This window comes from Nonomuraea rhodomycinica, assembly GCF_013363995.1.
Taxonomy (GTDB): domain Bacteria; phylum Actinomycetota; class Actinomycetes; order Streptosporangiales; family Streptosporangiaceae; genus Nonomuraea; species Nonomuraea rhodomycinica.
Genome location: NZ_JABWGO010000014.1, coordinates 57672 through 170855 on the forward strand (window position 1 = coordinate 57672; position 113184 = coordinate 170855).

106 protein-coding genes and 2 pseudogenes (2 of these 108 running past the window's edge) are annotated in these 113184 nt (G+C 70.7%); 54 read left to right on the forward strand and 54 right to left on the reverse strand.

The annotated features are described in order from the left end of the window. The 3 genes from HT134_RS38905 to HT134_RS47355 all read right to left on the reverse strand — a co-directional run. Positions 1 to 864, reverse strand: the 5' portion of a protein-coding gene (locus tag HT134_RS38905; protein ID WP_175605505.1) for a Gfo/Idh/MocA family protein. It extends 318 nt beyond the left edge of the window; the window shows 864 of its 1182 coding nt (coding positions 1–864); it begins with the start codon at positions 862 to 864; the stop codon falls past the left edge of the window. Between the two features lie 211 nt (positions 865 to 1075). Beyond that, a complete protein-coding gene (locus HT134_RS38910; RefSeq protein ID WP_175605506.1) occupies positions 1076 to 4804 on the reverse strand; it encodes a discoidin domain-containing protein in 3729 nt (1242 codons plus the stop codon). 49 nt (positions 4805 to 4853) lie between these two features. Next, positions 4854 to 4976 (reverse strand): hypothetical protein, encoded by a 123-nt coding sequence (locus HT134_RS47355; protein WP_281387872.1) that lies wholly within the window; start codon positions 4974 to 4976, stop codon positions 4854 to 4856. A 629-nt stretch (positions 4977 to 5605) separates the two neighbouring features. On the opposite strand from HT134_RS47355, the gene HT134_RS48215 reads away from it, so the two are divergent. Both HT134_RS48215 and HT134_RS44990 read left to right on the forward strand, forming a co-directional pair. Beyond that, positions 5606 to 6043, forward strand: coding sequence for an RNA polymerase sigma factor (locus HT134_RS48215; protein ID WP_217708874.1), 438 nt, complete (start codon positions 5606 to 5608; stop codon positions 6041 to 6043). Further along, positions 5929 to 6183, forward strand: a pseudogene (locus tag HT134_RS44990) (RNA polymerase sigma factor); the annotation flags it as partial. The gene HT134_RS48215 and the pseudogene HT134_RS44990, both read left to right, overlap by 115 nt. Positions 6184 to 6591: 408 nt before the next feature. Here the strand turns inward: HT134_RS44990 and HT134_RS38925 are convergent. Beyond that, on the reverse strand, positions 6592 to 6885 hold the full coding sequence (locus HT134_RS38925; protein ID WP_175605507.1) for a DUF1330 domain-containing protein: 294 nt from the start codon (positions 6883 to 6885) through the stop codon (positions 6592 to 6594). Positions 6886 to 7043: 158 nt separating this feature from the next. Here HT134_RS38925 and HT134_RS38930 point away from each other — a divergent pair, with 158 nt between their 5' ends. The 3 genes from HT134_RS38930 to HT134_RS44995 all read left to right on the forward strand — a co-directional run bounded on the left by HT134_RS38930 (position 7044) and on the right by HT134_RS44995 (position 9282). Continuing rightward, positions 7044 to 7946, forward strand: coding sequence for a LysR family transcriptional regulator (locus HT134_RS38930; RefSeq protein ID WP_175605508.1), 903 nt, complete (start codon positions 7044 to 7046; stop codon positions 7944 to 7946). Positions 7947 to 8230: 284 nt separating this feature from the next. Further along, positions 8231 to 8665, forward strand: a complete 435-nt coding sequence (locus HT134_RS38935) for a MarR family winged helix-turn-helix transcriptional regulator (protein WP_217708875.1) — start codon at positions 8231 to 8233, stop codon at positions 8663 to 8665. Then, positions 8662 to 9282 carry a hypothetical protein gene (locus tag HT134_RS44995; RefSeq protein WP_217708876.1) on the forward strand — a complete coding sequence of 207 codons (621 nt, stop codon included), beginning with the start codon at positions 8662 to 8664 and terminating at the stop codon, positions 9280 to 9282. The genes HT134_RS38935 and HT134_RS44995 overlap by 4 nt, the downstream gene beginning before the upstream one ends. A gap of 50 nt (positions 9283 to 9332) precedes the next feature. Here the strand turns inward: HT134_RS44995 and HT134_RS38945 are convergent, their stop codons facing one another. Both HT134_RS38945 and HT134_RS38950 read right to left on the reverse strand, forming a co-directional pair. Beyond that, the gene (locus HT134_RS38945) at positions 9333 to 9623 is read right to left on the reverse strand and encodes a putative quinol monooxygenase (RefSeq protein WP_175605509.1); all 291 of its coding nucleotides are present in this window, start codon (positions 9621 to 9623) and stop codon (positions 9333 to 9335) included. A 13-nt stretch (positions 9624 to 9636) separates the two neighbouring features. Continuing rightward, positions 9637 to 10695 (reverse strand): aldo/keto reductase, encoded by a 1059-nt coding sequence (locus HT134_RS38950; RefSeq protein WP_312888754.1) that lies wholly within the window; start codon positions 10693 to 10695, stop codon positions 9637 to 9639. 168 nt (positions 10696 to 10863) lie between these two features. On the opposite strand from HT134_RS38950, the gene HT134_RS38955 reads away from it, so the two are divergent. Further along, entirely contained in the window at positions 10864 to 11730 is an 867-nt protein-coding gene (locus HT134_RS38955) for a helix-turn-helix domain-containing protein (protein WP_175605510.1), read from the forward strand. Positions 11731 to 11964: 234 nt separating this feature from the next. Here HT134_RS38955 and HT134_RS38960 read toward each other — a convergent pair whose 3' ends face one another. From HT134_RS38960 to HT134_RS38970, 3 genes are all read right to left on the reverse strand, one after another. After that, a complete protein-coding gene (locus HT134_RS38960) occupies positions 11965 to 12459 on the reverse strand; it encodes an NUDIX hydrolase (RefSeq protein WP_175605511.1) in 495 nt (164 codons plus the stop codon). A gap of 55 nt (positions 12460 to 12514) precedes the next feature. Further along, positions 12515 to 12730 carry a hypothetical protein gene (locus HT134_RS38965; protein WP_175605512.1) on the reverse strand — a complete coding sequence of 72 codons (216 nt, stop codon included), beginning with the start codon at positions 12728 to 12730 and terminating at the stop codon, positions 12515 to 12517. Between the two features lie 149 nt (positions 12731 to 12879). Further along, positions 12880 to 14442, reverse strand: coding sequence for a CLIPPER-2 domain-containing protein (locus HT134_RS38970; protein WP_217708877.1), 1563 nt, complete (start codon positions 14440 to 14442; stop codon positions 12880 to 12882). A gap of 397 nt (positions 14443 to 14839) precedes the next feature. On the opposite strand from HT134_RS38970, the gene HT134_RS47360 reads away from it, so the two are divergent. The 3 genes from HT134_RS47360 (at position 14840) to HT134_RS38980 (ending at position 19865) form a co-directional block, all read left to right on the forward strand. Continuing rightward, a complete protein-coding gene (locus tag HT134_RS47360; RefSeq protein ID WP_281387873.1) occupies positions 14840 to 14965 on the forward strand; it encodes a hypothetical protein in 126 nt (41 codons plus the stop codon). A 139-nt stretch (positions 14966 to 15104) separates the two neighbouring features. Continuing rightward, positions 15105 to 17771, forward strand: coding sequence for a class IV lanthionine synthetase LanL (gene lanL, locus HT134_RS38975; RefSeq protein ID WP_246366364.1), 2667 nt, complete (start codon positions 15105 to 15107; stop codon positions 17769 to 17771). 312 nt (positions 17772 to 18083) lie between these two features. After that, entirely contained in the window at positions 18084 to 19865 is a 1782-nt protein-coding gene (locus HT134_RS38980) for an ABC transporter ATP-binding protein (RefSeq protein WP_175605514.1), read from the forward strand. Between the two features lie 85 nt (positions 19866 to 19950). On the opposite strand, the gene HT134_RS38985 is transcribed toward HT134_RS38980, so the two are convergent. From HT134_RS38985 to HT134_RS39000, 4 genes are all read right to left on the reverse strand, one after another. Then, entirely contained in the window at positions 19951 to 20535 is a 585-nt protein-coding gene (locus HT134_RS38985; RefSeq protein WP_175605515.1) for a hypothetical protein, read from the reverse strand. Positions 20536 to 20754: 219 nt separating this feature from the next. Then, entirely contained in the window at positions 20755 to 22359 is a 1605-nt protein-coding gene (locus HT134_RS38990; protein ID WP_175605516.1) for an ABC-F family ATP-binding cassette domain-containing protein, read from the reverse strand. Positions 22360 to 22451: 92 nt separating this feature from the next. Next, positions 22452 to 22589 carry a hypothetical protein gene (locus HT134_RS38995; RefSeq protein ID WP_175605517.1) on the reverse strand — a complete coding sequence of 46 codons (138 nt, stop codon included), beginning with the start codon at positions 22587 to 22589 and terminating at the stop codon, positions 22452 to 22454. 29 nt (positions 22590 to 22618) lie between these two features. Then, on the reverse strand, positions 22619 to 23557 hold the full coding sequence (locus tag HT134_RS39000) for an MBL fold metallo-hydrolase (RefSeq protein ID WP_175605518.1): 939 nt from the start codon (positions 23555 to 23557) through the stop codon (positions 22619 to 22621). 75 nt (positions 23558 to 23632) lie between these two features. Here HT134_RS39000 and HT134_RS39005 point away from each other — a divergent pair, with 75 nt between their 5' ends. The 3 genes from HT134_RS39005 (at position 23633) to HT134_RS39015 (ending at position 26220) form a co-directional block, all read left to right on the forward strand. Beyond that, positions 23633 to 24304: a TetR/AcrR family transcriptional regulator gene (locus HT134_RS39005; protein ID WP_175605519.1), complete on the forward strand. Its 672-nt coding sequence runs from the start codon at positions 23633 to 23635 to the stop codon at positions 24302 to 24304. Positions 24305 to 24568: 264 nt separating this feature from the next. Continuing rightward, positions 24569 to 24982: an SgcJ/EcaC family oxidoreductase gene (locus HT134_RS39010; RefSeq protein ID WP_175605520.1), complete on the forward strand. Its 414-nt coding sequence runs from the start codon at positions 24569 to 24571 to the stop codon at positions 24980 to 24982. 134 nt (positions 24983 to 25116) lie between these two features. Continuing rightward, positions 25117 to 26220: a sigma-70 family RNA polymerase sigma factor gene (locus HT134_RS39015; protein ID WP_246366337.1), complete on the forward strand. Its 1104-nt coding sequence runs from the start codon at positions 25117 to 25119 to the stop codon at positions 26218 to 26220. 276 nt (positions 26221 to 26496) lie between these two features. On the opposite strand, the gene HT134_RS39020 is transcribed toward HT134_RS39015, so the two are convergent. The 3 genes from HT134_RS39020 to HT134_RS39030 all read right to left on the reverse strand — a co-directional run bounded on the left by HT134_RS39020 (position 26497) and on the right by HT134_RS39030 (position 28452). Then, positions 26497 to 26730 carry a hypothetical protein gene (locus HT134_RS39020; RefSeq protein WP_175605521.1) on the reverse strand — a complete coding sequence of 78 codons (234 nt, stop codon included), beginning with the start codon at positions 26728 to 26730 and terminating at the stop codon, positions 26497 to 26499. Positions 26731 to 26799: 69 nt separating this feature from the next. Next, positions 26800 to 27402 carry a GNAT family N-acetyltransferase gene (locus HT134_RS39025; RefSeq protein WP_175605522.1) on the reverse strand — a complete coding sequence of 201 codons (603 nt, stop codon included), beginning with the start codon at positions 27400 to 27402 and terminating at the stop codon, positions 26800 to 26802. A 228-nt stretch (positions 27403 to 27630) separates the two neighbouring features. Next, on the reverse strand, positions 27631 to 28452 hold the full coding sequence (locus HT134_RS39030) for an oxidoreductase (RefSeq protein ID WP_175605523.1): 822 nt from the start codon (positions 28450 to 28452) through the stop codon (positions 27631 to 27633). A gap of 158 nt (positions 28453 to 28610) precedes the next feature. On the opposite strand from HT134_RS39030, the gene HT134_RS39035 reads away from it, so the two are divergent. After that, positions 28611 to 29318: a GbsR/MarR family transcriptional regulator gene (locus tag HT134_RS39035; RefSeq protein WP_175605524.1), complete on the forward strand. Its 708-nt coding sequence runs from the start codon at positions 28611 to 28613 to the stop codon at positions 29316 to 29318. 197 nt (positions 29319 to 29515) lie between these two features. Then, positions 29516 to 30757, forward strand: a complete 1242-nt coding sequence (locus HT134_RS39040) for a serine hydrolase domain-containing protein (RefSeq protein ID WP_175605525.1) — start codon at positions 29516 to 29518, stop codon at positions 30755 to 30757. Between the two features lie 37 nt (positions 30758 to 30794). On the opposite strand, the gene HT134_RS39045 is transcribed toward HT134_RS39040, so the two are convergent. The 3 genes from HT134_RS39045 to HT134_RS39055 form a co-directional block, all read right to left on the reverse strand. Continuing rightward, positions 30795 to 32060: an MFS transporter gene (locus tag HT134_RS39045; protein WP_175605526.1), complete on the reverse strand. Its 1266-nt coding sequence runs from the start codon at positions 32058 to 32060 to the stop codon at positions 30795 to 30797. A gap of 151 nt (positions 32061 to 32211) precedes the next feature. Then, on the reverse strand, positions 32212 to 33822 hold the full coding sequence (locus HT134_RS39050) for a membrane dipeptidase (RefSeq protein WP_175605527.1): 1611 nt from the start codon (positions 33820 to 33822) through the stop codon (positions 32212 to 32214). A 103-nt stretch (positions 33823 to 33925) separates the two neighbouring features. Further along, the gene (locus tag HT134_RS39055; protein WP_175605528.1) at positions 33926 to 36415 is read right to left on the reverse strand and encodes a glycoside hydrolase family 5 protein; all 2490 of its coding nucleotides are present in this window, start codon (positions 36413 to 36415) and stop codon (positions 33926 to 33928) included. 216 nt (positions 36416 to 36631) lie between these two features. Here HT134_RS39055 and HT134_RS39060 point away from each other — a divergent pair, with 216 nt between their 5' ends. The 7 genes from HT134_RS39060 to HT134_RS39090 all read left to right on the forward strand — a co-directional run bounded on the left by HT134_RS39060 (position 36632) and on the right by HT134_RS39090 (position 45762). Then, entirely contained in the window at positions 36632 to 38068 is a 1437-nt protein-coding gene (locus HT134_RS39060) for an MFS transporter (RefSeq protein WP_175605529.1), read from the forward strand. A gap of 66 nt (positions 38069 to 38134) precedes the next feature. After that, positions 38135 to 39688 carry an FGGY family carbohydrate kinase gene (locus tag HT134_RS39065; protein WP_175605530.1) on the forward strand — a complete coding sequence of 518 codons (1554 nt, stop codon included), beginning with the start codon at positions 38135 to 38137 and terminating at the stop codon, positions 39686 to 39688. Then, complete coding sequence (locus tag HT134_RS39070; RefSeq protein WP_175605531.1) at positions 39685 to 41358, forward strand: glycerol-3-phosphate dehydrogenase/oxidase; 1674 nt, start codon at positions 39685 to 39687, stop codon at positions 41356 to 41358. Before HT134_RS39065 ends, HT134_RS39070 begins: the two co-directional genes overlap by 4 nt. Further along, positions 41355 to 42905 carry an FAD-binding oxidoreductase gene (locus tag HT134_RS39075; protein WP_175605532.1) on the forward strand — a complete coding sequence of 517 codons (1551 nt, stop codon included), beginning with the start codon at positions 41355 to 41357 and terminating at the stop codon, positions 42903 to 42905. Before HT134_RS39070 ends, HT134_RS39075 begins: the two co-directional genes overlap by 4 nt. Before the next feature lie 9 nt (positions 42906 to 42914). After that, a complete protein-coding gene (locus HT134_RS39080; protein WP_175605533.1) occupies positions 42915 to 43526 on the forward strand; it encodes a glycerol-3-phosphate responsive antiterminator in 612 nt (203 codons plus the stop codon). A 218-nt stretch (positions 43527 to 43744) separates the two neighbouring features. Then, positions 43745 to 44611 (forward strand): DMT family transporter, encoded by an 867-nt coding sequence (locus HT134_RS39085; RefSeq protein WP_312888757.1) that lies wholly within the window; start codon positions 43745 to 43747, stop codon positions 44609 to 44611. Continuing rightward, a complete protein-coding gene (locus HT134_RS39090) occupies positions 44611 to 45762 on the forward strand; it encodes an alcohol dehydrogenase catalytic domain-containing protein (RefSeq protein WP_175605534.1) in 1152 nt (383 codons plus the stop codon). Before HT134_RS39085 ends, HT134_RS39090 begins: the two co-directional genes overlap by 1 nt. On the opposite strand, the gene HT134_RS39095 is transcribed toward HT134_RS39090, so the two are convergent. From HT134_RS39095 to HT134_RS39115, 5 genes are read right to left on the reverse strand one after another with little or no spacing between them, the layout of a single operon-like run. Beyond that, complete coding sequence (locus tag HT134_RS39095) at positions 45751 to 46410, reverse strand: HAD family hydrolase (RefSeq protein ID WP_312888758.1); 660 nt, start codon at positions 46408 to 46410, stop codon at positions 45751 to 45753. The two genes, HT134_RS39090 and HT134_RS39095, sit on opposite strands and share 12 nt — an antisense overlap. Further along, complete coding sequence (locus HT134_RS39100) at positions 46400 to 47479, reverse strand: ABC transporter ATP-binding protein (protein WP_175605535.1); 1080 nt, start codon at positions 47477 to 47479, stop codon at positions 46400 to 46402. The genes HT134_RS39095 and HT134_RS39100 overlap by 11 nt, the downstream gene beginning before the upstream one ends. Further along, positions 47463 to 48323 carry an ABC transporter permease gene (locus HT134_RS39105; protein WP_175605536.1) on the reverse strand — a complete coding sequence of 287 codons (861 nt, stop codon included), beginning with the start codon at positions 48321 to 48323 and terminating at the stop codon, positions 47463 to 47465. The genes HT134_RS39100 and HT134_RS39105 overlap by 17 nt, the downstream gene beginning before the upstream one ends. Before the next feature lie 10 nt (positions 48324 to 48333). After that, positions 48334 to 49146: an ABC transporter permease gene (locus tag HT134_RS39110; RefSeq protein WP_175605537.1), complete on the reverse strand. Its 813-nt coding sequence runs from the start codon at positions 49144 to 49146 to the stop codon at positions 48334 to 48336. Beyond that, entirely contained in the window at positions 49146 to 50186 is a 1041-nt protein-coding gene (locus HT134_RS39115; protein ID WP_312888759.1) for an ABC transporter substrate-binding protein, read from the reverse strand. Before HT134_RS39115 ends, HT134_RS39110 begins: the two co-directional genes overlap by 1 nt. Before the next feature lie 212 nt (positions 50187 to 50398). Here HT134_RS39115 and HT134_RS39120 point away from each other — a divergent pair, with 212 nt between their 5' ends. After that, complete coding sequence (locus HT134_RS39120) at positions 50399 to 51127, forward strand: GntR family transcriptional regulator (RefSeq protein ID WP_175605539.1); 729 nt, start codon at positions 50399 to 50401, stop codon at positions 51125 to 51127. A 48-nt stretch (positions 51128 to 51175) separates the two neighbouring features. Here the strand turns inward: HT134_RS39120 and HT134_RS39125 are convergent, their stop codons facing one another. Then, entirely contained in the window at positions 51176 to 51778 is a 603-nt protein-coding gene (locus tag HT134_RS39125; RefSeq protein ID WP_175605540.1) for a TetR/AcrR family transcriptional regulator, read from the reverse strand. Positions 51779 to 51857: 79 nt separating this feature from the next. On the opposite strand from HT134_RS39125, the gene HT134_RS39130 reads away from it, so the two are divergent. Further along, positions 51858 to 52856, forward strand: a complete 999-nt coding sequence (locus HT134_RS39130; protein ID WP_175605541.1) for an SDR family NAD(P)-dependent oxidoreductase — start codon at positions 51858 to 51860, stop codon at positions 52854 to 52856. 28 nt (positions 52857 to 52884) lie between these two features. On the opposite strand, the gene HT134_RS39135 is transcribed toward HT134_RS39130, so the two are convergent. The 4 genes from HT134_RS39135 to HT134_RS39150 all read right to left on the reverse strand — a co-directional run bounded on the left by HT134_RS39135 (position 52885) and on the right by HT134_RS39150 (position 55433). Further along, the gene (locus tag HT134_RS39135; RefSeq protein WP_175605542.1) at positions 52885 to 53565 is read right to left on the reverse strand and encodes a hypothetical protein; all 681 of its coding nucleotides are present in this window, start codon (positions 53563 to 53565) and stop codon (positions 52885 to 52887) included. Between the two features lie 110 nt (positions 53566 to 53675). After that, positions 53676 to 54638 (reverse strand): NAD-dependent epimerase/dehydratase family protein, encoded by a 963-nt coding sequence (locus tag HT134_RS39140; RefSeq protein ID WP_175605543.1) that lies wholly within the window; start codon positions 54636 to 54638, stop codon positions 53676 to 53678. After that, a complete protein-coding gene (locus HT134_RS39145; RefSeq protein ID WP_175605544.1) occupies positions 54635 to 55027 on the reverse strand; it encodes a hypothetical protein in 393 nt (130 codons plus the stop codon). Before HT134_RS39145 ends, HT134_RS39140 begins: the two co-directional genes overlap by 4 nt. 1 nt (position 55028) lies before the next feature. Beyond that, complete coding sequence (locus tag HT134_RS39150) at positions 55029 to 55433, reverse strand: DUF6463 family protein (protein WP_175605545.1); 405 nt, start codon at positions 55431 to 55433, stop codon at positions 55029 to 55031. A gap of 109 nt (positions 55434 to 55542) precedes the next feature. Here HT134_RS39150 and HT134_RS39155 point away from each other — a divergent pair, with 109 nt between their 5' ends. After that, positions 55543 to 56085, forward strand: a complete 543-nt coding sequence (locus HT134_RS39155) for a TetR/AcrR family transcriptional regulator (protein ID WP_175605546.1) — start codon at positions 55543 to 55545, stop codon at positions 56083 to 56085. A 39-nt stretch (positions 56086 to 56124) separates the two neighbouring features. Here the strand turns inward: HT134_RS39155 and HT134_RS39160 are convergent, their stop codons facing one another. Next, positions 56125 to 57291 (reverse strand): FAD-dependent monooxygenase, encoded by a 1167-nt coding sequence (locus HT134_RS39160; RefSeq protein WP_217708880.1) that lies wholly within the window; start codon positions 57289 to 57291, stop codon positions 56125 to 56127. Between the two features lie 228 nt (positions 57292 to 57519). On the opposite strand from HT134_RS39160, the gene HT134_RS39165 reads away from it, so the two are divergent. The 4 genes from HT134_RS39165 to HT134_RS39180 all read left to right on the forward strand — a co-directional run bounded on the left by HT134_RS39165 (position 57520) and on the right by HT134_RS39180 (position 61033). Then, positions 57520 to 58020, forward strand: a complete 501-nt coding sequence (locus HT134_RS39165) for a MarR family winged helix-turn-helix transcriptional regulator (RefSeq protein ID WP_175605548.1) — start codon at positions 57520 to 57522, stop codon at positions 58018 to 58020. Between the two features lie 358 nt (positions 58021 to 58378). Next, the gene (locus tag HT134_RS39170; protein ID WP_175605549.1) at positions 58379 to 58732 is read left to right on the forward strand and encodes a DoxX family protein; all 354 of its coding nucleotides are present in this window, start codon (positions 58379 to 58381) and stop codon (positions 58730 to 58732) included. A gap of 56 nt (positions 58733 to 58788) precedes the next feature. Next, positions 58789 to 59439, forward strand: coding sequence for an LUD domain-containing protein (locus HT134_RS39175; RefSeq protein WP_175605550.1), 651 nt, complete (start codon positions 58789 to 58791; stop codon positions 59437 to 59439). 127 nt (positions 59440 to 59566) lie between these two features. Further along, the gene (locus tag HT134_RS39180; RefSeq protein ID WP_217708881.1) at positions 59567 to 61033 is read left to right on the forward strand and encodes an MDR family MFS transporter; all 1467 of its coding nucleotides are present in this window, start codon (positions 59567 to 59569) and stop codon (positions 61031 to 61033) included. Here the strand turns inward: HT134_RS39180 and HT134_RS39185 are convergent. Together HT134_RS39185 and HT134_RS39190 are read right to left on the reverse strand one after the other, a co-directional pair. Next, entirely contained in the window at positions 61025 to 61654 is a 630-nt protein-coding gene (locus tag HT134_RS39185) for a DUF2867 domain-containing protein (RefSeq protein WP_175605551.1), read from the reverse strand. The two genes, HT134_RS39180 and HT134_RS39185, sit on opposite strands and share 9 nt — an antisense overlap. Before the next feature lie 13 nt (positions 61655 to 61667). Then, positions 61668 to 61955, reverse strand: coding sequence for an antibiotic biosynthesis monooxygenase family protein (locus HT134_RS39190; RefSeq protein WP_175605552.1), 288 nt, complete (start codon positions 61953 to 61955; stop codon positions 61668 to 61670). 98 nt (positions 61956 to 62053) lie between these two features. Between HT134_RS39190 and HT134_RS39195 the strand changes: the two genes are divergently transcribed. Then, the gene (locus tag HT134_RS39195; protein ID WP_175605553.1) at positions 62054 to 62614 is read left to right on the forward strand and encodes a TetR/AcrR family transcriptional regulator; all 561 of its coding nucleotides are present in this window, start codon (positions 62054 to 62056) and stop codon (positions 62612 to 62614) included. Between the two features lie 125 nt (positions 62615 to 62739). Continuing rightward, complete coding sequence (locus HT134_RS39200) at positions 62740 to 63300, forward strand: hypothetical protein (protein WP_175605554.1); 561 nt, start codon at positions 62740 to 62742, stop codon at positions 63298 to 63300. 102 nt (positions 63301 to 63402) lie between these two features. Here the strand turns inward: HT134_RS39200 and HT134_RS39205 are convergent, their stop codons facing one another. Beyond that, a complete protein-coding gene (locus HT134_RS39205) occupies positions 63403 to 64296 on the reverse strand; it encodes a helix-turn-helix transcriptional regulator (RefSeq protein ID WP_175605555.1) in 894 nt (297 codons plus the stop codon). Positions 64297 to 64383: 87 nt separating this feature from the next. On the opposite strand from HT134_RS39205, the gene HT134_RS39210 reads away from it, so the two are divergent. Further along, positions 64384 to 66132: a glycoside hydrolase family 35 protein gene (locus HT134_RS39210; RefSeq protein WP_175605556.1), complete on the forward strand. Its 1749-nt coding sequence runs from the start codon at positions 64384 to 64386 to the stop codon at positions 66130 to 66132. 93 nt (positions 66133 to 66225) lie between these two features. Here HT134_RS39210 and HT134_RS39215 read toward each other — a convergent pair whose 3' ends face one another. Then, a complete protein-coding gene (locus HT134_RS39215; RefSeq protein ID WP_217708882.1) occupies positions 66226 to 71151 on the reverse strand; it encodes a discoidin domain-containing protein in 4926 nt (1641 codons plus the stop codon). Between the two features lie 454 nt (positions 71152 to 71605). On the opposite strand from HT134_RS39215, the gene HT134_RS39220 reads away from it, so the two are divergent. The 3 genes from HT134_RS39220 to HT134_RS39230 are packed head-to-tail and all read left to right on the forward strand — an operon-like array spanning position 71606 to position 74813. Continuing rightward, a complete protein-coding gene (locus tag HT134_RS39220) occupies positions 71606 to 72919 on the forward strand; it encodes an ABC transporter substrate-binding protein (protein ID WP_217708883.1) in 1314 nt (437 codons plus the stop codon). 56 nt (positions 72920 to 72975) lie between these two features. Then, a complete protein-coding gene (locus HT134_RS39225; RefSeq protein ID WP_175605557.1) occupies positions 72976 to 73932 on the forward strand; it encodes a carbohydrate ABC transporter permease in 957 nt (318 codons plus the stop codon). Then, entirely contained in the window at positions 73929 to 74813 is an 885-nt protein-coding gene (locus HT134_RS39230; protein WP_217708884.1) for a carbohydrate ABC transporter permease, read from the forward strand. Before HT134_RS39225 ends, HT134_RS39230 begins: the two co-directional genes overlap by 4 nt. A gap of 24 nt (positions 74814 to 74837) precedes the next feature. Here HT134_RS39230 and HT134_RS39235 read toward each other — a convergent pair whose 3' ends face one another. Next, a complete protein-coding gene (locus HT134_RS39235; protein ID WP_175605558.1) occupies positions 74838 to 75881 on the reverse strand; it encodes an enolase C-terminal domain-like protein in 1044 nt (347 codons plus the stop codon). Positions 75882 to 75910: 29 nt separating this feature from the next. Then, positions 75911 to 76639: a FadR/GntR family transcriptional regulator gene (locus HT134_RS39240; RefSeq protein ID WP_217708885.1), complete on the reverse strand. Its 729-nt coding sequence runs from the start codon at positions 76637 to 76639 to the stop codon at positions 75911 to 75913. A gap of 324 nt (positions 76640 to 76963) precedes the next feature. On the opposite strand from HT134_RS39240, the gene HT134_RS39245 reads away from it, so the two are divergent. The 8 genes from HT134_RS39245 (at position 76964) to HT134_RS39280 (ending at position 88134) form a co-directional block, all read left to right on the forward strand. After that, positions 76964 to 78259 carry an ABC transporter substrate-binding protein gene (locus HT134_RS39245; protein ID WP_217708886.1) on the forward strand — a complete coding sequence of 432 codons (1296 nt, stop codon included), beginning with the start codon at positions 76964 to 76966 and terminating at the stop codon, positions 78257 to 78259. After that, positions 78259 to 79218, forward strand: coding sequence for a carbohydrate ABC transporter permease (locus HT134_RS39250; RefSeq protein WP_246366343.1), 960 nt, complete (start codon positions 78259 to 78261; stop codon positions 79216 to 79218). The genes HT134_RS39245 and HT134_RS39250 overlap by 1 nt, the downstream gene beginning before the upstream one ends. Next, entirely contained in the window at positions 79211 to 80053 is an 843-nt protein-coding gene (locus HT134_RS39255; RefSeq protein ID WP_246366345.1) for a carbohydrate ABC transporter permease, read from the forward strand. Before HT134_RS39250 ends, HT134_RS39255 begins: the two co-directional genes overlap by 8 nt. Before the next feature lie 69 nt (positions 80054 to 80122). Continuing rightward, positions 80123 to 81307, forward strand: coding sequence for a Gfo/Idh/MocA family protein (locus tag HT134_RS39260; RefSeq protein WP_175605560.1), 1185 nt, complete (start codon positions 80123 to 80125; stop codon positions 81305 to 81307). A 32-nt stretch (positions 81308 to 81339) separates the two neighbouring features. Continuing rightward, positions 81340 to 82329 (forward strand): aldo/keto reductase, encoded by a 990-nt coding sequence (locus tag HT134_RS39265; RefSeq protein ID WP_175605561.1) that lies wholly within the window; start codon positions 81340 to 81342, stop codon positions 82327 to 82329. A 429-nt stretch (positions 82330 to 82758) separates the two neighbouring features. Continuing rightward, positions 82759 to 84219: an endo-1,4-beta-xylanase gene (locus HT134_RS39270; protein ID WP_175605562.1), complete on the forward strand. Its 1461-nt coding sequence runs from the start codon at positions 82759 to 82761 to the stop codon at positions 84217 to 84219. Positions 84220 to 84658: 439 nt separating this feature from the next. Further along, the gene (locus HT134_RS39275; RefSeq protein WP_217708887.1) at positions 84659 to 86671 is read left to right on the forward strand and encodes an RICIN domain-containing protein; all 2013 of its coding nucleotides are present in this window, start codon (positions 84659 to 84661) and stop codon (positions 86669 to 86671) included. 11 nt (positions 86672 to 86682) lie between these two features. Next, positions 86683 to 88134, forward strand: coding sequence for a non-reducing end alpha-L-arabinofuranosidase family hydrolase (locus HT134_RS39280; RefSeq protein WP_175605563.1), 1452 nt, complete (start codon positions 86683 to 86685; stop codon positions 88132 to 88134). Between the two features lie 9 nt (positions 88135 to 88143). On the opposite strand, the gene HT134_RS39285 is transcribed toward HT134_RS39280, so the two are convergent. Continuing rightward, entirely contained in the window at positions 88144 to 89091 is a 948-nt protein-coding gene (locus tag HT134_RS39285) for a helix-turn-helix transcriptional regulator (RefSeq protein WP_175605564.1), read from the reverse strand. Between the two features lie 81 nt (positions 89092 to 89172). On the opposite strand from HT134_RS39285, the gene HT134_RS39290 reads away from it, so the two are divergent. Continuing rightward, positions 89173 to 89880: an alpha/beta fold hydrolase gene (locus HT134_RS39290; protein WP_175605565.1), complete on the forward strand. Its 708-nt coding sequence runs from the start codon at positions 89173 to 89175 to the stop codon at positions 89878 to 89880. Positions 89881 to 90030: 150 nt separating this feature from the next. Here the strand turns inward: HT134_RS39290 and HT134_RS39300 are convergent, their stop codons facing one another. Together HT134_RS39300 and HT134_RS39305 are read right to left on the reverse strand one after the other, a co-directional pair. Next, positions 90031 to 90642: a dihydrofolate reductase family protein gene (locus tag HT134_RS39300; RefSeq protein ID WP_175605566.1), complete on the reverse strand. Its 612-nt coding sequence runs from the start codon at positions 90640 to 90642 to the stop codon at positions 90031 to 90033. Positions 90643 to 90716: 74 nt separating this feature from the next. Then, positions 90717 to 91559 carry a helix-turn-helix domain-containing protein gene (locus HT134_RS39305; RefSeq protein WP_175605567.1) on the reverse strand — a complete coding sequence of 281 codons (843 nt, stop codon included), beginning with the start codon at positions 91557 to 91559 and terminating at the stop codon, positions 90717 to 90719. Positions 91560 to 91627: 68 nt separating this feature from the next. Here HT134_RS39305 and HT134_RS39310 point away from each other — a divergent pair, with 68 nt between their 5' ends. Continuing rightward, the gene (locus HT134_RS39310; protein ID WP_175605568.1) at positions 91628 to 92854 is read left to right on the forward strand and encodes an MFS transporter; all 1227 of its coding nucleotides are present in this window, start codon (positions 91628 to 91630) and stop codon (positions 92852 to 92854) included. Here HT134_RS39310 and HT134_RS39315 read toward each other — a convergent pair. Then, positions 92851 to 93984, reverse strand: a complete 1134-nt coding sequence (locus tag HT134_RS39315) for a sensor histidine kinase (protein WP_175605569.1) — start codon at positions 93982 to 93984, stop codon at positions 92851 to 92853. The genes HT134_RS39310 and HT134_RS39315 overlap by 4 nt on opposite strands. Continuing rightward, positions 93981 to 94643: a response regulator transcription factor gene (locus HT134_RS39320; protein ID WP_175605570.1), complete on the reverse strand. Its 663-nt coding sequence runs from the start codon at positions 94641 to 94643 to the stop codon at positions 93981 to 93983. The genes HT134_RS39315 and HT134_RS39320 overlap by 4 nt, the downstream gene beginning before the upstream one ends. Before the next feature lie 139 nt (positions 94644 to 94782). On the opposite strand from HT134_RS39320, the gene HT134_RS39325 reads away from it, so the two are divergent. The 4 genes from HT134_RS39325 to HT134_RS39340 all read left to right on the forward strand — a co-directional run bounded on the left by HT134_RS39325 (position 94783) and on the right by HT134_RS39340 (position 99445). After that, complete coding sequence (locus tag HT134_RS39325) at positions 94783 to 96297, forward strand: DUF1349 domain-containing protein (protein ID WP_175605571.1); 1515 nt, start codon at positions 94783 to 94785, stop codon at positions 96295 to 96297. A gap of 57 nt (positions 96298 to 96354) precedes the next feature. Then, on the forward strand, positions 96355 to 97335 hold the full coding sequence (locus HT134_RS39330; protein WP_175605572.1) for a threonine ammonia-lyase: 981 nt from the start codon (positions 96355 to 96357) through the stop codon (positions 97333 to 97335). 180 nt (positions 97336 to 97515) lie between these two features. Then, a complete protein-coding gene (locus tag HT134_RS39335) occupies positions 97516 to 98532 on the forward strand; it encodes an alpha/beta fold hydrolase (protein WP_175605573.1) in 1017 nt (338 codons plus the stop codon). Positions 98533 to 98662: 130 nt separating this feature from the next. Beyond that, positions 98663 to 99445 (forward strand): SigB/SigF/SigG family RNA polymerase sigma factor, encoded by a 783-nt coding sequence (locus tag HT134_RS39340; RefSeq protein WP_312888761.1) that lies wholly within the window; start codon positions 98663 to 98665, stop codon positions 99443 to 99445. A 27-nt stretch (positions 99446 to 99472) separates the two neighbouring features. On the opposite strand, the gene HT134_RS39345 is transcribed toward HT134_RS39340, so the two are convergent. Next, positions 99473 to 99931 carry a winged helix-turn-helix transcriptional regulator gene (locus HT134_RS39345; RefSeq protein WP_175605574.1) on the reverse strand — a complete coding sequence of 153 codons (459 nt, stop codon included), beginning with the start codon at positions 99929 to 99931 and terminating at the stop codon, positions 99473 to 99475. A gap of 84 nt (positions 99932 to 100015) precedes the next feature. Between HT134_RS39345 and HT134_RS39350 the strand changes: the two genes are divergently transcribed. Both HT134_RS39350 and HT134_RS39355 read left to right on the forward strand, forming a co-directional pair. Beyond that, positions 100016 to 101197: an MFS transporter gene (locus HT134_RS39350; protein WP_175605575.1), complete on the forward strand. Its 1182-nt coding sequence runs from the start codon at positions 100016 to 100018 to the stop codon at positions 101195 to 101197. 57 nt (positions 101198 to 101254) lie between these two features. Then, positions 101255 to 101476 carry a polysaccharide deacetylase family protein gene (locus tag HT134_RS39355; protein ID WP_175605576.1) on the forward strand — a complete coding sequence of 74 codons (222 nt, stop codon included), beginning with the start codon at positions 101255 to 101257 and terminating at the stop codon, positions 101474 to 101476. A gap of 37 nt (positions 101477 to 101513) precedes the next feature. Here the strand turns inward: HT134_RS39355 and HT134_RS39360 are convergent, their stop codons facing one another. Beyond that, entirely contained in the window at positions 101514 to 102200 is a 687-nt protein-coding gene (locus tag HT134_RS39360) for a carbohydrate ABC transporter permease (RefSeq protein ID WP_175605577.1), read from the reverse strand. 621 nt (positions 102201 to 102821) lie between these two features. On the opposite strand from HT134_RS39360, the gene HT134_RS39370 reads away from it, so the two are divergent. Genes HT134_RS39370 through HT134_RS39380 form a run of 3 tightly spaced genes read left to right on the forward strand, consistent with a single transcriptional unit; the run spans position 102822 to position 105968 of the window. Next, positions 102822 to 104237 (forward strand): alpha/beta hydrolase, encoded by a 1416-nt coding sequence (locus tag HT134_RS39370; RefSeq protein WP_175605578.1) that lies wholly within the window; start codon positions 102822 to 102824, stop codon positions 104235 to 104237. Position 104238: 1 nt separating this feature from the next. Then, positions 104239 to 105315 carry a sensor histidine kinase gene (locus tag HT134_RS39375; RefSeq protein ID WP_175605579.1) on the forward strand — a complete coding sequence of 359 codons (1077 nt, stop codon included), beginning with the start codon at positions 104239 to 104241 and terminating at the stop codon, positions 105313 to 105315. Further along, positions 105309 to 105968, forward strand: coding sequence for a response regulator (locus tag HT134_RS39380; RefSeq protein ID WP_312888763.1), 660 nt, complete (start codon positions 105309 to 105311; stop codon positions 105966 to 105968). Before HT134_RS39375 ends, HT134_RS39380 begins: the two co-directional genes overlap by 7 nt. A gap of 284 nt (positions 105969 to 106252) precedes the next feature. Here the strand turns inward: HT134_RS39380 and HT134_RS39385 are convergent, their stop codons facing one another. The 11 genes and pseudogenes from HT134_RS39385 to HT134_RS39425 all read right to left on the reverse strand — a co-directional run bounded on the left by HT134_RS39385 (position 106253) and on the right by HT134_RS39425 (position 112629). Continuing rightward, entirely contained in the window at positions 106253 to 106561 is a 309-nt protein-coding gene (locus tag HT134_RS39385; protein WP_175605580.1) for a hypothetical protein, read from the reverse strand. After that, positions 106527 to 106745 carry an ABC-2 membrane transporter-related protein gene (locus HT134_RS48340; RefSeq protein WP_512698724.1) on the reverse strand — a complete coding sequence of 73 codons (219 nt, stop codon included), beginning with the start codon at positions 106743 to 106745 and terminating at the stop codon, positions 106527 to 106529. Before HT134_RS48340 ends, HT134_RS39385 begins: the two co-directional genes overlap by 35 nt. Then, positions 106721 to 106882, reverse strand: a complete 162-nt coding sequence (locus HT134_RS46455; protein ID WP_246366393.1) for a hypothetical protein — start codon at positions 106880 to 106882, stop codon at positions 106721 to 106723. The genes HT134_RS48340 and HT134_RS46455 overlap by 25 nt, the downstream gene beginning before the upstream one ends. 26 nt (positions 106883 to 106908) lie before the next feature. Then, positions 106909 to 106980 (reverse strand): annotated as a pseudogene (locus HT134_RS46460) (ATP-binding cassette domain-containing protein); the annotation flags it as partial. A gap of 95 nt (positions 106981 to 107075) precedes the next feature. Beyond that, the gene (locus HT134_RS39395; RefSeq protein WP_175605581.1) at positions 107076 to 107558 is read right to left on the reverse strand and encodes a hypothetical protein; all 483 of its coding nucleotides are present in this window, start codon (positions 107556 to 107558) and stop codon (positions 107076 to 107078) included. Continuing rightward, the gene (locus HT134_RS39400; protein ID WP_175605582.1) at positions 107555 to 108079 is read right to left on the reverse strand and encodes an RNA polymerase sigma factor; all 525 of its coding nucleotides are present in this window, start codon (positions 108077 to 108079) and stop codon (positions 107555 to 107557) included. Before HT134_RS39400 ends, HT134_RS39395 begins: the two co-directional genes overlap by 4 nt. A 259-nt stretch (positions 108080 to 108338) precedes the next feature. Next, a complete protein-coding gene (locus tag HT134_RS39405; protein WP_175605583.1) occupies positions 108339 to 109253 on the reverse strand; it encodes an alpha/beta hydrolase in 915 nt (304 codons plus the stop codon). Positions 109254 to 109271: 18 nt separating this feature from the next. Beyond that, a complete protein-coding gene (locus HT134_RS39410) occupies positions 109272 to 110597 on the reverse strand; it encodes an MBL fold metallo-hydrolase (protein WP_175605584.1) in 1326 nt (441 codons plus the stop codon). A gap of 45 nt (positions 110598 to 110642) precedes the next feature. Continuing rightward, on the reverse strand, positions 110643 to 111473 hold the full coding sequence (locus tag HT134_RS39415; RefSeq protein WP_175605585.1) for an NAD(P)H-binding protein: 831 nt from the start codon (positions 111471 to 111473) through the stop codon (positions 110643 to 110645). A 23-nt stretch (positions 111474 to 111496) separates the two neighbouring features. Further along, positions 111497 to 112177, reverse strand: coding sequence for an SDR family NAD(P)-dependent oxidoreductase (locus HT134_RS39420; RefSeq protein ID WP_175605586.1), 681 nt, complete (start codon positions 112175 to 112177; stop codon positions 111497 to 111499). Further along, the gene (locus HT134_RS39425; RefSeq protein ID WP_175605587.1) at positions 112174 to 112629 is read right to left on the reverse strand and encodes a nuclear transport factor 2 family protein; all 456 of its coding nucleotides are present in this window, start codon (positions 112627 to 112629) and stop codon (positions 112174 to 112176) included. Before HT134_RS39425 ends, HT134_RS39420 begins: the two co-directional genes overlap by 4 nt. 82 nt (positions 112630 to 112711) lie before the next feature. On the opposite strand from HT134_RS39425, the gene HT134_RS39430 reads away from it, so the two are divergent. Then, positions 112712 to 113184 carry the 5' portion of a LysR family transcriptional regulator gene (locus HT134_RS39430; protein ID WP_217708890.1) on the forward strand. Its footprint extends 406 nt past the window's final position, so 473 of the gene's 879 nt are visible here — the first part of the coding sequence; the start codon lies at positions 112712 to 112714; its stop codon lies beyond the right edge, outside the window.

Here is a 113184-nt window from a genome sequence, read left to right on the forward strand (position 1 = left end):
GAAGTTCTCCAGCCGCCCGGCGTCGCCGATCACCGTGAAGGAGCGCCAGTAGTCAGGGGTGTAGTGGCACTGCTGGTACGCGGCCAGCACCCCGTTGTCCAGCCGCAGGTTGAGCAGCGCGAGATCCTCGACGTCGATCACCGGGTTGAGCCCGCGCTGCCTCGACGGCGGCCACTGCTCCCTGCTCAGACAGTCGTCCGGCTTCGGCGCCCCCGCATCGCGCCGCGGAAGGTCACCGTAGACGGTCAGCCCGCCCATCGCCTGCACCGCCTCGGTGGAGCCCCCGACGATCCAGTGCATGGCGTCGAGGTCGTGGCAGGCCTTCTGCAGCAGCAGGCTGTTGACCTTGGACCGCTCGGCGTGCCAGTCCTTGAAGAAGAAGTCGCCGCCGTGGCCCACGAAGTGCCGGATCCACACCGTCTTCGGGATGCCGATCTGGCCCTCGCGCACGAGCCGGCGCATCAGGCGCACCACTTCCATGTGCCGCATGTTGTGCCCCACGTACAGCCGGGACCCGGACGTCCTGGCGGCGCGTAAGACGGCGTCGGCGTCGGCCACCGTCGTCGCCATCGGTTTCTCCAGGTAGACGGCCTTGCCGGCGCTCAGCGCGTCGACGGCCACCCGGGCGTGGGTGTGGTCGGGGGTCGCCACCAGCACCGCGTCGATGTCGTCGCGGTCCAGCAGGCGGCGGTAGTCGGTCTCGGCGGCGTTCGCGCCGAAGAAGTCGGCCTCCTTGCGGAGGGTGGTCTCGTCCAGATCGCAGACGGCGGTGATACGCGATCCGCGCCCAGGTTCGCGGTGGGCGGCGACGGCGAGGCTGCGCCTCAGCCCCAGGCCGATGGCGGCGATTCGGAGATCGTCCATGCTCTGTCGGGCTCTCCATCACGTTGAGTCGTCGAGCTGTGTTCCTCGCACCACACTGTGCGGTCGGGCGGCACCTGCATTGCGGACGGCGCGCTCAGGCGCCGCCCCGCGTTGCCGTCGCGCGCCGGGACGTGCTGGACGAGGAGGGCGTCACGGTCGCCATGCCGGACCAGCGACGCCCTCGTGCCTCAGGGGCATCCGCCAGCAGTGGTCATCGGCCGTTGATGGCCACCTCGAGCAGGTCGATCATCGAGCCGTTCGCGTCACCGTTGAACGCCAGCCTGACGTACCGGGCCTTGGCGCTCAGCGGATAGCGGTTGGGGAACCCGAAGTCGGCGGTGCCGGTGGGACCGTTGATCGTGCCGGCGTCGTTCCATGACGCGCCGTCCTCGCTGATCTGGATCTTGATCGTCTTGGGGATGTTGAGATACTTCTGATCGAGGGAGTTGAAGCTGATCGCGATGCCGGAGAGATCAGAGTTCGCCGGGAGCTTGAACTGGATCCACGCCGCCTCGCCCGCCGGCACCGACCACTTCGACTGATCGAAGCGAGCGCCCTCGATCGTCCGGCCGTCGACGAGGTTGGCCACTCCGCCCTGCGGGTGACTCGAGGTGATCTCCGCGGTCCTCGCGAGGTTGCGGTACGGCAGCAGGTCCATGAAGACCCTGTTGGTGGTCACGGTCTTCCCGTCCAGCGTCACATCCGCCCATACGACGCCTCTGGTGGGCTTGTCCACGGCCGGCGTGATGATCTTGTTGCGGCCGAAGGAGAACGTGTCCACCTCGTGGATGGCGATGGGCTTGTCCTTGTCGCCGCCGCTCAGGTCGACGATGCCGCCGTGCCATCTGATCCGCGCCGCGCCCAGTCCGACCGGTCCCCCCTTGGCCGACCTGCCTTCCAGCGTGTAGCGCAGCCCGTCGTTCAGCGGGAACTCGCCGTACGCTTCCTTTCCCGCGATGAGCAGCGACGCATCGATCATGTCGTCGGCCGCGTGGACGACGCCGTCCCTGACTCTGACCCTCAGCGTGCCCTGTCCGGTGACGCCCTCGTGCCGGCCGGAGACCGTGATGGTCGTGGTGCCGTTCGACCTCGCGGTCACGACCCCTGGGCCGTGCACCGCGGCCACCGCGGGGTTCGCGCTCCGGTAGGTGAGGTCCGAGAGCTTCACCTTCAGCGCGGGATAGGTCATGTATCCCTCGGCGCGGACCTTCAGCATCGAGGGCGCGATCTGGTCGGCGACCGTGACGACGTCGGTCAGCTTGTACGTCCGCGCCGGATCATCGGTCACGATCTTGATGATCGTGTCGACCGGGTCCTCCCGCACATCGGCCAGGTTGATCGACAGGCTGTCTCCGTGCTGGCTGAACGAGGTGATCGGAACGTTCGCGTTCAGCCCGGTCACGGACGTCACCCGATGGCCGACCGGGCTGATGGTGAGGGATCGGCCGGGGATCGCGTCGAAGCCCTTCTTCCCGTCCGGCCCTCTCATGATGTGCAGATAGATGGCGTTGTCCCGGGCGGTCGCGTAACCCCATTGCGGGCCGGTCGCGTCGTTCGGGAAGGCGAACTTCTCGTAGTTGCCTCGTCCGTCGTCCTCATAGCCGTGGCCGGACAGGAAGTACGGTGTCGTCCCGGTGGTGGACTCGTGTCTTTCCGGGCCGCCCTCCGGGGCGAACCAGCCGATCAGGTTCTCTCTGACGTCGATGAACTCCTGGGCGGCCTTCGGGTACCGCGTGGCGATCTCCTGGGGTGTGTGCCAGTTGGGCCCGCGGCTGTCGATGATCGACTGATCGTTGTTGTCCGCGTATCCCCGGCCGGCGTTCATGACCATCTCCTTGGCCACCTGCCGGTAGTCATCGCGCTTGCCGTAGTACGGCGACAGCTCGTCCCTCGTGTGGATCATTTTCCACGGTTCCATGGTCGTCCGCTTGAGGAGGTGGTTGCGCGACGCGTTGGCGTAGATTCCCGACGCCTCCGCGGTCCGCAGGTCGGGGTCGCCGTACTCCTCGCCCCAGGCGTTCGAGTTCACGATGATCGTGTCAGAGTAGTTGCGGATGCTGCTGTAGATGACGTCGAAGTTGTCCGACTTGTGCCCCTGAGGGCCGTCGAAGTACAGATAACTCGGGTCATAGCGGTGGATGAGGTCGGCGATGTCCTGGACGGTCACGTCAGTGTTCCGGGACGCATAGTAAAGGCCGAACCTGATTCCCTGGCGTTTCACCGCCTGTTCGAACTTCTTGATGCCGTCGAGGACGTTCCCGTGCTCGTCCTTCGGATAGTAGAGGTGCCGATCGCTCTTCGGGTCGCAGAACTTCGAGGGCCAGAAGTAGGCCTGCTGGTTGGTCTCGACGGACACCAGGGAGTGGCCTTGGCTCTTGGCTCTCCCCGCCCATCGCTCCACGGAGAAGTTCGGATCGACGAAGGAACCGTAGACGGCGGTGGCATGCGTCAGAGCGCCGACCCGCCCCTGTTCAAACCATTTGTTCGGGCGCTCCTTCACGGTGAGGGTGAAGTCCTTCGTAGCGCTGCTTCCCGTGCCGTCGGTCACCTGGACGGTGAAGTGATGGTCGCCGGGCTTCGCGTCGCCGCCGATGACGCCCTTGGTGCTGTTCAGGTCGACCTTTCCGTTGACCAGGCCGTCCGCGATGGTGCCGTCGGGGTTCAGCTCCAAGCCGTCGGGCAGCTTCCCGGCGGTCACCTTCCAGGTGTACCCCGGGGTCCCTCCGGCTGCCATGAACTGGAAGGCCGAGGCCGAGACGCCGTAGGGGTTGCCGCTGACGGACTTGTTCCAGACGTAGGGCCATTCCTGGTAACCCACGGGCAGGCCCTGCGACACGATCGTGAGGGTGTCCGAAGGCCCCGCGACGGAGTTGACCAGGCCGGCTATCCGGTTGCCCGCCTGGTCGGCGACCCGACCGTAGAAGCCGAGATAGGCCACGTTCTTGTCCTGCGCCACCGGCACGCCGCTCGCGTTCACGTCCTCGGTGTACGTATGCCTGATCTGGACCATCAGCTTGTTCCAGCCCCGGTGGAGCTGGACGGCGGTCTTCGTGAGATCCTTCTGCACTTCCGCCGGCGTGCTCGGGCCCGTCACGCACCTGTCGTTGACGAAGAGCCGGTACGAACCGCTCGCGCCGACGTTGAAGGATGCCCGCTGCTCCTGCGGGCTGTAGACGTAGGTGTGCGCGTAGACGTACTTGTTCCTGGTGTCCACGCCTCGCTTGACCGTGTAGTACCCGTAGAGATCCTGGTAGTCGTCGTAGTTACGGTTGTAGACGCGGTCGTCGAAGTAGTCCCACTTCCTGCTCTCGCCGCCGAAGCTCAACGCCTCGCCGACCTGCGGGGTGATCTTCGACTTCCCCTCGGCCGGTTCCGTCCTGTTGTAGACCTCGATCTCGGCGATCCCCGTGATCGGCGGGTACGGCTCGCGGCCCTTGTCGATCTCCACTCTCATCTCGCGAACGTTCTTCAGGCCCGGTTGTGCCGTGTAGAGCGTGGGATTCGAGGCGCTGTCGACCTGACCGGACTCCACCTTGCTGCCGTCGTCAAGGGTGAAGGTGAGGTGGTACCACTTGTTCACGTGCCGCGAATCACCCCACTGCGCGATGCGCACCTCGTTGAGCGCGATGGGCTCGCTCCACTTGAGGTTCACCCACGGGGTGGAGTCGTTCTCGGTCACCCACTGCTTCCTGGTGTCGCCATCAACCAGATAGGCGACCGGATTCACCGCGAGAGTCGATGACGAAGCTGTCATCTCCGACGCCCGGGGAGCCTCGTTCACCGGCTCGCCGGTCTCACATTCGTAGAGCTTCTCGACCACCGGCGAGCCGAACGGGCCCGACACCAGCCACGAGTCGATGAACGGCGCGTCCCCGGCCACCTGCTGGGCGTACGCCCTCCCGGTGAGGACGCCGAACAGCAGCGACGCGAGGGCGGCCACAACACCTAAGACTTTTCTCAATGTCCCAGAACCCTTCTGCCCAAGGCTGTCAGGCCTTGCGGCTTCCGGCCGACAGTCCCGAACGCCAGTGCCGCTGCAGCACGATGAAGGCGATGACGAGGGGAACGACCGAGATCAGCGAGCGGGGGCCACGCGGTCGTACCAGGTGCATGGCTGGAAGCCGAGGGCCGTCGTACCGGCATGCGACTTGGATCTGCTGAAAGGACAGCGGATCACATAGATCAGATCTATAACTGGTCACCCGTCGCCGTCGGCAGGTGCACGGACAGGATCCGCTGGCATTTGTTCAGGCCAGCGGCTTGATCTCATTCGACTCTCAGTGTGTTGCGTCATCCTCTCGACGTCAATAGATTCCTAATATCGACCCATCCTTTCAGCATGAATCATAAATATGAGGCTCTCGGCGGGTCCGCGCCACGAGCAGGCCGCGCCGTGTGCGCCTCACCGATCAGGCCGGCGGACAGGTCATCTCTCTCGCGGGGAGGTCCTGGGAGACGACCGGCCCGCGCCGCAGAAGGCAATGACCGACACCTTCACCGCCCGTGCTCGCCCCGCGAAGTCGCCGGCCCCGCCGAACTCGCCTTCACCGTGCAGATCCGGTGTGACCGGTCTCGGCGTCACGGGCGAACTCGCGGACCAGGCGCATCTCCCCGGGTCGTGAGCTGCCCCGCGTGATGTGCTGAGCCGTGCGACGGATCCGACCGGTCGCCACGCAGTCGTGAACCGCGATGCCCGGGAACGACAAAGACGAGGCGTGACCTTGTTGCACCTGGAACAGCCATGAACGTCGAAGATGGCCGCATCATCGAGCGGTCACTGAGCGAGCCGGAGGCGTTCGCCGAGATCTTCGACCGTCATTTCCGCACCATCCATCGCTACCTCGCGCGACGCCTGGGAACCGACGCCGCGGACGACCTCGCCGGTGAGGTGTTCACCCTGGCTTTCGCGCGCCGCACCACGTATCGCATCGATCAGCCGGTCGCGTTGCCGTGGCTGTACGGGATAGCGGGCAACCTGATTCACGCGCATCAGCGCGCGCGACGACGCGACGCGACGCTGATCGGGAGCCTCCCGCCGGAGTCCACCCCCCCGCCTTCGAGGACGCGGTGGAGTCCACCGTCGACGCGCGCCGCCGGATGCGTCGGATCCGGGAGGCGATCAGCGACCTGTCCGAGGCGGACCAGACGACGCTGTTCCTCTACGCATGGGAGGACCTGAGCTATCAGGAGGTGGCAGCGGCCCTGGACGTCCCTGTCGGCACAGTCCGCTCCCGGTTGTACCGGATACGACGCCTCTTGCGTGAACCGCTGCGCGCGAGCCAGGCCATCGAAGAACTCGGGCGCGTCATCAGGACCATCTTCATCTGCGGCTACCTCGCCGACGAGGCACTCCGGCAGGAGATGGCAGGAGATCCACGAGGGACTGAACGTGGTCGAGAACCGGAACTCGGCGAACAAGGACCTCTTCTACGGCAAGGCCGGCGACCTGACCGGCGACGACCCCAAGCTGCGCGCCCGCCTCACCCCCGAGGACCTGCGCGGCCTTTCCGCTCTCTTCTGGAGCCGCCTCCACCTGTACGGCCGCGTGGTCACGGCGCCGGGAGGGGGGCCGGTGCCGCTGGTGTGGCTGCCCCGAAGCTGCCAGGTCGTGGCCAAGCTCCCGACGCGCAACGGCAACACGAGCACCCACGAACCCCGCCACACCAGCAGCCGCACCAGCGAAAACCAAGACGGTGGATCTACAGTGAAGATCCGACTGCACCTCGGTCAGTCGATGCCTTCGACGATGCGGAAGTCGCGCTCGAAGCCGTCGGGGAGGGCGACCAGCGCCTTCTGGTATTCCTCGCTCTCGTACGCCGCGACGGCCTGTTCAAAGCTGTCGAACTCGATCAGAACGACGCGTTGCGTGATTCCGGCCTCGTGGGCGACGACTCGACCGCCACGGGACAGGACGCGCCCGCCCCCAGCCTGGACAGCCGGACGGGCCAGCTTGTTGTAGGCAGTCAGGCTCTCAGGGTCGGAAATGGCGGGGTAGACACTGACCCAGTAGCCCTTAGCCATGGAAACCTCCTGTGTTCGGCCGGACACGTCCGACTTCGACGGGTACCGCGGTCCGGTGAATCGTCATATGCGCAGGTTAGGGCTTGATGTGCGGTCGAGGGAAAGACCGGTACGGGATAGCCTCAGAACGGATCGTTATCAATCGGCAGGGAGGGCACATGGCGCCGGATACGGTGAGCCTGCGGTACTTCCTGGTGCTGGCGCAGGAGTTGAACTTCACCCGCGCAGCCGCACGGATCGGTATCGCACAGCCCGCACTCAGCGCCCGGATGCGCCGATTGGAGGCGGAACTCGGTACGGCCCTGCTGGTCCGCAACACGCGTAGCGTCGTCTTGACCACGGCCGGTGCGGCTTTGGCGGAGTCAGCGCCGCCCGCGCTGGCGGCGCTGGACCGGGCATGGGACACCGCCCGGAGCGCGGCGGCCGGTGAACTGGGCACGCTGCGCATCGGATACAGCCTCAGCACCGGAGCCGAGACGGTACCAGCCCTGGTGGACAGGCTGATTCGCGCCAACAGCGGACTCCAGGTCGGCGCGGTCCCGATGGCGACACCGGAGATCTCCCCCGCGGTCGCCGACGGCCGCATCGATGCCGGGATCACCCGCGGTGAACAGCCGGGCAGTGGCGTGCGCCGGTACCTGCTGCGGCGTCAGCGCGTCGGGGTCCAGCTGGCGCAGCACCATCCGCTGGCCGAACACCCTGAGATCGAGATCGCCGACGCGGCCGCGTATCCGCTGCGACTCCCGGACCGTGCGGCCAACCCCGTGATCCACGATCAGCTGTCCGCGCTGTTCCGAGACATCCGACCACACCCCCGATTCCACACGCCCGCGGTCTCGTTCGACATGTCTCAGCGCGACCTGCGCGACGGGGTCACCCTCGCCCCGGCCGGAGAAGCCGCGGTCACGGCATCACCGGCCGGTCTCACCTGGCGACCGCTGCGGGGCGCGCCCAGCTTGACGATCCACTTGGTCCTCCCACGCGAGCAGTCGCCGCTACACCGCCGCGTCCGTGCCGTCGCCAAAGCCCTGGCGCACGAGCTGCACTGGCTGCCGGACTGACGTCCAAGAGGTCAAGCGAGACGGACGCCTGCGGTGGCGCGGCCGAGTCGGCGCAGTTGAGCGCTCTGCTGGAGGCATCGGCGGGCAAGTGCTGGTCGCATCTGGAGCGGCTACGACACCCGCCGACGCGGACCATGGGCGTCGGGATGGCTCGGACGTGGGAGCGCGTGGAGGAGAGCCCCGCGTTTGAGTTCGGGCGGGTGAAGTTGGGTGCACCTGCCACACGAACCGTCTGTCGCCGCTGGCTCGCCCAGACGTACACCGATATCGTACTATCCGAAATCGTGAAGTCCGAGTCCGTATCACTGAACCGGTCCGCGCTGCTGGCCTTGCAGCGCGCCACCCACGCCACCTTGCACCTGATCTCCACTGAACTCGTCGACCTCGACCTGACCGCCTCCGAGATCAACGCACTGGCCAACCTCGCCGACGGTCATGGCCGCACCGTCTCCCAGCTGGGGGCCGCGGTCGGGGCCCGCCCCACGACGCTGACCAGCGTGCTGGACCGGCTGGAACGCCGCGGTCACATCACCCGCGGCACGCGCGCCGGCGACCGCCGCTCGGTGCTCATCGAACTGACCGACTCCGGGCGCGCGGCGGCCGCCGTCATCGCCCAGACCCTGACCGACATCGAGAACCGCGCGCTGGAGGGCCTGCCCGCCGAAGCGGTCGCCGGCTTCTACGCCGTTCTGGACGCGCTGATCAAGGAAGGGTCATGACCACACACGACCACGGCCCGTACTCCGGCCAAGCGGCACACGTCAACCGGCCGCTCAAGACGCTGACCGGCTCAGAGGAGCGCCGACGACGGCATCCGCACGCCGGCCAAGGAGTGAACGGCACAGACGAGGAGTCCTCGCCGTTCACCGAGTTGATGGGGGAGGTGATGGCGACTGCCGAGCGGTTCGGGCACCGCCAGCACGTCCAACTGACGTGGCTGGCCGTCCGCCGCTACGGCACCACAGCGGCGGTCGACCTGATCAGCGACGGCATCCAGCGCACCGCCCGCTACGCGGGCGCACCACAGAAGTACAACGCCACCGTCAGCCGGGCCTGGGTCGAACTGGTGGGCCACCACGCCGGACAGTCGAACACCGACGACTTCGACGCGTTCGCCGACCATAACCCCGCGTTGCTCGACAAGAGGCTGCTCGCCCGCTTCTATAGGTCCTCGACGCTGGCAAGCGGCCCGGCCAGGACCGGCTGGGTCGAGCCGGACCTCGCTCCGTTCGATGAGACGGGGCTCAAGTCTCGTGCCTGTCTGCCGCCGAACCGCGCCTGCATGGGGATTTCGGCAGTGTGGTTCCGGCGACCGAGTTCGGTGATGGAGAAGTGAGCCGAGGACAGCCGGCCGTTCCCGTGCCGGGGGAACGGCCGGCCTGGTCCCTAGGGCGCCTCGACCAAGGTGCGCAGGGTCAGTGGTCGGGCAAGTATCCGGTCAAGGACCTGCTGGGCGTGACGCAGGTGCGGGGTGGTGAAGTGTTCGTCGAAGGCCTGCCGGTTCTCCCAGCGTTCCACGATCACCATGGAGGCAGGGTCGTTGGGGTCGACGTAGGCCTGGTAGGCGAGGCAACCGGGTTCGTCCAGCGTCGGCTCGATCAGGGCTTCCAGTGCCGTACGGAGCCGGTCATGCTGGCCGGGCGCGGCCAGGAACTCGGCGATCACGAAAAGGGACATGATGGGGCCTCCTTCACGCGTGCCGGGCCGGACCGCTGCCCGCGCCGGACACGGTGATCGCGGTGGCGATCTCCTCGAGGTCGGCGGGAGTCAGTTCCAGCGAGCCGGCACCGATCCAGCCATCGACCTGGGCGGCCGTGCGTGCGCCCACGATCGCGCCGGTGATGCCGGGCCAGGCCAGCACCCAGGCGATGGCGACCTCGGCCACGGTGCGGCCGTGACACTCGGCGATCGGCCGCAGCGCCTCGGCGAGCCGGAGGTTGGCGGTCAGGCCGGCGGTGAAGTCGTGGTGGGCGGTGCGCCAGTCGTCGGCGGGCAGGCCGGCCACCCGCTCGGCGGAGAACGCACCGGTGAGCAGCCCGGACTGCAGCGGCGAGTAGACGATGACACCGGTCTCGTGGGCGCGGGCCCAGGCGATCTCGGCGGCGGACGACCGGTTGATCGCCGAGAAGGGCGGCTGGATGACATCGACATGCGCGATCCGCTCGGCGACCTCCAGCAGGTCTGGCGTGTGGTTGGACAGCCCGATCGCCCGGACCTTGCCCTCGGCCTTCAGATCGGCCATGACCTGCCAGTACTCCTCCAGCGGGGTGGCGTTCGGCGACACCGCTCCGAACCCGCCGCCGGCGTACTCCAACGACTCGCCGGTGTCGGGATAGTGCACCTGGTACAGGTCGATGCGATCGGCACCCAGCCGCCGCAGCGAGTCCTCGATCTCCCGGCGGACGCTGGCCGGCTTCATGATCCGCCGGGGCGCGGCCGACGGATCGTCCGGGTCCCAGACCAGGCCGACCTTGGTGAAAAGGTACGGCCGGTCGGCCTCGGGCAGGTCGGCAACGGCCTTGCCGACCAGTTCCTCCGAATGGCCCAGACCGTAGACGGCGGCGGTGTCGATCCAGTTGACGCCGGAGTCGACGGCGTGGCGGATCGCGGCGACCGACTCGGTGTCGTCGGTGGCGCCCCAGCTGAAGGTCCAGCCCGAGCCCGACACGGCCCACGAGCCGAAGCCCAGCCTGGTGATCTCCATATCGGTACGCCCGAGCCGGTGAACGGGCAACTGCGAAGACGTCACGTGCGTGAACCTCCAAGGTCTTGCCGCCACGGTGTGCCCGAGGTGGCGCCGGAGTCGTTCCGGCGCCACCTACTGTGGGCGGGCGGCCGCGGCTCAGCCAGGGGCGGCGCGTGCCTGGGCACGCCATGACCAGGCACGCTCAGGCGCGGGTCCGCGATACTGGTGCGCATGATGTGGGATCGGCGTGCCGAGCTGGGCGAGTTCCTTCGGTCACGGCGGGCGCGGCTGCGTCCGGAAGAGCTCGGCCTGACCGCGTACGGGCAACGGCGCCGTGTCCCCGGGCTGCGGCGCGAGGAGCTGGCGCAGCTGGCAGGGGTCAGCGTCGACCACTACATCCGGCTGGAACAGGGACGCACCTTGCACTTCTCCGCCGAAGTGCTGGACGCGGTGGCCCGGGCGCTGCGGCTGGACCCCGCCGAACGCGCGCACCTGCATCGCCTGGCCCGGCCCGCTCCCCCCGTTCCGCCCGGCGTGCCCGCCACTGCCGACCGGCCGCCGCTGCGCGCCGGCATCCACCGGATGCTGGCATCGATCCACGACGTGCCGGCCTACCTGGTCGACCGCGACACCACCGTCCTGGCCTGGAACCGGCCCGCCGCCGCGCTGATCACCGACTTCGGGGCGCTGCCGCCCGAGCAGCGCAACATGGCCCGGCTGACCTTCCTGGACGAGGGCATCCGCCACCTGTACGCCGACTGGCCGACACGAGCCCGCGACATCGTCGCCTTCCTCCGCCTGGACGCCGGGCATGAGCTCGCCGATGCGTCCGTCGCCGCCCTGGTCGCGGAGTTGTCGGCCGCCAGCGACGAGTTCCGCCGGTTGTGGAGCGAGCACCGGGTGAAGGACAAACGCCATGGACGCTACCTGTACCGGCATCCGCTGGTCGGGGAGCTCGAGCTGGCCTATGAGGTCTTGCGGCTGCCGGATCACCCGGGGCTGGCACTCGTCGTCCACACCGCCGAGGAAGGCTCTGCCTCCGAGACCGCGCTCCGGCTCCTGACCACCTGGGCCGGTCAGGAGACACCTGCCCCCTGACCGCCACTCCCCGGCGCGGCGGACGCGTTCCGGCCACCGGCGAGGCACATCAACGCTCCGCCCCTCACAAGAAGGGGACCAAGCCCCGCCGCACGCCCCACCTGATCTGCCGCTCACCCTCCGCTCGCCAAGTCCCATGTGCCGCGGGGTGAGGCAGCGGCCCGTGGCGGAGCTGGTCACGAATGCGTTGAAGCCGCTGCTCGTCCCGTGACTGAGGAAGGGAGCGGCTGTTCGTCAATGAGCTGGGCGGCCAAGATATCGGCGCAGCGCTTCTCGCCCACCTGGAACGAAGGGCCCTCGATCGACCACCTTCCGCAGTTCGAGGTCCGTGAGCCAGGCATGCCAAGCGATCTCGGACGGATCTGCAGCCAAAGGCTCGGCGATCAAGGCCTCGTGCACCCCGAACCAGACAGGGCTGATCCCGTCCCGGCACAGGAACTTGAACAAGAAGCGGACCGGGACGCCGGCGCCCAGTTCCTCGACCAGTTCGCGGGCCGCCCCGGCCTCATACGATTCGCCTACGCCCACGGCGCCGCCGACCATCACGTCATAGTGGCCGGGAAAGCGCACATGCCCCTCGGCTCGGCGCAACACGAGGATCCGCCCCATCGGATCGCGGCAGATCGTCGTCGCGATCCGATGCATCCACCGCCGACGCACCGCCTCTGCCCGCTCCACGACTTCCAGCACGCGGTCCTGTTCATCCACCCGCTCGACCAGCTCACCCATGCAGCACACGGTCGCAGCCGCCACCGACAACCTGGCTGAGGATCACCCCACTGCGCTATCCGGCGGACTCGAGACGCCTTCTGAAGGAGCCCCGTTTCGGGTCGGCGCCACCAAAGGACACGCTCCGGCCGGATGCCATGGGGCGGTCTGACCCCTCCTGGTCGGTGATGTCGGTCTCGCCGTCCATCCGGTCGATGTCGGTGGCCGGTTGCTCCCCACCCGACCCGTCGTCGGCCGGCGACTCGAAGCGTTCGAGCGCCTCGACCGGCACCTTTGGCTCTCTGCGCCAGTCGTGGGCCAGTGGCTGGACGGGTCGCCGGCCCACGACGGCGCGGGGCGCCCTGGGATCAACGATCGTCCCAGGACGCGATCGGTGACAGGGCCGCGTTCCGGTCGGATGCGTCGACCGGCGTCCCGGCGCTAGTTCTTCGGGGCCTGCCCGGGTCCCTTGACGCAGTACGGGCAGAAGGGTTCGGGGTCGACGCAGATCTTGACGCTGTCGGAGTCGTTGGCGGGGTCGAGGTCCAGCTCCTTGCCGTCGGCCGTGGCCGTGTTGGTCGTCTCTCCGATCGCTGTGGCCTTGGCATAGACGGTCAACGTGGCCGAGGCGCCACAGGCCAGGGAACCGACCCTCCATATCCCGCTCGCCGGCGCGTAGGTCCCGTCGGAGGCCGTGGCGGACACGAAGGCGAGGTTGGACGGCAGCACGTCCTTGACCGTGACCCCCGTCGCGTCGCTCGGGCCGGCGTTGCGTACGGTGACGCGGTAGATGACGGTCTGGCCCACGGTCACCCTGGTCGCATCGGCGGACTTGACCACGCTGAGGTCCACCGCCGGGTTGACCTCGGTGACGACGTCACCGCTGGTGGAGGTCAGTCGCTCCGGCTCCGGGCCGAGCCGGTTCTCGTAGCTGAGTGTCCCCCGGTTGGTCACCTTCCCCCCGCCCGCTGCGTCCCGACCGACCTTGACCTTGAACTCCACGGTGGTGCCGCCGGGCAGGCTCGTGGCGTTGGGCAGCGAGCCCCCGGCCGCGGGGGTGGCGCCGTTCCCCAAGGTGAAGGAGACCTTGCCGGACGCGGCGTCGAACGCGCCCTGGTCGTCGCCCGCCTGATCGGTCTTGTCCCCGCTGCCCGGGCCGTCGACCACCCGGAGCGAGCCGGGCACGAAGGTGGTCCCCGCAGGGACGGTGTCGGAGAGGCGCACGTTCTCCGCCGTGGCGCCGCCCTTGTTGACCGCGGTGAGGCGGTAGGTGATCACGTCGCCGACGTCGACCGGCCCTCGCGGGCTCGCGGTCTTGCTGAGGACGACGCATGGCGCGGTCGCGAAGGAGATGTCATCGAGCAGGTTGCCGATGGCGCGGTTCCCTCCGGCCGCCGAGACGGAACGGAAGGCGAACCTGGTGGTCGTCTGGCCCGCGGGCACGATGTAGGTGCCGGAGTAGGTGCCCCAGCTCCCGGTGCCGTCCGACATGACCTGCTGTTGCACCGGGGCCGCCGGGGCGCCGATGTCCACGGCCATCGTGTCGACCCCCAGCCGGCCGCGGTGGGACAGCCGCCAGTACAGCTTCGTCCCCGGGGTGGTCGCGCGGTCCTGGTACAGGGTCGAGACCTGGTTGGCGTTCAGCTCGGCGAGTTGCCTGCCCTCCTTGGGCGGGGTGTTGGTCGGGTTCGGCGGGCTGGCCCACAGCTCGATCATGTGGTCGGTGGCGCTGGTGAGCCAGCCGGGCACGTGGTTCGGCGCGCCGGGCTGCGAGGCGTCGGGGAACAAGGCCCACCCCCCGCGGCTGACGACCGGCTGCTCGAAACCGCCGTTGACCAGCGACACCTGGTCGGGGCAGGAGGCGGGATCCGGCGCGACCCGCAGAACCGCCGGGGCGGTGACGGCAGGTGCGGCGTCGGCCGGGACCGCGCCGAACAGCGTCAGCGGAAGGGCCACCGCCGCGAGGGTGGCGACCGGGTAACACATCCCTCGGATGTGCCTCATCGTGATGTTCCTCTCGTCGCAGAGAACTGCCTTCATGCACCGGGCCGGATGAACGGCGCCGGCGCCGGACGGCAGCCTCGCCCGACGAGGGCACGCGGCGGCACGCGACACGTGCGGTCGCACCAACAGTTGGCTTGATCTTGTTCAGCGCGTACCCGACCCCTCGGCATCGCCGACGGTCTGTCCGCCCCGCTGCCGGCATCCACACGCCGATCGAAAACCGGCGCGAGCCGATCCTCAGCCCCAGGCCCATCGGGGACGTCGCCGGTGCAGCGCTCGCTCGTCCTCACCCATTTCGAGCACAACCACCTACCGGCAATTCACCGAGATCACGTCACCGGCTCTTTCCACCACAGTCGCCGCGCATCGACGAAGCAGCGCACGACGTTCCGGCAACATGGACGAGCTTCCCCAGGTCGCCGGACCGGTGGCCTCCTCCGTTCCCGCCGCCACCACCGATGCGTTCGCGCTCGCCGAACCATTCAACGGACGAAACAAAAAAGCACAGAAATGCGACCGATAAAGGGGACGACACCCTCCCCCGGTCGGGAAACCAGCTTCCACCTCGCATTCAATTCGTTTCCCATTCATCTGCAAGAGCGCTTCGCGACTCTCATTTCCACAGGGGAAACGGCGCCGAGTGGAAGCGGGTTCACGTGGGCATGCGTTCGGAGGACCCGGCCATTCTGCGCGACATCGTGGCCGCCGAAATCGGGCGCGCGGGTGCGCGGGACTGGTCGGTCGCCGAGGAAGACTTCTGGTGCAAGGTCACCCCCGACGCCTACCCGATGCCCGACCAGGGATGGAAGCTGCACGTCTCCGCCACGATGCTCTCCGCCCCGCTGGCGCTCGCCCGCGTCTCGCGCGTCCTCACCGAGGCCCGTTGCGCTTTCAAGTTCCCCGCCCGGCTGAGCGACTACTGGAAACTCCTCGAACCGCACTGCAGCCGGGCGCAGGCCGGGAAGTTCATCACCGTCTATCCCCTCGACGACGCCGAGTCGGTGCGCCTGGCCGCCCTGCTCGACGACGCCACCCGGGGACTTCCCGGCCCGGTGATCCTCTCCGACCGTCCGTACCGGAAGGGCGGCATCGTCCATTACCGCTACGGCGCCTTCAGCGGGCACCGCGTGCTCGGCAACGACGGGTTCTACGAGATTCGGCTGCGTTCGCCGCAGGGCCTGCTCGTTCCCGACGAACGGCGGCCGAGCTTCTCCCCGCCGCCGTTCGCGACGTGCCCGTTCGAGGTTCCGGCGGCGAGCCCGCGCCCGCGGGCGGCCGCGGTGATGCTCAATGACCGGTTCATCGTCCGCGAAGCCGTACGGCATGCGAACCGCGGCGGCGTCTACCTCGCCGAGGACACCACCACCGGCCACGACGTCGTCGTCAAGGAGGGGCGTCCGCACGCTTGCGCCGATCTGAGCGGCCGCGACGCGCGAGATCGGATCGCGGCCGAACGTTCCTGCCTGGAAGACCTCGCCACGACCGGGATCACGCCGGCCGTGGTGGACTTCTTCGAGCAGGGCGGCCACACCTTCCTCGTCGAGGAGTTCGTGCCAGGGATCACCCTGCAGCGCTGGTCGGACGAGAACGCCGGACCGCTGGGCGAGGACGGGTTCGGCAGCGCGGCGGCGCAGGTCCTGCCCGTCGTCAGCCGCCTGACCGCGGTGCTCAAGGCGCTGCACGGCCGAGGCTACGTGTTCGGTGACCTGTCGCCGAACAATGTGATGCTCTCCCCCGGCGGCGAACTACGGCTCATCGACCTCGAACACGCGGCCGTGCCGGGCACCACCGTCATGGTGGGCGGGACTCCGGGCTACCTCGCCCCGGAGCTGGCGGGCCACACGGGAGAGTTCCGGCCCGCCCCCCACCCGAGCGCCGACCTCTACAGCCTCGGCGCGATCGTGTACTTCCTGGCGGTCGGCGCCCACCTGGACCCGCCGGGCCCCGACCAGGCGGCCAGGGTGGCGGCGGTCGCGGCGGCCAACCCCACGCTCGCCCTGCTGCGACCGCTGGTGGAGGGCCTGCTGGCGACAGAGCCGGAGCGGCGCTGGTCGCTGGACCGCTGCCTTCGCTTCCTCACCGAGACCGAGCTCGCCCCGGAGCGGGCCACCCCCCGCCACGGGACCCGGCCACCGCGGCGGATCGGCCGCCTGATCGACGACGGGATCGCGCACCTGGTGGAGACGATGGACACGAGCGAGGACGCCCCGTCGCCGTGGCCCAACGCCGCCGACGGCATCGAAGCCGATCCGTGCTCGGTCAACGGCGGCGCGGCGGGAGTCCTCGGCGTCCTGGCGCGGGCCGAACCGCACGCGCCGGCGACTGCGGAACTCGCCCGCTGGTTGAGGCGGCGGCTGGCGGCCGAGGACGTCTGGCCGCCCGGCCTTCACTTCGGGCGTTCCGGCGCGGTGTGGGCGCTGTACGACGCGGCGACGGCCATGGGCGACGCCGAGCTGGCACGGTTCGCGGTGCGGGCAGCGCGGCGGCTGCCTACCGGCCACCCCAGCTCCGACGTGACGCACGGCCTGGCCGGATGCGGCATGACGCTCTTGCACATCGCACTGGCCTCGGGAGATCTCGCGCTGCGAGACCGGGCCGCCGAGACCTTCCGGAACCTGCATCAGGCGCGGTCGTACGGCGCCGGCCGCCCGCAGTGGCCGACGCCGCAGACGTTCGACTCGGGCCTGGCCGGGGCCAACCACTTCGGTTTCGCGCACGGCATCGCCGGCATCGGGACCGCGTTGCTCCACGCGGGCCGGGCCCTCCATCAGCCGGACTGGACGGCGACCGTCCACGAGATCGCTCGCGCCCTCTACGAACATGCCGAAGTGGACAGCGACACCGCGTGGTGGCCGACGCAGCGCGGCGACCTGTCGACGGTGCGCCCGCGCCGGCCGTACTGGTGCAGCGGCTCTTCCGGGATCGGCTCCTTCCTCGTGCGGTACTGGCGCGCCACCGGCGACCCGCCCGCGCTGGACCTGGCGCGCAAGGCCGCGGCGGCCGTGCACCGCACCCGATGGCAGTCAGGACCGGTGCCGTGCCACGGACTGCCCGGCGACGGTGAATTCCTGCTGGACATGGCCGATCTCACCGGTGACGACCGCTACCAGCGGTGGGCGCGCGACCTGGCCGGATGCCTGGAGATCCGCGCGGCCGATCGTCGCGGCCGCCTGCTCGTCCCCGGACCCCACGGAGACTTCCCGCCGACCTTTCTCGCCGGTACGGCGGGGATCGTCGCCTTCCTCCTGCGGCTTCGCGACCGGTCCGCCCGGTTGTGGATGCCGGAGGAGGCCCCCAGGCTCGCCGTTCCCGCAGCGGGACGGCGATGACAGACGGCCGCACCACGGGCGGCCCCGGCATTCACAAGGAGGTGAACGACCATGTCCTTCGACGTTGAGGACCTGCAGGCGCTCCAGGAGCTCGAGCCCGGCGCCAACGAGGCGCTCCGGCTGACCAACTGCATCAAGCACTTCGGCTGCACCGACAACTGACAGCCGAACCCGCCCGCCCGGACACGGGCGGGCGGGGGTCTGTTCGACCACCAGGCGTTCGATACGCCAGTCGGTTCGATACGCCAGTCGGTTCTACACGCCAGTCGTTCGAAGTCGTTCGATCCACCAGACAAGGACAGGCCCGGGCCCGTGCACGATCGTCCCCTCGTCGCTTCGGAGAAGGCTCCCGCCACCGGCACCTGGCGCAGGGTCGTGCGGCTGTTCATGCCGCACCGGCTCGCCATCTGCTTCGTCGTCCTGCTCGTCGTGGCCTACTCCGCGCTGAACGCCGCCGTCCCGTTGCTGACCCAGCTGGTCTTCGACCGGGCGCTGTTCGGCGCGGGCGGCCCCGATCTGCCGCTGCTCGCGCTGATCGCCGGCCTGGCGGCGGCCACCGCCTGCGCGGTGGGCGTGGTGGATCTCGGCCAGACGTGGGTGTCGGCCCGCGTCGCGCAGCAAGTGGTGCACGCGCTGCGCGTGGAGCTGTTCGGCCGTCTCCAGCGCATGCCGCTGGCCTTCTTCGCAGCGACACGAGGCGGCGAGATCCAGTCGCGGCTGGCCAACGACACCGCTCAGATCGAGCACGCCGTCAAGGACACCCTGCCCGGCACGCTGTCCGGCGTCATCGGATTCGTGGCCGCGGCTGGCGCGATGGTGGCACTCTCACCCCGGCTCGCGGGCGCCGCCCTGGTTCTCGCACCGATCGTCGTCTGGGTGGCCTCCCGCTCCGGGCGAGCGCTCAAGAACGTGTCGGAGGTGAGCCAGCGCTCTCGCGCGCACCTGTCGTCCATCGTGGCTGAGCGGCTGTGCCTGGGCGCCGTCACCCTGGCCAGGGTCCACGGCAGAAGCGCGGACGAGGCCGGCAGGTTCGCCGCGGAGAGCCGGCGGCTGATCCGGCTCGGGGTACGCTCCGGGCTGGTGGCCCAAGGGGTGCTGAGCGCGGGACACGTCTTCTTCGTGCTGACCCCCTATCTGGTGTTCGTGGCGGCGGGGCTGTCCGATGGGATCACCCCCGGCACGCTGGTCGCCTTCACCGTGCTGCAGGCCAGGCTGTACCAGCCTCTGTGGCAACTCCTGCACGTCTCCACCGAGTTCCGTTCCGCCCAGGGAGCCTTCGAGCGGGTCTTCGACTACCTCGACATGGAGCCCGCGCCCGAGCTGGAGCCCGGGCCTGATCCACGGCCGGCCCCCTCCCCCGGGCCCGGCGCGCTCACCGTCCGTGAGGCCACTTTCCGGTACGCCGCGGAGGATCGGGACCGTCCCGCGTTGGACGGCGTGAGCCTCACCCTCGCGGCCGGATCCACCACGCTGGTCGTCGGTCCGAGCGGCTCGGGCAAGACGACACTCGGCCACCTGCTCGCCGGCCTGCACGCGCCCACCGAGGGGTCGGTCCGCGTCGACGGGGCGGAGATCGGCCGGCCGTCGCCCGGGCGGGTCTGCATCGCCACGCAGGAGCCCTTCCTCTTCCAGGGCTCGATCGCCGACAACCTCCGGTACGCCGCCCCCGACGCCACCGCGGACGATCTCGTGCGCGCCTGCCGGCTCGCCCACGTCCACGAGCGGATCATGGCACTTTCGGACGGATACGACTCGCTGGTCGGAGAGCGGGGAGCGCTGCTGTCCGGCGGCGAACGACAGCGCATCGCCCTGGCTCGCGCGCTCCTGGCCGACGCGTCAGTGCTGGTGCTCGACGAGGCCACCTCCGCGCTCGACCCGATGACCGAGCTGGAGGTCGTCAAGGCGATCCTGGCCGAGCGGGCCGGACGGACCACGGTGATGATCACCCACAGGTTCGGCGTGCTCGACTCCTTCGACACCGTCGTGGCCCTGGACGAGGGCCGGGTGGCGGAACACGGAGCTCGCCTCGACCTGCTCGGCGACCGGCACGGGTGGTACGCGCGGACGGTCCGCGCTCAGACCGGCGCCGCATGAGCCGAACGGCCCCTTTCGGGCGAGCGAGGGCCGGACGAGGCCCGGCCCGGCCCGGTCACCGCACCGCGCGGCGGTGACGTGAGCGTCACACCTGAGGGGGCTTCACGTACGTCACCCGGACGTTCAGGTAGGTGGAGCCTCCATAGTCGTGCCCACGGATGGCGAGCAGGTTGCAGCACTCCAGGTACTCCGCCGGGACGACGACGTCGATGGCGCCGGTCCTGCAGTAACCGCTCCTGACCGATTGCACGAGATGGCCGTTCAGATAGACCTGGGCGTCGTTGTCTATCGTTCCTTGGATGCGGACCTGCTGCGCGTTGCGCGGGAGATGGAGCCAGTGGCGCACCAGGATGTCGGTGTTGCGCGCCCATGACGTCTTGACGTTCTCGGGAGTGTTGAACGAGCAGCCGCTGGCGGTGCCGAAGCCGGCCTGACCCGTCTGCCACTCACTGTCGTCGAAGCCCCGCTCGTAGAACAGGGGAACGTCGGTCGCGGGCGGCACCTGGCGGTACCTCCAGCCCGTGCTGTTGTAGTCGAGTTCCGTCACGACGGTCTCGCGCCCGTTCGCGGGCTGGGCTGCGGACGCCGGTGAGGTGACGGACATGGCCATGGTGGCCAGCAGCGCAGCCGCCGCCACTCCTGTGGACAGCAAGCGCGATGGTTTCGGCATGAACGGTCTCCTTGTCAATGGCTCGAGATGGTCCGTACGGGAGCGCACCAAAATTCAGGTATGGCCATCGAAGGGGCCAAAACTTTTGGTGCGCTCGCCGATTCGGGGACACAGAACCACAGCCGCCGCCGCGTAGATGGCGGTGACCACGGCATTCGTTATTCCTTGCCGAAAGGTTTCCGCTTCTGTTCCGGTGCTGAACCGAGCGCGAACGGCTCGTCAGGCGAGGGCGACCAGGTCGCGGTAGTCCTCGCTCCACAGGTCCTCGTCCGCGTCGGGCAACAGCAGCACACGGTCAGGACGCAGGGCGTCGATGGCGCCCTGGTCGTGGGTCACCATCACGATCGCTCCAGGGTAGGAGCCGACCGCAGCCAGGACCTCGTCGCGGGAGACGGGGTCGAGGTTGTTGGTCGGCTCGTCCAGCAGCAGCACGTTCGCTCCGGAGTGCACCAGCCCGGCCAGGGCCAGCCGGGTCTTCTCCCCGCCGGAAAGCACCCCGGCGGGCTTGTCCACGTCGTCGCCGCTGAACAGGAACGCGCCCAGGACCTGCCGGGCTTCGCCGTCCGTCAGGTGCGGGGCGGCGTCGGTCAGGTTCTGCCGAACCGTACGATCGGGGCGCAAGGTGTCGTGTTCCTGGGCGAAATAGCCCAGGCGCAGCCCGTGCCCGCGCACCACTCGCCCCGCATCCGGCAGCTCCTCACCGGCCAGGATGCGCAGCAGGGTGGTCTTGCCCGCGCCGTTGAGACCGAGCACGACCAGGCGGCTGCCCCTGTCCACGGCCAGGTCGACCCCGTCGAGGACCTGGCGGCCGTCGTAGGACTTGGCCAGGCTGACCGCGCCCAGCGGTATCCGCCCGCACGGGGCCGGTTCGGGCAGCCGGATTCTGGCCACCTTCTCGGTCCGGCGAGCCGGTTCCAGTTCCGCCAGCATGCGGTCCGCGCGCCGGGCCATGCTGCGGGCCATGACGGCGGTGGCCGAGCGGGCCTTCATCCTGTCCGCCTGCGCGTGCAGCGTGGCGGCTTTGCGCTCGGCGTTCGCCCGCTGCCGCTCCCGCCGCCGCCGGTCCGCCTCGCGCTGGGTCAGGTAGGCGTCCCAGCCGGTGTTGTGGATGTCGATCGCCGCGCGGGTGGCGTCCAGGTGGAAGACCCGGTTGACGACCTCGGCGACCAGCCCGGTGTCGTGGCTGATCAACACCAGACCGCCCTGATGGCCTCGGAGGAAGGTACGGAGCCAGGCGATCGAGTCGGCGTCCAGGTGGTTGGTCGGCTCGTCCAGCAGCAGCGTGCCGCCGTGGCCGGCGAACAGGATCCGGGCCAGCTCCACCCGGCGTCGTTGCCCGCCGGACAGGTTGCCGACCGGCCGGCTCAGCACCCGGTCGGGCAGCCCGAGCCCGGCGGCGACCCGAGCGGCCTCGGCCTCCGCCGCGTACCCGCCGCCGGTCTGGAATGCCGCCTCCGCGCGGGCGTAGGCGTTCATCGCCCGCTCCAGGGCGGCAGGCCCGGTGGCCGCGGCCATCGCGGCCTCGGCCGCGCGCAGCCGGCGCAGAGCCCGGTCCAGGCCACGGGCCGACAGGATCCGGTCGGTGACGGTCACGGCGGGGTCGGCCGCGCGCGAATCCTGGGCGAGGAACTCCACCGCCCCGGTACGGCTGATCGTCCCGGCGGCCGGCTTGGCCAGCCCGGCCAGGGCGGTCATCAGGGTGGTCTTGCCCACGCCGTTGCGGCCGATCAGGCCGATGCGGTCGCCGGGGGACACCGTGAAGGAGATGTCAGAGAGCAGCAGGCGGGCACCCGCGCGCAGCGCGACATCGCGAACAGTAATCATGTCGAAACGCTCCGAGAAAGCTGGAGGACACACTTCTGGCGTGGAAGCGGGTCCTCAGCTAGGAGACTCGGGGCGTCGACATGCCCCCCATGCTAGCCCACACGGTGGGCGCCGGACCGGATCCCTGTGCGGGGCCGGGCCGCGGTGGCCAGGTCCACCGGCACGGGGAGAGAGCCGACGTCGAGGCGCGGGTTCTCGCGGGTGGGCGCGTCCGGCGACTCATCGAGCACGACCAGATCCTCGGCGGTACGGGTGCCGGTCACCGGTGTGCGCCGGCGTAGAAGGCACGGGCGGCGAAGCCGATCCACTCGGGGCGTTCCCAGGTGCTCCAGCGGGCGCGGGCCTGTTCGTCGATCCTCGCGGCCGTCTCGTCGGCGGAGACTCCGGCCGCGCGCAGCCGTGAGGCCTCCCCGTACACGTAGCCGAGGTAGTCGCGGACGTCGCGGATCAAGGAGACGCCGGCCACCTCCCCGTGGCCGGGCACGACGATCTCGGGCTCGCGGGCGGCGAGTTCGTCGAGCACGCCGATCCAGGCCGCGCCGTCCACGTCGACGTCGTACGGCGGGAAGTACGGGGCGATCGGGAAGATGCGGGTCTCGATCAGGTCGCCGCCGAACAGCACCCGGTCGTCGATGACGATGACCTGGTCGGAGCCCGTGTGCGCCGGGCCGACCGCCCGCAGCTCCGCCTTGCGCCCGCCTAGGTCGAGCTCGGCCCGGCCCTCGTAGACAAGGTCGGGATCGACGAGTTCGACGCCTTCGAGCTCGGCCGCCGCGGCGGCGCTCAGCCCCTTGAACATCTCGACGTAGGCGGCGCCCTTGCGGTGCAGCTCCGCGCGCTGGGAGGCGTTGTAGACGATCGTCGCGGCGCCCTTGAACGCCTGCGCCCCGAACCCGTGCTCGGGGTGGAAATGCGTGAGGGTCAGGTACAGGTGCCGGTCGCCGGCCAGGCGCCGGGCCTGCTCCAGGACGTGGGCGCCGTTGCGGGGGCCCATGCCCGTGTCGATGACCAGTGCGGCGTGCTCCCCCACGACGATGCCGACGTTCGGGACGAGCTCGACGCGGTTGTCAGGGATGACGTACACGCCGTCGGCCAGCTCGACGGGCCCGCCGCGCACGATCGGCGGCGGGCTCGTCCGTACGTCGGGAAGGTCGCTCAGGTCGGGGGACGGGTTCGGCGTCAGGTCGGCGGGGCACATGATCCGGCTCCAATCTGAACAGTGTTGAGATGCCTGGGAGCGTAGCAGAGAACTGAGCAGTGTTAAGATCGGGCGATGGCAAAAGGGCGATACCACCACGGCGACCTGCGCAGCGCACTGCTCGACGCCGCCGAGGCCCTCGTACGCGAGCGCGGCACCGACGGCTGGTCCCTGCGCGAGGCCTCGGCGCGCGTCGGCGTCAGCCCCAGCGCCGCCTACCACCACTTCGCCTCCCGCGACACGCTGGTGCGCGCCCTGTCCGAGCGGACGCTCGCCTGGCTCGGGGAGCGCCTGCGCCAGGACTGCGAGCACGCGTCCGGCCAGGGGGACGACCCTCAGCGGCGGCTGATCGCCCTGGGGCGCAGCTATGTGAGCTGGTCGCTCGACGACCCGGCCGTCGCCCGGCTCGTGCTGCGTGGCGGCGCCACCGCTCCGGACTCCGCCATCTCCCCCCACCCGCACGACGTGCTCACCGCGGAACTCGACCGGCTCGCCGATGCCGGCGCCCTGCCGGAACCCGCTCGAGAGGGAGCCGAGTTCGTGCTGTGGGCGGCGCTGCACGGGCTGGCCGTGCTGCTGGCCGACGGCCTGGTCCGCTTCGACGACCCGCGCGCGGTCGAGCTCCAGACCGAGCGCGTGGTCCGTACCACGCTCAACGGCCTGGCCCAGGAGGCGTCGCACGCGGCGGGCCGCCCCGCGGGCCGCTCGGCTCACACCGAGCGCCTGGCCCGCCGTTCGCGTGGATGACACCCTTTCGAGGGGGTACGTCTTTCGACCGGCGGCGCGCCGGTGACGGTCACGCCCGGATCCCGGCCTGCTGTGTGTGCTGGGGGGCTACGCAACATCATGCGGCCCTCGACCACGCCCCGCCGGGACCGGCCCGAAGAGCTCGCCCTCCAAGACGTAGAGACGGATTCTCCTCCGCCGCGATGAGTTCCGACCCCGCCGCCGGTATGTACTCACGAGCTCGTCGGAGTACCTCGGGCGAACCGATCACAAGGGAGAATCGAAATGTCGAACAGTCGTGCGGCAGACGAGGCCGCCATCCAGGCCGTGCTGGTCGACTCCTACAAGGCGTGGGAGGCAGGCGACGCCGACGGCATGGTCGCCAACTACACCGCGGACGCGACCGCCATCATGACCGGCTCGCTCCGCGACAGCCGGGAGGTGATCCGTCAGAGCATGGCCTTGGCCTTCGAGGGGCCGCTCAAGGGCAGCTCGACCTACAACAAGCAGCTCGGCATCCGCTTCGTCGGCAGGGACGGGGCGATCGTCATCAGTGAGTCCGCGATCCTGTTCCCCGGCGAGACCGAGGTCGCGGACGAGGCGCGTAAGGTGAACTGCACCTGGGTCTTCGAGAAGCGGGACGGCCAGTGGCTGATCGCCGCCTATCACAACAGCCCGGTGCTGGCGCCTGCGCTGTGAACTCTTCCCTGTAACCAGCAGTGATCGCGTGCAGGGCCATGACCAACATCGGACGGAAGCCCTGCATCGCGGTGAGCCCGGTTCCTTGGTGTGACGTTTCATACCGGCGCCCCTACCTACGAGATTTGAGATGTATGCCATGGCAGGCCGTTGATGACCGCGCGGGGAGGGCTATCCGCCCACTGCGGATGCTCACTGCAGTCGCCGGATATGGTGACTGCGGCTGCAGCGGAGACGGGGGGCGCCGCGTGATGACGGGGCAGGAAGGCTTCGATCGTCGGATCGAACCGTTCCGGACGGAGTTGCTGGCGTACTGCTACCGGATGCTCGGATCGGCTCACGACGCAGAGGACTTGGTCCAGGACACGTACCTGAGGGCGTGGCGGGCACGGGAGCAGTACGACGACACCCGCAGCTCACTGCGCACCTGGCTCTACCGGATCGCGACGAACGCCTGCCTGACCGCCCTGGAGGTCCACGGTCGCCGGCCGCTGCCGTCGGGGCTGGTGGCCGCGTCGGATCCGCTCGGGCCGCTCGTCCAGGGAGAGCACGTCCCCTGGCTCCAGCCCTTGCCGGACTCGCTGCTGGACGCGGGCGATCCGGCTGGGGCCGTGATGGACCGCAGCAGCCTGCGTCTGGCGTTCGCCGCCGCCCTGCAGCACCTGTCGGCGCGTCAGCGCGGTGCGCTGATCCTGCGTGACGTGCTCAGCTTCTCCGCGGCCGAAACAGCGGAAATCCTCGGCACCACCGTCGTGTCGGTGAACAGTTCCCTGCAGCGCGCGCGTACTCGCGTCAAGGAGGTCGGAGTCCGGCAGGAACGGGTCAGCGAGCCGCCTGCGGCCGAGCAGCGGGCCTGGGTCGAACGCTACATGAGGGCATTCGAGCTGGCCGACGTCGAGGGCCTCAAGCGGCTGCTCACCGAGGACGTGATCATGGAGATGCCGCCGATGCTCAACTGGTTCGCCGGACGCGACAACTACGGCCTGTTCATGGAATGGGTCTTCGGGGCGGCCGGGAAGGACTGGCTCCTCAAGGAGGTCGCGGCCAACGGCGGCCAGCCCGGATTCGCCGCCTATCAACGCGTCGGCGACGGGTACTCCCTGCACACGCTCCAGATCTTCACCGTCACCGACGAGGGCATCAGCCGGAACTCCGTCTTCCAGGACCCCGACATCTACGCGACTTTCGGCCTCGCGGCCAAACTCGACGACCAGGGACTTGCCATCGCCGAGGCCTAGGCCGTCTCCCGTGATCATGTGACGGGGTCTCGGAGCCAGATCCGGATCGAGGCGACATCGAGGGTTCCTTGGTAGATGCGCTCGCGCTCGTCGAAGTGGGTGGCCATCGGCCCGATGCTGGCGGAGCTTGTTGACGCGGCGCTCGACGGTGTTGCGCTCCTTGTACCGCATACGCCTTGTCACCCATCGCGCGGGCGGGCCGCTTGCGCGGCCTGACCGGCCCGCGCCGCCGGATGAGGCCACCTCGGGAGCGGCCCAGCGCCTCCCGGCTCGACGTCACCCGTTCGTGATCTTCATCGGCCCCTTTGACGGGATGTCGAGGGCCGGGGCGCGCCGTGCCCTGGCCGCGTGCTGGTGGGCGCGCACCACCGTGGAGTCGGCGCTGACCGTCCAGTCCTCGCCCTCGGCCTCATCGCACCCCGCCCGGAGCCCATCGAGGATCCGCGCCCAGGTCCCATCCAGCGACCAGCGGCGATGCCGGTTGTAGGCCGTACCCCAGCCCGTGCTCACCGGCAGCAGCGGCTCCAGCCGCCCCTCACGTTAACGATCTACACCCGACCAGCGCGAAAGATCAGTTGATCAACACGAGTCGCCTTGATCGACGGGGCGGCGCGGGAACGGCCGTTTCGAGTCGACGGTGGCTCTCAGGATGGGAAGCGATCGGCCCGGAGCGACCTCTCGCTCCCCGACACGCTCGGCCCCCATCCGCAGGTAGAACGCTTCGGCGTGCGGGTCGGACTCGATGGTCAAGGTATGGAAGCCGGCGCTGCGCGCCGATTCGACGGCGTGTTCCCAGAGCGTACGCCCCAGACCGGTACCGATAACCTCGGGTTCGAGGAAGAGGTCCGCAAGTTCGCCGTGCGGGGGTTCGCCAGAGATCTGGTAGTACCCCGCCAGCGCGCAGTCCCGCTCCGCGACGACGACACGACCGTCACGAATGGCGGCGGAACTGATCGACAACATCTCCGCCATCCGGTCCAGCATCGCCTGCGGATAACCCCAGTACGCCTTCGAACGCCGAGTAAGCGCGGTGAGCGCATCCGCTTCACCGGGCACGGCGGCTCTCAATATGATCTTGTTCACCACCACAGTATCGCCCTCCCTGTCCAACCGGTGCACGGCGCGTCGTCTGCTGAAACGCAAGGCGATCTCGATCGCCGTCGCGACCGTCTCCGCCAGCATCGGGCCGTGGCCACCCGAATCGGCCAGTGCGGGTCGATCACAGGGGTCAGCCCGATGTCGCACGCCTCGCTGAGCAGCAGGGCGACCATGGTGGTGGCCAGGTCCTCCATGCTTCGAGGACCCGCACGCCGGCAACACCCGGGTGCAGTGGTTCGTCACCGTGTACACCCACGTGCTCGGGGCTGGGCGCGCGCGCCGAGCGCCGAGCGCCCACCATCATCGCCAGGCCTACTTCGCGAAGTTCGTGGCGAGCTTGTCGAACTCGCGGTCCGGCAGCGTCCTGTTGAGCTCCAGGAGCTTGTCGGCCAGCCAGCCGACCGCGTACCGCGTCTCGGGCCGGGCGGCCTCGACGGCCTCCCGGATGGTGGTGGCGACGACGCCGGGGTCGCTGCCCTGGCTGTTCTCGCCGAGCTGGGCCTCGGCGTGCGCGGCCATGGCCTCGGCGACGGCCCGGTACGCGGTCGTACCGGAGATCTCGCGAAGGTCCTGTGCCGTGCGGTCCTCGAAGTCGGTCCTGATGATGCCCGGCTGGATGATCACGACGTCGATGCCGAACGGCTCCACCTCCATGCGCAGGCTGTCGGAGTAGGCCTCCAGAGCGTGCTTGGCCGCGTAGTACCAGCAGCCGAGCGGCAGCGCGATCTCGCCGCCGACGGAGGAGACGTTGACGATCGTGCCGGAGCCATGCTCGCGCATGTACGGCAGGGCGAGCTGGATCAGCCGGGCCGGGGCGAAGACGTTGACCTCGAACTGGTCGTGCGCCAGGTCGAGGGGGATGTCCTCGGCCGCGCCGTGCAGGACGGTGCCGGCGTTGTTGACCAGGACGTCGATGCGGCCCTGCTCGGCGACGACGGTGCCGATGACGCGTTCGAGGTCCTCCGGCCGGCGGACGTCCAGCGCGAGGGCGTGTCCGCCGGCGTCGCGGATGTCGGCCATCTTGGGTACGCGCCGCGCGGCGCCGTAGACGATGTGACCGGCGCGGAGGAGCTCGAGTGCGGTGGCCTTGCCGATTCCGGCGGAGGCGCCGGTGACGAGAACGACCTTCTCCATGGTGAAACCTCCTTTTGGGTCTGCGAGAACGCTAGGCTCGTGTTCCGGAATTCTCCAACTCGAAGAACCTATATACGCAGGTCAGAGGCTATATATTGGTGCAATGAGCTTGTAGCTGAGTGCAACTGTCGCCCACTGCCTCGACCGGGAGGGACGACATGCCAGGAGACCGGCTGACCGTCGAGGATCGCCGCCGCATCGCCGAAGGGCTGGCGGCCGGCCTGACCTACGCGGAGATCGCCCGCCGGCTGGGCCGGTCCAGGTCCACCGTCACCCGCGAGATCGCCAGGAACGGTGGCCCGCACGGCTACCGGGCGGCGCGCGCGCAGCAGGCGACGAACTGGCGTGCCCGCCGCCGCAGACGCGCTCCCCACGCCGGCGTTCCGCACACCACCGGCGACCGGGACCTCCGCACGGCCGGGGAGTTCGAGGAGCAGTTCGTCGCCATGATGATCGAGGGCGGGATGTCACCCATGACGGCCAGGGTGTTCGCCGCGCTCTTCCTCAGCGAGGGCGGCAGCCTGACCGCCACCGAACTCGCCCAGCGGCTCCACGTCAGTCCGGCGACGATCTCCCACGCCACCAAGTGGCTGGGGCAGCGGCAGATGATCGCCCGGGAGCGTGAGGCGCGCCGGGTGCGGTACTTCGTCGCCGAGGATGTCTGGTACCACACGTGGGCGGCCAGCGCCCGGTCGATAGCGATCTGGGCCGACACCACGCGACACGGCATCGGGATCTTCGGCGCCGACACACCCACCGGCGACCGGCTCCGCACCACCAGCCAGTTCTTCGAACTCCTCGGCCACGACATGGGGCAGGCGGCAGAGCATTGGCGGCAGGCACTCTCCATGCAACGCCTGCGGTGAACCCCGCACGTCGGGGCCTGTACGGGTGACAACGACGCCCTGCGGCTGCGGCCTCCCGGGCTATCTCCCCAGATGCCTGGGACTCGGTGTATCGCCTGCGTATCGAAAATCGCATACGCCACCGCAACAGACTTCCGTCTTTAGTCGAGGCCCAGACCTGCAACGGTCGGTTTGTCGATCAGCAAAGGATCGTGATCATGGACTCGGATATCAATCGGCGGCGGCTGCTCGGGTGGGGCGGGGTGGCGGCCGCCGGCGTGGTGGCGGCCGGCGCGCCGCTGGTGGACGCCCGACCCGGGCATGCCATGGCTGCGGGACAGCACCGTCCGGCCCCGACCGGCCACGGCATCCCACCGGACACCCGTCCCGGCGGAGCCTACGACCGATACGTGGCGAAGCTGGCCTCCGAGGGCAAGTTCTCCGGCGTGGTGCTGTTGTCGCACAGGGGCCGGACGGTGCTGTCCCGCAGCTACGGCATGGCCGACAGGGAGAAGGGGATCCGCAATCACGAAGGCATCGCGTTCAGCCTCGGCTCGGCGGGCAAGCCGTTCGGCGCGGTGGCCATCTTGCAACTGGCGCAGCAGGGCAAGCTGAGCCTGTCGGACACGGTGGGCGCCCACCTGAAGGGCTACGCCAAGGACATCGCCGAGCGGGTGACCATCCACCACCTGCTCTCCGGCACCTCCGGGCTGAACACCCCGGAGGAGGACGTACGACGCATCTTCCAGAGCCGGAGGGAGGTGCAGGAGTATTACGAGCAGTGGGCCCAGCGGTCGAAGGTGGTGGCCCCGCCCGGCACTCCCACCGGCCACTCCGGCGCCGATATCGCCATCCCCGCGCGGATCGTGGAGGCCGTGACCGGCACGACGTACTGGGACTACGTCCAGGAGAACATCTTCAAGCGCTGCGGCATGACCGGCTCGGCGTTCTACACCCGGCCGCAGTGGCTCACCGACAAGCACATCGCGCACCCTTACATGACGTTGGCTGACGGCAGCGTGGTGGACGCGGTCCGCAACCTGGACAAGAGCAGCTCGCATCAGTCCACGCTGGGCAAGAACCCGGGCCGCAGCTTCATCGACGCCCCCGGGGACGGCGGCTTCGCCACCGCGCCGGATCTCGTCCGATTCGCGCACGCGCTGAGCGACGGCACGGTGCTGGACCGGCCCTACGCCGAGTTGCTCACCGGGGCCAAGATCCCCCACAGCGGTTCGTCGTTCGGGGCCTACGACATGCCGGTCCGTATCGTCAACGGCCAATGGGTGTTCGGGCGCGGCGGTGGCAACCCCGGTGTCAGCGCCAGCTGGAACATCTACCCGTACACCGGCTGGGTCGGCGTGGTCCTCGGCAACTGCGACGGCCTGCCGCTGCAGGAGATCACCGCGCGGGAGATGCAGGCCGTCACCGGGGGTTCGCCCGGCGGCGGGGGTGGTGGCTGAAACGGTCCGGCGGCAGCGCCGTGCGCACCATCGCCGTTCATGAACTCTGACGGTGAACGGTGGTCAGCTCGGATACCTCGCGGACGCCTCGCAGCGGAGAGAAGAACAGGAACAGCGGCGCCAGGGCGAGACCGATCCCGATGACCAGCAAGGTGGCACGCACCCCGATCAGCGAGCCCAGACCGCCGCCGAGCAGGCCGCCGACCGGCAGCGCCCCCATCACCAGAAAACGCATGGTGGCGTTGACCCGTCCGAGAATCGCCGGCGGCGTCACCGCCTGCCGGTAGCTGACCTGGGTGATGGCGTAGATCAGCTGGCCGCCGCCGCCGAAGACGATGCCCGCCACGAACAGGCCCAACCGCCAGTCGTCATGGGTGAACGGAATGAGGAGGTTGACCGGACTGGTCAGCAGGGCCGACATCCAGATGATCCGGGCGGAGCCCAGCCGGTTGGCCAGTCTGGTCGCGATCGCCGCGGCGACCAGCGCCGCCGCCGAGCCGATCGAGAAGATCATGCCGGCCACGCCGGCGGACACTCCGACGACCTCGACCAGGAACAGCACGGTCAGCGCGGTCGCCGCGGTGAACAGCAGATTGGAGATCGCGCTGGTGGCGGCGATGGCGCGCAGCACCGGATTGCCCCACACGAAGGCCATGCCCTCGCGGGCGTCCTGGACCATCCCGCGCCGCTCGGCGGCCGGCTCGGGCCCCGGCTCACGCGTGCGGATGCCCCACAGACAGGCGGCGCTGGCCAGGAAGCTCACCGCGTCGGCCAGCAGCGCGTTGGCGGCGCCGACCAGCTGCACCAGCCATCCACCGAGGCTGGGGCCGGCGATCTGCCCGCCCGCGCGGATCGTCTCCATCGTCGAGTTGCCCTGGATGAGGTCCTTACTGGGGACGATCGAGGGCAGATATGTCTGATATCCGATCTCGAACACGACCCGCATCAGGCTCAGGACCGCGGCTGTGGCCAGCAGCAGGCCGAAGGTGAGCCACTGCACGGCGGCGGCCACGGTGACCGTCACCAGGGCCAGCGCCCGCACCACATCGGTGCCGATGAGAATCGGCCGGCGTCGTCGGCGGTCCAACCAGACCCCGGCCGGTAACCCGATGAGCAGGAACGCCCCGTTCTGGACGGCCACCAGGACGCCCAGCTGGAAGGGCGTCGCGTGCAGGAGCAGGACGGCGGTCAGCGGGAAGGCGATGGCGGTGACCTCTGTGCCGATCTGGGTGACGGTCTGCCCCAGGATGAAAAGCTGGTAGTCCCGAGTCCGCCAAAGAGGCACCTGCGCTGATTCTTCCATATGACTTCTGCTTCCCCAGGCCCGGACGGCGATGGTCGAGACCCTGCGCGTTCTCGCTGATCCGTTTCCGCGGTGACGCCGTGCGCGCGGGGAAGCAGACGAGCCCCCTGGCCGGCGCGCCGCAGGAGTGGCCGGCCAGGGGCTCCAGACGTCAGGCCTGTCTGCGGGCCTCGGCTCCTCCCCACGTCTGCAGGTACGCCTCGGCCCCGGCCAGCATGTCCTGGGCGAACTCGTCACCGGCGTACTTGCGCATGTCCTCGATCCAGTCGGGCACCAGCCCGTAGTGGGCCACGCCGTCGGTGTTGACGTCCCAGACGCGGTCGCCGGTGCGCAGCCGGTCGAGGGTGACCGCGCCGTCGAGCGACGTGAACGGATAGGTGACGGCGCTGCCCTGGCGGGGTCCGGGGAGCGGGCCCATGCCGTTGGTGTCGAGGCCGTAGCCGTAGCCGGGGCGACCGAACTCCTCGCGCAGCGGCTTCGTGGCGCGCCAGCCGGCGGTGAAGGAGTCGGCGGGCGAGCCGTACGCGGTCACCATGCCGCCGAGCCGGTAGACGCGGCGGAAGTAACCGGGGTCCGCCCAGCTGTGTGAGGAGATGACGCCGGGGTACTTGGCGCTCTCCAGCAGGTCGAGCGTCTGGGCGGCGGCCTTGACGCTCATGTGGTCGAGCTCGACGAGCATGCCGCGTTTCATCATCCCCTGGACCATGTAGGCGCCCAGCGAGGTCAGGCCCCTGGTGTTGCAGTGCGGCGCCGGGGGGTAGACCGGCAGGCCGACGCCGGCCGGCAGCCACTTGGCCAGCTCGGGCGGCAGCACTCCGGCCGGGTCGATCGTGTTGTCGTGCTCGGGTCCCGTGCACGTCCTGGCGCTCCAGAAGGAGCCGCTCGCCAGGAAGTTGCCGAGGTTGACGATCACGCCGGTGGTCCCGGAGTCGAACCGGACGCCGCACAGGGCGTTGTCGTACTTGTGGCAGACGAACATGCTGCGGACGCCGATCTGGTACATCTCGTCCAGGCCGCGGTCGATCTGCGCCTTGGTGCAGTGCGGGATCCCCCAGGTCTGGCGGCAGCCGAACGGCTCGGAGGTCTCGATGCCCAGGACCACGGCCAGCTTGCCGGCCGCGATCACCTGCCTGGCCTCGGCGGTCGACTTCACCACCCGGAACCAGCCCTGGCCCGGGCCGCCGCTCTGGGCGTCGATGTAGTCCTGCAGCTCGAAGGTGCGCTGTGCCTCCAGCTTGAGCGTGGCCATCTCGTCGCAGGTGTTGCGCTTGAGCGGGTAGATCTCGCAGAGCTGCCGGTTGGCGACCAGGTCGTTGACGAAGATCCGGAGCCCGCCGCGCCAGGCCCGTTCGAGCCACTTGTAGTAGCCCTGCTGGTGGGTGAGGGAGTCGTGGGCCGGCCAGTCCTTGAACGTCGGCCAGCCGACCGGGTCGTGCTTGCCCACGGGGGTGCCGTGGCGGGTGAAGTTCTCGAACCAGGCGAGCGATCCGTCGGGCTGGTGGTCGGGGCAGTCGACCAGGGCGTGCTCGATGCCGTCGAGGTCGAACGGCTTGCCACAGATCAGGCTGCCGCCGAACGCCTCGTTCGCCATGAGATGGCTGTGGGCGTCGACGAGGCCGCGGACCGGGTTCGCGGATCCGGCTGGTTGCCCGACCGCCCCGACCTCGGACTCCGGGGCGGCATGGGCGGCGGCGGTGGTCCCCGCCAGAGGAAGGGTGACCAGCAGGGCCACCCCGATGATCCTGGAGATGTTACGTAACATGAGCGCACCTCACGAATCGGCTGCCTTATGGTCCGCCTCTGTTACTCGCCGGTCAAGATGTAAGTCCGACGCGCATGCCCCGCGATGATCTGTCGCGGTCGACTCAGCGGTGCGCGGTGAGGGTGTAGGCACCTCGGGTGCAGCCGGTGACGCGCCAGCCGCCCGCGGTCTGCCGGGCCGCGACGCCCGTGACTCCGGTGCCACGAACGACCGGCCGGGCGCCGCCGGGGAACCAGACGTCCAGGCCGCACCCGCTGCCCTCGCCCTCGGCCGTGAGACTCGCCGGGCCCGACGTGAGGCGGGTCAGGCGGCCGGGGGCGGAGCGGGGGTAGGGGCGTGAGAGCTCGGCGACGTACTCGGGGGGCGGGGGCAGGTCCTTCCCGGTGGCACAGTCCTCGATCATGAGGTTGCCGCCGGTCTCGGCGCCGGCTCCGGCGTGGGCGTCGCCGCAGGACTGCTTCCAGACCCAGAACGCGCCCCCGATGCGGTGCCGATCCTCCTGGTCCGTGTAGGTGGCGATCGGGGCCGAGGCGGGGTCGCCGAACCAGCCCCACTCCCCCGACCAGAGCCCGGCGCCGTAGTACGCCGCCGCCCGGCTCGCCAGGTCGAAGCCGCGCTCGATGCTCGTGACGGTGAGGCCGGTGCCCTGGTCGATGGTGATCGACTCGTTGTAGAGGTGGGGGGCGAAGACGAGCAGCCGGTCGTCGGTGAAGTCCTTGGGCACCGAGACCTCGAAGCCGAGACCCGACCAGAGGACGGACGGTTCGAAGAAGACCAGATGCGGGAAGCCGAAGCCGCGCCTCTCCCCCGCCCTGATGGCCTTGATCGCGCGGTCGTAGTAGCGGCCGAGCAGGACGCCGGAGGTGATCGGCGGGGCCTCGCCGAAGCCGGGCTCGTTCAGCAGGTCGTATCCGGCGACCATGGGCTCGTTGGCGAACCGCTCGGCCAGCATGCCCCAGGCGGCGACCAGGCGGGTCTGGATGCCGTCCCTGTCCTGGTAGAAGTTGGTGAAGGCGCGGGCGACGGCCGGAGAGATGTCGCGTCCGGTGAACTCGCACCTGGGGGCGCCGTCGAAGCGGTCGGCCCAGGTGGGGGCGCCGTCCCAGCCGTGCATCGGGACACCGTCGTCGCAGGTGGTGCCGGGGGCGGCGGCGACGCCCTTGCCCCAGGCGTCCTGATGCATGTCGATGACCGTGCGCAGGCCGTGCTCGGCCGCGGTCCGGACGGCCCAGGAGATCCTGGCGAGGTAGGCGGGGTCGTAGTGGCCGGGCCGGGGTTCCAGGGCCGACCAGGACAGGGCGAGGCGGATGACGTTGAAGCCCATCCGCTCCATGCCGGCGAAGTCGGCCTCGGTGAGCGGTCGCGTCACCGGCCTGTCCGGAAATTTCTGGAAGTAGTCTTCGAGCTGGTTGACGTTCACGCCGCGTAACAGCACCTCGTTGCCGTCGGCGTCGACGATCCTGCGGTCGGCCGAGAGCGTCAGACCCTTGGTGCGCGCCGGCGCGCCGGTGGTGGTGCCGGGCTGCAGGAGCGGTACGGCCAGCGCCGCCACGGCCACGACGGCCACGACGGCCGCCATCGGCATCGGCGCGGGAAGGGCGCTGCCCTTGCGCGCCGGGAGAAGGGCGGTGCGCCGCGCCGGGACGAGGGCGGTCCACCGGGCCGGGACGAGGGCGACGAGCGCCGCCGTGGCGAGGGCGAGGAGGGCGCCGAGGGAGAGCGCGGGGGCCAGGCGGAGCAGGATCGCCGGCGCCCAGAACGTGTCGCCGCCCGCCAGGTCGCCGGGCAGGCCGATGGCGACCTGGACCAGGCCGAGCGTCGCGGCCGCTCCCAGCGCGGAGACCCCGGCGACCAGGGCCCGCGGCGAGGTGGTGGCGCTGAGCCAGCGGTTCAGCGCCCAGGTCGTCACGCCCAGCAGGGTGACGGCGGCGAGGCAGCCCAGCGGTCCCGCCTCGGGCGCCGGGGCCAGCGGGGAGTCGCCGATGGCGTACCCGACGGGTGAGCCGCCCCACCACACCCCGCCGACCGACGCGCCCAGGGCCACGGCCACCCCCGCGGCCACCCACCCCGGCCCCGACGCGGAGGAGAGGAGCGGCTTCGAGGCCGCGGCGGGTCCGGCACCCGGCTGCGCGGGAGGCGGGGCGGTCGAGCGCGAAGGGGGTGACGCGCGGCGGCGGCGCAGGAGCTGGGCGAGCCAGGTGACCGCCAGGACCGGCAGGCCGAAGACCGTCGCCTTGACGCCGGTGAAGCCGGTCGACCACGCCAGGTAGACCACATCGCCGAAGGCCATCACCAGCGACATCACCAGCTTGGCCGCCATCGCCGACCACACCACCGCGCCCCACACCAGCAGCGAGGTCCGCAGCGGGGCACGCCCGCGCGCGACCGCCCACGTCAGCACCCCGACCCCCGCCAGCAGCAGCGGCACGTAGACGACCGTCGCGGCCAGCTGCCACAGCCCGGCGACGGGCAGCAGGTCGGCGCCCGTCCACGTGTAGGGCGCGGCCAGCCCGGACGGGTCGAGCACCGCTCCCAGCGCGATGACGGCGGCCAGCACCACGACGGCGATCGGCGACAACCAACGGGTCCTCATAGTGTCGGCGACCATACATGAGCATCGCTCATAAATGAAGAGCCGGTCCCGGAACAGCGCGGCAGGCCCACTTGACAAAACGGACAGACCGCAAATAACGTCCCGTCAACCGACAGGCACAGACGAAGACATCCCTGTCAGTGGTCTTCGTCTGTGCTTTTTGTCGTTCTCGGACCGCTGGCAAGGGATCAACACCCCCCTGAAAGGCGGCTGAGCATGTACGACGGCTCCGCTCACACGAGAACAACGGTCATCGGCAACGCCAGCGACGCTGCCCACCTCATCGACACCCTCAAGACCCTGACCGGCAGGGCCAACTGGATCTGGTTCCTCGCCCTGGCGGGACTGTTCCTCGACGCCTACTCCAACGCGGCGCTCGGAGCCGGCCTGGCCCCCATGGTCAAGCAGCTGGCCCTGTCGCCCACGCAGGTCGGCGTGCTCACCGCGATGGCCCCGGCGATCGCCATCGTCTCCAATCCCTTCGGCGGCTGGCTCGCCGCGCGGATCGGCCGGGTCAAGCCGCTGCTGATGACGAAGGTCGTCTTCGCGATCGGCGCGCTGCTGACGGCGGCCGGCGCGGACTTCCAGACCGTCTTCGCCGGGCGGGCCCTGGTGGGCGTCGCCTACGGCATCGACTTCGCGGTGGCGATGGCGCTGCTGGCCGAGTACACCCCCGCCTCCCTCAAGGGCAGGCTCAACTTCTGGCAGGGCGTCTGGTACACGGCGACGACCACGAACCTCCTGCTCACCCTGCTGTTCTACAGGTTCGACGTCGGCGCCGACATCTGGCGCTGGTCCGTCGGCTCGTCGGCCGCCTTCGCGCTCGCCCTCTTCGTCCTGCAACTGGTCTTCCTGGTCGAGAGCCCCACCTGGCTGGCCGCCAAGGGCAGGCTGCGCGAGTCCGCGGCGAGCCTGCGCCGCATGTACGGCTTCGCCGTCCAGGAGGCACCGGAGCCGACCGGGCCGACGCAGGCCCTCTCCCGCCAGGTCGGGTTGCGGGACGCGGGCGTCCTGTTCCGCAAGCCGTACCTGCCCAGGACCGCGCTGTCGACCGTCATCTCCCTGACCCAGGCCATGCAGTACTTCGCCGTCGGCTGGTACCTACCGGTGATCAGCCTGGAGCTGTTCGGCAAGCAGTTCGAGACGGCGACGTTCGGCTCCATGGCCTTCAACGCGGTCGGCATCGTCGGCGGCTGCCTGTCGGCCTACGCGGGCCGCCGGTTCGGCCTGCGGGTCAGTTCGATGGCCGGCTACGCCATGGTGTTCGTCGCCCTGCTGGTCATGGGCGCGACGTTCAAGCAACTGCCCATCGGCCTGGCCGCGCTGCTGCCCGTGCTGTTCATCTTCTTCCACTCGGCCGGCCCGGGCCCCAACGGCAAGTCGATCGCCGCGCTGTCGTACCGCAGCGACATCCGCACGCTGGGCACCGGCGTGACCGGCATGCTCGGCAGCCTCGGATCGGTCGCGGGCCTGTACCTGTTCCCGCAGCTCCAGGCGGGTATCGGAGTGGGCGGCAGCCTGATGGTCCTGTCCGTGGTGCCGCTGGTGGGCCTGCTCACCTGCGTGGCGATCAAGTGGGACCCGACCCGCGACGCGGTGAACCTGGAGGAAGAGGCGATCAGCCTCCCGCAGGGCACCCCGGTCTCGGCCTGAGCACTGTCCACTCGGACACGATCCTGAACGGTGTCCGGCTCGGACACGAGGAAAGGACCTTCGCGGATGACAAGGGAACGCCGCCGAGGCGTCCTCAGCATCGATGAGGGCACCACGGGCACCCGGGCCGCCGTCGTCCTCGACGACGGCGGCGCCGCACCACCCGCCTACCTGCCCCTCTCGGTCCGCTCACCCGACCATCTGCGGGTCGAGCAGGACGCGACGGAGATCTGGGCGAACACCGTCGAGGTCTGCCGTGAGGCGCTGGACCGGGCGGCCGCGGACCGGGTGGAGATCACCGGCGTGTCGATCTCCACGCAGCGCGCCACGGTGCTGCTGTGGGACACGGTGACCGGCTCGCCGCTGACCCAGGCCGTGGTGTGGCAGGACCGCCGCTACGCCGCCCGGCTGCGGGAGTGGGAGCCGCAGTGGGACGCGCCCCTGGTCGAGCACACCGGCCGGCCGGTCGGCTCCAGGGCGCCGCTGCTGTGGGCGGCCGAGGAGATCGCCCGCAACGCGGCCGCCCGCCGCGCCCACCGCGCGGGCAGGCTGGCCTTCGGCTCGGTCGACACCTGGCTGGTCTGGAAGCTCACCGGAGGCGCCCGCCACGTCATGTCGGCCACGAACGCCGTGGCCGCGGGCGCCTACGACCTGCGGACCGGCGACTGGCACGAGCCGTGGGTCTCCTTCCTCGGCTGCCCGCCCGACGTGCTGCCAAAGATCGTCGACGACGACGGCGACTTCGGCGCCACCGACCCGTCCGTCCTCGGCGTGCGGCTGCCCATCCTGTCCGTCATGGGCGACCAGCACGCGGCGATGATCGCGCTCGGCGCTCATCGGCCCGGCCAGGCCACCACCGTCCACGGGACCGGAACGTTCCTCGACGCCGTCGCCGGCGACCGCCCACCCGTCCACCGCCGCCAGGTGCCCGGGGTGCTCACCCTGGTCGGCTGGCGCTCGCGGGGCACATCCGTGTTCAGCCTGGAGGGCTACGCCTCGACGACCGGGTCGGCGATGCGGTGGCTGTGCGAGCAGATCGGGCTGTTCGACTCGCCGGCCCAGCTCGCCGCACTGGCCCGCGAGCACACCGGGCCGACCCGGGTGATGTTCCTGCCCGCACTGGCGGGCCTGCGCACACCCGTCTGGTCGCCGGAGGCCACGGGGATCCTCACCGGGCTCAGCCTGTCCACGACCCGGGCGGAGCTGGCCCGCGGCGTGCTCAACGGCTTCGCGCACTCGGTGTGCGACCTGCTGGACGGCGTGCAGGAGGTCATGGGCGGGCCGGTCACGGACCTGTTCTGCGGCGGCGGGCTGGCCGGCAGCGACGTGCTGATGTCCGCCCAGGCCGATCTGATCGGCCGGCCGGTACGACGCGCCCGCGACCACGAGACCGCCAGCCTGCGCGGCGTCGCCTACCTCGGCGGCGTACGGGCGGGACTGTGGCCGAGCGTCTCGGCCGCCGTCGCCGGGCTCCAGCAGGCCCCCGTCTTCGAACCCACCCTTTCCGAGGCCGAGCGCACGCAGGCCCGCGCCGCCTGGCGCGAGCTGCTGGCTCGCCACGTCGGCACCGCCGAGCCCGGCGGTCCCCGACCCGACGCACAGGAGGAATCACCCTCGTGATCCGGCTTCCCGAACGCAAGGCGAGGTCAGAGACGAAGAGCGCCATCCGCCGTACCGCGCTCACCCTCGACCGCAGGGAGCAGATCGAACGCCTCGCCACCCGGCCCGTGGACGTGCTCGTCGTCGGCGGCGGCGTCACCGGCTGCTACACGGCGCTGGACGCCGTCACGCGCGGCCTGAGCGTGGCGCTCGTGGAACGAGACGACTTCGCCTCCGGCACGTCGTCCAAGTCGTCGAAGATGGTGCACGGCGGCCTGCGCTACATCGAGCAGGGCAATCTGCCGCTGGTGCGGCGCTCGCTGCTGGAGCGGCAGCGCTTCCGCCACAACGCGCCGCACCTGGTGCAGCGCCTGCCGTTCGTCTTCCCCGTGCTCGCCCACGACGGCGTCTTCGACGCGCGCGTCGCCAAGGCCTTCGAGGGCCTGCTGTGGACGTACGACCTCGCGGGCGGCTGGCGCATCGGCCGGCTGCACCAGCGGCTCAGCGTGCCCGAGGTCCTCGCCCGCGCCCCCCGGCTGCGCGCCGAGCAGCTCAAGGGCGGACTGCTCTACTACGACAGCCGCACCGACGACGCGCGCCTGACCCTGACGATCGCCCGGACCGCGGCGCACTTCGGGGCGACCGTGCTCAACGGCGCCGCCTGCCGCGGCCTCCTGCACGAGGGCGGCAGGGTACGCGGCGCGAGCGTGGAGGTCGACGGCAGGCGGATCGACGTGCGGGCGGGCGTCGTGATCAACGCCACCGGCGTCTGGTCGGACACGCTCGACGCCCTGTCCGACCCCGGCCACCGGCCCCGGATCCGTCCCGCCAAGGGCGTGCACATCGTGGTGCCGTGGACCCGGCTGCCCATCGACGGCACCGTGACCGTGCCCATCCCCGGCCGGGCCCGCCGCGCCACCTGCACCCGCTGGGGGGACGTGGTCGTGGTCGGGACGACCGACACCGACTACGACGGCTCCCTGGAGCAGGTGCTGTGCACCAGGCAGGAGATGCAGTACCTCCTCGACGGGGCCAACACCGCCTTCGACGCCGGCCTCGGCCCCGAGGACGTGGTCGGCTCGATGGCCGGGCTGCGCCCCCTGGTCGGCGGCAAGGAGGGGGCCACGCTGGACATGAGCCGCGACCATCGCGTCTCGACCGACGCGCACGGGCTCGTCACCGTCACCGGCGGCAAGCTCACCACCAGCCGTCACATGGGCGAACTCGTCGTCGACGCGGCCCTGAAGGTGCTCGGCCGCAGGGCCCGATGCCGTACCGCCCGCCTGCCGCTGCTGGGCGGCGCCGGCTACGACGCGGAGGCCACCTCGGCCACCGGAGGGCTCGGCGCCCACCTGGGACAGCGGTACGGAACCGAGGCCCGCTTCGTCACCGACCTCCTCGGCCAGGACCCTTCCCTGGCCGAGCCGATCGTCGAGGGCTCCGCGCACCTGCGGGCCGAGGTGGTCTACGCGGCCAGGTGCGAGCTGGCCCGGACCGTCGACGACGTGCTGTCGCGCCGTACCCGCATGCGGGTGTTCGCCCGCGACCTGTCGGTCAAGGCGGCCCCGGAGGTCGGCCGGCTGCTCCAGCGGGAGCTCGGGCTGTCCGACGACGAGGTCGCCCGGCAGGTCGACGACTACGTACGCGGCATCGACCGCGAGAAGACCGTACTGATGGAGGCACTTACATGATCAGCAGGCAGACCGTCACCCACCCCTTCAACCGGGGCGACTACGTCGTCGGCGCGCCCACCCCGCCGCGCTGGGCCGCCGACTGCCCGCCCGGCACGGGGCCGGCCAGCCTGCAGAGCGCCGTGGTCGAGGTGCCCGGCACGGTCGTCGCCGAGCTGCGCGCGATCGCCGCCGCCGTGCACACCGCACGGGACGAGGTGATCGCGCGGACCCGCGACTGGTGGGCGGGCACCTCCATCGGCGAGACCGACGGCCACCCCGCCACCCCCGACGCCGTGATCGTCGAGGCGGCCGACGAGGAGCAGGTGGCCGCGGTCGTCCGCCTCTGCCACGCGCACGGCATCCCGCTGACGGTCTCGGCCGGCCGCAGCAACGTCCTGGGCGCCGCCCTGCCGGTGTTCGGCGGCGTCGTGCTGGACGTGTGCCGGCTCAACCGGATCATCTCCTTCGACCCCGAGTCGATGATCGTCGAGGTGCAGGCCGGCATGTTCGGCGACCTGTTCGAGAAGGAGCTGCAGGAGACCCACGGCGCCACCACCGGGCACTGGCCGTCCGCCTTCGCCATCTCCACGGTCGGCGGCTGGGCCGCCTGCCGGGGAGCCGGCCAGCTGTCCACCAGGTACGGGAAGATCGAGGACATGGTCGTCGGGCTGGACGTGGTGCTGCCCGACGGCAGCAGCGCGAGCTACGGCACCTACCCGCGCGCCGCGGTCGGCCCGGACCTGCGCCAGCTGTTCATCGGCTCCGAGGGCACGCTCGGCGTGATCACCAGGCTGCGGCTGCGCACCCACCGGCTGCCCGACCACGCGGCCGGGCTCGCCTACGGCTTCGACACCTTCGCCGCGGGGCTCGACGCCTGCAGGGAGATCCTCCAGCGGGGCGCCACCCCCGCGGTGCTGCGCCTGTACGACGCCCACGAGAGCGGCACCCACTTCGGCGAGCCGGGCACCAACCTGCTGCTCATCGCCGACGAGGCAGACCCCGCGCTGGTGGAGGCGACCATGGCGGTGGTCGAGCAGGTGTGCGGCGAGCGGGCGGCGCTGACGCTCGACGGCGACGCGGTCCTGGCCCGCTGGCTGGACGAGCGGATGATCGTCGGCAAGTCCGGCGACGGCTTCGCCAAGGGCCCCGGCTTCGTCGCCGACACCTGCGAGATCGCCGCGCCGTGGTCGTCGCTGCCGGCCATCTACGACGAGGTGGTGGCCGCCATCGAGGCCGTCCCGGGGACGCTGCGCGCCTCCGCGCACCAGTCGCACGCCTACACCGACGGCGCCTGCCTGTACTTCTCGATGCGCGGCGAGGTCGAACGGGCTCAGCGCCGCCAGTGGTACCGGGCCGCCTGGGACGCCGCCAACGACGTGCTCATCCGGCACGGCGCCGCGATCAGCCACCACCACGGCGTCGGACTGCTGCGCTCGCCGTACCTCGAACGCTCGCTGGGCAGCGGCTTCGCCACCCTCGAAGCGGTCAAGCAGGCCCTCGACCCCGAAGGGATCATGAACCCGGGGAAGCTGGGGCTGCCCAGCCGGTTCCAGGCCGACGCATAAGGTGGACCGGTGACCCCACGTCCGAAACGTCCCCTGGACCGGCGCCTGCTGGCCTCGCTCGCCGAGCATCCCGTGATGGCGTCGCTGGTCGGTGCGGAGATGGCGGACCGGTTCACCACCACCTCCACTCCGCTCGGCATCCTCGCCTCGGTGCCGCTCGGCGAGCTGGAGGCGACGGTCCGGCGGACCCTGGCCGCGGGCAAGCTCGTGTTCGTCAACATGGACTCGACGCCCGGTCTGGGCCACGACCCCGGCGCCCTGGCCTACCTCCAGGGGATCGGGGCCATCGGGATCTGCTCCACCCGCGCGGCGATCGTCGAACGGGCGAGCGGCCTGGGCCTGCTGACCATGCAGAAGGTGTTCGTCACCGACCGTTCCAACCTGCAGCGCAGCCTCCAGGGCGTCGCCCGGTCCCGCCCCGACCTGGTCCAGCTCATGCCCGCGGTCGTGCTGCGCTACGTGGAGCAGCAGGTCAGGGATCTCGGGGTGCCGTACCTGGCCGCCGGGTTCGTCCAGGGGGCGGCGGACGTGGTGGAGGCGCTGCGCCACGGCGCCGCCGGGGTCTGCACCTCCGACACGGCCCTGTGGGAGCTGCGCCGCTCGGCGCTGCGCGCCTCCTGATCCGCTCCCTCCGGTCAGGCACACCTCAGCCGTCCCGTGCGTTCACACAGGCGCTCTCACAGGCGCTCTCACGGAAGGACGAGTCGTTGACGCCGGTCACCCCGGACCTTTCCGGACACCCGCCCGGACCACGACGCCGCGGCCGCTCGGGCAGGAGGTCCGCCGCCGCGGGAGAGCGGCCGGGCGGTCGCCCGCGGCTGACGGGGGTCGCACCCGCCGTGTTCGTCGTGCTGTGGAGCAGCGCCTTCATCGCCGGCATCCCGGGGGTCGCGGCCGCTCCCCCGCTGCTGCTGATGTTCGCCCGTTTCGCCCTGGCCGGGGCGCTGCTCGCCGGCTACGCCCTGCTCACCCGCGCGCCCTGGCCGCGCGGACGGGCCGCGGCGCACATCGCCGTCTCCGGCCTGCTGATCCAGGCCGTGCAGTTCGGCGGCTTCTACACCGCGCTCGGCATGGGCTTTCCCGCCGCGGTCGTCTCCCTGGTGCAGGGGCTCAGCCCCGTCGTCATCGTGCTGGCCACGCGCCTGCTCGGCGAGCCGGTCACCCGGCGGCAGGGCCTCGGCTTCGCCCTCGGCGCGGCCGGTGTCGTCCTGGCGGTGGCCGACCGGGTGAGCCTGTCGGCCGGGGGGGTGCTGCTGTGCCTGCTCGGGTTGTTCGGGCTGAGCGCCGGCACCCTCTACCAGAAGCGGTTCGTCCCCCGCATGGACGTACGGACCGGGACCGCGGTGCAGCTCCTCGTCAGCGCCCCCGCGGTCGGCCTGGTCTGCGTGGCGGTCGAGACCCCCAAGGTGTCGGACTGGGCGGCCTTCGGCGCGTCCGTGGCCTGGATGGTGCTGGTCAACTCCATCGCGGCGTTCATCCTGCTCAACCGGATGCTGATGCGTTCGTCCGCCGGCCGGGTCAGCACGGTGTTCTTCCTGACCCCCTCGGTGACGGCGGTGCTGGCCTGGCTCCTGGCCGGCCAGTCGCTGCACCCGCTCGCCGTCGCCGGGCTCGCCCTCGGCGGCGCCGGTGTCCTGCTCGCCAACAACGGCGCGCGAGAGCCGATCGCGAAGACGGCCTCGCGAGCCTCCGAAGAGGTGACGTGATGAGAATCCGTGGAGCCGTCCTCGAGGAGATCGGCCGGGCACGCCCGTACGCCGAGTCCCGGCCGCTGTCGATCTGCGAGCTCGACCTGGACCCGCCCGGTCCCGGCGAGCTGCTCGTCAGGGTGGAGGCGGCCGGGGTGTGCCACTCCGACCTGTCGGTCGTCGACGGCAACCGGGCGCGGCCCGTCCCCATGCTCCTGGGGCACGAGGCGGCCGGCGTGGTGGAGCAGGTCGGCGCCGGCGTCGAGGACATCACGATCGGCCGGCGGGTCGTGATGACGTTCCTGCCCCGCTGCGGGGCCTGCCCGGGCTGCGCCACCGGCGGTGTGACGCCCTGCGTCCCGGGAAGCGCGGCCAACAACCGGGGAACGTTGCTGACCGGCGGCATCCGCCTGCACCGTGACGGCGCCGACGTCGCGCATCATCTGGGCGTCTCGGCCTTCGCCACCCACGCGGTCGTGGACCGGCACTCGGTCGTCCCGGTGGGCGACGACATCCCCGCGGAGGTCGCCGCGGTCCTCGGCTGCGCCGTGCTCACCGGCGGCGGCGCGGTCCTCAACGTCGGCGCGCCCGCCGCCGGTCAGACGGTGATGGTCGTCGGGCTGGGCGGTGTCGGCATGGCCGCGCTGATCACCGCCCTCGCCCTCGACGGCGTCACGGTCGTCGGCGTCGACGGCAACCCGGACAAGCTCGTCGCCGCGCGGAAGCTGGGCGCCCACGCCACCTACAGCCCCGCCGAGGTCGCCGACCTCCAGATCAGGGCGCCGGTCGTCATCGAAGCGGCCGGCAACACCCGCGCCTTCGAGAGCGCGGTCGCCGCGACCGCTCCCGGCGGCCGCACCGTCACCGTCGGGCTTCCCGCGCCGCACGCCCGGGCGTCGATCTCGCCGCTCCAGCTCGTGGCGGAGGGACGGACCATCGTCGGAAGCTATCTCGGCTCGGCCGTGCCCGCCCGCGACATCCCCGTCTTCGCCCGGATGTGGCGCGACGGCAGGCTGCCGGTGGACGCGCTCGTGTCGGCCAGGATCGGCCTGTCCGCCGTGAACGAGGCGATGGACCAGCTCGCCGACGGGAACGCCGTCCGGCAGGTCATCGTGTTCGGCGAGGACCAGGCCCCCCGGGACCTCGCCGGGGAGGAGTCACGACGGTGACCGGTAGGCCGACAGCGAACTCCACGAGGGCACCTCGTCCTGCACGACCAGCACGTGACACCCCGCGGCGGTGGCGGCCGCGATCCCCGTGGGGCTGTCCTCCACGGCGACGCAGCGCCGCGGATCGGCCCCCAGCAGACGGGCGGCCCTCAGGTACGGGTCCGGGTGCGGCTTGCCGCGCGGGCTGTCCTCGGCGGCCACGACGGCGCCGAACCGGTGATCGAGCCAGGGCAGCACGAGCTCCACGATCGACCGCGGCGAGGCGCTGACCAGCGCGGTCGGCACGGCCTCGGCGGTGAGCGCCCGCAGCAGCTCGGTGGCGCCGCGCACGACGCGCACCCCCTGCCCGATGCGGGCCGCGAACGCCTCGGTGAGCCGCCCGGCCACCACGCCGACCGTGCCCTGGTCAGCCGCCGCCCGGCCGGGGGCGGCCCGGCCGGCCGCCGCCGTCAGGTGGGCGGCCGTGTCCTCCACCGTCCGGCCGCGCACGTGCGGCACGTCCGCGGGGCCCAGCGCCCGCCCGAGCGAGGCGGCGACCTCGGCCGCGGCCTGCCACCACAGCCCCTCGGTGTCGACGAGCGTGCCGTCCATGTCGAACAGGACCGCCTCGAAGGCCAGGACGGAGCGCGGGGTGGCGTCAGACGGCACCGGCGGGATCCTTCGCGGGGGCCGGCGACGGCGTCCCGCTGCCGCGCGGCGCCACCAGGACGGGGCGTTCGACCAGGCGGACGCTCACGCGCGCGCCCGGCGCCAGCCGGGCCGCCTCGTGGCCGGGGACGTCGGCGAGGACCTCGCCGCCCTCCACCGACACCCGCAGCCTCACCGACGCGCCGCGGAAGGAGGCGGCGATCACCTGGGCCGGCCCGTCCTCGGCGGGGGTGACGAGCACGGCCTCGGGCCGGACGAGGACGTCCACGTCGGCGCCCCGCGCGGCCCCGTCGACCGGCAGGAGCTGACCGAACACCGTCACCCGCTCGCCCGAGACACGTCCCGGAAGACGGTTCATGGTGCCGACGAACTCGGCGACGAACGGCGTGGCGGGCCGGTCGTAGACCTCCGCCGGCGCGCCGCACTGCTCCAGCCGCCCGTCACGCAGCACGGCGACCCGGTCGGCGATCGACAGCGCCTCCTCCTGGTCGTGCGTCACGAAGATCGTGGTGATGCCCAGGTCGAGCTGCAGGCGGCGGATCTCCTCCCTGAGGGCGACGCGGACCTTGGCGTCCAGCGCGGACAGCGGCTCGTCGAGCAGCAGCAGCCGCGGCGAGAGCGCCAGCGCGCGCGCCAGGGCGACGCGCTGCTGCTGGCCGCCCGACAGCTGGTGCGGGTAGCGGTCGGCGTGCGCGGGCAGGCCGACCAGCTCGAGCAGCTCGAACGCGCGCCGGCGGCGCTCGGCCGGCGGCGTCTTGCGGACCCGCAGGCCGAAGGAGACGTTCTCGGCCACGTTGAGGTTGGGGAACAACGAGTACGACTGGAACACCATGCCCGCGTCGCGCTTGTTGGCCGGCACGCCCGTGATGTCCTTGCCGTCCACCAGCACCGCGCCCCGGTCCGGGCGCTCGAACCCGGCCACGCAGCGCAGCGCGGTCGTCTTGCCGCAGCCCGACGGGCCGAGCAGGGCGACCAGCTCGCCCGGCTCGACGGTGAGGTCGAGGCCGTCCAGGGCGACCGTCTTGCCGAAGGCCCGGCGCAGGCCCTGGAACTCAAGCCGAGCGGTCACGGCTTCCTCCCGAGATAGTGAGCAGCAGCAGCCAGGTGAGCAGGAGGCTGAGCACCGAGGCGGCGACCGACAGTTGGCCCTTGGCGCCCGAGATCGTGACGATCCAGACCGCGAACGGCTGGTAGCCGAGGATGCCGGCCACGGTGTACTCGCCCAGGACCAGGGCGAGCGTGAGGAACGCGGCGCTGGCCAGCGCCGAGCGCAGATTGGGCACGACCACCCTGAGCATCACGTGCGGCCACGACGCCCCCAGGTTGCGCGCCGCCTCGACCAGCGTCCGCACGTCCATCGTGCGCAGCCCCGCGTCGAGGGAGCGGTAGACGAACGGCAGGACCAGGACGACGTAGACGAACACCAGCACCAGCGGGAAGTCCTGGTCCTGCAGCGCGATCAGCGTCGCCCAGAACGGGGTGGGCGCCAATACCTCGCCGCCGACCTGGAGCGACTTGCCGACCCCGGCCACCAGCGTGATCGGCGGCACCACCAGCGGCAGCGTGCAGATCACCTCCATGACGGCGCGCAGCCGCGGCGCGGACAACCGGATCGTGATCATGGCGGGCAGCGTCAGCAGCAGCACCAGCACGATGGTGGCCAGGGCCAGCCCGAACGACAGCAGCAGGCTCGTCAGGAAGCCCTCCGCCGTCCACAGCTCCGCGTACGGGGCGAAGGACAGGCCGGTGGCCTCGTTGTGGACCGTGTACCAGAACGACGCGGCGAGCGGCACCAGGAAGTACAGGGCGGCCGGCGCGAGCACGACCGCCCGCCACAGGCGCGGCCTGCCCCGGCGGCGCGGCTCGACCGGCACGCTGTCGGGCACCGGCGCGACCGGCGCGAGCGCGGTCATGACCTCCACCTCACCGCAGCCATCGGGTACTCCTTCTCTGCAGCGGCAGGTACACCGCCATGACCAGCGCGGCCACCACGACCATGTCCAGGCTCAGCGCCAGGCCGACGTTCTCGAAGCCGGTCTGCACGTCACCGGACAGAGCGGCGGCGATCTTCAGGGTGACCAGCGGCAGCACGGTGCCGGCGCCCATCGCCGAGGCGGTGGCGTAGGCGGCGAACGCCGCGCCGAACAGCAGCACCACGCCGCCGAGCAGGCCGGGGGTGAGCACCGGCAGCGCCACGTACCGCCAGTACTGCCATGGCGTGGCGCCGTTGTTGGCGGCCGCCTCGCGCCACTGCGGGCGCAGGCCGTCCAGGGCGGGCGCGATGACCAGCACCATGAGCGGCACGGAGAAGTACAGGTAGACCACCGCCAGCCCCCAGAAGGTGAACAGCGCGCCGGACGGCAGGCCCAGCAGGCGGCTGACCACCCCCGAGTTGCCGAGCGTGGCCACCCAGAAGAAGGCCAGCGGCACCCCGCCGAAGTTGGCCAGCACGCCCGAGGCGGTCAGCACGGCCTCGCGCAGCGCCCGGGAGCGGGAGGTCACCACGGCCTGGGCGAGGAAGGTGCCGAGCACCGCGCCCAGCACCGCCACCACGGCCGACAGCTTCACGCTGTTGCCGAGCGCGAGCAGGTAACCGCCCCGCAGGGTGAGCGCCAGGTTGCCGAACCCCGGCGAACCCTCCACCGTGAAGGCCCCCGCCACCATGGCGACGGCGGGGATGCCGAAGGCGAGCGCGACGAAGGCGAGCAGCGGCAGCGCGCCGAGCATGCGCGTCATCAGCCCGCCACAGCCGCGTCCCAGGTCTTGGCCAGGTCGTCCTTGGCCTTGTCGACCTGTGCCTCGGTCGGGAATTTCGGCTCACCCTGGACCGGCGGCAGCTTCTCGGCCAGCGCCTTGTCGATGGTGCCGTCGGCGACCATCGCGGGCATCAGCACGGGTCGGGCGCCGCCCTTGAGCCACAGGTTCTGCCCCTCGGCGCTGTAGAGGAACTCCATCCACAGCCGCGCGGCCGCGGGGTGCGGGGCGTCCTTGTTGATGGCCTGCACGTAGTACTGGGCGTAGCTGCCGTCGGCCGGCACCGCCACCTGGAAGTCGAGGCCCTTGGGCAGGAACTGCTCGCGGTATCCGGCGTTCAGGTAGTCCCAGTCGATGCTGATGGGCGTCTCGCCCTTCTCGACCGTGGCCGGCGTGGACTCGACGGGATTGTAGTTGCCGGCCTCCTTCAGCTTCTTGAAGAACCGCACGCCCGGACCGATGTCGTCGAAGGAGCCGCCGTCGGCCAGCGAGGCCGCCCACACCCCGGCGAAGGCCGAGCCGGACTTGTTCGGGTTGCCGTTCAACGCGACCTTGCCCTTGTACTCGGGCTTGAGCAGGTCGGCGAAGGTCTTCGGACACGTGGCGATCTTCTTGGCGTCGCAGCCGATGGAGACGTAGCCGCCGTAGTCGTTGACCCACAGGCCGTTCGGATCCTTCTGACCCTCGGGGATCTTGTCCCAGCTCTGCACCTTGTAGGCCGCGTACAGGCCCTCCTTGGCGCCGCTGAAACCGAACGCCTGGCCGACGTCCAGCACGTCGGGCGCGCGGTCCTGGCCCTTGCGGGTCTTCACCGCGTTGATCTCGTCCGCGCTGGAGGCGTCGGGGTTCTCGCTCTCGATCGAGATGCCGTACTTCTCCTGGAACTTCTTGATGATCTCGCCGTAGTTCGCCCAATCCGGCGGCAGGGCGATGACGTGCAGCTTGCCCTCCTTCTTGGCCGCCTCGACGAGCTTGTCCAGCCCCCCGAAGTCGGCGGCGGAGGTCGCCGTCGCGGCGTTCACCCCACCTGTCGTCGTCTGGGTCCGGGTGGTCGGGGCGGCGCCGCACGCCGCGGTCACTACCGTTAGAGCTGCGATCAAGCCTGCGATGCGAGGTGTGGACACGTCGCCTCCACTCTCTGGGGTGTGGCTAAAGGTAGGGGAACTTGTACAGACAAGGCCAGACCTACTTAGTCGCATGAACATTGCTCTTTCATGAACAGGAGAAATCGGGAATGGCCGCGCGCTATGAACAGATCGCCGCTGAGCTGCGTGAGGCGATCCTGACCGGCGTTCACCCGGTGGGCTCGCAGCTGCCCTCGGAGGCCGAGCTCGCTGCGCGCCATGCGGCCGCCCGTGGCACCGTGCGGCAGGCCGTGGCGATCCTGGCCGCCGAAGGACTGATCGGCTCGCGGCAGGGGGCGCGGCGCATCGTGCTGGGCGGCGAACGCAGCCAGAGCTTCGCCGAACTGCACAGCTTCGCCCAGTGGGCCAGATCCAAGGGCCACGCGGTGGGCGGCGAGGTGCTCGCCCAGCGCCGGCGCCCGGCCGGAGCGGCCGAGTCGGCCAGGCTCGGCACCGCCGAGGTGCTGGAGGTGCTCAGGCTGCGCACGCTGGAGGGCGAGCCCGTGCTCCTGGAGCGGACCGTCTACGCCTCCTGGATCGCGTCCGCCGTCGAAGAGCTGCCGCCCGACTGCGAGTCGGTCACCCAGGCGCTGTACGACAAGGTCGGCCTGGTCTTCGCCTACGGCGAGCACCTCATCGACGCGGTCGCGGCGGGCAGCGAGGACGCCCGCCTGCTCGGCGTGCGGCGCGGCAGCCCGCTGCTGCGCCAGCGCAGGATCACCACCACCCAGGAAGGGCGTCCGGTGGAGTGGTCGGACGACCGCTACCGGGCCGGCAGCGTCGCCTTCAGCATCCGCAACTCCATCGGCGCCAACCCCCTGACCCGGCTCGCGCTCTGACCGGCCCGCCGGTCACCGCCCGAGGATCGATCTCTGGCCGGCGCCCGCTCAGCCGACGCCCCGCGCCACCAGGGCCAGGGCCCGGCGCATGGCGTCGCGCACCTCGTCGGGACCGTCACCGCGGCGCAGCGCGGTCAGCGCGGCCGCGCTGACCGCGCCCACCATCGCACCGACCAGGGCGGAGGCGGTGATCGTGTCGAGCCTGTCGGGGAAGGCCCGCTGCAGGGCCACGGCCAGCTCGGCCTGCGCGGTGAGGTAGCGCTGCAGCAGCCGCGCCTGCAGCGCCGGCACCGAGGCGGCCAGCCGGGCCCGAAGCACCGCGAGCCCGTCGGCCAGGTCGTGGTCCCAGGTGTCGGCGATCATCTGCTCCATCGCCCGCACCACCAGGTCGGGCAGCCGTTCCCCGGGGTCGCGCCCGGCGATCGCCCGCAGCGCCAGGTCGACGCGTACGTCGGCGTTGGCCAGCAGCACGTCCTCCTTGGTCTGGAAGTGGAGGAAGAAGGTGCGCGGGGAGACCTCGGCGGCGTCGGCGATCTCGGCCACCGTCACCTGGTCGTAGCCCTTGTCCTCGAACAGGCGCACCGCCGCGTCGATCAGCGCCTGCCGGGTGCGCTGCTTCTTGCGCTCTCGCAGTCCTTGCTTCTCCGCCACACCGGCGATCTTACTGCATCTCCTGAATTGATGCATACTGTGAATCACTACACTCACTGCACCAATCTGGAGGCCTGCCATGGGAAGCCTGGACGGGCGCGTCGCCCTCATCACCGGAGCAGGGCGCGGGATCGGCCGGGAGGAGGCCCTGTTCTTCGCCGCCGAGGGCGCCAAGGTCGTCGTCAACGACCCCGGCGTCGCCGTCGACGGCACGGGCGGCGACGCGGGCGTGGCCGCCAAGGTGGTCGAGGAGATCACCGCGCGCGGCGGGCAGGCGGTGGCCAACACCGACAGCGTCGCCGACCGGCACGGCGCCCGCCGGATGGTGGAGACGGCCCTGGAGTCCTTCGGCGACCTGCACGTGGTGGTCAACAACGCGACGATCGAACGCAACCGGGGCCTGATCGACCTGCCGGAGGAGGACTTCGACGACGTCGTGGCCGTCAAGCTCAAGGGCACCTTCGCGGTGACGCGCTGGGCGGCCCGCCACTGGCGCGACCGCTACGAGGCGGGGGTCCGCGCCGACCGCGCCGTGGTCAACACCTCCTCCGGCTCCGGCCTGCTCAACCCGCTGCCGGCGCAGGCGTCCTACGCGGCGGGCAACGCCGGGGTGGCCGCGCTGACCGTCGTGGCCGCCCTCGAACTCGGCCGGTACGGCGTGCGGGTCAACTGCATCTCCCCCTCGATGGCCCGTACCCGCCTCACCCTCGCCGTTCCCGGCATGAGCCAGGAGCCGCCGGCGGGCCGGTTCGACCCGCTGCACCCGGCCGCCTGCGCGCCCGTGGCCGCCTACCTGGCCGGCGCGGCCTGCCCGCTCACCGGCCAGGTCCTGTCGGTACGAGGCGGGACGGTCGCCGTCAACCACGGCTGGTCCGTCGGCGGCCACGTGCACAAGGACGGGCTGTGGAGCGTGACCGAACTGGCCGAGCAGGTGCCCGAGCTGCCGACGGACGACCCGTTCGACAAGCTCGCCCAGGCCCTGACCGGCGCGCTCGGCGCCGTCGGGCGCGACCGGCTGCAGGAGATGATCAACACCCTGCTGGACCAGGGACGCCCGGCGGCCGACGCCTCCACCTGACCCGACGGCGCCGGCCCGGACCGCGTCCTCAGCAACGCGGTCCGGAAGGTGCGACGCGGAGGCCTCCCGGCGCGGACCGACGGCGCAGCCAGTAGGCCACCACCGCCGCGGCGAGCAGCGCCCCCCACAGCGGATACGGCCAGAGCAGCAGCGCGCCGGGCTGGCCGCGCACGACGGAGTCGATCACGAGCCCCGGCGAGGCCAGGCAGCAGATGCCCGCGACCGCCCCTCCGGCGACGACCGGCAGCCGTACCGGGACAGCGCGCCCGTGGACGATCGGCACCCAGCGCGGGAACACCTCGCCCCACCTGCTGATCAGCCCGAGGGTCAGCACGGCGCCCGCCAGCGCGGCGAAGGCGAGCAGCAGCCCCTGCAGCCGGGTGTCGGCCCTGAGCGGCCCGGTGACGTCGGAGTCGGTGGGCCACGGGGTCAGCCAGGTCAGCCGGTACAGCGCGTACGGGAGCGGGCACAGCACCGCCCCTATCGTGGCGACACGTCCCCATCTGCCGGCGGCCTCGGGCCTGATCCAGCGCGGCGGTTCGCCCGTCCTGAACGCCTTCGCCGCGATCACCGCCCACACCGCGAAGGCGGCGGCGTTGGCCAGGGTCCAGCCGAGCCGTCCGCCGAAGGAGGCGAAGTCCCTCGTGATGTTGCCCAGGTAGCGTCCCACCAGGCTCAGCGCGCCGAACCCGGTGAGCGCGTCCGCCACCCCGCCAGGGCATCGAGGTGCTCATAGCGGTGCTCCACCCTGCGGACGGGCGACATCCGCGCACAGGACGGCAAGGGCCGCGAGTTGGCCGGCCAGTGCCGGCTCAGCGACTATGCGGCGCCGTTCGGCGTCTGACGTCCGCCCGGCCTGCCCAGAAGGAGATCCCCCAGGCAGGCCAGCCCTTCCCGGTAGGACGGGTAGGCGGGCGTCCAGCCCAGCTCGCTCCTGGCCAGGGCGGTGCTCAGCCGCAGCCGGGTGCCCACCATGAGGGCGTGCAGGTACGGCGTGACGCGCAGCAGCCCGCCGGGCACCGTCAGCGGGGCGGGACCGCCGGCCGCGCGCGCCAGCGCCCGGACGTACTCGTCGAAGCGGACCGGATGGTCGTCGGCGACGTTGTAGGCGCGGCCCGGCCGGCCGCGTTCCAGGGCCGCGACCGTCGCGGCGGCGGCGTCCTCGACGTGGACGAGCGAGACGGTGCTCGCCGGGCGGGGGACGGGAAGCATGCGCTTGCCGGCCATCCTCAGCAGGTTCGCGGTGGCCGGCTCCGGGCCGTAGAACATGCCGTAGCGCAGGGAGACGCCGCCGATCGCGAAGACCTGCTCCTCGTTGGCGCGCATCGCGCGCATGTGCGGGTCGAAGGCGCCCTGGCCGGGCTCGGCGAAGGGGCGGTCCTCGGTCACCAGGGCCTCGCCGTGGTCGCGGTAGCCGTACCCGAGGAAGAACGACTGCGTGAGGAACCTGCCGGCCCCGACGAGCCCGGCGGCCTCGACGAGGTGCGCGGTGCCGCGCTCGCGCAGGGCGTCGGTGGCGTACAGGGCCCGGTGGAAGAGCGGGAGGCCGGTGATCGCGGTGGCCTGGTGCACGACCGCGTCCGCCCGCAGGCCGTCGAGCGCGGTCAGGAGCGCGTCGCGGTCCATCACGTCCGCGACCACGGCGGTGGCGCCCGCGTCGGCGAGCCGCCGGGCGCCGGCGGCGGATCTGGTGATCCCGCACACCTGATGACCGGCGGCCAGCAGCCGGCGTACGAGGATCGAGCCCAGGGTGCCGGTCGCGCCGGCGAGCAGCACGTTCACGCCCCCACCTCCTGACGGGCCCGTCGGGCGGACAGCACGCGCAGCCTGGCCACCAGCCCGGCCGTCCCCACCAGGGAGAACGCCAGCAGCAGCCAGGGATCGGAGGCGCGACCGCCGAGGTCGAGGTCGGTCGCGTGGTTGACCGCGTGGAAGGTGTTCGTGAACACGAACCCCGCCAGCACCAGGGTGACGACGTCACGCCAGCGCAGCGCGCACACCAGCATCAGCCCGATGCCGATCTGGAACACCCCGGCGTCGTGCAGGAAGTGCACGTGGTTCGGCCAGCCGGCCCAGGCGGCGAACCCGGCCGGGGCGACCCGCGCCCACACGCCGGTGACCAGCATCGACGCCGCGGCCAGCACGAGGGCGGTCCTGATGAGGATGCCCACGTCAGACCCCGGCGCTCTCGTCGGCCCCGGCGGGTTCGCGCGCGGCCAGCAGGGCCAGCACGCCGATGGCCACGATCGGCCAGCCGCCCGTGACGGGGAAGTACAGGACGCACAGCGGCACGCCGATGCCCACCAGGTACCAGCCCAGCTGGGCGGGCAGCCGGCCCGTCGTACGGACGAGATGCCGGGACAGGGTGCCCAGGGCGAGGAGGGCGACGCCTGCGGCGAGGAACCAGACGCTGGCCTCGCGGGCGAAGTAGTCGCCGGGCTCGATGTCGACGAGGGCGCGGACGAAGCCGTCGCCTGCGATGGCGGCCCAGGCGTTGGGCTGGGTGAACGCCCACACGAAGTGCACCACGGCGAGGGCGATGATCAGCCGGGGAACCCAGCGGGTCAGCGTGCTCACGGGAGGCTTCCCCGCCCTGCGGGCCGATGCTCGTGAACTCATGGACCGACCATACCGTACCTTATGGTACGGCGAAGGGCGGGGGTATACCGTCTGGTACGGTACGGTCATGGCGTCCAAGGGGGAATGGCTGGAGGCCGGGCTCGCCATCGCGACCCGGGACGGCATCCGAGCACTGACGATCGAACGGCTCTGCGCCGACCTCGGCCTCACCAAGGGCTCCTTCTACCACCACTTCAAGGGCATCCGCGGCTACAAGTCCGACCTGCTCACGCACATCGAGGCCGAGCACACCGGCCGCTTCATCGCCGGCGCCGAGGCCGCCGGCGCGAGCGGGCACGACAAGATCCAGCGCCTCCTCGACCTGGTGCTGGAGGCGCACTCGGACAGCCGCGACCAGGAGACGGCCGTCCGCGCCTGGGCCCGGCAGGACAGCGAGGTCCGCGCCTTCCAGGAACGCGTCGACGCCATGCGCGTGGACTACCTGCGCTCGCTGTGGCTGGAGCTCGGCGGCCGGCCGGAGGAGGCCGACGGCATGGCCACGCTCCTCTACCTCATCCTGGTCGGCGCGCAGCAGGTCGTCCCGCCCCTCCCGGCCGAGGACCTGCGGGCGGTCTACGCCCTGGCGATGCGCTCCGCCGCGCCCCGCTGACGGTCCCCGGCCGGGTGGCCGCCCTCCTGGCGGGCCCGGTCAGGCGAGGCGCGGCGGATGCCAGTCAAGGGTTCGGACAGTCGCGTTGAGGTACGTGCTCGCCGGCAGCAGGGCGGCCAGCGTGTCGCGTACGGCCGCGGCCAGGGGGTTGCGGAGCTGGATGACGCGGCCGACCTGGGCCGAGGCCCGCACCACCTGCTGCGCTCGCGGCCGTCTCGCCCTGTCGTAGCGCGCGAGCGCCTCCTCGACCTCGCCCCCGGACCCCAGCAACGCGGTCAACGTGACGGCGTCCTCCAGCGCCTGAGCCGCGCCTTGGCCGAGGTCGGGGGTCAGCGCGTGCGCCGCGTCGCCCAGCAGGGCCACCCGGCCCGAGACGTAGGAGTCCACAGGGGTGACCAGGGAGTGGACGTCACTTCTGATCACGGCGTCGGGCGGGGTGGCCGCGAGGAGCTCGGGGATGGGCCGGTGCCAGCTCGCGTACCGGGCCGCCAGATGAGCCAGGGTGTCGCCCGCGCCGGCGCCCTCGGGACAGGACTGGGTCGCGTACCAGTAGACGCGTCCGTCACCGAGCGGAATCACCCCGAAGCGCTGTCCGCGCCCCCAGCTCTCGGTGACGGAGCTCGACATCGCGGCGGGCGTGCGATCGGCGGGGACGATGCCGCGCCAGGTGACGTAGCCGGCGTAGACGGGCCCCGGATGGGCGGGGAACAGCACCTGGCGCAACTTGCTGCGGATGCCGTCCGCCCCCACGATCAGGTCGGCGCCCAGCCGCCCGGGGCCGTCCGGCCCGTCGAAGGCCAGCATGTTCGCCTCGGGCAGGCCGGTGACCGTGTGGCCCGGCCGGACGTCGACGCCATCGAGCGCGCCGATCAGCAGGTCATGGAGGTCGGCTCGGTGCAGGGCGAAGGCCGGAACGCCCATGCGGTGCTCCAGTTCCTCCACCTTCGCTCGCATCAGCCAGCGTCCCGACGGCACGCGCAGCCCAGCCGCCCCCTGAGCCGTTCCCCTGGCACGGAGCTCGGCGCCCAGCCCGAGCGCGTCCAGGGCGCGCACCGCGTTGGGCGCCAGGGTGATGCCGGAGCCCAGCGGCTGGAACGACGGCGCACGTTCCAGCAGCGTCACCTGCCAGCCGTTACGGCGCAGTCCGACCGCGGTCGCGAGACCGCCGATGCCGCCGCCGACGACGAGCGCGGACGAGGAAGTCACAACCATGCCCCTTCCGAGAAACCCTCCATACCATGCCGTATGGTATGGACGAGACTCTAGCGTAGAGCTGTCGCTGGAGTACTCACGGGTGGGGCGACCGCCGGTACGGTTGCGGGCCAGACCAGTAGGGCACCGGCGCACGTCACCTCCCACCGCGCATGGCTGACCTGACGCGCGCCGCCGTAGGATAGTTCATTCACCGAAGTAACGCCCGGGGGTGGGGGGATCATGGCGGAGATACGGATCGCATGGCCGGACCCGGAGGGCCAGGAGATAGTGGAGCGGCTGTTCGCCGCGGATGCGGCTCTGCGGGCGCATTTCGAGCAGGTCACCGCCGCGGTCGGGCTCACCGTGCCGCAGGCGCACACACTGATCCAGCTGCAGGAGCCGCAGCGCATGGGGACGATGGCCGGCCACCTGCACTGCGAGCCTTCGCACGTCACCGCGATCGCCGACTCACTCGAAGCCGGCGGCCTCCTGCGCAGGGAGCCGGATCCGGACGACCGCAGGGCCAAGCGGCTCGTCCTCACCGAAGCCGGGCAGGAGCTCAGGGGGCGCCTGCTGAAGCTCTTGTTCGAGGGGGCGCCGATCATCTCGACGCTCGACGCCGAGCAGCGGGCCGGTCTGCTCGCGATGCTCCGCATGGCCCAATCGGGCGACGGACACCGGGCCCTGCGCCGGTTTCCGGCTGCGAGGGGCGACGACTCCTGCCCGCCGGTCCCGTCATAGGTCCTCGGGACCTCCGCATGCCAGGCGAGCCGCCGTCCGAGGCGGCGGCATGGCCTCCTCCGCCCTGATCGCCATCCCGGCATTCACGCCGTGACCACGTCCTGACCCTCGGGTCCTGCCATACGACCAACTCCGCGCCCCGCGGCGGACACCGCCTCCTCCCGCGCCGGATCGCGCGATGCGCGAGCGGTCGAGCGCCGCCTGTTCCCGGCGACCTCCCGTGCCGGCGCCTCGCACGCGCCCTGCGGCCCTCCTCGCACCGTGGCTGCCACCTGGGCAGATGCCGTTTTGCGTCCGGAAAAAATTTCAGCTACAACATAGTTCAGTCGCTGAAACAAATCGTGAGAGGGTCCCGCCCATGTTCATCGCCACCGCGGTCCTGTCCGTGCTGCTGGCACTGGCCTTCGCCGGAGCGTCCTTCCCGAAGCTCTCCGGCAAGGAGGCCATGGCCGCCCAACTCCACAACCTCGGGGTAGCGGCCGGGTTCATGCGCGTCATCGGCGCGCTCGAAGCACTCGGAGCCGCCGGCCTGATCGCCGGACTGTGGATCGGACCCCTCGGGGTCGCCGCGGCCATCGGCCTCGCGCTGCTGATGGCAGGCGCCGTCACCACCCACCTCAAGGCCCGCGACACCGCCAAGAACACCGCCGGCTCCGCAGTCCTGCTGGTGCTCAGCGCCATCACCGCCGCGCTGGCGCTGGCGGCTCTCTGACAGAGGCCCGGCAACAGAGCCCGACCACCTCACGCACCACCGATCAAGGACCTGTGATGACCTCGACCACCAAGACCGAAACCGGCCTCGACATCGACACCCGCTTCGAACACCCCGCCACCGAGACACAGCTCCAACGGACCGCGGCCGCCCTGCGGGACAAGGGCCACACCGTCGAAGTCGTCGACACCGCAGCCGAGGCCCGCGCCCTCGTCAACCGGCTGCTGCCCACCGGCAAGAGCATCCTCACCGCCGCCAGCGAGACACTGCGCCTGTCGGGCCTGGACGACGACATCAACGCATCCGGCAGCTTCGACACCCTACGCCCCACCCTCATGCGCCTGCGCGAAGAAGGACGATTCGACGAGATGCGCATCCTCGGCGCCGCCCCCGACGTCGTCGTCGGCAGCGTCCACGCGGTCACCGAGGACGGACGACTGCTGACCGCCTCGGGCAGCGGAAGCCAACTCGCCCCCTACAGCTTCGGCGCGGGCCAGGCCATCTGGGTCGTCGGCGCCCAGAAGATCGTGCCCGACCTCGACACGGCACTGCGCCGCATCGAGACCTACGCCTACCCACGCGAGGACGCCCGCGCCCGAGTGGCATACGGCACCCCCGCCCTGCTCTCCAAGATCCTCATCATCGACAAGGAGATGTTCCCCGGCCGCGGCACCGTGGTCCTCATCCGCGAGCCCATCGGATTCTGACCACCGTCCACCCGGGTGAAGACCGCGTCACCGGCTTCACCCCCGACAACGTGCTCACCACCGACGTCCACCCGGCCCGGCCAGGTGACCGCAGACCTCGGCCGGCGGGCAGACAGGAGCGACACCCATGGTGAGACGGGTGCCCTACAAATGGCTGGTCGCCACCGCGTTCGTGTTCGGCCTGTTCATGGAGATCCTCGACATGACAGTGCTGAACACCGCGCTGCCCGCGCTCGGCCGCCACTTCGGCGCCGGGACCGAGACACTGCAGTGGCTCGTCACCGGCTACCTCGTCAGCATGGCGGTGTTCATCCCCGCCTCAGGGTGGGTCGCCGACCGGTTCGGCACCAAGCGCACCTTCCTGTTCGCCCTCACGGTCTTCACCGCCGCCTCAGCGTGGGGCGGCCTCGCCGGCTCCCTCGGCGAACTCATCGTGGCCAGGGCCGTCCAGGGCGTCGGCGGCGGCCTGCTCACCCCGGTCGGCGCCGCGATGCTGTTTCGAGCCTTCCCGCCGTCCGAACGCGCCAAGGCCTCAGCGGTGCTGTCCATACCCACCACCCTCGCCCCGGCCCTCGGCCCGGTGCTCGGCGGCTGGATGGTCGACACCATCAGCTGGCGATGGATCTTCTTCATCAAGGTCCCGATCGGCGTCCTCGGCCTCCTGTTCACGATGACGGCTCTTCGCGAGGAACGCGCCGACCACCCCGGCCGCTTCGACGTCGCCGGATTCCTGTCCGGTGGCGCCGCGCTCGCACTGCTGCTGCTCGGGCTCGACAGTGGCACCCGAGAGGGATGGACCGGCGCCGCCGTACTGCTGCCACTGGGAGCCGGCCTCGCCCTGGCCGCCACGTTCACCGCGATCGAGCTGACCCGAGCCGAACCGATGATCGATCTGCGCCTGCTGAAGGACCGCCTGTTCAGGACCGGCAACCTGCTGATGCTCCCGGCCTCCGGGGCGCTGATGGGCGCGTTGTTCCTCGTGCCCTTGCTTCTGCAGTACCAGATGGGCGTCGACGCGACCGGCTCCGGCCTGGTCACGATGTTCCAGGCGCTGGGCATGATGGCGGCGCTCCCCCTGGCGGGACGGCTCTACCCGCGCCTCGGCCCTCGCCGCCTGCTCGCGACCGGATTCGCCGTCATCGCCATCGCCCTGGCATCACTGACCGCGGTCGGCCCCGACACCAGCCTGTGGGCGATGCGGCTGCCGCTGCTGGCCATGGGCGCGGGCATGGCGCTCACCATCATCTCGCTGCAAGCCGCCACCTTCGCCACGATCCCCCCAGAGGCGACGGCGCGCGCATCATCGGTGTTCTCCACCACGCGTCAGGTCGCCAGCGCCGCCGGCGTCGCCGTGGCCGCCACGTTGCTCACCACGCGAACCGAGTCCAGACTGGGCGAGCTCGGCTCCCACGCCGCCGACCACGCGAACAGGCAGGAGGCGATCTTCGCCGCCTACCACGACATCTTCCTCATCACCGCCGCCCTCGCACTGCTCGGATTCCTCATCTCCCTGCGCGTGCGCGACAGCGACGCCATCGCCAGCATGCGGCCGCCGCACCCGGCAACGACCGCCCACCAGGAGAGATCAACGTAGGACCGGACAGGAATCGAACTCGCCGCCGGCTGCGGCACGGTCCCGGTCGCGCCAGGCCCGCTCCCATCGGCGGGTCATGGCCGGATAGACGATGAGGTAGCGGAACGGCTTGATGAAAGCCAGATAAGCCCTGCCGAACAGGCCGTTGGGCTTGACCAGGGCCGCCATGCGCAGCTCGTACCCGCCGTCACCGGCCGGCACCCAGCCCAGGTGGCAGACGGTGTGGACGGTCCTGTTGGCCAGCTCCTGGGCGCATTCGTCGGCGACCTCGTAGACCGGCGTGAACGGGATGTGGGGATCCTTCACCCCGGGCGTCCGGCGCAGATCGTCCGGCAGCCGGTCGCGCAGGGAGCGAACCCGTCCGCCGAGGCCGGCGTCGGGCCCGTCCCAGCCGAGCAACGCGCCCAGCCGCCAGCGAACCGCGAACAGGAACCGCACCGGCCCGGTCTGGTACTGCGGTGCGGTGCGGGAACGCAGCGCCGCGAGCATCACCGGGAAGTCCTCCGGCCCGGCGCCCGGCGTGCGGAAGGCCCACACATCCTCGACACGGAAGTCCGGGGCGATCTCGTGGATCCGCCACGGCCGCGACGTGTGCTCGGCGGCGGGGAGCCTCAGCGACATGTCGGCCGCCCCCTCACCGCGACACGAGGAAGTGGACCTGACGGGGCCGGACCTCCAGGTCGCTCAGGCCGTCCGGCGTCGCGCCCAACTCGCGGGCGACGTCGGCCGCCGCCCGGAACGCCTCCTCGGAGGCGAAGGCGCCGGTGGTGACGACGGCGTCTGCGTCCGGGGTGGTCCAGACCTCGACGGACAGGAAGCCCGGCTGGGTCCGCGACGCCTCGGCGACCTGGTGGCAGCGGCCGAGGAACTCCTCGACGTGCTCGGGCGCGGGGTAGTGGAAGGCGACGAAGCCGTATGGCATGACGGTGTCCTCCGCTCGTTGTACGGTGCCGTATAACTGAAAGCTAGACCCGTTATACGGCACCGTACAACCAGCCCGAGAGGTGAGGTAGGCCACACATGGGCACCATGCGCACCCCACGCGAGAAATGGATCGAGGAGGGGCTGCGAACGCTCGGCGCAGCCGGCGTGGACGCGGTCCGAGTCGAAGTCCTGGCCAAGACGCTGGGAGTGACCAAAGGTGGGTTCTACGGCTACTTCACCGACCGCACCGCACTCCTGGAGGCGATGCTCGACACCTGGGAACGCCAAAGCATCGACGAAGTCCTCGACCAGGTCGAACGCCAAGGAGGCGACGCCCGCACCAAGATCAGACTAGCCGGCCGGCTCACACTCTCCGACCGGCTGCTGCCGATCGATCTGGCGGTACGGGACTGGGCCCGCCGCGACGAGACCGTCGCCGAACGGCTGCGGCGCGTGGACAACCGGCGCATGGACCTGCTGCGCGAACAGATCGCCACCTTCTGCACCGACCCCGACGAAGTCGAAGCCCGCAGCTTGCTCGCCTTCTGCCTGAGCATCGGCCACCACTTCCTGGCCGCCGAACATGCCGGCCGCACCCCCGCCCAGGTCCGCGCCCGCGCCACCGACATCATCCTCAACGACCCCCACCAACCCTGAGAACGACGGACGCCAGCGCGCCGAGGCTCCCCGCGCCCGGCCATCCGCATCCCACCACCCCACCCGCCCAGCCTCCATACGCCGCCGTATAGTCACGTCCATACGCAACCGTATGGAGGCTTCCTATGCCGGGCACTCTCCCGCTCACCGACCGGCTCATGCCGTTCCCCGACGCCACCGAACGCCACTCGATCCTGATCCCCGCCTCCCGCGATCAGGTCTGGCACGCCATCAAGCACCCGAACCCCACGGACATCCGCCTCGCCAAGCCGCTGTTCGCCCTCCGCGACCTCGCCTCCCGCCTGCGCAACGGCCACGCGCAGCTCGACCTGCCGAGCTTCACCACGCTCGCCGAGGACCCGGGCCGGGAGGTGGTGGACGGCGTGATCGGCCAGTGGTGGCGACTGGGCCGCGCCGAGAACGTCTCCACGGTCACCGACCTCGACGGCTTCCTCGCCTTCGACCGTCCCGGCTTCGCCAAGGCCACGTTCAGCTTCCTCCTGGACGACGCCGGCGACGGCCGCATCCGCCTCATCACCGAGACCCGCATCCAGGCGACCAGCCCGGAGGCACGGCAGGCGTTCCTGAGGTATTGGCTGCTGATCCGGCTCGGCAGCGGTCTCGTCCGACGGGTCATGCTCTCGGCCATCCGCGCCCGCGCGCTCAAGGCCCCCTTGCGCCCATGACCTGTCGCCCTGCGTGCTGTGCCGCTGCTCGCCGTGGGCGCGGGTGTTGTCGGCGGTGGTTTTTGTTTGGGTGTTTATCTGGGGTGCACGAGCCGAGCGCCTTTACTTTGTAGATTCATTAGTGCGAGGCCCCCAGGACCGCTGCTCCCTGAACACGCTGGGCGCGACTCCTACCCGTCGGGTGAACAGGCGGGTGAAGTATCCGGGATCGTCATACCCCACCCGGCGGGCTACGGCGGCCACCCCCAGATCGGTGCCGGCCAGCAGTTCCTTCGCCTGGTTGAGCCGGATCCGCAGCACGTACTCCTTCGGGCTGCACCCGGCGCTGAGCCGTACAGCGTCACGGAGCTCGGCGACCCTCATCGACAGCCTCCGGGCATGCTCGGGCACGGACAGCGGCAGGCAGGCGGCCCTCGCCAGGCTCTGCAGGACGGGGTTGCCGTGCGGGTCGTGGTCCGCACGGCTGCGGTGCAGGGTCACCAGCAGCTCGTGCACGGCCGCGGACGCCTCCACCTCCATGTGGGGGCCGCCCCGGTGACAGGCCGCGGCCATCTTCTTGACCACCAGGTGGGCGGGCTCCGCCGATGACAGTGGCACGACGGGATGGTCCGGATCGAAGTGGCCGAGCTCGTCGTAGACGGCGACGGCGGGCCCGGAGAAGTCCGCGAACGCCTCCGACCAGCCCTGTTCGCAGGGGCCGTAGTGGTGCTCGACGCCCGGGAGCAGCCACAGCAGTGCAGGCGCCGCGACGTCCACCGGCGGCCGGCCGCCCCAGGAGAACCAACCCCGGCCGGACAGGATGATCAGGGCGACATGGTGCTCGAGTGTGCGGGGGCCGACGACGGGCAGCCGGCCCCGCTGCGTACCGACCGCGAGGCAGACGAGTCCGAGCCGGCGATGGGCGGGGCTGGGGGTGAGGTAGTACCACCAGCGGTCCCAGGGCTCCTGGCCCTCCACCCGTTCGACGGATCCAACTGGACGCCGCGAATTGTCCATGGCCCTCCAACCCCGCCCCCGGCAAGCTCGTCGTCGGGATCGTAGTGAGGCCGGATGACGATCCCATCACGTACGAAGGGATCATCGATGGGCAGTTTCACGATCGAAGACGGCGAATTCCGCCTTCATGGCACAGAGTTCCGCCTGCTTTCCGGGGCCATGCACTACTTCCGGGTGCATCCGGACCAGTGGTCGCACCGGCTGGCGATGATCCGCGCGATGGGCCTCAACACCGTCGAGACCTACGTCCCCTGGAACCTGCACGAGGCGCGGCCAGGGCAGTACCGGCGACTGGACGAGCTGGACCGTTTCCTGGAGGCGGCCTCACGCGCGGACCTGCACGCCATCGTCCGGCCGGGACCGTACATCTGCGCGGAGTGGGAGAACGGCGGCCTGCCGTCCTGGGTGACCGGCCATCTCAGGACGAGCGACCCGGCGTTCCTCGCCCACGTCGACCGGTGGTTCGAGGCGCTCCTCCCCCGCATCGCCGCGCACCAGATCACCCGGGGCGGCAACGTGCTGATGGTACAGGTGGAGAACGAGTACGGCTCGTACGGCACGGACACCGCCTACCTGAGGCACCTCGCCGGCCTGATGCGTTCGGCCGGGATCGACGTCCCCCTGTTCACCGCGGACGGGCCGGAGGACTACACGCTGACCGGCGGCTCCTTGCCGGGCGTGCTGGCGACCGCCACGTTCGGCTCCGACCCGGCGAAGGCGATCAGCGCCTTGCGGCGGCACCGGCCGGACGACCCCGTGGTGTGCATGGAGTTGTGGGTCGGCTGGTTCGACCACTGGGGCCGCGAACACGTCACCCGTGACGCGGCCGAGGCGGCCGCCGTGCTGGCGGAGCTGCTGGAAGCGGGCGCGTCCGTCAACATCTACATGGCGCACGGAGGGACGAACTTCGGCACCTGGGCGGGCGCGAACCACGACCTGGAGACCGGCGCCTACCTGCCGACGGTCACCTCCTACGACTACGACGCGCCGATCAGTGAGAGCGGGGCGCCCACCGAGAAGTACCGGCTGTTCCGCGACGTCCTGACCCGCTACAACCCCGCTCCGGAACCCCCTCCCGCGCCGCCCGTGCTCCCGGCGGCCACCGTGCGCCTGACGGAGTCGGCCGCCCTGCTGCCCGCACTGACCTCGCTCGCTGAGCCGCCGGCCGTCTTCCCCACTCCCCCGGCGTTCGAGGATCTCGGGCTGGATCACGGTCTGGTCCTCTACCGGGTGGAGGTCCCCGGGCCGCGCGGATCGTACCCGCTGATCGTGGACGGGCTGCACGACCGGGCCCACGTCTACGTGGACGGCGTGCACGTCGCCGCGCTGGACCGCGAGCGTCAGTCGGTCGAGGTGTCGGGGCCGGCCACGGTGGAGCTGCTGGTCGAGTCACTCGGCCGGGTCAACTACGGCCCCCGCATGGGTGAGCGCAAGGGCGTCACCGGCGGGATCAGGCACGAGCGGCAGTACCTTCACCAGGTGACGGCACAGGCCCTCCCGCTGGGCGACCTGCCGCTCGGAGGCACGGGCGTGATCCCGTTCGTCCCCGGCCCGGCGACCGTCGCACCGGCCTTCTGCCGGGGCTTCGTCCCGGTGGACGACCCCGCCGACACGTTCCTCGCGCTGCCGGGGTGGGGCCACGGCTACGTCTGGGTCAACGGCTTCTGCCTGGGCCGCTACAGCTCGGCCGGGCCGCAGCGCACGCTCTACGTCCCTGGCCCGTTGCTGCGGACGGGCGACAACGAGTTCGTCGTGCTGGAACTGGACGAGGTCGGGGACCCTGTCATCGAGCTCCGCCCGGAACCTGATCTCGGAGCGCGGCCAGAGGCGCCGTGACCGCGATCCGCGGTCGGGCACGGAGCGGCCCCCGGGGCATCGGGCGATGCCTCGGGGGCCGCTGGAGTCATGTCGGCCTCGCCGGGCTCCGGATCACCGATCCGCGACGTTGACGACAGCTGTCGCCTTGACGGACGTTCCCGCCACGGCTCCACGGACGGTGAACCATCCGCTCTCGGCCACCATGTCCGAGGTGACCGGTTCCCAGGTCACCTCGGCGGATCCGGTCGTGCCGTCGCTGTAGACGGCCCCGGTCTGCGCGGGCAGCGTCGGAAGCCTGCCGATCGTCGTGTCGACGGCGACCGGCCTGAGCTCCACGATGGTCTTCGGCTTCTGCGCCTCGAACACGCCGAACTCGGCCAGGCCGCACTCCGCGTCGCTCGGGTTGTCGTAGGTGTTGTCGGGATCGACGGTGAACTTCACCCAACTCGTCTTGACCGGAGCATCGAACGTCACGACGTTGTCCGGCTGACCGTCCCACGTGATCCCGGTCACCTTCTTGCTGCCGCCGTCCCATTCCAGGACGCCTTCCACGATCTGGTTGACGGCGGCGCCGCGGTCGACCAGGTTGACGCGGTCGATCTCCACCGGCGACGGGAACTGCAGTTTGATCCACGGGTTGTGGTCCGCCTTCTTCGCCGCCCAGGACGTCGCCTTGTTGCCGTCCGTCGCCTTCGTGCCCAGGTAGCGGTCGTCCTGGTCGTCGCCGTCCGGGACACCGTTCCGGTCACGGACCGAGGACACCGTGACCGTGGCCGAGGCCGCCACGTCGTCGCCCAGTGCCGTGATCGTCTGCGGGTCCGACTCCACCGCCACGCCGTCCAGCGTCACGACCGCCTTCGCGGTCGCCCGGAACCCGCTGGTGATCGGGTTCTTCAGCACGATGGTGTTGCTGCCGGGTACGGCCGCCAGTCTGTCGTCGCTGAGCACGTACTCGGTCTTCGCCCTGGACAGGTTCGCCTTCTCCCCCGTGCTGAGCGTTCCCTCGATCGTGCCGACGACTGGTTCGTTCACCTTGATGGAGCTGTCGCTCAGCGCCAGCTTCACCTGCTTCAGAAAAGCGGGGAACGACATGCGTCCGTCCGCGTCGACGTCGACGTAGAGGTGGTCCTCGGCCCGGTAGCCGGCCAGCTCGGCGGTGACGTCGATCCGGGCCTTTCCCGCCCCGCCCGACGACAGCACCTTGTCCGCGCCGACGGCCACCACGGACGGGTTGTCGCTGGTGATCGCGACCTCCGCCGCTCTCAGGTCGACGGGCGCGCCGAGGAGGGAGTAGCCCTTGACCTCGATCGTCGCCGTCCGGCTGTCCGCGCCGGCCTTCGGGTGCAGTTCGAGACTGCCCAGCGCGGTCAGGTCCCTCAGCGAGAACACCCGGACTTCCAGCACGTCGATCGGGCTGCCGTCCTGGCCACCGCCCGGGAAGGAGATCCGCACGTAGCGGGCGTGCACGCTGGGCCGGGCAGGATCGAGCGGATAGTTGTAGTACAGGCCTTCCTGTTCCCACGCGTACAGCGTCGTGTCGCTGCGCGGAACCGCCAGCGTGTTCCTCGATGTCGGCAGCCCGGCGCCGGACATCGTGTTCGTCTCGTTGCCGGCGGTCCACCGCGAGCCGTCGGCGCTGTACTCGATCTTCACCTTCTTCGGCACGTTGGAGTAGGTGACGTTGTCGGCATCGGGCATGTGGTGGTTGAAGAAGACGTTGACCCGCGACAGGTCCTGGATCTTGCCCAGGTCGTAGGTGATGCTCGGGTTCTCGTCGCCCGCCGGCGCCGACCACTTCGCGAGATTGCCGCCGGTCGTGTCGTTGATCACTCCGTCGGACAGCAGCCTGGCGTGCCCGCCGTCGGTGGTCACCTTCGGCGTGATCCCGGACACCACGTTCGCGTCGGGAGTCAGCGTGATGTAGTTCCGGGTCGAGGTGTAGGTCTTGCCGTCCACCGTGACGTCGGCCCAGTAGCTGTACATCGTGGGGGTGGCGACCTTGCGGGTGAACCGCATCGTGTTGCCCGTGACGACGAACGGTGACTGGCCGGCCGGGATCTCGGTGACCACGATCTTCCCCGCGGGGTTGTCGCGCCTGCCGTCGACCGTCGCGTAGTGGTACGTGACGGTCGAGGCGTCGAGGATGTCGACGTCGCCGCCCTTTTCGGTGTAGCCCTTGAACGTCACCGGGACATCTCGATCGGTCGAGAACTGTCCCCAGAACAGCGCGCCGTCGGTGAGCATGTTCACGCCGACGAGCGGAAGCGCGGCCGAGACGGCGCGGCCCCGCACCTTGACCGGGTAGGTGTCGGTCATGACCTGAGGACGGTTCACCCCGTCGTCGTAGGTCGCCGTCACGGTGATGGTGGCCGTACCGTCGCCGGTGGCCCGGACCATGCCCGTCGCCGCCCCCACGGTGGCGACCCGCGGGTTGCTGCTCTTGAACGTGAGCTTCGCGGGTGCGAGGACGTTGGTGTAGCCGTTCAGGTAGCTCTCGGCCCGCAGTCGCAGCGTGTTCGGCGCGGTCTGGCTGCTGAAGAGCTTGACACCGGTCATCTTGTAGTTCCTGACCGGGCTCTTGGTCCGGATCTTGATGATGGTGTCGATGGGATCCGCCGTGACGCCGGACGTGTCGATCGAGACGTAGTGCTTGCCGTTCGCCTCCTCCGTCGTGAAAGGCAGAGAGCTGCCCTTGTTCAGCCACTGGACCTGGTCGACCGGGTAGGCGAAGGGGCCGAGGTGGCTCATCCGCGCTTGGCCGGTGAATCCCGCCTTCGCCACGCCCGCGATCTGGTTCTTGATCATGTGCAGGTAGACGTACTGGTCGCGGGACATGGCGTAGCCCCAGTCCGGCCCCTGCCCATGAGCGATCGCCTTCTGCGGGTCGGTGTGCCAGCCGGGCTTCAGGGTGTAGTCCATGGTGTACGGCATGGTGCCGTACATCGACTCGCGAAGGTCGGGTCCGCGCCCGTTGTCCATCCACTTCACGATCGAGGTCCGCATGTCCGACAGCTGCTGCGAGGAGATCGGCACCATCGAGAAGATGTTGGTGTTGTCCAGGTTGCTGCTCAGGTTGTCCATGCCACGCGTCACGGTGATGGACGAGTCGTAGTTCATGACATAGCCGTGGCCGTACTGGTTGATCAGTTCTTTTGTGGCTTCGGCCCAGTTGTCACGTTCGTTGCCCTTGGCGTACTGCGTCCAGATGTCCAGTGCCGTCGTGTACGGGTCGTTCCACTCCTCGTGCGCGACCTTTCTGGTCTGCGGCAGGATCCCGGCACGCCAGCCACCCTCGTTGTACGGCTCGCTGTTCCAGAACGGACGCTCGTGCAGAGTGATGTCCTGGTCGCCGGTCTGCGCGTTCGGGTTCGCGTCGATCAGGACCCGATCGTTGTAGTTGCGCGCGGAGCTCCAGGCGACGTCGGGGTTGGAGTAGCTCTCCGGACCGCCGTCGGCGAACAGGTACCACGGGTTGTACCTCGCGACCAGTCCCTGGATGTCGCTCTCGAGGATCTCGGCTCCTTCGAACAGCGACGACACATAGACGCCGAACTTCAACCCGTGACGCTCGGCGGCCTGCTTGGCCTGCATCACTCGGTCCGGGACACGCCAGCTGCCGTCGGCGGCCTGGGTGAGGGCGTTGTACTTGTACTGCTTGTTGGCGTTGTTCGGGGTCAGGTTGGCGTTCGGCGACGGCCAGTAGTAGATGGTGTTCTGCAGGCTCTCGGTGGAGAGCAGGGTCATGCCCATCTCTTTGGCGGTCTGGGCCCACTCGTCGTAGGTGAAGTTCGGGTCGTACAGGTTCGGCATCGTGCCGGTGGTGTGCGACAGAGCCGACATCTTGCCTTCGATGAACCAGTCGACCGGGTTCCTCTTGACCGTGATGGTGTACGGCTTCGTCGTCGTGGCACCGCGGGCATCGGTCGCCTTCACGGTGAAGGTGTAGTCCTTCTGTGCCGTGCCGTGGGCGCCGTCCGCGACCGTTCCGTCGATGTGGCCGTCCGCCGCCAGCGTCAGGCCCGGGGGCAACTGCCCGTCGGCGAGCGTCCAGGAATAGCCGGGACTGCCGCCGGCCGCCTGAAAGGTGAAGGGAGACGCCTGCGGAGCGATGCTGGACGTGTTCCGGTTGCCGTCGATCTTCGCCACCATGCCGACGTACGGGTTCTCGTCGTAGGCGTACGGCAGTGTGTTGGCCGGGTAGTCGTTCGCCGGGACGTCCGCGTTGCGCGCCTCGAACGCCTGCCGGTCGACGCTCAGCCCCCTGGTGACGATGGTGAGCTGGTTGCCGGCCGCGTTCGGCCCGGTGACCGAGTAGGTCAGCCCGGGAACGATGTTGCCCGCGCCGTCGCAGAGCCGCGCGTAGAAACCCAGGAAGTTCTTGGTGGGGCCGGGGTTCTTGTGCTGGATCTCGATGAGAAGTTTGTTCCAGCCCTGCTTCAGCTGGATCGGGTATCGCGTCCCCTGCTTGCTCACCCGGGTCGCGACGCGGTCCTGCTGCCCGGCCGGAGCGTCGTTGGCGAACAGCCGGTACACCCCCGATCCGCCCACCTGCCACTGCACGGTCTGCGCGGCCGGACTGTGGACGTAGCTCGCGGCCACGACCCACTTGCCGGCTGTCGGCTGCCCCTGCTTGACGTCGAAATAGCCCATCAGGTCGTTGTAGTCGTCGTAGTTCCGGTTGAAGATGCGATCGTCGAAGTACTGCCAGGTGGATGTCTCCTTGCCCGCCGGATCGGCCAGGGGCGCGTCCAGGACGGGAACGACGGGAGCAGCGGACGTCTCGACCACCGGATCGGCGTACGGACCGGACACCGCCCACTGACTCAGGTAGGGGGCGTTCCCACTGGTCTGAGCCGCATGGGCCTGCGGTCCGGTGAAGGCGCCGCCGGCCACCGCAAGTGCGAGCACAGTCGCAGTCGCGACGACGCCGGATCGGATCTTTCGTAATCTCTTCACGCCATCTCCCTGCAAGGGTCGAGATAACCGCATGCCCGGCCGGTCGCGGTGCAGAAGGGCGTCCCAGCGACGATCACGCATGCTCGAAGGACGAGACAGGGCAGCGGGAGCCCGCGCCCACGAGGGCACGTTCACGCAGATGGCCGTGCTCGATCTCGCTGAGCCCTCAGTATGTTTCGGCGGCCGGATCGAGTCAATAGATCTGCATTACCGGCACAACAGCTCGCCATAAGGCAGAAACATTGGTGGACGACGCCGGGGTCCACGGCGGCCGAACGGGACACCTCAACCGCCACGTCCGGGAGCTGCGCGCCAGCACATCGACCCTGACAGCCGCTCCTGAAGGGCGTCAGCAAGTGTCGGATTATTAGTCCAAGGCAATCTCGGATAAGTCCAATTCATAGGGTTGACCCTGATCGCCGCCCACTCCACACTGAGCACACCTCGCGCAGCCCACGTCCGCGACATCGGCGTACACATCAGGGCTCCGCGCACGCGGACAGGTGCTCCCTTCACAGAACACAGGAGGAATTCGATGACCCCACGATGGCCGACGCGGGCCGGCATGGCGCTGCTCGCGGTCGCGTCCCTGGCGGCGGCGAGCGCTTGCGGTCCCGGCGCGCCGAGCCCCCGCGCCGACGGCGCCTCCAGCACGGTGAACCTGGACTTCTGGGGCTGGGCGCCCGGCTACGACAAGTCCGTCGCGCTGTGGAATCAGAGCCACCCCGACGTCAAGGTCGATTTCAGCAAGGTGCCGTCGGGCGGCGGAGGCGGCTACGCCAAGATGCAGAACGCCGTCAAGGCAGGCAACGCACCGTGCCTCGCGCAGGTGGGCAACGAGTCCCTGCCGACCTTCGTGGTGACGGACGCGCTTGAGGACATCTCCGCCTACGCGAACGCCGGCAAGGATCAGTTCGTCGACTGGGCGTGGAAACAGGCGGGCTTCGGGAACCGGGTCTTCGGGATCCCCGTCGACACCGGTCCGACGGCCTTGTTCTACCGCAGGGACCTCTTCGCCAAGCACGGGCTGACCGTGCCGAAGACCTGGGACGAGTTCGCGGCCACCGCGAAGAAGTTCCATGCCGCCGACTCGGCCAACTTCCTGATCAACGCACCCGTGGACTCTTACGACCTGGCCGGCTACACCTGGCAGGCGGGCGGTCATTGGTTCGGCACCACGAACGATCAGTGGCAGGTCACGATCGACAGTCCCGAGACGCACAAGGTCGCCCAGTACTGGCAGGGGCTGCTGGACGGCAAGCTGGTCAAGGGCGGCGTGACGCCGCTGGACACCCCGTGGTTCAAGGAAGTCAAGGACGGACACATCGCCACCGTGATCACCGCGGTGTGGGCGGCGCCGCTCATCGAGACGAACCTGCCGAGCCTGTCCGGCAAGTGGGGGGTCGCCCCGATGCCGCAGTGGACGGACGGAGAGCAGATCGCGGGCAACAACGGCGGATCCGTCACGGCCGTGCTCAAGGGTTGCGAGCACCCCAAGGAGGCGGCCGAGTTCGCGACCTGGTTCAGCACGAACACCGGCAGCCTCACCAACCTGATCAAGGAAACCGGGATCTACCCCGCCGCCAAGAGCGGACTGGAGCTGCCGGGCGTCAACCAGCCGTCGGCGTACTTCGGCGGCCAGAACATCTACGAGGTGTTCAGGACCGCGGCGCGGAACACCCCCACGAGCTGGACGTGGGGGCCGACGATGACCCAGGTCGAGTCCGACTTCGTCGACGGGATGAAGCGCGCCGCCAACGGTGAGGGCACGATCTCCGACGCGGTCGAGGCCGTCCAGGACAAGACGCTGGCGGCGCTGAGGAGCCAGGGCCTGGCCGTGGCCGGCTGAGGCCGCAGGTGGGACAACGGCGCTGCTCCCCCGTTGATGCTGACAAAGGATGATTTATGGCGATCACTTATCCCGATCACGATGTGACCAGCCCGGCAGAGCGCGCGCCCCGCCTCCCGCGAAGACCCGCCGGGGGCCGGGCGACGCGGTCGGCGACGCTGTTCCTGCTGCCGTTCGGCGTGCTGTTCGCCGTCATGGTGCTCGCGCCGATCGGCTACGCCCTCTACGAGAGCTTCTTCGAGGTGCGCCGCGGTGGACTGGGGTTGTCGCCGGCCGTCGCCGAGTTCACCGGCGCATCGAACTACGTGAAGGCGCTGCGGGACACGGACTTCATGGCCTCGATCCTGCGGGTGCTGCTGCTCGGTGTGGTGCAGGTGCCGGTCATGCTGGGGCTCTCGCTGCTGCTCGCGTTGCTGCTCGACTCCCGATCGGCCCGGTTCAGGCGCACCTTCCGGATGATCTTCTTCCTGCCTTTCGCGATGCCGGGAGCGATCGCGGCGATCATGTGGTCGTTCCTCTACATCCCGAGCGTCAGCCCGTTCACGGCGGGTCTCCGAAGCATCGGCCTCGACGTGGACTTCCTGTCCGGCGGGCTGGCACCGGTCTCGATCGGCAACATGATGACCTGGGGCTGGACCGGCTACAACATGCTCATCATCCACTCCGCGCTCCAGGCGATCCCGCGCGAGCTCTACGAGGCGGCGGTCCTGGACGGGTGTTCCGGGTGGCGGCTGGCCTGGCACGTGAAGATCCCGCTCGTGCGGCCGGCGCTGATCCTGACCATGGTCTTCTCGATCATCGGCACCGCCCAGCTCTACACCGAACCCGACATCCTCCGGCGAGTGGCGTCCACGGTCACCGCGACCTACACGCCCATCATGGCGAGCCAGTATTCGGCGAACGTCAACAACTACAACTTCGCGGCGGCCCAGGCAGTGATCCTGGCCGTACTCACCTTCGTGCTCTCGTTCGGTTTCCTGAAGTTCGTCCAGCGCAAGGGGTTCGGCGCATGACCACCCCCGCACACACCACCGACGCCCCCATGTCGCACCAGCACACGGCCGGGGCATTGACCAGCCGTGCCGGGGTCCTCCTCGTCCTCACCCTTTTCGCGATCTACACCCTGGTCCCGCCCTGGTGGCTGCTGGTGACCGCCACCAAGAACAAGGGGTACCTGTTCACCACCCATGGCCTGTGGTTCTCGCACTTCGACCTCTGGACGAACATCCGCGAGGTCTTCCAGGAGCAGGACGGCGTCTTCCTCCGCTGGATGCTCAACAGCGTCCTGTACAGCGTCGGAGGCGCCGCCGTCGGCACCCTGGTGTCGGCGATGGCCGGCTACGCGCTGGCCAAGTACGCCTTCCGTGGCCGCGGCCTCGTCTTCAACGTCGTGCTGGGTGCCGTGCTCGTACCCGCGTCGATGTTCGCGCTGCCGCTCTATCTCATGTTCAGCGCGACCCACCTGGTCAACACCTACTGGGCGGTCTTCCTGCCCAGCATCGTCAGCCCGTTCGGGGTCTACCTGGCCCGCGTCTACGCCGGCGCGGCGGTGCCCGACGAACTCCTCGAAGCCGGACGGATCGACGGCGCCAGGGAAGCCGGCATCTTCTGGCGGATCTCGATGCCGGTCATGTCGCCCGCGCTGGTGACCATCTTCCTGTTCCAGTTCGTCGGCATCTGGAACAACTACCTGCTCCCGGTGCTGATGCTCAGCGACGACCGGCTGCAGCCGATCACCGTCGGGCTGGCGAACTGGCGCGCGGAACTGAACAACGGCGTGCCCCACAGCCTCACGATCACCGGCTCGCTCCTGTCGGTGATCCCGCTGCTGATCGCCTTCTTCGTGCTGCAACGGTACTGGCGCTCCGGCCTGACCGCCGGAAGCGTCAAGTGACGCCGTCGTCCGGTACGGCCGTGGTCAGTACCGCCCCGTGTCGTAGCCGATGCCGGGCGCACTCGGAGCCCGGACCATGCCGTCCGGATCCACCGCCGCCTCGCGGACCACGGGATTGGTGAAGACGAGCGACTCGTAGTACGAGGTGTTGGGGATGGCCATGCACAGGTGCGCGTTGACGATGCCGCTCCCATGGACCTCCGCCCGAAGCTGGAAGCTCTCGGCCAGGTGGGCGATGCGCATGGCTCCGGTGATGCCGCCCTTGTACTGCGCGCTGGTTCGCACGCGGCCCGCGGCGCCGGCCTGGATGAAGTCCGCGACGTTCATGTGCGCGCCGTCGGAGGTCTCGGCGACGAGGAGGGGGATGGTGACGCGTTCGGCGAGCCAGCGGTAGGCGGTCACGCTGAACTCCCGCATCGGTTCCTCGTACCAGACGTAGCCGGCCTCCGCCAGGGCCTCCCCGACGTAGACGGCGTCAGCGAGGTCGAAGCCCGCCGAGCCGTCGTACATCAGGGGAACGCCGTCGCCCACGTGCGCGCGGAGCTTCTGGCAGAGGTCCGCGTCCGCGCGGGCGTCGCCCCAGGCGTGCAGCTTGATCGCGGTGTAGCCGGCCGCGAGGCACTGGTCGGCGACGTCGAGGTACTCCTCCACGCAGGAGAACGTCACGGTGCTGGCGTAGGCGGGGATGGCGTCGCGGTAGGTGCCGAGCAACTGGTGCACGGGCAGGTTCGCGGCCTTGCCCGCCAGGTCCCACAGCGCGACGTCGACCAGCCCGAGGGCGTAGATCGGTAGTTCCTCGATCCGGTCGAGCTCCCACAGACGCTGCCACAGCAGTTCGCGCCACAGCGGGTCGCGGCCGATCAGGTCGTCGCGGATGCGACGCCGCACCAGATCGGCCACGATGACTCCGCGCCGCGTGTGCGCCTCTCCGATGAGGCCGGCGTCGGTGTGGACGCGCAGGATGCCGCCGGTCACCGGCCCTTCCGACCCGGGGAGCCCGGCACGCCAGCGGAAGGGCGGCTGAGCGGGCAGGTCGACCAGATCCACGGTCACGTCAGTAATGCGCATGTCGTCCTTCATGTCGGGATTGGCGCCGGTCAGGAGGTGGAGCCGTCGGTGGGGAAGAGACGGTGGCGGATCTCCCGCTGGAACTGCTGCAGGGTCGTGTCGATGTGCTCGCAGATGCACTCGACGGCTCGCGACTCGTCGCCCGCCGCGATGGCGGCGCTGATGGCCAGGTGCTGTTCCGCGGCGACTCTGAGGGAGCCGCCGGCGACTCCAGCCAGCCCGATGACGCTGACCTGCCGTTGGAGCCGCTGCACCGACACGACGGTCTCGGCGAGGAAGACATTGCCCGCCGCCGCGGCGATCGCCTTGTGAAACGTCTCATCCGCGTGGACGAACGCGTCCAGGTCATCGCTCTCCGCGGCGTCCGCCGACTGCTGTGCGGCCTCGCGCAGAGCCTTGACCTGGGCCGGATTGGCCCGCTGTGAGGCCAGGCGCGCCGTGGCCGTCTCGATGGTGCGGCGGAACTCGAACATCTCGTCGACCTGCCGGAGGTCGGCGGGCAGGAAACTGGAGAAGGACTTCTCCCACAGGGCGCCCTCCGGCTCGGAGATGTAGATGCCCCGGCCCTTCTGCACCGACACTCGCCCAAGCGCCGAAAGGATCTTCACGGCTTCCCTGACGATGGTCCGGCTCATCTGGACGGCTTCGGCCAGGTCCTTCTCCGTCGGCAGACGATCGCCCGGCTCCAGGCGTTCGCGGACGATGTATTCGAGGATGCGCTCCGCGGCGATCTCGTAACCGGGTCGATACCCTCCCACGTCTCCCTGCTCTCGTGGGACACGCGACCCCCGCTCGGGTTGGCTCAAGTCTTCCTCCGGTGTGCTGTGCTGGCCGGCTCATGGTGTCACAGACGATTCTCGGCAGCCACACTCTAACCCTCTAATGCTTCGTATCTATCCTCTGAATCCATGATCCTCAAATCAGATTTAGGGTCTTGACGTGACGAGCGTTCACCTCCACACTCGTCACACCCGACATGACCTGCCGGGAGTGTCCACCCTGATCAGCAGGACGTCTCAGCGAAGTCCGCACCGGGCTCCACAGAATCTGATCTATTCGGAACGTCGAACGTTAGAAGAGGCATGATGTGTTCTAAGTCGGGAACGCCGTCCGAGGGGAGGCGACGCGGGGCTCGTCTGGGGTCCTGGGTCGCGATCTCGGGTCTCCTGCTCGGCGTCGCGGCCTGCGGCACGGATGATCCGAGCGGCGGGAAGATCGAGCTCACCTACCGCATCTGGGACAAGAACCAGCAGCCGGCCATGCAGCAGATCGCCGACCGGTTCCAGGCGGCGCACCCGAACATTCACGTCACCATCCAGCTCACCGCGAACCAGGAGTACTGGACGAAGCTCCAAGGTGACGCGACCGGCGGCAGCGCCCCGGACGTCTTCTGGATGAACGGCCCGCACGCCCAGCTCTACGCCTCCAACGGCATGCTGCTGCCGCTGTCGGACCAGCTCAAGGCCGACGGGGTGGACCTCGGCAACTACCCGTCCGCGCTGACCGCCATCTACAGCTATCAGGGCAAGCAGTACGGCATCCCCAAGGACTTCGACACCGTCGGCCTCTGGTACAACAAGAAGCTGTTCGACGCCGCCAAGCTCACGTACCCGGACGACACCTGGACCTGGGAGACCGTCGCGGCGGCCGCGCGCAAGCTCACCGACGCGTCCAAGGGCGTCTACGGAATCCTGGCTCCGCCCTTCAACCAGGAGAACTTCTACAACACCGTCTTCCAGGCGGGCGGGTACGTCATCTCGCCCGACGGGAAGTCCTCGGGCTACGACCAGCCGGCCACCATCTCGGGGCTGAAGTTCTGGACCGACCTGATGAAGGCCGGGGTGTCGCCGTCCGTGAAGTCGATGACCGACACCTACCCGGCCCAGCTGTTCGAGTCGGGCAAGTTCGGCATGTACTACGCCGGGTCGTGGAACGCGATCGAATTCTCGAAGAACGACACCATCAAGAACGACGTGGACGTGGCCGTCCTGCCCCAGGGAACCAAGCGGGCCGTGGTCATCCACGGCCTGGCCAACGTGGTGTACGCGAAGACGAAGCATCCCCAGGAGGCGACGCAGTTCGCCGAGTTCCTCGGGTCGAAGGAGGCGGCCGAGATCCAGGCGAAGACGGGTGCCGTGATCCCCGCCTTCAACGGCACCCAGGAGGCCTGGGTCTCCTCGATGCCCCAGTTCCACCTGCGCTCGTTCCTGGACGAACTCCCCTACGCGGTGCCGTTCCCGGCCTCGAAGAACACCGACGCCTGGATGACCAAGGAAGCCGCGATCCTGGGGCCCGCGTGGTCGGGTGACAAGGACGTCGCGGCCGCCGCGAAGGAACTGGCGACGGCGATGAACACGGCGCTGCGCGAGGAACAGTGATGGCGGCGGTGAACAGCCTGGCCCGGCCGCGCCGGGCGCGGCGCCCCGCGAACCGCCGGCCCGGCCGCCGGCCCGAGCGGATGTGGGCGTACCTCATGGTCGCGCCCATGACCATTGGCCTGTCGGTCTTCTACCTGTGGCCCATCGCTCAGACCTTCTACTTCAGCTTCACCAGGTCGGGTCCGTTCGGCGGGCACACCTGGATCGGCACGGCGAACTACCGCGCCCTGGTCGATGAGCCGTCGGTGTTCCAGTCCGTGGCCAACACCCTGTTCTACGCGGTCGTCCAGCTGGCGGGCATCCCGCTCGCGGTCCTGCTCGCCGCCCTACTGAACCAGCGCGGGCTACGGGGCCGGTCGATCTACCGGCTGGTGTACTTCCTCCCGGTCGTGACCATGCCCGTCGCCGTCGCGATGCTGTGGCGGTGGATGTACAACGGGGACTACGGCCTGATCAACCAGCTGCTGTCCGTCGTGGGCATACAAGGGCCCCACTGGGCCTCCGACCCGTCCGTGGCGCTGTACGCGGTCGCCGCGATCGGCATTTGGATGGCCCTCGGCTACAACATGGTGATCTTCCTCGCCGGTCTCCAGGGCATCCCCACCATGTACTACGAGGCCGCCGCGATGGACGGCGCCGGCCCGGCCAGGATGTTCTTCCGCATCACCGTGCCGCTGCTCAGCCCGAGCATCTTCTTCGCCACGGTGCTCACAGTGATCAACTCGCTGCAGATGTTCGACCTCGCCTACATGATGATGAGCACGCCGGGCGCCGCGGCCGGAACCGCGAACCCGGCGCTGCCCCGGGTCCGCACGGTCTCCTACCTCTTCTACCAGAAGGCCTTCGTCGAGCATGATCTCGGCTTCGGCGCCGCGGTCGCCTTCGTCCTGCTCGGGTTCATCCTCGCGATGACGCTCATCCAGTTCCGGCTGCAGAGAAGGTGGGTGCACTATGCGTGACGGCGCGATGGCCGGCAGCCGTTCGGCGCGAACGGCCGTGACCCACGTCGTCCTCATCGCCGGCGCGGTCGTGATGGTCGGGCCGTTCGTCTGGGAACTGCTCACGTCGCTGAAGACGTTCAGCGAGACCACCCACCTGCCGCTGACGTTCCTGCCGCACCGGTGGCAGTGGTCGAACTACGTCCGCGTGTTCGAGCAGTTGCCCTTCCGGCAGATGTTCCTCAACACGGTGCTCATGGCCGCCGGCCGGACCCTCGCCCAGCTCGTGTTCTGCTCCCTGGCGGCCTACGCGTTCGCCCGGATGCGGTTTCCGGGCAACAAGCTGCTGTTCGGCCTCTTCCTGTCGGTGCTGATGGTGCCCAGCCAGCTCTTCCTCATCCCGCAGTACGTCATCATCCAGGACCTCGGCTGGGTGAACACCCTGCAGGGCCTGATCGTGCCCGGGATGTTCAGCGCGTTCGGCACCTTCCTGCTCCGGCAGTTCTTCCTCGCGTTGCCGCACGACGTCGAGGAGGCGGCCCGCCTCGACGGGGCCAACGCGTTCCAGATCTTCCTGCGCATCGCGCTCCCCCTGGCCAGACCGGGACTGCTGGCCCTGACGATTCTCACGGTGCTGTGGTCGTGGAACGACCTGATGTATCCGCTGGTCGTCACCACCGACCCGAGCGCGATGCCGCTGTCGGCCGGGCTGGCGACGCTGCAAGGTGAGCATTTCACCGACTACTCGCTGCTGATGGCGGGCTCGATCATGGCGACCGCACCGATGATCGTCGCCTTCGTCGTCCTGCAGCGGCACTTCATCCAGGGCATCGCGTTCACCGGTGCCAAGGGCTGAGACGTCCAGGCGACGATCGCCCTCGGACACTCACCCGACCCCTGCTGATCGATGATGGAAGGACCTGGCATGGACGACCTCAGGCTTGGTGTGATCGGTCTTGGCGTGCGCAGCAGCCTCGCCGAGCTCGCCCACCGGCCCGGGAAGGGATCGCGGCTGGTGGCCTGCTGCGACCGTGATCCCCGCATGCTGTCCGGGGTCCGGGAACGCTTCGGACCCGACCTGATCACGGTGACCGACCATCGTGAGCTCCTCGACGCCGATCTCGACGGGGTGTTCGTGCTGACGCCCGACCACACGCACGAGCCCATCGGCCTGGACTTCCTCCAGGCGGGGATCCCGGTGTTCCTGGAGAAGCCGCTCGCGATCACCACGGAGGGCTGTGACCGTCTCCTGGCCGCGGCGCGGGCGTCCGCCACGCGGCTCTACGTCGGGCACAACATGCGGCACATGCCCGTCGTCATGGCCATGCGCGAGCTGATCGACGACGGGGCCGTCGGGGAGGTCAAGGCCGTCTGGTGCCGGCACTTCGTCGGGCACGGCGGCGACTTCTACTTCAAGGACTGGCATGCCGACCGGCGCAACACCACCGGCCTGCTGCTCCAGAAGGGCGCGCACGACATCGACGTCATCCACTGGCTCGGCGGGGGGTACACCAGGCGGGTGAACGCCTTGGGAGGTCTGGTCGTCTACGGTGACATCACCTCCCGCCGGGACCGGGACCGGGCTGGGGAGCGCATGACGGACTGGCTGTCTTCCGCGGACAACTGGCCGCCGCTCAGCCAGCGCGGACTGAACCCGGTCGTCGACGTCGAGGACCTCAGCATGGTGAACATGCGGCTGGACAACGGCGTCCACGCCAGTTACGAGCAGTGCCACTTCACGCCCGACTACTGGCGCAACTACACGGTCATCGGGACCGAGGGGCGGCTGGAGAACTTCGGGGACGCCGAAGGCGCGGTCGTCAAGGTCTGGAACCGCCGCTCGGACTATCGCGCGGACGCCGATCTCACCGTGTCCGTCGAGACACCGGAAGGCACCCACGGGGGTGCCGACCCCCACTTGGTGGCGGAGTTCCTGCGCTTCGTCAGGGAAGGCGCCCCCACGGTCACCTCCCCGGTCGCGGCCCGTGAGGCGGTCGCGGCGGGATACGCGGCCACCGCATCCCTGCGGGAGGACGGCCGGGCGTTCGACGTCCCGCCGACCGATCCCCAGCTCGCCGCCTACTTCGCGAACGGCCAGCGCGAAGCGTGAACGACCGCGGAGGCCGCCGGGACGACACGGCCATGCGACATGCGTCCCTGGGCCGCAGCACCGCCACCGTCACCCGGCTGTCGTTCGGCGCCGCCGCCCTCGGCAATCTCTTCACACCGGTGACCGACGAGGCCGCCGACCAGGCCGTCCAGGCGGCCTGGTCGGCCGGCGTCCGCTCGTTCGACACCGCGCCCCACTACGGGCTCGGCCTGTCCGAACGCCGTCTGGGCGCCGCACTGCGCGACCGCCCGCGAGACGAGTACACCGTCGCCACCAAAGTCGGCAGGCTGCTCGTCCCCGCCCCGTACATGGGCGCGGACGACCTCGCCGACGGCTTCGCCGTGCCGGCCACCCACCGCCGGGTACGAGACTTCAGCGCCGACGGTGTCCGGCGCAGCCTGGAGGCCAGCCTGGAACGGCTCGGCCTGGACCGCGTCGACATCGTCCATCTGCACGACCCCGACGAGCACTTCGCCGAGGCCATCGGCCACGCCTACCCGGCCCTGGAACAGCTGCGGGCGGAGGGCGTCGTGCGGGCGATCGGAGTGGGCATGAACCAGTCCGCGATGCTCACGCGGTTCGTCCGTGAGACCGACATCGACACCGTGCTGCTGGCCGGCCGCTACACCCTGCTCGCCCAGGGCGCCATGGCCGACCTGCTGCCCGAAGCGGCCCGTCGCGGAGTCTCGGTCATCGTGGGCGGGGTGTTCAACTCCGGCGTGCTGGCCGACCCTAAGCCGGGTGCCACCTTCGACTACGCGACCGCCGCACCGGAGCTGGTGGACCGCGCCCTGCGGATGCAGGCCGTCTGCGAACGGCACGGCATCCCGCTGCGCGCGGCGGCCGTCCGTTTTGCCCTTGCCCCGACGGCCGTGGCGAGCGTGTTGATCGGAGCACGCTCGGCCTCGGAGATCACCGACGCCGCCGACCTGCTGCACCGGGCCGTTCCGGCCGCGCTCTGGCAGGAGCTGCGCGATGCCGGGCTGCTGCCGAGCCACCTGCCCTTCCCGGCCGCGGAGTAGACATCACCAGGGGGTCCCGCTCCGACGCCACCTCCTGGACCGACCCGAGCGCGGCTCCCGAACGCCAGGCCACCCTCGTGCGGGCCTGACCTCCCTGTTTCGCGCGCCCGGGGTTCGTGGCCGTCCGGCGCGGGCGTCATCCCGGAGCGCTTCCTCTCCCTCATGCTCCGCCGGCCTCGCCGTGAAAGTTTCAGCCGAGCCCCCTGGAGAGCTGTGCCGAAAGTTTCAAGGCCACGACGCACCAGCCGAGCCAGGTGCGGCCAGCGGCGACATGTGAAGTCGCCGAAACTTTTCATGGTTCATTGACAACTTTCGGGCGGATTCCCACACTGAGTGCCTGAGGTGATCTCCCCCACCGGGCGCGGAGTCGGCCCCGCAGGGGTGTCCCGCACCATCCTTTCCCCATGATTCGCACAGGGAGGCTCAAGCATGCGTGTCAACGCCATGTCCCCGCCTACCGCCCGGCGGCCGCTCGGCGCGCGCCGCCGGTCGCTGGTCATCGGCGCGCTCGGCGCACTCGGCCTGATCACGGCGATGGCGACGGCCGTTCCGGCCGATGCCGCGGCGAGCACGCTGGGCGCCGCCGCCGCGCAGAGCGGCCGCTACTTCGGCACCGCCATCGCCGCGGGCAGGCTCGGCGACTCCGCCTACACGACGATCGCCGGCCGCGAGTTCGACATGGTGACGGCCGAGAACGAGATGAAGATCGACGCCACCGAGCCCAACCGGGGGCAGTTCACGTTCACCAGCGGCGACCGGGTCTACAACTGGGCCGTGCAGAACGGCAAGCGGGTGCGCGGGCACACCCTGGCCTGGCACTCCCAGCAGCCGGGCTGGATGCAGTCACTGTCGGGCAGCTCGCTGCGCCAGGCGATGATCGACCACATCAACGGCGTCATGGGCCACTACAAGGGCAAGATCTACGCCTGGGACGTGGTCAACGAGGCCTACGCCGACGGCAACTCCGGCGGCCGGCGGGACTCCAACCTCCAGCGCACCGGCAACGACTGGATCGAGGTGGCCTTCCGCACCGCGCGCGCCGCCGACCCGGCCGCCAAGCTCTGCTACAACGACTACAACATCGACAACTGGTCCTGGGCCAAGACCCAGGGCGTCTACAACATGGTCAGGGACTTCAAGGCCCGCGGCGTGCCGATCGACTGCGTCGGCCTGCAGTCGCACTTCAACAGCAACAGCCCCTACCCCGGCAACTACCGCACGACTCTCCAGAGCTTCGCCGCGCTGGGGGTCGACGTGCAGATCACCGAGCTGGACATCCAGGGCGGCTCGGCCACCACGTACGCCAACGTCGTCAACGACTGCCTGGCGGTGCCGCGTTGCGCCGGCATCTCGGTCTGGGGGGTTCGCGACAGCGACTCCTGGCTCGGCGCCGGCGCCGCCCCGCTGCTCTTCGACGGCAACGGCAACAAGAAGGCCGCCTACACCGCGGTGCTCAACGCGCTCAACGGCGGCGGCACGACGCCGCCGCCCGGCGGGGGCGGCGCGGGGCAGATCCGGAACACGGCCTCCGGCCGCTGCGTGGACGTGCCCAACTCCAGCACCACCGACGGCACCGCGGTGCAACTGTGGGACTGCAACGGCCAGAGCAACCAGCAGTGGACGCAGACCACGGCCGGGGAGCTGAAGTACGGCGGCAAGTGTCTGGACGCCGGGGGCACGGGCAACGGCGCCAAGATCCAGATCTACTCCTGCTGGGGCGGCGACAACCAGAAATGGCGCGTCAACTCCGACGGCACGATCGTGGGCGTGCAGTCCGGGCTGTGCCTGGACGCCGTCGGCGGCGGCACCGGCAACGGCACGGGGCTGCAGCTGTACAGCTGCTGGGGCGGCGGCAACCAGAAGTGGACCTACAACGCGAGCGCCGCGTAGCCGCGTTCGTCCGCGTGGACCTCTCCTGCGGGGTGGTAAGGCCCTCCCCGCAGGAGAGGTCGGGCTCGGCCCGAGCGGGAGGCGGTGCATCCGCATGACCACGGTTTCGGGACGGCAACTTAACGCGCGATCTCTCGCACGTTACCCGTTGCGAACCGGTAGCTGCTGTGAAACTTTCACGGGCACGGACACTGCGGCACGATCTTCCTGGACGCCGAAACTCCACGCGGGAAGGCGTTCCGGCGGCGACGCCCGGCCGTGACGACGACGCTCTTCGTTGACGCCGGACGGGCGGTCGGATGTACTCCGCGATGACCCGCTCGACGGAGCAGGCCGCCCACTGACGTGTTAACGCTAACAATCCCGCCTGCGGCCGGTCGCCGGCCTCGGCCTACGAGTTCGACCTCGGCCACAAGCTCTGGAGGTTCCTGTGAGGCGCGTGCTCGCGGTTCTCTCGTCCCTGCTCGCCGTGGGCGTGTTCCTCACGCCCACGGCGTCGGCCGCGACGGTCGACACCAACGCGTGGTACGTCCTGGTCAACCGCAACAGCGGCAAGGCCCTGGACGTCTACAACCTCTCCACCGCCGACGGCGGCCGGATCACCCAGTGGACCCGCAACGACGGCAACCAGCAGCAATGGCAGTTCGTGGACTCCGGCGGCGGCTACTACCGGCTCAAGTCACGCCACTCCGGCAAGGTCCTTGACGTCAGCAACTCCTCCACCGCCAACGGCGCCGCCGTCGTCCAGTGGACCGACCACAACGGCACCAATCAGCAGTGGCGCCTGGCCGACTCGCCGGACGGCTACCTACGGCTGATCAACCGCAACAGCAACAAGGCCCTCGAAGTCCAAGGCGCCTCCACCGCCGACGGCGCCAACATCGTCCAATATGACGACTGGGGCGGCGCCAACCAGCAATGGCAGCTCGTCCCGATCGGCAGCGGTCCGAACCCGGGCAGCACCTACACCAACCCGGTCGTCTGGCAGGACTTCGCCGACGGCGACATCATCCGCGTCGGCGACGCCTACTACTACTCGGCCTCGACGATGCACTACTCGCCGGGCGCGCCGATCCTGCGCTCCTACAACCTGGTCGACTGGGAGTACGCCGGCCACTCGGTCCCGAGGCTCGACTTCGACTCCGGCGCCTACGACCTCAACGGCGGCCGGGCGTACGTGAAGGGCATCTGGGCCTCGGCCTTCAACTACCGCACCAGCAACAGCACCTACTACTGGATCGGCTGCGTCGAGTTCAACCGGACCTACGTCTACACCGCCTCCGCCGTCGACGGGGCGTGGACCAAGCGCTCGCGGATCAACAACTGCTACTACGACGCCGGCCTGCTGATCGACACGAACGACACCATGTACGTCGCCTACGGCAACGGCACCATCAGTGTGGCCCAGCTCTCGGCCGACGGGCTCAGCCAGGTCCGCTCCCAGCAGGTGTTCCAGACTCCGAGCAGCGTCGGCACGCTGGAGGGCTCCCGCTTCTACAAGCGCAACGGCTACTACTACATCTGGCTGACCCGCCCCGCCAACGGCCAGTACGTGCTGCGCTCCACCTCCCCGTGGGGCCCGTACGAGATGCGCCAGGTCCTGCTCGACATGCCCGGGCCCGTCTCCGGCGGCGGCGTGCCCCACCAGGGCGGGCTCGTCCAGACCCAGAACGGCGCTTGGTACTACATGGCGTTCGTCGACGCCTACCCCGGCGGCCGGATGCCGGCGCTCGCGCCGATCACCTGGACCAACGACTGGCCGACCGTGCAGACCGTGAACGGCGGCTGGGGCGTCACCTACCCGAAGCCGAACATCCAGACCAGCCGGACCGTCGCGTCCATGATCGGGCCCGACACCTTCACCTCCGGCAGCCTCGCGCCCCGCTGGGAGTGGAACCACAACCCCGACACCAGCCGCTTCTCCACCGGCGACGGCCTGCGCCTGCAGACCGCGACCGTCACGGGCGACCTCTACAACGCCCGCAACACGCTGACCCACCGCATCCAGGGCCCGTCCTCGACGGCGACGATCGAGCTCGACCACGCGCAGATGGCCAACGGCGACCGCGCCGGGCTGGCCATGCTGCGCGACCAGTCGGCCTGGATCGGCGTCAAGCGCGACAACGGCGTCAGCCGGGTCGTGATGACGAACGGCCTGACCATGAACGGCTCGTGGCAGACCACCGGCACCGGCACCGAGGCGGCGAGCGCGGCCGTGTCGGGCAGCCGGATCTGGTTGCGGGTCGCCGCCGACATCCGGCCGGGGTCCGGCAGGCAGGCCCGCTTCTCCTACAGCACCGACGGCAGCACCTTCGTGAGCCTCGGCCCGGCCTTCACGTTGACCAACGCCTGGCAGTTCTTCATGGGCTACCGCTTCGGGATCTTCAACTATGCCACCCAGTCGCTCGGCGGAGCGGTGACCGTGCGCCGCTTCGACCTCACCACGCCGTGAAGGAGCACCCGATGAGATCCAGACCCCTCTCCGTCGTCGCGACGGTGGTCGCCTTACTGGCGAGCCTGTTCGTCGCCCTGCAGACCGAGTCCGCCCATGCGGCCACCGTGGACACCAACGCGTGGTACGTCCTGGTCAACCGCAACAGCGGCAAGGCCCTGGACGTCTACAACCTGTCCACCGCCGACGGCGGCCGCATCACCCAATGGACCCGCAACAACCAGAACCAGCAGCAGTGGCAGTTCGTCGACTCCGGCGGCGGCTACTACCGCATCAGGTCCCGCCACTCCGGCAAAGTGCTCGACGTCTACAACTTCTCCACCGCCAACGGCGGCGCGATCGTCCAATGGGCCGACGGCAACGGCACCAACCAGCAATGGAGACTCGCCGACAGCTCCGACGGCCACATCCGGCTGATCAACCGCAACAGCGGCAAGGCCCTCGAGGTGCAGGGCGCCTCCACCGCCGACGGCGCCAACATCGTCCAGTACGACGACTGGGGCGGCGCCAACCAGCAGTGGCAGCTCGTCCCGGTCGACGGCGGCAGTCCCGGCACGTGCGACCTCCCGTCCACCTACCGCTGGAGCTCGACGGGCCCGCTGGCGACCCCGAAGGCGGGCTGGGTCTCGCTCAAGGACTTCACCGTCGCCCCCTACAACGGCAGGCACCTCGTCTACGCCACGACGCACGACACGGGCACCAGGTGGGGCTCGATGAGCTTCAGCCCCTTCACCAACTGGTCCGACATGGCCTCGGCCGCTCAGAACACGATGTCGTCCTCCACCGTCGCGCCCACGCTGTTCTACTTCGCCCCGAAGAACATCTGGGTGCTCGCCTACCAGTGGGGCGGCACCGCCTTCTCCTACCGGACCTCCAGCGACCCGACCAACCCGAACGGCTGGTCGGCGCAGCAGGTGCTCTTCTCCGGCAGCATCTCGGGCTCCGGAACGGGCCCCATCGACCAGACGCTCATCGGTGACGGCACGAACATGTACCTGTTCTTCGCCGGCGACAACGGCAAGATCTACCGGGCGAGCATGCCCATCGGGAACTTCCCGGGAAGTTTCGGCAGCACCTCGACGGTGGTCATGAGCGACACGACGAACAACCTGTTCGAAGCCGTCCAGGTCTACAAGCTCCAGGGCCAGAACCGGTACCTCATGCTCGTCGAGGCGATCGGCGCGCAGGGCCGCTACTTCCGCTCGTTCACGGCCACCAGTCTGGGCGGTTCGTGGACGCCGCAGGCCGCGACGGAGAGCAACCCCTTCGCCGGCAAGGCCAACAGCGGCGCGACCTGGACCAACGACATCAGCCACGGCGAGCTGGTCCGGGCCGGCGCCGATCAGACCATGACCGTCGACCCCTGCCACCTGCAGCTGCTCTACCAGGGACGCAGCCCCAGCTCCGGCGGCGACTACGGCCTCCTCCCCTACCGGCCGGGCCTGCTGACGCTGCAGCGCTGACGGGGGTCCTCATTCCGGCGTCTGGTCCAGCAGGCGCTGGGCCAGGCGCCGGACGGCGGTGCGCAGTTCCCGCGGCGAGCGGACCGTGAACGGGAAGCCGAGCCCGGCCAGCATCGTGGCCATGCCGTCCAGGGACTCGGCCCGCATCCGCAGCAGCGCTCCGTCCGGGGTCTCGGTGAGCGTGGCCACCGACGGCGGGACGCGGCGGGACGCCTCGGCGAGGGGGACGTGCAGGACGACCTCGACGAGGTGCGCGTACGGCACCCGGGCCAGCGACGCGGTCACCTGCCGCACCGGGTCGGACTCCTCGGGGATCTCGTAGGAGGCCGTCCCCGGGACGACGGCGGAGATCCGGTCGACGCGGAAGGTGCGGATCTCGCCGGACCGGTGGTCGTGGCCGGTCACGTACCAGCGGCCGGAGTGGAAGACCAGGCCGTGGCCGTCCAGTTCGCGTTCGGTTCGGGCGCCCTGCCAGGAGCGGTAGCGCAGGGTGACCCGGCGGCGGTCACGGATCGCGGCGGCCAGGGTCAGCACCGCCCGGCTGGCGGGTGTCGGCGCCGCGCGTTCGGCGAGGGTGAAGTCCAGGGTCTCCTCCAGCGCGCCGGCCTGTTCGCGCAGCGTGGCCGGCAGCACCCGCCGGATCTTGGCCAGGGCGGCCTCGGTGGCCTCGGCGGCCAGGCCCAGGCGGCGTCCGGCGAGCAGACCGAGCACCACGGCGGTGGCCTCGTCGTCGGTGAGCATCAGCGGCGGCAGCTTGTAGCCGGGCATCAGCCGGTAGCCGCCGTAGCGGCCGCGCTCGGCGGCGACCGGGATGCCCAGCTCGGCCAGCCGGGCGGCGTAACGCCGCACGGTCCGCTCGTCCACGCCGAGCCGCTGCGCCAGGTCGCGTCCGCCCAGCCCGTGGTGCGCCTGGAGCAGTTCGAGCATGGCCAGCATCCGGGTCGCCGGGTATGACACAGGTCACTCTCTTAATCCGGGCGGATTTCGTCCGCTATCGGCTTTAGCGTAGCGACATCGGATCACTGAGAGGACGACGAGATGGCGAACTACGTGCTGGTTCCCGGGTTCTGGCTCGGGGCCTGGGCCTGGGACGAGGTGGCGCGGCACCTGCGCGCCGCCGGGCACCAGGTGCGGGCGGTCACCCTGACCGGGCTGGCGGAGCGGTCCGGGGAGCTGTCGCCGGAGGTCGGCGTGGAGACCCATGTCGCCGACATCCTCGCGGCGATGGACGGATGGGACGAGGTCGTCCTGGTCGGGCACAGCGGGGCGAATGTCCCGGTGACCGCGGTCGCCGACCGGCATCCCGAACGGCTCAGCCGCGTCGTCTACGTCGACACCGCGCCGCTGCCGTCGGGTGTGGCCGTGATCGACTTCAATGACGAGGACACGCAGAAGGTCTGGCGCGCCCAGGTCGGTGACGGTCATGCGCTCGACGTGCCCTCGTTCGAGGAGGGGGACGGCATGGTCGCGGGGCTGACCGAGGAACATCTCGCGCAGATCCGCGCGAAGGCGACACCTCACCCGTGGGGCGCGGTCACCCAGTCGGTCCACCGGCCGGAGCGGATCCCGCCGACGCCGAAGACCATGGTCGCCTCGACGATGCCGGTGGCGATGATCCGCGAGCTGATCGCCTCGGGGAACCCGGCGTTCGCCCCCCTCGGCTCCCCCGAATGGACCTTCGTCGAGCTGCCGACCGGTCACTGGCCGATGTTCTCGCGACCGGCGGAGCTCGCCGCGCTGCTCTGACCACCGCCGCACGAGGGCGACGCCGCCTGGACCTACCGGCCCGGCGCCCAGTCCTGGACGAGGAGACCGAGCAGCACCTCGTCCAGGAACTCGCCCATCACCCAGGCCGAGGAGCGCAGCACCGGTGAGTGGCTGGGCGGCGGCAAACCGTCAGCGGCGCACCCTGAACTTCAGGTGCAGCACCCCTTCGCCCTGGATCACCACGTGCGGGTCCTCCAGCAGGTGCTGCCCGTCGATGCCGCCGAAGTAGCGTTTGCCCGACCCGAACACCACCGGCACCACATCCATCGCCACCTCGTCCACGAGCCCGGCCATGAGGATCTGGCCGCCCACCTCACCGGCGTTCACGGCGACCGTCCGGTCCCCGGCGAGCTCCCGCGCCGTGCCGATCGCGGCCGTCACATCGTCGACGAAGTGGTACGACGCCTCGGGATGCCAGCCCTCGGGCTTGGGCCGGTGCGACACCACGACCACGTGGTCACCCGCGGGCGGCTGCCCCTCCCAGCCGTTCACCAGGTCGAACAGGTGGCGGCCCATCACGATCGTGCCGATCGACTTCCACATCGACCGGACGTACGGCGCCGACGCGCGCGAGACCCTGAAGCGGCTGCCGGTTCCGGAATGGTCGTACGGCTGGTCGCCGCCTCCGGTGATCGGGGTGTCGCCGTTGAAGTACCACTCGTGGAGCGGCCCGACGTCGTCGTCCCGGTCGGCGATGAAGCCGTCCACCGACACCACGTTGTGCATGATCACCGTGCCCACAGGCTCTCCCGAAGTCTTGTCGCGTGTTCGCCCCCGATCGTGCCCTCGCCGGGGGCGGACGGGCTTGTAAAAAATCACTCGGCGGGCATCGGGCCGCTGTCCGGCGGGAAGCCCCGCTCGGCGGGGAACCGGCGGCGCAGGGCCAGGTACTCCGTCGGGGTGTGACCGGTGAAGTCCTTGAACTCCTTGCTGAAGTGGGCCTGGTCGAAGTAGCCCGCCGTCAGGGCGACCTGCGACCAGTCGACCGGGCCCAGAGCGTCCACGGACACGATGAGCTGCGCGAAACGATAGATCCGCGCCACCCGCTTCGGCGTGACCCCGACGTGCGAGGTGAACTGCGCGGCCAGGTGATTGCCGCTCACCCCGGCGGCGTCCGCCAGCGCGCCGACCGGGACCACGCCGTGGGAGGTCTCCAGACGCATGCCGGTGTGCCGCACCAGGTCGAGACCGCGCGACGGCGCCTCGGCCAGGCGCGAACGCAACTCCGCCTCCAGCACCCGCAGCGTCCCGGTGGCCGACGCGACGGCGCCGACCTGCTCCCGGATCCGGTCCACGGACCGGTGCCAGACGGCGTCGACCGGCACCCACCGGTTGCGCAGCTCGCTCGCCGGCAGGCCGGCGAACGGCGCGATCCCCCACGGCTTGAAGTGCACCCCGACGAGCCGCACCGGCGTGGGGTACTCGAAGAGGAAACGCCTGGTCCACACGCCCATGAACCACCCGTCGGTGAGCACCGCCGGCGGCACCGAAGGGTCGGAGTCCCACAGGCGGACGGGTCCGCCCAGGTTGACGAACAGGTGCGCCGACGGCATCGGCGGGACGTTCATCCGGCGGTGACGCGGCACCCCGGTCAGGCAGTAGAGATCGTCGATGAACCGGTCGAGCGGCGGCGCGGGCACCCGGGTGACGTACTCCATGGAGCCAGTGTGGCCGAGCGCGAAAACGCGTTGCCGTGGATGCTCGCGAAACGTATGGTTTTGCGCTCGTGATCGCAGTGGTGGAGCGCGTCCTTCCTCCCCGGCTGGGGACAGGATTCCGGTGGTTGCTGGCGTCGAGCTGGCTGACGAATCTCGGCGACGGGGTCGCGGCCGCGGCGGGCCCGCTGCTGATCGCGACGTTGACCCGCGACCCGCTGATGATCTCGCTGTCGGCGCTGGTGGGCTGGGCGCCTCCGCTGCTGTTCAGCCTGTACGCGGGCGTGCTGTCGGATCGGTACGACCGGCGCCGGATCGTGCTCGTCGCGAACGCGGCCCGGGTCGTGGTGCTGGCGGCGCTCGTCGTGCTCATGGCGACCGGCACCGTGACGGTGGCGACGGCGCTGCTGGCGCTCACGCTCCGGTCCATCGCCGAGGTCTTCGCCGACAACGCGACGGCCACGCTGACGCCCATGATGGTCGGCCGGGACGATCTCGCCCTGGCCAACGCCCGCCTCGGCACGGGGTTCATCACGCTCAACCAGCTCGCCGGGCCGCCGATCGGCGCGGCGCTGTTCGGGCTGGGCCTGACGTGGCCGTTCGCGAGCCAGCTGGTCCTGGTGGCGGCGGGGATCGTCCTGGTCTCCCGGATCACCCTGCCGCCGCACGGCCGGCAGGCCGGCGAGGTCGCGCCGGGCACCGTACGCGAGCTCGTCGCCGGGTTCAGCTGGACCGTCCGGCACGCGGCGGTCCGCACGCTGGCGCTCACCATCCTGATCTTCAACTTCACGTTCGGGGCGGCCTGGTCGGTGCTCGTCCTCTACACCCAGGAGCAGCTCGGGCTCGGCGCCGTGGGCTTCGGCCTGATGACCACGATCGGCGGCGTCGGCGGCCTGATCGGCACCGGCCTGTACGGGGCCATCACCCGCAGGGTGAGCCTCGGCGCCCTGATGCGGATCGGGCTCATCATCGAGACGTTCACCCATCTGGGCCTGGCCCTGACCCATTCGCCGTGGGTCGCCGGGGGCATCTTCCTGGCCTTCGGCGCGCACGCCTTCATCTGGGGCACGACCTCGGTCACCGTCCGCCAGCGCGCGGTGCCGCGCGAGCTGCAGGGCCGGGTGGGCAGCGTCAACACCGTCTGCGTCTACGCCGGTCTGGTGGTCGGCTCGTTGATCGGCGGTGTCCTGGCCACCCGTCTGGGCGTCGCGGCGCCGTTCTGGTTCGCCTTCGCCGGTTCCGCGGTGTTCGTCGTCCTGCTGTGGCGGCAGCTCATGCACATCGCCCACGACGACTAGGCCCCGGGGTCGCGCAGGGCAGCGGGTACGCCGAACCGGGCCGGCGCGGCGAACCGCACGGTGACGGACAAGCCGCCTTCCGGGCGTGCGCTGGTGGTGAGGCTCGCGTGGTGAGCCCGCGTCACGGCATGGACGATGGCGAGGCCGAGGCCATGGCCGTCGCCGTGACGATCGGGCGCCAGCCTCTGGAAGGGGTGGAACAGGCGCCGGATCTGATGGCCGGGCACGACCGGCCCGCTGTTGGTGACCGTGAGCGCCACCTGCGTGCCGCAGGTCCGCGTGGTGATCTCCACGTGCCCGTCCGCGTGGTTGTGGCGGATGGCGTTGTCGACGAGGTTGGCGACGAGGCTCTCGATCAGTCTCGGGTCTCCGGCCGTCACCGCGGGCGTCAGGTGTCCGGCCAGCTCGACGCCCTGGCGCGCCGCCTGGTCGCGGCGGGAGGCGAGCACACCTTCGACGACGTGGGCGAGGTCGACGGTGTCCCGGCGGGTGACGCCGCGCTCGCTGGTGGCCAGGGTGAGCAGGGCCCGGACGAGCCGCTCCTGGTGTTCGCCGAGGGCGAGGGCCTCCTGGCAGGCCGAGCGCAGGGTGCCGGCGTCGGCGTCGGGGTCGGCGAGGGTGACCTCGAGCAGGGTGCGCAGCCCGGCGAGAGGGGTGCGCAGTTCGTGGGAGGCGTTGGCGACGAAGTGGCGTCGGGCGTCGAAGGCGGCCTCGAGGCGGGCGAACAGGTCGTCGAGGGTGTGGCCGAGCTCGGTCAGCTCGTCCGTGGGCTCGCCGAGGCCGAGCCGCCGGTGGAGGTCCCCGGCGGAGATGACCTGGGCGGTGGCGGTGATGGCGCGCAGCGGGTGCAGGAACCGGCCGGCGACGTACCAGCCCAGAGCCAGGGCGACGGGAACCAGCAGGGTCAGGGCGACGGCGGACCCGGCGAGGAGCTGGGGCAGGCTGATCCCGGACCCGGTGCCGGTGATCGCGCCCGACGCCGGGCCGCCCCGGGGGACGGTCGCCTGGACGCCGGCGAGCGGGACGTCGACGAGGACGACCACCAGGATCCCGGCGGCGTGGATGCCCGCCGCGTAGGCGAGGGCGAGCCGCGTCTGCAGGGACCTCCTGGCGAGCTTCCGCGCGGTCACGACGGCCCGAGGCGGTAGCCGCCCTCGCGGACGGTCTCGATCACCGGCGGGTCGCCCAGCTTGGCCCGTAACCGGTGCACGGTGTGCTTGACGGCGCTGCTGAAGGGGTCGGCGGCCTCGTCCCAGACCCGCTCCAGCAGCTCCTCGGCGGAGACGACCCGGCCGGGCACGCCGAGCAGGCATTCGAGCAGGGCGAACTCCCGGGGGCTCAGGACGAGGCGGCGCCCGGCCCGGGACGCGGTGCGGCGGGCCGGGTCGAGGGTGAGGTCCCCGCAGGCCAGCACGGGCGGCAGCGGCGGGGTGGCGCGGCGGGCCAGGGCACGGACGCGGGCGACCAGTTCGGCGAACGCGAACGGCTTGGGCAGGTAGTCGTCGGCGCCCAGACCGAGCCCGTCGACGCGGTCCTCGATCGTGCCGGAGGCGGTGAGCATCAGCACGCGGGTCTCGCAGCGGCCGTGGGCCAGGCGCCGGCAGATCTCGTCCCCGTGGACGCCGGGCAGGTCGCGGTCGAGGATCACCACGTCGTAGCGGGTGACGGCCAGGCGGTCCACGGCGGCGGTCCCGTCCAGGACGACGTCGACGGCCATGCCCTCGCGGCGCAGCCCGGTCCCGAGGGAACGGGCGAGGACCTCGAAGTCCTCGACGACCAGGACTCTCACCGCCGCTCACCGCCGGCCGTGGTGCGGGCGGGACGGCCGCGTTCAGGTGCCATGTCCCCACGATGCCAGACCCCCGGTCGCAGCCCGGTCGCGGCGGCTGCGACCCGGCCGGAACCGGGTGCCGCGTACAACCGTCGGCATGCGTTCATCCACGTCTCACCGTTTCTCCCAGTCGCTGCGCGCCGAGTGGGCCAGGTTCCGTGCCTCACATGGCCGGGCGCTCGCCATGGCGGCGTCCGTCCTGGTCACCGTGTCACTCGGACTGCTGGTCGCCGGGGGGATCCGCACCACCTGCGTGACCGGGAAGGGAGAGGGCCCCTGCCCCGCCCCGCTGGTGGGACCCGATGGCACGGCCGTGCAGGACAAGTACTACTTCGTGCACCAGCCGCTCCAGGGGAACGGCAGCATCACCGCCCGCGTATCGGACATGACCGGGCAGATCCGGCTGCCGGACGCCGTACCCGGGGTGCGCAACGTCACGGAGGGGGTGGTGCCGTGGGCGAAGGCCGGGCTCCTCGTCAGGCAGAGCCTCAAGCCGGGCACACCGTACGCCGCCGTCATGCTCACCGGAGCGCACGGCGTGCGGATGCAGCACAACTTCACCCACGACGTGCCCGGCGGTCCGCACAACGGCGCCCAGTGGCTGCGGCTGGCCAGATCGGGCGACACCGTCACCGGCTACGAGTCGGACGACGGCAGGACGTGGAGCAAGGTCGGCACGGTCCGGCTGACGGGGCTGCCGCGGACCGTCGAGATCGGGCTGTTCGTCACCTCGCCCGGCGCCCTGTGGGACATGGCGAAAGCCTTCGCCCAGGCCACCGCCACCTTCGACCAGATCACGCTGCGGGGCGCGAACGGTGCCTGGCGCCGCGACGACGTCGGCGTCGCCCTGGAGTCCGACGGCAGGACCCCGCATCACCCGGGCGGCGTCGTGGAGTCCGGCGGCAAGCTCATCGTGACCGGAGGCGGTGACATCGGGCCCGCCGCGGTGGAGGGCGGTGTGCGCGCCGACCTCATGCTGATCGGCGGCGGCCTGGGGCTGATCCCGGTGCTCGTGGCAGCGGCCACGTTCGTCACGGCGGAACGCCGGCGCCGGCCGTCCGGGACCGGCCTGCCGGGCGGGCCGCTCCCGGCGGGGCCGCCGGCGGCCGGGGCCACGGTGGCCGGGGCAACGGTGGCCGGGGCAACGGTGGTCGGCGCGGTCGCGTTCGTGGCGGGGCTGGTGAGCTCGGGGATCGTGGTCCCTGCCGGCCTGGCGATGGTCCGCGCGAACCGGAACCCGGTCCAGCCGATCACCCTGGCGACCGAGTCGCGGATGATCGTCGGCTACGCGGCGCTGACCGCGGCCGCCGCCGTGCTGGCTCTGGGCCTCGCCGCGCTGGTCAGGCGGGGCGTCGTCGCCATCGCGCTGGTCGTCGTGCCGTACCTGCTGGCGACCGCGGGCGTGGCGCCATGGCTGCTGATGGTCACCCCGGCCGCCGGGTTCGCGATCACGCAGAGCGTTCCCACGTTCGCGCACGTGGACGTGGACCCGTCCCTGCTCGGCGGCTACTATCCGCTCGCGCCCTGGGCAGGTCTGGCGGTGACCTGCGGATACGCCGCCGCCGCCCTCGGGGCGGCGACGGCCGTGCGCCGCCGGAAGGCGCGGCGGTGACCGCGGTCCGGCGACGCGCCGGACGCGTGGGCGCGAGCGGCGCTATGCTGCTGCGCCATGCGGGAGACGCGCCTCGACACCGCCCGCGTCCGGGCGGCTCGCCAGGTCATCGACCCGGTCTTCCTCGACACGCCGCTGTACCGCTGCGAGGCGCTGGAGCCGCACCTCGGGTGCGCGGTCAGCGTCAAGCTGGAGACGGCGAACCCGGTCCGCAGCTTCAAGGCCCGCGGCACCGAGGTGGTCGCGAGCCTGCTCGCCGGCGGCGGCTCGCCGGCCGTGGTGTGCGCCAGCGCGGGCAACCTCGGCCAGGCCCTCGCGTGGTCCGGCCGCGGCCGGGGGATCGACGTGACCGTCGTGGCGTCCCGCTTCGCGCCCGCGGCCAAGCTTGACCGCATCCGCGCGCTGGAGGCCGGGCTGGAGCTGGTGGACGGCGACTTCGACATGGCCCGCGAGCGGGCGGCGGCCATCGCCCGGCACGACGGCATCCGGCTGGTGGAGGACAGCCTGGACATCGAGACCTGCGAGGGCGCGGCGACCATCGGGCTGGAACTGGTCAGGACGGCGCCGCCGTTCGACGCCGTCCTGATCGCCCTCGGCGGCGGGGCGCTGGCCACCGGTGTGGGTCACGTGGTGAAGGCCCTGGCGCCCGGCGTCGAGGTGATCTGCGTCCAGCCGCTGGGCGCGCCGGCGATGACCCTCTCGTGGCGCCGGCGGCGCGTCGTCACCACGGACTCGACCGACACCATCGCCGACGGCGTCGCCGGCCGGTGTCCCCTCCCGGCCGTCCTGGACGACCTGCTCGTGGTCGCCGACGACGCCGTCCTGGTCCGGGAGGCGTCGATCATGGCCGGTATGCGGCTGCTCCTCGACCACGCCGGCCTCGTCGTGGAGCCGTCCGCCGCGCTCGGGATCGCGGCGATCCTCGAAGACCGTGACCGCTTCGCCGGCCGGCACGTGGCCACCGTCGTGTGCGGCGGCAACGTCGACATGGACGCCTATCGCCGCTGGGTCGGCGCGGCCCCCTCCCTCGGGTCCTGACCGGCGAGGAGCGGGTCCCGTTCACCCGCGCGGGGTTCGAGCCGGCCGCCCCCGGTGACATCCTTTTGCCGGATCGGCAAAGCAATTGGCGGCGGGACGGCCCTCCGTCGAATGATCGGCGCGAGAACCCCTGGGCCCGCCGCGCCGTGCGGCCGGCCGGCGAGGGTCGAAGGAGGACCGATGTCACAGCCCGCCGAGGCCGCCGGGATCACGCACCGTCTCGTCGCGTCGCCCGCCGGCCGCCTCCACCTGGTGGAGCAGGGCTCCGGGCCGCTGGTGCTGCTGGTGCACGGGTTCCCCGAGTCCTGGTACTCCTGGCGGCACCAGCTTCCGGCGCTGGCCGCGGCCGGCTTCCGCGCGGTCGCCGTCGACGTGCGCGGCTACGGCCGCTCCTCCAGGCCGGCCGACGTGGCCGCGTACCGGATGGTGGAGCTGGTGGAGGACAACCTCGCCGTGGTGCGCGCCCTGGGCGAGCGGACGGCCGTGATCGTGGGCCACGACTGGGGCGCGAACATCGCCGCGAGCTCCGCCCTCCTGCGGCCGGACGTCTTCCGCGCGGTCGGGCTGCTGAGCGTGCCGTACGCCCCGCGCGGCGGGCCGCGCCCCAGCGAGGTCTTCGCCCGGATGGGCGGCGAGGAGGAGTTCTACGTCCCCTACTTCCAGGACCCGGGCAGGGCGGAGGCCGAGATCGAACCCGACGTGCGCGGCTGGCTCGCGGGCTTCTACGCCGCCCTGTCCGCCGACACCATGCCGCCCGCCGGCGCCCCGGACCCGCACTTCGTCTCCCCGGGCGGGACGCTGCGCGACCGCTTCCCGGCCGGTCGGCTGCCCGCCTGGCTGAGCGAGGAGGATCTCGACGTGTACGCGGCGGAGTTCGAACGGACCGGCATGAGCGGGGCGCTCCATCGCTACCGGAACATGGACCGGGACTGGGAGGACCTCGCCGCCTACGACGGCGCCCCCATCACCCGGCCGTCGCTGTTCGTCGGCGGAGCCCTGGACCCCTCCACCACCTGGATGGCCGACGCGATCGCGGCGTTCCCCGACACCCTGCCGGGGCTGGTCGCCGCCCACGTCCTGGACGGGTGCGGCCACTGGATCCAGCAGGAACGCCCCGAGGAGGTCAACCGCATCCTGACCGGCTGGCTGACCCACCTAGGTGACATCAGTTACCAATCCGTTACCGAAAGGAGGTGACAGGAGGGCCTCCGGCGGGGATGGTAGATCTCGAAGTCCAGCAGAGGGCTTCCTCTCACGCGAATCTAGGCGTGCCTCTGCATGGGCTTTTTTCCATGGACGGGGCCGCCGGCACATCTGGGAGAAGCACGTGCCCGTCCTGACGACCACCACCGCATCCGACCAGCTCACCGCCGAGGACCTGCTGGCCCGCCTGGCCGACCCGAACATCTCCGACCTGGACGCGGCGCGCATCCGCGAGCGCCTGGTGGAGATGCACGAGGGGCTGGTGACCGAGATCACCCGCCGCTACCGCTACCGCGGCGAGTCCATGGACGACCTGCGCCAGGCCGCCTACGTGGGGCTGATGAAGGCCGTCAACGGCTACGACCCCTCGCTCGGGCACGAGTTCCGGGGCTACGCCATGGTGACCGTGCTGGGCGAGGTCAAGCGGCACTTCCGCGACCGCACCTGGGCCGTCCGGGTGCCGCGCGTCTACCAGGAACGCCGCATCGAGATCAACAAGGCCACGGCCGAGCTGACGCAGGTGCTCGGCCACTCGCCGACCGTCGCCGAGCTGGCCGCCAAGCTGGGCATCTCCGAGGAGGACGTGCTGCTGGCGATGGAGGCGTCCACCGCCTACTCGGCGCTGTCGCTGGACGCGCCCGTCGGCGGCGGCGGCGAGGAGGACGCGGCGGAGCTGGGCGACCTGCTGCCCGCGCAGGACCAGTCGCTCGACAACCTGCTCGACGCGCACGCGATCAAGCCGCTCATCGACGCCCTGCCGGCTCGGGAGAAGAACATCCTGCTGATGCGTTTCTACGGCAACATGACCCAGTCGGAGATCGCCAAGGAGTTCGGGATCTCGCAGATGCACGTCTCGCGCATCCTGCGCGCGGTGCTCACCAAGCTGCGCGCCGCGTTGACGGCCTGACCCTCGGCCGGGTGCGCCGGCACGGCCTCAGGCCTGCCGGCGCACCGTGGTCGTGTCGCTCGTCAGCGGTGTTCCGTCCGCCGCCACGGGCAGGAGCTCGGGTACGCGGGAGCCGTCGCCGTCCACCAGGACCGAGTGCGCCTCCCCTGCCTCGAAGGCGTGGCGTTCGCCCCACTGCCGCAACGTGACGATCACGGGGAACAGGTCCTTGCCCGCCTCGGTGAGCGCGTACAGCCTGCGCCTGCCCGAGGGGGCGTCGACCTGGGTGAGCAGGCCGTGCGCGGTCAGCTTGCGCAGCCGGTCGGTGAGGATGTTGCGGGCGATGCCGGTGCGCTGCTGGAAGTCGGTGAAGGAGCGGGCGCCGTCCATGGCGTCGCGGATGACGAGCAGGCTCCACCGGTCGCCGACCAGGTCGACCGTGCGGGCGACCGGACAGCTCGGGTCCGTCCACGCGGGGCTCCGCCCGTCGGTGTCGTCGCGTGCCATCAGTCCTCCAGCGAGTTGCGTTATGAAACCATTCTGGCCTACCCTCCGATCAGTTGCAATTTGAAACTAATCGGGGGTGTGTCCGTGAACCGGAGAACGAGGCTGCTGCTGGCGGTGGTGTGCGGGGTCGCGGTGGCGAGCGTCTACGCCGGGCAGCCGGTTCTGGGACCGATGGGGCGTGACCTGGGCGTTCCGGTCGACTCGCTGGGCTGGTTCGTGGCCACCGGGCAGCTCGGCTATCTGGCCGGGCTGGCGCTGCTGGTGCCGCTGGGCGACGTGCTCGACCGCAGGCGCCTGATCGCCGCGCACCTCGCGCTGGTGGCCGCGGGAACGGCGCTCACCGGGGCCGCCCCGGCCGCCTGGGCGGCGTTCTGCGGGCTGGCCGCGGCGGGCGTGTTCGCGGTGGTGGTGCAGACCACGGTCGCGTACACGGCGGCGATCTCCCCGCCCGCCGAGCGCGGACGCAACCTCGGCGTCGTGACGTCGGGCGTGGTGATCGGCATCCTGGGCGCGCGCGTCGTCGCGGGCGTCCTCGCGGACCTGTGGGGATGGCGCAGCGTCTACCTGGCGCTGGCGCTGCTCGCCGCCGTCCTCGCGGTGCTCGCCCGCACCCTGCTGCCGGCGGACATCCGCCCGGGCACGGCCCGGTACGGGCAGGCCCTCCGGTCCTTCGGCGGGCTGTTCGCGCAGCCGGTGTTCCTCAGCCGGGGGCTGATCGCGTTCTTCCTGTTCGCCTCGTTCGGCACGCTGTGGAGCGGCATGGCGCTGCCGCTGGCCGGCGCGCCGTGGCACCTCGGCGAAGCGCAGATCGGGCTCTTCGGCGTCGCCGGGCTCGCCGGAGCTCTCGGCGCCGCCCGGTCCGGGCGCTGGGGCGACGCCGGGCACGCGCGCCGGGTCACCGGCGCCGCGCTCGCGCTCCTGATCGCCTCCTGGGCCGCGATCGGACAACTCCCCTGGTCGCTGCCGCTGCTCATCCTCGGCGTGATCCTGCTCGACTTCGCCGTCCAGGCCGTGCACGTGAGCAACCAGCACACGCTGACCACCGCCTACCCCGACCGGACCAGCACCACCATCGGCGCGTACATGGTCTTCTACTCCCTCGGCTCCGCCCTCGGAGCGGCCGCGACGACGGCCCTGTACGGCGCGGCCGGCTGGATCGGCCCCACCGCCCTCGGCGCGGCGCTCGCCCTCTGCGCCCTCGGCACCTGGGCGGTCAGCGCCCGTACGGCGGGTCGAGCGGTCGGCGTGTCCGTGTGCACGAGATGATCTCCGGCGGCATGATCTCCGGCGGCCACTCTGGCGTCATGCGCGGACACCCGCCTGTTGCGCGAGCTGCCGTCCGGGCTCAGCGAATGGGCGGTCCATCCGAGCGTGGCCACCCGCCAGACCCGCGCGATCGCCGGCGGCCGGCTCGTACGGCGGACCGACCACGACCTCCTCATCTCACCCGCCGCCCATGACCTCGTCCGCCGGCACGACATCACGCTGATCGACTACCGCGTGGTCCAGCACGCCTGGTCACGCCCCCGCCACGATGCCCTCTGACCGGGGCACGCGCGTCCGCCGGGGCCGGCGGGCGGCCTCAGCCCTTGAGGGCGCCCGAGAGCATGCCGCGGATGAACTGCCGCTGGAAGAACAGGTAGAGCACGACGATGGGCAGCGACATGAGCACCGCCGCGGCGGCCAGCAGGTTGATCTGCACGACGGCCGGCCGGGAGATCGGCAGGTAGATCCGCCACGGCCGGGCCCAGGAGCCGGCGCCGTCGAGCTCGGCGGACTCGGCGATGCTCGCCGGGACCGTGCGGAACGCCGCGCGCATCCAGAACGCGCCGAAACTCACGCCCATGCCGACGTGCGCGAGGATGATGCCCTGGTAGCCGTCGGTCAGGTCGAAGGACAGGAAGTCGTAGTACAGCGGCACGATGATCGACTCCATCGGGATCACGATTCCCAGCAGCATGAGCGGGAAGATCGCCTTCTCGCCGAGCACGCCGAGCACGCCGAACGCGTACCCGCTCATCGCCGCCAGCACGGTGGAGACCGTCACGACGGTGCCGGTGATCACCACGCTGGAGCGCAGGTAGTGCCCGAAGCCGGCCTGCTGCCACGCGGTGGCGAAGTTGGACCACTGGGGATGCGCGAGGTCGAGCGTGCCGCTGGTACTGGGACTGACCGCCACGCCGAGGATCCACCCGACCGGGACGAGCACGCTGAGCGCGAGGAGCGTCAGGAACGCGTCGTTGAAGACCTTTTCCCGGGTGGAGATCATCGGTTTCCGTCCTCGGAGAGCCGTACCACGACGAGCGCGATGACGAGGGAGACGAGCGCCAGGACGACGCCGATGGCGGACGCCGCGCCGACGTCGGGATCGGGCCGAGGTTGCCGATGCCGAGATCGGCGCCGCGCTCGCCGAGCTGTGGGGCCGATGCGCGCCAGTCGTCGTGGTCGAACGACTCTTCCACGTCCACCTCACCGACAACATCAACGTCGCCGACCCTCAAGTCCTCCACACCCTCGCCCTACAGGCCGGTCTCCCCCCGCGGCCGTCCGTGCCGTTCCCGACACCGACGCCTACAGCGCCGACGTCCGAGCCGATGAGGAACGCGCGGCCCGACTCGGCGTCCGCCAGGTCCCCACGTTCGTCATCAACGGCACCCCTGTCGTCTCCGGATCTCCCGACCCCGCCGAACTCCAAGCACTTCTGACGAGGCCGACGGTGCGATGACACCTCCCCGGGTGCGCCCGTTTCCGCCGTATTCCGGTGGCACCCCTGAGAGGGTCCGGCACCGCACCCCGGCCCTCCTCCGCAAGGTGATCGCCGGTGCGCACGCGTAAGGATCTATCGAAAGGTGGACGACCGGCGGCAGTCCTCCCGGCAAAGCTGAGGGCCATGAAGAAGACGATCATTGCCGTGCTCGGCGCGATGCTGCTCCCCGTAGCGTCGGCGACGCCCGCAGTGGCCGACACCGGGCTGTCCTGGCAGGACTGCGGCGGCGGCCTGCAATGTGGCCGGATCACCGTGCCCGCCGACTGGGCCGCCCCCAACGGTGAGCAGATCACGCTGGGGCTCGCCAAGCTGCCCGCCCGGGACCCGGCCGCCAGGAAGGGGACGCTTGTCCTCAACATGGGTGGCCCCGCCCAGCAGATCTCGGTCCTGCGCGTGGCGAAGACGGCCTTCGCCGACCTGACTCGATGGTTCGACGTGGTGGTCTTCGATCCGCGCGGATTCGAGGCGAGCACCGGGGTGCGCTGCCCGGACCCGGCGCCGTGGGCCGCGAACGCGGAGTGGGTGTTCCCCGACCGCGCCACCTATGCCCGGTACACGGAGCAGAACCGTCGCTTCGGCCTCGGCTGCGCCGAGGCCGCCGGCCCGCTCGCGGGCAACCTGGATTCCGGTCAAGGGGCCCGCGACCTGGAGGCCGTCCGGGTGGCGCTGGGCGAACAGAAGCTCACCTATTACGGCAACTCCTACGGCACCGTCCTCGGCGTGGCCTACGCCGAGAAGTTCCCCTCCCACGTCGGACGCATGTACCTGGACAGCCCGATCGACCACACCGACCGATCGTGGACCGCATGGCTCCTGCCCAGAGCGAAGGTCAAGGAAGACAACCTGCACCGCTTCGCCGAGTGGTGCGCCACCGACCAGAGCTGCGCGCTCCACGGCCGCGACGTGCTCAAGGTGTGGGACGAGGTCATGGACCGCGCCGCCAAGCAGCCGATCCCCGCACCCGGTGCCGGAGCCGGAGCAGCGGCCAGTGCGACCCTGATCGCCTCCCGCGCGACTGTCACGTTCGACGCGACCTGGCCCGAACTGGCCAAGTCCCTGGCCGAGGCGCACGCAGGCGACGCCACCCGGTTCGCCGAGCCGTCCGCCGGAGCGGCCGATCCAGGGTTCAGCAGGATCGCGAACTGCGCCGACTTCCCGTACCCGACCGCATACGGCGAGGTCAAGGCTCTGGAAAGGCGGCTGAGGCACGCCGCGCCGCGCATCGGCTGGACCGTGGCGTGGCCGCCGGCCAACCTCTGTGCCGGACTCCCGCAGAAGGCGTCCTTCCCGCCCCATCCGGTTCACCCCCGCGGCCTGCCCCCGATCCTGGTCGCCGCCGGCCTGTACGACGACGTGGCGCCGCCCGCGTCCGCCCGCCGGATCACCGCACAACTCGACGGCGCCCGCCACCTGGCGGCCGAAGGTGGTCACGCGCTCTACCTGGCAGGCGATCCCTGCGTCCGCGATCACGTTCACCGATACCTGACCACCGGGCAACTCCCGCCCGCGGGCACGATCTGTGGTCCGGCATCATCGTGACATGCCCTTGGTGAGGGAGGTTCTGCTCGTCGCCGGCGCCGCGGCCGCCGCGGCGCTGCTGACGGCATGGGAAGGACCGGCCCCTGCCGACGTCCCACTCCTGGCCGTCTTCAGCGCCGGTGTCAGCCTCCCTCTGCTCGTCCGGCGGTTGCTGCCGTTGGCCGCCGCGGTGACGTCCGCGGTGATCGCGCTGGCCGGGATGGCGCAGCTGCACCGGTGGGAGGGGATGCTGGTCACGATGGGCCTGTTCTGCGCGGCCGTCTACCACCGGCCGCGGCGTCCGGGCCTGGTGCTGGCGGTCTCCTCGTGCTGGGTTCTCGGCACCTTCGCGGTGCTGGGGGGCGAGGGCGTCCCGGAGCCGACCAGCATAGTGATCATGAGCGTCGCGCCCGTGGCCACCGGCTACGCGCTGCGGCTGCACCGGGATCGGGCCGACCAGTCGCTGCGATTGCAGCGGGCCGAGGCGGAGCGCGTGCTGGCCGAGGAGCGTACCTGGCTGGCCAGGAACGTGCACGACAGCGTCGGCCACCACCTGACCGCGATCCGGCTGCAGGCCGCGGCGGCCCGGCGGGCGCCCGGCGACGCGCCCGCGAAGCAGGCCCTGCAGACGATCTCGGACCTGTCGCAGTCGGCGCTCACCGAGGTACGCGGCCTGCTGCGGACGCTCGACGAGCACCCGGCCGCCATCCAGCCCGGCACCGCCGACCTGGAGCGGCTGGCCGGACGGCTCACCTGCGCGGACCGGACGATCACCATCTGCCGCTCCGGGACCGCGGACGCGCTGCCGCCGGCCGTCGAGCACACTGCCTACCGGGTGGTCCAGGAGGCGCTGACGAACGCCGTACGGCATGCGGACGCGACCGAGGTCACCGTCCACCTGCGGCAGGACGACCGCGGCCTGCGCGTCGAGGTCCTCGACAACGGCGCCCCGGCCCCCGCGCCCCAGGCCGAGGGGCGGGGCATCCGCGGCATGCGCGAACGGGTGCGCCTGCTCGACGGCACCCTGTCGGTGGGGCCGGTCGAAACGGGCGGCTGGCGGGTCCGCGCCGACCTGCCCAGGGAAGGGAACGCGTGGTGACGATCCGGGTGCTGGTCGCCGACGATCAGGAGGCGGCGCGGGAGGCGCTGCGGCTCATCCTCGACGGCGAACCCGACATCGACGTGATCGCGACGGCCGCCGACGGCGCCGAGGCGGTGCACCAGGCGCTGTCGCGCCGGCCGGACGTGGTGGTGATGGATCTGCGGATGCCGGGTATGGACGGCATCGCCGCCATCGGCCGCCTCGCCGCCGCCGAATCCGCCCCCCGCATGCTCGCCCTGACCACGTTCGACCTCGACGAGTACCTGTTCGGCGCGCTGCGCGCAGGAGCGGCCGGCTTCCTGCTGAAGGACAGTGACCCCGACGTGCTCGTCGCGGCGGTCCGCGAGCTGCACCAGGGCAGGGGATTGATCGACCCGCAGGTCACCGGCCGCCTGATCAGCCGCTTCGCCGCGCTGTCCCCGAGCCCCGCCACCCCCGAACTCGACCTACTGACCCCGCGCGAACACCACGTGCTACGCCTCCTGGCCCGAGGACTGAGCAACGGCGAGATCGCCGCCGCGTGCACCATCGAGGAGGGCACGGTCAAAACTCACGTCAACCGGATCCTCACCAAGCTCGGTCTCCGGACCCGCGTGCACGCAGCGATCTACGCATACGAACACGGGATCGTCACCCGCGCTGCACCTTGACCGTCCGCCGGTCTCGGGCCCATGTCCCGGAGGACGACCATCGATGATGAGCCCCCGGCCCCGAAGCAGCGTTGGACAGCTGAATGACCCCTGGCGTGGCGGTTGGGTGGCTAGGGGTGTTGCTGTTCCGCTTGGGCGGCGGTGAGGGTCTTGTGGACGACGCCGACGGAGACCTTCACCCCAGCGGCGATGGCCCGGATGGCTTCACCGCGCCGGCGACGGTCGAGGATGGCGGCGCGTTTGTCGTCGTCGACGACGGGTCGGCGGGTTTTCGAACAGGCGCTTCAGCCCAGCAGCGCGATCACACCAGCGAGGAGTATCGCGGCGACGAGCACGGCCACCACGACCAGGACCGTCGTGCCGAGCCGGCGGCGGATGAATTTCGGGTTGTGGGCCATCGTGATCTCCTTCATGGTCAGGCTCGGCGTCGGATCGCCAGGTAGGCGATCCCGGTCAGGGCGAGGGTGAGCGCCGAGTGCGACGCCGAGTGCCAGTGCGAAGAGCGACCTGCCGTAGGGGACCGGGCCGTGGCTTTCGTAGTACGGCCAGGCCATCGGATCATCCGCGCTGTCCGGCAGGGACCAGGTCAGCACCGCGGCGAGGACGGCGGCCAGCCAGCGGCCGCGCGACAGGCTCTGGGTCCCAGGCGAGCTTGTAGGTACCGGCTTCGAACTCCCGGGCGATGAGGGGAGCGCCCCAGATCAGGCAGATCGCGCCGGCCAGGAATCCCGCCAGTCGGAAGGTGAGCCCGGTCAGGTCCGGCTCCAGCCGTTCCACCGTGGCGGCGGCACCGTACAGCAGGAGCAGCGCGGCGACGGGTTGGTCGCGGAGCCGAAGCGCAGCAGGTCGGCGACGCTCCACCGGCGATACAGCGGCTTGTCCTGGGCGACGAACGCGACCGCGGCCGTCTCCAAGGACGGCCGAAGACCTCCGCCCGTCCCGCGGTGGGCGTCAGCAGGGCGGATACCAGGTTCAGCAGCGTGGACTTGCCTGCCCCGTTCGGCCCGGCCAACGCGGCCCTGGCCCCGGCGGGCACCGTGATGGTGGCCTCGCGCAGCGCCCACCGCTGCCGGTAACGCTTGCCCAGGCCGCTGGTCCGCAGCGCGTTCACCGCTCTTCCCCGCCGGTCAGCTCGTGCATGCGGCGCAGCAGCGCTGCGCGCCGGGCATGGGCGCGCACCGCCAGCGCCAGGGCCACAGCGACGAGCAGGCCCCCGACCGCCAGGGCGAGCCCCGCCCCGGTGCCGCGCTGCACGGCCACAACGGTCACGACCGCCGTGGTGGCCAGCGAGGCGGCCAGCCCGATCCAGGCGGCGATCACCCGATCGGCGGCGAACAGCGGAACCCGGCGCGTCAGCAGCCACCCGCCGTACGTCGCCCAGGTCAGGCAGAACACGGTGAACAACGCGAACGCCAGATGCGTGCGCCCGGGCAGCGGCCCTGGCTCCGACCACCACAACGTGCCCACGAACACCGCACCGCCGACGCCGGCCAGCAGTGCCGCCACCGCCCGGATCCGGACCCTGGACGACAACACCGGCGCCAGCCGATCGATCAGGTCCTGCGCCGACAGACGCGGCTCTTCCGTCATGGCCGGTATCCCTTCTCCTTGAGGTGCTCACGCAGCAGACGACGGGCACGGCTGAGCCGGGACTTGACCGTTCCCGCCGGGATCCGGCAGATGTACGCGCATTCCTCGACCGGCAGGTCCTCCAGGTAGAACAGCACGAGGATCTCCCGCTCCAGCACCGGCAGCTCCGACAGCGCGTTCACCAGCGCGGCGCGATCCACCATGGCCTCGACCGGGTCCTCGGTGGCCACGTCGTCGCCCGCGAGCGTCTCCTGCTCGCGGGCGTACTCGCCGCGCAGCCGGTCGGTGACCGATCGCCGGGCGATCGTGAACAGCCACGGCGCGAACCGGCCGGGTTCCCTGAGCCGGGGCAGGCCGCGGACCACGGCGAGCCAGACCTCCTGGGTCACGTCGTCGGCCCGGTCTGCATCCAGCATGCGGCGTACGTACGTCCACACCGGCACCCGCCAACGAGCCAGCAGTTCGGCCAGCGCCGCGCGCTCCCCCAGCTGGGCGCGCACCACCAGCAGCTCATCGGTCATCTCGTCCTCCCGTCATCTTGCACAGTCGGGCGAGAAGCCAAGAAGGTTCACGGTTCCCGGATCACCTATGGAGCATGGTCGCCGCAAGCCGCGATCCAGGTGCCGATGGATCGTGGCGCGGCTGACGCCGAGCCGATCAGCGATCTACGATGCGGCCTCGTGCGCGGGCTGACGCAGGACCTTCGAGCGTGCGTCGCGCCGGCCATCGGGGTTCTGGTCGCGGGTGGCAACCCGTCCGTAGCCGATCCTGCTCACCACATCAGTGTCTGGTGAAGTCGGGCCATCCGTCGCGCAGCGTGCGGGCGAAGTGGGCCGCCGCGGCGTCCGCCGCCGTCGTGACCTGCGGTTCCTGGTCGTAGAAGGCGAACTGGTCGCCCTCGGTCCAGACGAACTCCTTGGGCCCGGCCAGCGCGGCGTGGAAGCGCCGCGCCCCGTGCGGGATGGCGGCGTCCTCGCTGTGAACGAGCAGGACGGGCTGGGTGAGGCGGGAGGCGAGGGAGATCGCGTCGTAGCCGAGCCAGCCCGGCCATGCCATCACCGCGAACCGGTTGGGCCACTGCGGGAGGCCACCGCGGTCGGGGTTGAGGTAGAAGTCGATGTCGAACGGCATGGCGGCGCGCGGGTCGGAGCCGCTGACGACCGGCACGTACTCGACCTCGCCGGTCGCCTCGTACGTCGCGCGGGCCCGTGTGGCCTCGGCGAGCCTGCCCGCGACGCCCTCCTCGCCGCCGTACACCTCCCGGCAGATGCCGGGGTCGTGCAGCCAGGGCGCGACGAGCGCCAGCGACCGGACGCGGGGGTCGCCGACGGCGTTCCCGCTCATGTACATCGCGGCCGCGCACACGCCGAGGGCGCCGAGACGGGCGGCGTCCACCGCGGGGTGCCCGGCGAGGAAGGTGACCGCGTGGTTGATGTCGCGGACCTTCCGTTCCGGCGCCTCGTGGTCGCGCGGCTCGCCCTCGGACTCGCCGTAGCCGGTGAAGTCGAAGGACAGGGCGGCGAACCCCCGGTCGGCGAGCCGTTCGGCGTACCGGTCGGCCATCTGCTCCTTGACGCTCGTCCAGGTGCCCGCCACCACGACGCCCGGCGCCGGACCGGTGCCGGCGGGCAGGAACAGGTTCCCGGTCAGCGTCACGTCGCCGGCGGGGAACGTCACCTTCCGCAAGGTGGTCATGAACGGTCGCTCCTTCGATCAGTTCGCATAGGTCAGTTCGGCTTCGGTGATGGACGAGCCGTCGACGGTGAAGGCGTAGAAGGCGTCGAAGCCTCCCCGGCCGCCCGGGGCGAAGCGCACCAGGAGGCGCTGGTACCCGGGCCGGTTCTCGGCGACCCGCAGGACGGTCAGGGTGCCGCCGATCACCTCGGCCCGGGCCCAGTCGCGGATCGCGGCGCGCCCGCGGAAACGCCGCCCGACGTCGACGAGCTCCGCGTCGGCGGCGAACGCTCCCGCCAGCGCGTCGAGGTCGCGGCCGTTGACGGCGGCGACGTAGGCGCTCACCGGCGCGAGCAGCCCGCCCGCCCCTTCCCGCAGGGTGTCGGCGCAGGCGGCGGGCGTCTTCGCGGGGTCCTCGGCGGCCAGCTCCCGCGCGACGGCCTTGACGTTCTCCTGCGCGATGGTCGGAAGGTCGGCGACGGGCGGGTGGCCGGGGTAGGCGCGGTCCAGCTCGGCGATGATCGACTTCTGCTCGCCGCCGCCGACGGTCCTGCCGTCGGGCGAGTCCGGGGCGACGGCCGGCCGCACCAGAGCGCGGAACGCCCGCAGGTACCGGCGCTGCTCGTCGATCAGCGCGCGGGCCGGGCCGGCGGCGCCGTGCCCCGGGTAGATCGTCCTGGCCTCGGAGAAGCGCCCGGAGAGCTGGTCGAGGATCTGCAGCCAGCCGCAGCTGGCCCCCTCGATCAGCGCGGGCGTGACCTTGCCGGTCGCCAGGTCACCGGCGAACAGGTCGCCCGTGTCGGGACGGTAGTAGACGTCCGCGGTGTCGGACTCGCCGTGGGCGAACGTGGCGGTCTCCAGGCGGAGCCCGCCGACGCGCAGCAGCGCGCCGTCCTCGAAGGTCCGGTCGGCGTAGGTGAGCTCGGCGGGGAAGTCCTTGTTCGCCGAACGGGCCAGCGGGTAGAAGCCCCGCCTGTCCTCCCGCATCGTCCTGTCGGTCGACTTCGACGCGTAGACGGGGGCCTCGGGGAACGCCTCGTGGAAGGCGCCCGCCCCGCCCACATGGTCGGGATGGGAGTGGGTGAGCAGGATGGCGGCGACCGGCTCGCCGGTCTTCCTGATCTCCGCCACGGCCTTGCGGGCGTCGTCCGGCGTGCGCAGGGTGTCGACGACGATCAGGCCCTCCGGCGCCCGGATCCAGTAGGTGTTGACCGAACCCGGGCCGGACGAGGCGAAGCGTCCCGGCTCCGCCGGTCGCGCGGGCGGCGCCGCGGGCTTGTCGTCGTTCGAACAGCCCGCCACCGACGCGAACGCGCATGCGGCGGCGGAGCCTGCGGCCAGAAGACGCCGCAATCTCTGGTTCATCTGGAGCTTTCGTGACGTGGGAGTCGGAGTCGGATGCGAGAGGGTTCAGCGGAAGGCGTCCGCGTGGGCCCGCGCCCACTGCGCGAAGGTCCGGGGCTCGCGGCCGGTGACCTCGCGGACGGTCGGGCGGACGATCGACTCGTCGAGCGAGCCGTTCACGTAGAAGTCGAAGAACGCGTCGACGTACTCGACCGGCATGGTGGCGAGCAGGTCGGTGCGCGCCTCCTCGTTCGTCAGACCCACGAACCGCAGCTCGCGGCCGAGGACCTCGGCCAGCACGGCGACCTGGTCGGCGGGCGGCATCGCGACCGGACCGGTCGGCCACAGGATCTCGCCCCGGTACTCCTCCGACAGCAGCGCGCGGGCGGCGACGGCACCGAGGTCGTACGGGTCGAGGCACGCCGTGCGGACGTCCGGGAACGGGACCCGCACCCGATCGCCGGCCCGCAGCTGCGGCAGCCAGCGCAAGGCGTTGGACATGAACGCGCTCGGCCGCAGGAACGTCCACGGCAGCCCGGACTCGCGCACGGCGGACTCGGAGGCGGCCATGTAACGGGTCACCGCGTTGGTCAGGTCGCCGCTCCCGGCCGAGCCGCCGGACAGCAGCACGACCTGCTCCACTCCCGCACGCCTGGCCTCGGCCAGCAGGCCCGGCATGTCCGCGTACCCGGCGAGCAGGAACACCGCGCGGACCCCGCCCAGCGCCCCGGTCATGCTCTCCGGCCGGTTGAGGTCGCCCGTCGCCGCCTCGACGCCGTCCGGCAGCGATGCGGCGCCCGGCTCGCGCACCAGCGCCCGGACGGGTTCACCGGCCGCGGCCAGGGCCCGGACCACTTCGGAGCCGACGTTGCCCGTCGCACCCGTCACCAAGATCATCTCATTGTCCTTCACAGAGCCGGTCACCACGGCAGGGGACGGCCGTCGCGGAAGAAGCCGCCGGTCGGGCCGTCGTCGGGCAGGGTGGCGGCCCAGACGACGCCGGCCGCGCCCTCGGAGACGGGACGGCCGGCGGGGCCTCCCATGTCCGTCGCGACCCAGCCCGGGCAGATCGCGTTCACGAGGACGCCGTCACCGCGCAGCTCCGCCGCCAGCATGCGGGTCAGGGCGTTGAGGGCCACCTTGGTGACGTTGTACGCCGGGGTGCCGCCGCCCATGTTGGTCAGCGAGGCCGCCTCGCTGGACACGTTGACGATCCGCGGGTGCGCGCTCTCGCGCAGCAGCGGCAGCAGCTCCTGGGTCAGCCGCCAGGGGCCGTACAGGTTGGTCTCGGCGGCCTCGCGAACGACGTCCAGGTCGGCGGACGCCGCGCCCTGCCAGGTGTCGTAGGTGATCGCGGCGTTGTTGACCAGGACGTCCAGCCGTCCGTACCGCTCGGCGACGGCGGCCGCCGCCTCCGCGACGTCCTGCTCGGAGGTGACGTCGAGCCGCAGCGGGACGACGTCACCCCCGAGCTCCCCGGCGGCGGCCTCGGCCGCCTCCGGCGATCGGGCGGTGAGCAGGACGGTGTGGCCGAGCGCCGCCAGCTGGTGGCAGACCTCCCGGCCGATCCCCCGGTTGCCGCCGGTCACGAGGGCGATCATCGGTCTCCCGCCGCCAGGGACATCAGGTTCCGGTTGCCGTCGGCCCAGGTGGCCGTCATCACCACAGCGCCGATCCGCCACGCGCCGGCCGACCGGACCAGGTCGAAGCGGTAGGTGCCGCCCAGGGTCCACAGCGGCGGGCCGAACGGATCGGCGAGGCGGTGCGTGGCCTGGAACGACGCCGTGCAGGTCGCGGTGTCGCCGTCGACGGTCACCAGGTGGTTGGTGATCAGGTGCTGCGTGGCGTCGAACGCGCCCAGCAGGCCCGACCACGCCTCGACGATCTGCGCCGGCGTCAGCACGGCCGGCTCGCCACCGTTCAGGCTGGTGTAGTCCAGGGTCACCGAGTCCGCGAAGACCTCGGCCAGGCGGTCCCACTCGCGCTGGTCGGCGTGCCATGCCATGCGGGTGCAGGTCTCGATGATCGCCAGGCGATCCTCCGTGGTGCTCATGGGGCCATCGTGGCGGCGACCTTCTCCGTACGTCCAATATCTGCTGTAATAGCCAGCGGCTATGGATGCTCATCTGCGTGACATGAGGTACTTCGTGACCGTGGCGGAGGAGCTCAGCTTCACCCGCGCGGCCGAGCGCCTGTTCATCTCCCAGCCGACGCTCAGCAAGCAGATCCGCCAGCTCGAAGAGCTGATGCGGGTGAGGCTGTTCGACCGCGACCGGCGCACGGTGCGGCTCACCAAGCCGGGCGAGGCGCTGCTGCCGGCCGCCCGCGAGCTGCTCCAGCAGTGGGACGAGGCCCAGCGGGCCGTCGGCGACGCCGCGGCCGCCGAGGCCTCGCGGCTGACCGTGGGCATGTCGACCAGTGTCGGCCGCGGGCTCCTGGCGACGCTGCGGGAGCGGTTCACCGAACGCCGTCCGGACTGCGACCTGCGGCTGCGCCAGGTCAACTGGACCGACCCCACGGCGGGTCTGGCCGAGGGCGAGGTGGACGTGGCGTTCGTCTGGCTGCCGTTCCCCGGTCAGGACGCGCTCCACGTCCGGGTCGTGGCCCG

Excerpts from the sequence above, each read along its gene's own strand:
- HT134_RS39220 (WP_217708883.1), top strand. The coding sequence starts at position 71,606 with ATGACCCCACGATGGCCGACGCGGGCCGGCATGGCGCTGCTCGCGGTC.
- HT134_RS39180 (WP_217708881.1), top strand. The coding sequence starts at position 59,567 with ATGGTGAGACGGGTGCCCTACAAATGGCTGGTCGCCACCGCGTTCGTG.
- lanL (WP_246366364.1), top strand. The coding sequence starts at position 15,105 with ATGCGTTCGGAGGACCCGGCCATTCTGCGCGACATCGTGGCCGCCGAA.
- HT134_RS39015 (WP_246366337.1), top strand. The coding sequence starts at position 25,117 with ATGCCATGGCAGGCCGTTGATGACCGCGCGGGGAGGGCTATCCGCCCA.
- HT134_RS39305 (WP_175605567.1), bottom strand. The coding sequence starts at position 91,559 with ATGGAGTACGTCACCCGGGTGCCCGCGCCGCCGCTCGACCGGTTCATC.
- HT134_RS38955 (WP_175605510.1), top strand. The coding sequence starts at position 10,864 with ATGATGTGGGATCGGCGTGCCGAGCTGGGCGAGTTCCTTCGGTCACGG.
- HT134_RS39110 (WP_175605537.1), bottom strand. The coding sequence starts at position 49,146 with ATGACGCGCATGCTCGGCGCGCTGCCGCTGCTCGCCTTCGTCGCGCTC.
- HT134_RS39120 (WP_175605539.1), top strand. The coding sequence starts at position 50,399 with ATGGCCGCGCGCTATGAACAGATCGCCGCTGAGCTGCGTGAGGCGATC.
- HT134_RS39410 (WP_175605584.1), bottom strand. The coding sequence starts at position 110,597 with ATGAACCAGAGATTGCGGCGTCTTCTGGCCGCAGGCTCCGCCGCCGCA.
- HT134_RS48215 (WP_217708874.1), top strand. The coding sequence starts at position 5,606 with ATGAACGTCGAAGATGGCCGCATCATCGAGCGGTCACTGAGCGAGCCG.
- HT134_RS39060 (WP_175605529.1), top strand. The coding sequence starts at position 36,632 with ATGTACGACGGCTCCGCTCACACGAGAACAACGGTCATCGGCAACGCC.
- HT134_RS39360 (WP_175605577.1), bottom strand. The coding sequence starts at position 102,200 with ATGATCTCCACCCGGGAAAAGGTCTTCAACGACGCGTTCCTGACGCTC.
- HT134_RS39420 (WP_175605586.1), bottom strand. The coding sequence starts at position 112,177 with ATGATCGCCCTCGTGACCGGCGGCAACCGGGGGATCGGCCGGGAGGTC.
- HT134_RS39025 (WP_175605522.1), bottom strand. The coding sequence starts at position 27,402 with ATGCTGGCGGAGACGGTCGCGACGGCGATCGAGATCGCCTTGCGTTTC.
- HT134_RS39205 (WP_175605555.1), bottom strand. The coding sequence starts at position 64,296 with ATGGACAATTCGCGGCGTCCAGTTGGATCCGTCGAACGGGTGGAGGGC.
- HT134_RS39265 (WP_175605561.1), top strand. The coding sequence starts at position 81,340 with ATGCGACATGCGTCCCTGGGCCGCAGCACCGCCACCGTCACCCGGCTG.
- HT134_RS39335 (WP_175605573.1), top strand. The coding sequence starts at position 97,516 with ATGTCACAGCCCGCCGAGGCCGCCGGGATCACGCACCGTCTCGTCGCG.
- HT134_RS38930 (WP_175605508.1), top strand. The coding sequence starts at position 7,044 with ATGGCGCCGGATACGGTGAGCCTGCGGTACTTCCTGGTGCTGGCGCAG.
- HT134_RS39290 (WP_175605565.1), top strand. The coding sequence starts at position 89,173 with ATGGCGAACTACGTGCTGGTTCCCGGGTTCTGGCTCGGGGCCTGGGCC.
- HT134_RS39195 (WP_175605553.1), top strand. The coding sequence starts at position 62,054 with ATGGGCACCATGCGCACCCCACGCGAGAAATGGATCGAGGAGGGGCTG.
- HT134_RS39105 (WP_175605536.1), bottom strand. The coding sequence starts at position 48,323 with ATGACCGCGCTCGCGCCGGTCGCGCCGGTGCCCGACAGCGTGCCGGTC.
- HT134_RS39010 (WP_175605520.1), top strand. The coding sequence starts at position 24,569 with ATGTCGAACAGTCGTGCGGCAGACGAGGCCGCCATCCAGGCCGTGCTG.
- HT134_RS39425 (WP_175605587.1), bottom strand. The coding sequence starts at position 112,629 with ATGAGCACCACGGAGGATCGCCTGGCGATCATCGAGACCTGCACCCGC.
- HT134_RS39165 (WP_175605548.1), top strand. The coding sequence starts at position 57,520 with ATGGCGGAGATACGGATCGCATGGCCGGACCCGGAGGGCCAGGAGATA.
- HT134_RS39345 (WP_175605574.1), bottom strand. The coding sequence starts at position 99,931 with ATGGCACGCGACGACACCGACGGGCGGAGCCCCGCGTGGACGGACCCG.
- HT134_RS38990 (WP_175605516.1), bottom strand. The coding sequence starts at position 22,359 with ATGATTACTGTTCGCGATGTCGCGCTGCGCGCGGGTGCCCGCCTGCTG.
- HT134_RS39270 (WP_175605562.1), top strand. The coding sequence starts at position 82,759 with ATGCGTGTCAACGCCATGTCCCCGCCTACCGCCCGGCGGCCGCTCGGC.
- HT134_RS39235 (WP_175605558.1), bottom strand. The coding sequence starts at position 75,881 with ATGCGCATTACTGACGTGACCGTGGATCTGGTCGACCTGCCCGCTCAG.
- HT134_RS44995 (WP_217708876.1), top strand. The coding sequence starts at position 8,662 with ATGACCACACACGACCACGGCCCGTACTCCGGCCAAGCGGCACACGTC.
- HT134_RS39415 (WP_175605585.1), bottom strand. The coding sequence starts at position 111,473 with ATGATCTTGGTGACGGGTGCGACGGGCAACGTCGGCTCCGAAGTGGTC.
- HT134_RS39250 (WP_246366343.1), top strand. The coding sequence starts at position 78,259 with ATGGCGGCGGTGAACAGCCTGGCCCGGCCGCGCCGGGCGCGGCGCCCC.
- HT134_RS39215 (WP_217708882.1), bottom strand. The coding sequence starts at position 71,151 with ATGCGTGATCGTCGCTGGGACGCCCTTCTGCACCGCGACCGGCCGGGC.
- HT134_RS39280 (WP_175605563.1), top strand. The coding sequence starts at position 86,683 with ATGAGATCCAGACCCCTCTCCGTCGTCGCGACGGTGGTCGCCTTACTG.
- HT134_RS39255 (WP_246366345.1), top strand. The coding sequence starts at position 79,211 with ATGCGTGACGGCGCGATGGCCGGCAGCCGTTCGGCGCGAACGGCCGTG.
- HT134_RS38985 (WP_175605515.1), bottom strand. The coding sequence starts at position 20,535 with ATGCCGAAACCATCGCGCTTGCTGTCCACAGGAGTGGCGGCGGCTGCG.
- HT134_RS39230 (WP_217708884.1), top strand. The coding sequence starts at position 73,929 with ATGACCACCCCCGCACACACCACCGACGCCCCCATGTCGCACCAGCAC.
- HT134_RS39005 (WP_175605519.1), top strand. The coding sequence starts at position 23,633 with ATGGCAAAAGGGCGATACCACCACGGCGACCTGCGCAGCGCACTGCTC.
- HT134_RS39175 (WP_175605550.1), top strand. The coding sequence starts at position 58,789 with ATGACCTCGACCACCAAGACCGAAACCGGCCTCGACATCGACACCCGC.
- HT134_RS47355 (WP_281387872.1), bottom strand. The coding sequence starts at position 4,976 with ATGCACCTGGTACGACCGCGTGGCCCCCGCTCGCTGATCTCGGTCGTT.
- HT134_RS38925 (WP_175605507.1), bottom strand. The coding sequence starts at position 6,885 with ATGGCTAAGGGCTACTGGGTCAGTGTCTACCCCGCCATTTCCGACCCT.
- HT134_RS39155 (WP_175605546.1), top strand. The coding sequence starts at position 55,543 with ATGGCGTCCAAGGGGGAATGGCTGGAGGCCGGGCTCGCCATCGCGACC.
- HT134_RS39050 (WP_175605527.1), bottom strand. The coding sequence starts at position 33,822 with ATGTTACGTAACATCTCCAGGATCATCGGGGTGGCCCTGCTGGTCACC.
- HT134_RS39325 (WP_175605571.1), top strand. The coding sequence starts at position 94,783 with ATGCGTTCATCCACGTCTCACCGTTTCTCCCAGTCGCTGCGCGCCGAG.
- HT134_RS39225 (WP_175605557.1), top strand. The coding sequence starts at position 72,976 with ATGGCGATCACTTATCCCGATCACGATGTGACCAGCCCGGCAGAGCGC.
- HT134_RS39045 (WP_175605526.1), bottom strand. The coding sequence starts at position 32,060 with ATGGAAGAATCAGCGCAGGTGCCTCTTTGGCGGACTCGGGACTACCAG.
- HT134_RS39185 (WP_175605551.1), bottom strand. The coding sequence starts at position 61,654 with ATGTCGCTGAGGCTCCCCGCCGCCGAGCACACGTCGCGGCCGTGGCGG.
- HT134_RS39055 (WP_175605528.1), bottom strand. The coding sequence starts at position 36,415 with ATGAGGACCCGTTGGTTGTCGCCGATCGCCGTCGTGGTGCTGGCCGCC.
- HT134_RS39245 (WP_217708886.1), top strand. The coding sequence starts at position 76,964 with ATGATGTGTTCTAAGTCGGGAACGCCGTCCGAGGGGAGGCGACGCGGG.
- HT134_RS39000 (WP_175605518.1), bottom strand. The coding sequence starts at position 23,557 with ATGTGCCCCGCCGACCTGACGCCGAACCCGTCCCCCGACCTGAGCGAC.
- HT134_RS39400 (WP_175605582.1), bottom strand. The coding sequence starts at position 108,079 with ATGACCGATGAGCTGCTGGTGGTGCGCGCCCAGCTGGGGGAGCGCGCG.
- HT134_RS39170 (WP_175605549.1), top strand. The coding sequence starts at position 58,379 with ATGTTCATCGCCACCGCGGTCCTGTCCGTGCTGCTGGCACTGGCCTTC.
- HT134_RS39200 (WP_175605554.1), top strand. The coding sequence starts at position 62,740 with ATGCCGGGCACTCTCCCGCTCACCGACCGGCTCATGCCGTTCCCCGAC.
- HT134_RS39065 (WP_175605530.1), top strand. The coding sequence starts at position 38,135 with ATGACAAGGGAACGCCGCCGAGGCGTCCTCAGCATCGATGAGGGCACC.
- HT134_RS39090 (WP_175605534.1), top strand. The coding sequence starts at position 44,611 with ATGAGAATCCGTGGAGCCGTCCTCGAGGAGATCGGCCGGGCACGCCCG.
- HT134_RS39210 (WP_175605556.1), top strand. The coding sequence starts at position 64,384 with ATGGGCAGTTTCACGATCGAAGACGGCGAATTCCGCCTTCATGGCACA.
- HT134_RS39260 (WP_175605560.1), top strand. The coding sequence starts at position 80,123 with ATGGACGACCTCAGGCTTGGTGTGATCGGTCTTGGCGTGCGCAGCAGC.
- HT134_RS47360 (WP_281387873.1), top strand. The coding sequence starts at position 14,840 with ATGGACGAGCTTCCCCAGGTCGCCGGACCGGTGGCCTCCTCCGTTCCC.
- HT134_RS39395 (WP_175605581.1), bottom strand. The coding sequence starts at position 107,558 with ATGACGGAAGAGCCGCGTCTGTCGGCGCAGGACCTGATCGATCGGCTG.
- HT134_RS39040 (WP_175605525.1), top strand. The coding sequence starts at position 29,516 with ATGGACTCGGATATCAATCGGCGGCGGCTGCTCGGGTGGGGCGGGGTG.
- HT134_RS39075 (WP_175605532.1), top strand. The coding sequence starts at position 41,355 with ATGATCAGCAGGCAGACCGTCACCCACCCCTTCAACCGGGGCGACTAC.
- HT134_RS39405 (WP_175605583.1), bottom strand. The coding sequence starts at position 109,253 with ATGACCACCTTGCGGAAGGTGACGTTCCCCGCCGGCGACGTGACGCTG.
- HT134_RS39330 (WP_175605572.1), top strand. The coding sequence starts at position 96,355 with ATGCGGGAGACGCGCCTCGACACCGCCCGCGTCCGGGCGGCTCGCCAG.
- HT134_RS39190 (WP_175605552.1), bottom strand. The coding sequence starts at position 61,955 with ATGCCATACGGCTTCGTCGCCTTCCACTACCCCGCGCCCGAGCACGTC.
- HT134_RS38960 (WP_175605511.1), bottom strand. The coding sequence starts at position 12,459 with ATGGGTGAGCTGGTCGAGCGGGTGGATGAACAGGACCGCGTGCTGGAA.
- HT134_RS39130 (WP_175605541.1), top strand. The coding sequence starts at position 51,858 with ATGGGAAGCCTGGACGGGCGCGTCGCCCTCATCACCGGAGCAGGGCGC.
- HT134_RS38945 (WP_175605509.1), bottom strand. The coding sequence starts at position 9,623 with ATGTCCCTTTTCGTGATCGCCGAGTTCCTGGCCGCGCCCGGCCAGCAT.
- HT134_RS38970 (WP_217708877.1), bottom strand. The coding sequence starts at position 14,442 with ATGAGGCACATCCGAGGGATGTGTTACCCGGTCGCCACCCTCGCGGCG.
- HT134_RS39370 (WP_175605578.1), top strand. The coding sequence starts at position 102,822 with ATGAAGAAGACGATCATTGCCGTGCTCGGCGCGATGCTGCTCCCCGTA.
- HT134_RS39030 (WP_175605523.1), bottom strand. The coding sequence starts at position 28,452 with ATGGAGAAGGTCGTTCTCGTCACCGGCGCCTCCGCCGGAATCGGCAAG.
- HT134_RS39035 (WP_175605524.1), top strand. The coding sequence starts at position 28,611 with ATGCCAGGAGACCGGCTGACCGTCGAGGATCGCCGCCGCATCGCCGAA.
- HT134_RS39375 (WP_175605579.1), top strand. The coding sequence starts at position 104,239 with ATGCCCTTGGTGAGGGAGGTTCTGCTCGTCGCCGGCGCCGCGGCCGCC.